The organism is Streptomyces bathyalis, from assembly GCF_015910445.1.
Lineage (GTDB): Bacteria > Actinomycetota > Actinomycetes > Streptomycetales > Streptomycetaceae > Streptomyces > Streptomyces bathyalis.
Genome location: NZ_CP048882.1, coordinates 113,705 through 227,090, shown reverse-complemented (window position 1 = coordinate 227,090; position 113,386 = coordinate 113,705). Strand labels below are relative to the sequence as shown.

At 68.9% G+C, this 113,386-nt stretch carries 111 protein-coding genes and 8 pseudogenes (2 of these 119 cut by a window edge); 47 read left to right on the top strand and 72 right to left on the bottom strand.

Features of this window, described 5'->3' with window-relative positions:
- Window position 1, bottom strand: a 1-nt sliver of a protein-coding gene (locus tag G4Z16_RS01100; RefSeq protein ID WP_197348716.1) for a right-handed parallel beta-helix repeat-containing protein. The gene continues 1,208 nt to the left of window position 1, outside the view; just 1 of its 1,209 coding nucleotides falls inside the window; its start codon straddles the left edge of the window (only 1 of its three bases is visible, at window position 1); its stop codon lies off the left edge, out of view.
- Between the two features lie 431 nt (window positions 2-432).
- On the opposite strand from G4Z16_RS01100, the gene G4Z16_RS01095 reads away from it, so the two are divergent.
- Both G4Z16_RS01095 and G4Z16_RS01090 read left to right on the top strand, forming a co-directional pair.
- The gene (locus G4Z16_RS01095; RefSeq protein ID WP_197348715.1) at window positions 433-678 is read left to right on the top strand and encodes a hypothetical protein; all 246 of its coding nucleotides are present in this window, start codon (window positions 433-435) and stop codon (window positions 676-678) included.
- A gap of 1,203 nt (window positions 679-1,881) precedes the next feature.
- The gene (locus G4Z16_RS01090; RefSeq protein ID WP_197348714.1) at window positions 1,882-2,178 is read left to right on the top strand and encodes a hypothetical protein; all 297 of its coding nucleotides are present in this window, start codon (window positions 1,882-1,884) and stop codon (window positions 2,176-2,178) included.
- 625 nt (window positions 2,179-2,803) lie between these two features.
- On the opposite strand, the gene G4Z16_RS01085 is transcribed toward G4Z16_RS01090, so the two are convergent.
- Together G4Z16_RS01085 and G4Z16_RS01080 are read right to left on the bottom strand one after the other, a co-directional pair.
- Window positions 2,804-3,097, bottom strand: coding sequence for an ROK family protein (locus tag G4Z16_RS01085; protein ID WP_197348713.1), 294 nt, complete (start codon window positions 3,095-3,097; stop codon window positions 2,804-2,806).
- A gap of 142 nt (window positions 3,098-3,239) precedes the next feature.
- Window positions 3,240-4,175, bottom strand: coding sequence for a LysR family transcriptional regulator (locus G4Z16_RS01080; RefSeq protein ID WP_197348712.1), 936 nt, complete (start codon window positions 4,173-4,175; stop codon window positions 3,240-3,242).
- Window positions 4,176-4,257: 82 nt separating this feature from the next.
- Here G4Z16_RS01080 and G4Z16_RS01075 point away from each other — a divergent pair, with 82 nt between their 5' ends.
- From G4Z16_RS01075 to G4Z16_RS01065, 3 genes are all read left to right on the top strand, one after another.
- Window positions 4,258-5,367 carry an aminotransferase class V-fold PLP-dependent enzyme gene (locus G4Z16_RS01075; protein ID WP_197348711.1) on the top strand — a complete coding sequence of 370 codons (1,110 nt, stop codon included), beginning with the start codon at window positions 4,258-4,260 and terminating at the stop codon, window positions 5,365-5,367.
- Window positions 5,364-5,963, top strand: a complete 600-nt coding sequence (locus G4Z16_RS01070) for a LysE family translocator (protein ID WP_197348710.1) — start codon at window positions 5,364-5,366, stop codon at window positions 5,961-5,963. The genes G4Z16_RS01075 and G4Z16_RS01070 overlap by 4 nt, the downstream gene beginning before the upstream one ends.
- 437 nt (window positions 5,964-6,400) lie before the next feature.
- Window positions 6,401-7,291: a DUF5655 domain-containing protein gene (locus G4Z16_RS01065; RefSeq protein WP_197348709.1), complete on the top strand. Its 891-nt coding sequence runs from the start codon at window positions 6,401-6,403 to the stop codon at window positions 7,289-7,291.
- A 192-nt stretch (window positions 7,292-7,483) separates the two neighbouring features.
- Here G4Z16_RS01065 and G4Z16_RS01060 read toward each other — a convergent pair whose 3' ends face one another.
- The 3 genes from G4Z16_RS01060 to G4Z16_RS01050 form a co-directional block, all read right to left on the bottom strand.
- A complete protein-coding gene (locus G4Z16_RS01060; RefSeq protein WP_197348708.1) occupies window positions 7,484-8,512 on the bottom strand; it encodes a hypothetical protein in 1,029 nt (342 codons plus the stop codon).
- A 353-nt stretch (window positions 8,513-8,865) separates the two neighbouring features.
- Window positions 8,866-9,891, bottom strand: coding sequence for a hypothetical protein (locus G4Z16_RS01055; RefSeq protein WP_197348707.1), 1,026 nt, complete (start codon window positions 9,889-9,891; stop codon window positions 8,866-8,868).
- Between the two features lie 368 nt (window positions 9,892-10,259).
- A complete protein-coding gene (locus G4Z16_RS01050) occupies window positions 10,260-12,164 on the bottom strand; it encodes a hypothetical protein (RefSeq protein WP_197348706.1) in 1,905 nt (634 codons plus the stop codon).
- Window positions 12,165-12,856: 692 nt separating this feature from the next.
- Here G4Z16_RS01050 and G4Z16_RS01045 point away from each other — a divergent pair.
- The gene (locus tag G4Z16_RS01045; protein WP_197348705.1) at window positions 12,857-13,564 is read left to right on the top strand and encodes a hypothetical protein; all 708 of its coding nucleotides are present in this window, start codon (window positions 12,857-12,859) and stop codon (window positions 13,562-13,564) included.
- 307 nt (window positions 13,565-13,871) lie between these two features.
- A complete protein-coding gene (locus G4Z16_RS01040) occupies window positions 13,872-14,681 on the top strand; it encodes a hypothetical protein (RefSeq protein ID WP_197348704.1) in 810 nt (269 codons plus the stop codon).
- 385 nt (window positions 14,682-15,066) lie between these two features.
- Here G4Z16_RS01040 and G4Z16_RS01035 read toward each other — a convergent pair whose 3' ends face one another.
- Window positions 15,067-15,789 carry a hypothetical protein gene (locus tag G4Z16_RS01035; protein WP_197348703.1) on the bottom strand — a complete coding sequence of 241 codons (723 nt, stop codon included), beginning with the start codon at window positions 15,787-15,789 and terminating at the stop codon, window positions 15,067-15,069.
- Window positions 15,790-16,456: 667 nt separating this feature from the next.
- Here G4Z16_RS01035 and G4Z16_RS01030 point away from each other — a divergent pair.
- The 4 genes from G4Z16_RS01030 (at window position 16,457) to G4Z16_RS01015 (ending at window position 21,743) form a co-directional block, all read left to right on the top strand.
- Window positions 16,457-17,572 carry a hypothetical protein gene (locus G4Z16_RS01030; protein WP_197348702.1) on the top strand — a complete coding sequence of 372 codons (1,116 nt, stop codon included), beginning with the start codon at window positions 16,457-16,459 and terminating at the stop codon, window positions 17,570-17,572.
- A gap of 286 nt (window positions 17,573-17,858) precedes the next feature.
- Window positions 17,859-19,235 (top strand): dsDNA nuclease domain-containing protein, encoded by a 1,377-nt coding sequence (locus G4Z16_RS01025; protein ID WP_197348701.1) that lies wholly within the window; start codon window positions 17,859-17,861, stop codon window positions 19,233-19,235.
- Window positions 19,232-19,804: a hypothetical protein gene (locus G4Z16_RS01020; RefSeq protein ID WP_197348700.1), complete on the top strand. Its 573-nt coding sequence runs from the start codon at window positions 19,232-19,234 to the stop codon at window positions 19,802-19,804. Before G4Z16_RS01025 ends, G4Z16_RS01020 begins: the two co-directional genes overlap by 4 nt.
- 28 nt (window positions 19,805-19,832) lie before the next feature.
- Complete coding sequence (locus G4Z16_RS01015; RefSeq protein ID WP_246530606.1) at window positions 19,833-21,743, top strand: hypothetical protein; 1,911 nt, start codon at window positions 19,833-19,835, stop codon at window positions 21,741-21,743.
- A 45-nt stretch (window positions 21,744-21,788) separates the two neighbouring features.
- Here the strand turns inward: G4Z16_RS01015 and G4Z16_RS01010 are convergent, their stop codons facing one another.
- From G4Z16_RS01010 to G4Z16_RS00890, 25 genes and pseudogenes are all read right to left on the bottom strand, one after another.
- Complete coding sequence (locus G4Z16_RS01010) at window positions 21,789-22,907, bottom strand: DnaB-like helicase N-terminal domain-containing protein (RefSeq protein ID WP_197348698.1); 1,119 nt, start codon at window positions 22,905-22,907, stop codon at window positions 21,789-21,791.
- A pseudogene (locus G4Z16_RS01005) lies at window positions 22,907-24,204 on the bottom strand (DNA cytosine methyltransferase). The gene G4Z16_RS01010 and the pseudogene G4Z16_RS01005 overlap by 1 nt, the downstream one beginning before the upstream one ends.
- The gene (locus tag G4Z16_RS33420) at window positions 24,201-24,830 is read right to left on the bottom strand and encodes a tryptophan synthase subunit alpha (protein ID WP_484600484.1); all 630 of its coding nucleotides are present in this window, start codon (window positions 24,828-24,830) and stop codon (window positions 24,201-24,203) included. The pseudogene G4Z16_RS01005 and the gene G4Z16_RS33420 overlap by 4 nt, the downstream one beginning before the upstream one ends.
- Window positions 24,758-25,114, bottom strand: a pseudogene (locus tag G4Z16_RS33180) (tryptophan synthase subunit alpha); the annotation flags it as partial. The gene G4Z16_RS33420 and the pseudogene G4Z16_RS33180, both read right to left, overlap by 73 nt.
- Window positions 25,111-25,692 (bottom strand): hypothetical protein, encoded by a 582-nt coding sequence (locus tag G4Z16_RS00990; protein WP_197348696.1) that lies wholly within the window; start codon window positions 25,690-25,692, stop codon window positions 25,111-25,113. The gene G4Z16_RS00990 and the pseudogene G4Z16_RS33180, both read right to left, overlap by 4 nt.
- 17 nt (window positions 25,693-25,709) lie before the next feature.
- Window positions 25,710-26,291: a winged helix DNA-binding protein gene (locus G4Z16_RS00985; protein WP_246530605.1), complete on the bottom strand. Its 582-nt coding sequence runs from the start codon at window positions 26,289-26,291 to the stop codon at window positions 25,710-25,712.
- 266 nt (window positions 26,292-26,557) lie between these two features.
- Entirely contained in the window at window positions 26,558-27,271 is a 714-nt protein-coding gene (locus tag G4Z16_RS00980; protein WP_197348695.1) for an SPDY domain-containing protein, read from the bottom strand.
- The gene (locus tag G4Z16_RS00975) at window positions 27,268-27,840 is read right to left on the bottom strand and encodes a hypothetical protein (RefSeq protein ID WP_197348694.1); all 573 of its coding nucleotides are present in this window, start codon (window positions 27,838-27,840) and stop codon (window positions 27,268-27,270) included. The genes G4Z16_RS00980 and G4Z16_RS00975 overlap by 4 nt, the downstream gene beginning before the upstream one ends.
- A 33-nt stretch (window positions 27,841-27,873) precedes the next feature.
- Window positions 27,874-28,452 (bottom strand): hypothetical protein, encoded by a 579-nt coding sequence (locus G4Z16_RS00970; RefSeq protein WP_197348693.1) that lies wholly within the window; start codon window positions 28,450-28,452, stop codon window positions 27,874-27,876.
- An 18-nt stretch (window positions 28,453-28,470) separates the two neighbouring features.
- Entirely contained in the window at window positions 28,471-29,004 is a 534-nt protein-coding gene (locus tag G4Z16_RS00965; protein WP_197348692.1) for a hypothetical protein, read from the bottom strand.
- A gap of 86 nt (window positions 29,005-29,090) precedes the next feature.
- The gene (locus G4Z16_RS00960; RefSeq protein ID WP_246530604.1) at window positions 29,091-30,890 is read right to left on the bottom strand and encodes a type IV secretory system conjugative DNA transfer family protein; all 1,800 of its coding nucleotides are present in this window, start codon (window positions 30,888-30,890) and stop codon (window positions 29,091-29,093) included.
- A gap of 69 nt (window positions 30,891-30,959) precedes the next feature.
- On the bottom strand, window positions 30,960-31,550 hold the full coding sequence (locus G4Z16_RS00955; protein ID WP_197348691.1) for a hypothetical protein: 591 nt from the start codon (window positions 31,548-31,550) through the stop codon (window positions 30,960-30,962).
- A 66-nt stretch (window positions 31,551-31,616) separates the two neighbouring features.
- Entirely contained in the window at window positions 31,617-32,045 is a 429-nt protein-coding gene (locus G4Z16_RS00950; protein WP_197348690.1) for a DUF317 domain-containing protein, read from the bottom strand.
- Window positions 32,046-32,062: 17 nt separating this feature from the next.
- Window positions 32,063-32,923: an SPDY domain-containing protein gene (locus G4Z16_RS00945; RefSeq protein ID WP_197348689.1), complete on the bottom strand. Its 861-nt coding sequence runs from the start codon at window positions 32,921-32,923 to the stop codon at window positions 32,063-32,065.
- Complete coding sequence (locus G4Z16_RS00940) at window positions 32,920-33,507, bottom strand: hypothetical protein (RefSeq protein WP_197348688.1); 588 nt, start codon at window positions 33,505-33,507, stop codon at window positions 32,920-32,922. The genes G4Z16_RS00945 and G4Z16_RS00940 overlap by 4 nt, the downstream gene beginning before the upstream one ends.
- Window positions 33,508-33,643: 136 nt before the next feature.
- Window positions 33,644-34,318, bottom strand: coding sequence for a hypothetical protein (locus G4Z16_RS00935; protein WP_197348687.1), 675 nt, complete (start codon window positions 34,316-34,318; stop codon window positions 33,644-33,646).
- Window positions 34,315-35,082 (bottom strand): hypothetical protein, encoded by a 768-nt coding sequence (locus tag G4Z16_RS00930; RefSeq protein ID WP_197348686.1) that lies wholly within the window; start codon window positions 35,080-35,082, stop codon window positions 34,315-34,317. Before G4Z16_RS00930 ends, G4Z16_RS00935 begins: the two co-directional genes overlap by 4 nt.
- 34 nt (window positions 35,083-35,116) lie before the next feature.
- On the bottom strand, window positions 35,117-35,818 hold the full coding sequence (locus tag G4Z16_RS00925) for a hypothetical protein (RefSeq protein ID WP_197348685.1): 702 nt from the start codon (window positions 35,816-35,818) through the stop codon (window positions 35,117-35,119).
- 5 nt (window positions 35,819-35,823) lie between these two features.
- Complete coding sequence (locus tag G4Z16_RS00920; RefSeq protein WP_197348684.1) at window positions 35,824-36,243, bottom strand: hypothetical protein; 420 nt, start codon at window positions 36,241-36,243, stop codon at window positions 35,824-35,826.
- 107 nt (window positions 36,244-36,350) lie between these two features.
- Entirely contained in the window at window positions 36,351-36,824 is a 474-nt protein-coding gene (locus G4Z16_RS00915; RefSeq protein ID WP_197354075.1) for a hypothetical protein, read from the bottom strand.
- A gap of 226 nt (window positions 36,825-37,050) precedes the next feature.
- Window positions 37,051-38,842, bottom strand: a pseudogene (locus tag G4Z16_RS00910) (vWA domain-containing protein).
- A pseudogene (locus tag G4Z16_RS00905) lies at window positions 38,839-39,980 on the bottom strand (AAA family ATPase). The pseudogenes G4Z16_RS00910 and G4Z16_RS00905 overlap by 4 nt, the downstream one beginning before the upstream one ends.
- A 169-nt stretch (window positions 39,981-40,149) precedes the next feature.
- Complete coding sequence (locus G4Z16_RS00900; protein ID WP_197354074.1) at window positions 40,150-40,371, bottom strand: hypothetical protein; 222 nt, start codon at window positions 40,369-40,371, stop codon at window positions 40,150-40,152.
- Window positions 40,372-40,677: 306 nt separating this feature from the next.
- Window positions 40,678-41,811 (bottom strand): MFS transporter, encoded by a 1,134-nt coding sequence (locus tag G4Z16_RS32865; protein ID WP_197348683.1) that lies wholly within the window; start codon window positions 41,809-41,811, stop codon window positions 40,678-40,680.
- Window positions 41,812-42,010: 199 nt separating this feature from the next.
- The gene (locus G4Z16_RS00890; RefSeq protein WP_207794539.1) at window positions 42,011-42,724 is read right to left on the bottom strand and encodes a hypothetical protein; all 714 of its coding nucleotides are present in this window, start codon (window positions 42,722-42,724) and stop codon (window positions 42,011-42,013) included.
- Window positions 42,725-42,845: 121 nt separating this feature from the next.
- Between G4Z16_RS00890 and G4Z16_RS00885 the strand changes: the two genes are divergently transcribed.
- Window positions 42,846-43,142, top strand: a complete 297-nt coding sequence (locus G4Z16_RS00885) for a hypothetical protein (RefSeq protein ID WP_197348681.1) — start codon at window positions 42,846-42,848, stop codon at window positions 43,140-43,142.
- 141 nt (window positions 43,143-43,283) lie between these two features.
- On the opposite strand, the gene G4Z16_RS00880 is transcribed toward G4Z16_RS00885, so the two are convergent.
- From G4Z16_RS00880 to G4Z16_RS00815, 14 genes are all read right to left on the bottom strand, one after another.
- Window positions 43,284-43,721, bottom strand: a complete 438-nt coding sequence (locus G4Z16_RS00880; RefSeq protein ID WP_197348680.1) for a FliH/SctL family protein — start codon at window positions 43,719-43,721, stop codon at window positions 43,284-43,286.
- A gap of 23 nt (window positions 43,722-43,744) precedes the next feature.
- Entirely contained in the window at window positions 43,745-44,905 is a 1,161-nt protein-coding gene (locus G4Z16_RS00875; RefSeq protein WP_197348679.1) for an HAD family hydrolase, read from the bottom strand.
- Window positions 44,902-45,354 (bottom strand): hypothetical protein, encoded by a 453-nt coding sequence (locus tag G4Z16_RS00870; RefSeq protein ID WP_197348678.1) that lies wholly within the window; start codon window positions 45,352-45,354, stop codon window positions 44,902-44,904. Before G4Z16_RS00870 ends, G4Z16_RS00875 begins: the two co-directional genes overlap by 4 nt.
- 40 nt (window positions 45,355-45,394) lie before the next feature.
- Window positions 45,395-45,820 carry a hypothetical protein gene (locus G4Z16_RS00865; protein ID WP_197348677.1) on the bottom strand — a complete coding sequence of 142 codons (426 nt, stop codon included), beginning with the start codon at window positions 45,818-45,820 and terminating at the stop codon, window positions 45,395-45,397.
- A gap of 344 nt (window positions 45,821-46,164) precedes the next feature.
- A complete protein-coding gene (locus G4Z16_RS00860; RefSeq protein WP_197348676.1) occupies window positions 46,165-46,890 on the bottom strand; it encodes a J domain-containing protein in 726 nt (241 codons plus the stop codon).
- Window positions 46,891-46,895: 5 nt separating this feature from the next.
- Window positions 46,896-47,372, bottom strand: a complete 477-nt coding sequence (locus tag G4Z16_RS00855; protein ID WP_197348675.1) for a hypothetical protein — start codon at window positions 47,370-47,372, stop codon at window positions 46,896-46,898.
- Window positions 47,373-47,435: 63 nt separating this feature from the next.
- The gene (locus tag G4Z16_RS00850; protein ID WP_197348674.1) at window positions 47,436-48,947 is read right to left on the bottom strand and encodes a VirB4 family type IV secretion system protein; all 1,512 of its coding nucleotides are present in this window, start codon (window positions 48,945-48,947) and stop codon (window positions 47,436-47,438) included.
- A gap of 51 nt (window positions 48,948-48,998) precedes the next feature.
- Window positions 48,999-49,544: a hypothetical protein gene (locus G4Z16_RS00845; protein WP_246530603.1), complete on the bottom strand. Its 546-nt coding sequence runs from the start codon at window positions 49,542-49,544 to the stop codon at window positions 48,999-49,001.
- 134 nt (window positions 49,545-49,678) lie between these two features.
- Window positions 49,679-50,161, bottom strand: coding sequence for a DUF6238 family protein (locus G4Z16_RS00840; RefSeq protein ID WP_197348673.1), 483 nt, complete (start codon window positions 50,159-50,161; stop codon window positions 49,679-49,681).
- A gap of 41 nt (window positions 50,162-50,202) precedes the next feature.
- Window positions 50,203-51,672, bottom strand: coding sequence for an SCO6880 family protein (locus G4Z16_RS00835; RefSeq protein ID WP_197348672.1), 1,470 nt, complete (start codon window positions 51,670-51,672; stop codon window positions 50,203-50,205).
- A gap of 94 nt (window positions 51,673-51,766) precedes the next feature.
- On the bottom strand, window positions 51,767-53,077 hold the full coding sequence (locus G4Z16_RS00830) for an SCO6881 family protein (RefSeq protein ID WP_197348671.1): 1,311 nt from the start codon (window positions 53,075-53,077) through the stop codon (window positions 51,767-51,769).
- A 34-nt stretch (window positions 53,078-53,111) separates the two neighbouring features.
- Window positions 53,112-53,807 (bottom strand): hypothetical protein, encoded by a 696-nt coding sequence (locus tag G4Z16_RS00825; protein WP_246530602.1) that lies wholly within the window; start codon window positions 53,805-53,807, stop codon window positions 53,112-53,114.
- A 2-nt stretch (window positions 53,808-53,809) separates the two neighbouring features.
- Entirely contained in the window at window positions 53,810-54,118 is a 309-nt protein-coding gene (locus G4Z16_RS00820) for a hypothetical protein (RefSeq protein WP_197348670.1), read from the bottom strand.
- A gap of 95 nt (window positions 54,119-54,213) precedes the next feature.
- On the bottom strand, window positions 54,214-55,335 hold the full coding sequence (locus G4Z16_RS00815) for a C40 family peptidase (protein WP_197348669.1): 1,122 nt from the start codon (window positions 55,333-55,335) through the stop codon (window positions 54,214-54,216).
- 520 nt (window positions 55,336-55,855) lie between these two features.
- Here G4Z16_RS00815 and G4Z16_RS00810 point away from each other — a divergent pair.
- The 16 genes from G4Z16_RS00810 to G4Z16_RS00735 all read left to right on the top strand — a co-directional run bounded on the left by G4Z16_RS00810 (window position 55,856) and on the right by G4Z16_RS00735 (window position 67,569).
- Window positions 55,856-56,611, top strand: a complete 756-nt coding sequence (locus tag G4Z16_RS00810) for a DNA-methyltransferase (RefSeq protein WP_197348668.1) — start codon at window positions 55,856-55,858, stop codon at window positions 56,609-56,611.
- Between the two features lie 200 nt (window positions 56,612-56,811).
- Window positions 56,812-57,423, top strand: a complete 612-nt coding sequence (locus G4Z16_RS00805) for a DUF4913 domain-containing protein (protein ID WP_197354071.1) — start codon at window positions 56,812-56,814, stop codon at window positions 57,421-57,423.
- Window positions 57,420-57,881 (top strand): hypothetical protein, encoded by a 462-nt coding sequence (locus tag G4Z16_RS00800; RefSeq protein ID WP_197348667.1) that lies wholly within the window; start codon window positions 57,420-57,422, stop codon window positions 57,879-57,881. The genes G4Z16_RS00805 and G4Z16_RS00800 overlap by 4 nt, the downstream gene beginning before the upstream one ends.
- Complete coding sequence (locus tag G4Z16_RS00795; RefSeq protein ID WP_197348666.1) at window positions 57,878-58,471, top strand: DUF3631 domain-containing protein; 594 nt, start codon at window positions 57,878-57,880, stop codon at window positions 58,469-58,471. Before G4Z16_RS00800 ends, G4Z16_RS00795 begins: the two co-directional genes overlap by 4 nt.
- Window positions 58,468-58,959: a GNAT family N-acetyltransferase gene (locus G4Z16_RS00790; RefSeq protein WP_197354070.1), complete on the top strand. Its 492-nt coding sequence runs from the start codon at window positions 58,468-58,470 to the stop codon at window positions 58,957-58,959. Before G4Z16_RS00795 ends, G4Z16_RS00790 begins: the two co-directional genes overlap by 4 nt.
- Window positions 58,960-58,984: 25 nt before the next feature.
- On the top strand, window positions 58,985-59,668 hold the full coding sequence (locus tag G4Z16_RS00785) for a hypothetical protein (protein ID WP_197348665.1): 684 nt from the start codon (window positions 58,985-58,987) through the stop codon (window positions 59,666-59,668).
- A 20-nt stretch (window positions 59,669-59,688) separates the two neighbouring features.
- Window positions 59,689-60,108: a hypothetical protein gene (locus G4Z16_RS00780; protein WP_197348664.1), complete on the top strand. Its 420-nt coding sequence runs from the start codon at window positions 59,689-59,691 to the stop codon at window positions 60,106-60,108.
- Window positions 60,109-60,133: 25 nt separating this feature from the next.
- Window positions 60,134-60,838: a hypothetical protein gene (locus G4Z16_RS00775; RefSeq protein ID WP_197348663.1), complete on the top strand. Its 705-nt coding sequence runs from the start codon at window positions 60,134-60,136 to the stop codon at window positions 60,836-60,838.
- Window positions 60,839-61,183: 345 nt separating this feature from the next.
- On the top strand, window positions 61,184-61,624 hold the full coding sequence (locus tag G4Z16_RS00770; protein ID WP_197348662.1) for a hypothetical protein: 441 nt from the start codon (window positions 61,184-61,186) through the stop codon (window positions 61,622-61,624).
- A gap of 170 nt (window positions 61,625-61,794) precedes the next feature.
- On the top strand, window positions 61,795-62,697 hold the full coding sequence (locus G4Z16_RS00765; RefSeq protein ID WP_197348661.1) for a winged helix-turn-helix transcriptional regulator: 903 nt from the start codon (window positions 61,795-61,797) through the stop codon (window positions 62,695-62,697).
- Window positions 62,694-63,449: a hypothetical protein gene (locus tag G4Z16_RS00760; RefSeq protein ID WP_197348660.1), complete on the top strand. Its 756-nt coding sequence runs from the start codon at window positions 62,694-62,696 to the stop codon at window positions 63,447-63,449. Before G4Z16_RS00765 ends, G4Z16_RS00760 begins: the two co-directional genes overlap by 4 nt.
- A 184-nt stretch (window positions 63,450-63,633) precedes the next feature.
- Window positions 63,634-64,521, top strand: a complete 888-nt coding sequence (locus G4Z16_RS00755) for an SPDY domain-containing protein (protein ID WP_197348659.1) — start codon at window positions 63,634-63,636, stop codon at window positions 64,519-64,521.
- 26 nt (window positions 64,522-64,547) lie between these two features.
- Complete coding sequence (locus G4Z16_RS00750) at window positions 64,548-65,252, top strand: SPDY domain-containing protein (protein WP_197348658.1); 705 nt, start codon at window positions 64,548-64,550, stop codon at window positions 65,250-65,252.
- 127 nt (window positions 65,253-65,379) lie between these two features.
- Window positions 65,380-65,880, top strand: coding sequence for a hypothetical protein (locus G4Z16_RS00745; RefSeq protein ID WP_197348657.1), 501 nt, complete (start codon window positions 65,380-65,382; stop codon window positions 65,878-65,880).
- A 578-nt stretch (window positions 65,881-66,458) separates the two neighbouring features.
- On the top strand, window positions 66,459-66,818 hold the full coding sequence (locus tag G4Z16_RS00740; RefSeq protein WP_197348656.1) for an SPDY domain-containing protein: 360 nt from the start codon (window positions 66,459-66,461) through the stop codon (window positions 66,816-66,818).
- 142 nt (window positions 66,819-66,960) lie between these two features.
- Window positions 66,961-67,569, top strand: coding sequence for a hypothetical protein (locus G4Z16_RS00735; RefSeq protein ID WP_197348655.1), 609 nt, complete (start codon window positions 66,961-66,963; stop codon window positions 67,567-67,569).
- Between the two features lie 45 nt (window positions 67,570-67,614).
- On the opposite strand, the gene G4Z16_RS00730 is transcribed toward G4Z16_RS00735, so the two are convergent.
- The 3 genes from G4Z16_RS00730 to G4Z16_RS00720 form a co-directional block, all read right to left on the bottom strand.
- Complete coding sequence (locus G4Z16_RS00730) at window positions 67,615-67,830, bottom strand: hypothetical protein (RefSeq protein ID WP_197348654.1); 216 nt, start codon at window positions 67,828-67,830, stop codon at window positions 67,615-67,617.
- 401 nt (window positions 67,831-68,231) lie between these two features.
- The gene (locus tag G4Z16_RS00725) at window positions 68,232-68,741 is read right to left on the bottom strand and encodes an RICIN domain-containing protein (protein WP_197348653.1); all 510 of its coding nucleotides are present in this window, start codon (window positions 68,739-68,741) and stop codon (window positions 68,232-68,234) included.
- A 602-nt stretch (window positions 68,742-69,343) separates the two neighbouring features.
- Window positions 69,344-69,811 carry a hypothetical protein gene (locus G4Z16_RS00720; protein ID WP_197348652.1) on the bottom strand — a complete coding sequence of 156 codons (468 nt, stop codon included), beginning with the start codon at window positions 69,809-69,811 and terminating at the stop codon, window positions 69,344-69,346.
- A 258-nt stretch (window positions 69,812-70,069) separates the two neighbouring features.
- Between G4Z16_RS00720 and G4Z16_RS00715 the strand changes: the two genes are divergently transcribed.
- On the top strand, window positions 70,070-70,687 hold the full coding sequence (locus tag G4Z16_RS00715; protein WP_197348651.1) for a hypothetical protein: 618 nt from the start codon (window positions 70,070-70,072) through the stop codon (window positions 70,685-70,687).
- Window positions 70,594-70,914 (top strand): pentapeptide repeat-containing protein, encoded by a 321-nt coding sequence (locus G4Z16_RS00710; RefSeq protein WP_425508038.1) that lies wholly within the window; start codon window positions 70,594-70,596, stop codon window positions 70,912-70,914. Before G4Z16_RS00715 ends, G4Z16_RS00710 begins: the two co-directional genes overlap by 94 nt.
- Window positions 70,915-70,990: 76 nt before the next feature.
- Here G4Z16_RS00710 and G4Z16_RS00705 read toward each other — a convergent pair whose 3' ends face one another.
- From G4Z16_RS00705 to G4Z16_RS00695, 3 genes are read right to left on the bottom strand one after another with little or no spacing between them, the layout of a single operon-like run.
- Complete coding sequence (locus G4Z16_RS00705) at window positions 70,991-74,134, bottom strand: error-prone DNA polymerase (RefSeq protein WP_197348649.1); 3,144 nt, start codon at window positions 74,132-74,134, stop codon at window positions 70,991-70,993.
- Window positions 74,127-75,668, bottom strand: a complete 1,542-nt coding sequence (locus G4Z16_RS00700; RefSeq protein WP_246530598.1) for a DNA polymerase Y family protein — start codon at window positions 75,666-75,668, stop codon at window positions 74,127-74,129. The genes G4Z16_RS00705 and G4Z16_RS00700 overlap by 8 nt, the downstream gene beginning before the upstream one ends.
- A gap of 5 nt (window positions 75,669-75,673) precedes the next feature.
- Complete coding sequence (locus G4Z16_RS00695; protein WP_197348648.1) at window positions 75,674-76,366, bottom strand: hypothetical protein; 693 nt, start codon at window positions 76,364-76,366, stop codon at window positions 75,674-75,676.
- A gap of 991 nt (window positions 76,367-77,357) precedes the next feature.
- Between G4Z16_RS00695 and G4Z16_RS00690 the strand changes: the two genes are divergently transcribed.
- Window positions 77,358-78,407, top strand: a complete 1,050-nt coding sequence (locus tag G4Z16_RS00690) for a helix-turn-helix domain-containing protein (protein ID WP_197348647.1) — start codon at window positions 77,358-77,360, stop codon at window positions 78,405-78,407.
- Between the two features lie 429 nt (window positions 78,408-78,836).
- Here the strand turns inward: G4Z16_RS00690 and G4Z16_RS00685 are convergent, their stop codons facing one another.
- Both G4Z16_RS00685 and G4Z16_RS32230 read right to left on the bottom strand, forming a co-directional pair.
- The gene (locus G4Z16_RS00685) at window positions 78,837-79,547 is read right to left on the bottom strand and encodes a hypothetical protein (protein ID WP_197348646.1); all 711 of its coding nucleotides are present in this window, start codon (window positions 79,545-79,547) and stop codon (window positions 78,837-78,839) included.
- A gap of 79 nt (window positions 79,548-79,626) precedes the next feature.
- Window positions 79,627-80,067 carry a hypothetical protein gene (locus G4Z16_RS32230; protein WP_246530597.1) on the bottom strand — a complete coding sequence of 147 codons (441 nt, stop codon included), beginning with the start codon at window positions 80,065-80,067 and terminating at the stop codon, window positions 79,627-79,629.
- 183 nt (window positions 80,068-80,250) lie between these two features.
- On the opposite strand from G4Z16_RS32230, the gene G4Z16_RS00675 reads away from it, so the two are divergent.
- On the top strand, window positions 80,251-80,451 hold the full coding sequence (locus G4Z16_RS00675; RefSeq protein WP_197348645.1) for a TetR/AcrR family transcriptional regulator C-terminal domain-containing protein: 201 nt from the start codon (window positions 80,251-80,253) through the stop codon (window positions 80,449-80,451).
- 19 nt (window positions 80,452-80,470) lie between these two features.
- Here the strand turns inward: G4Z16_RS00675 and G4Z16_RS00670 are convergent, their stop codons facing one another.
- Window positions 80,471-81,115 carry a LysE family translocator gene (locus G4Z16_RS00670; protein ID WP_197348644.1) on the bottom strand — a complete coding sequence of 215 codons (645 nt, stop codon included), beginning with the start codon at window positions 81,113-81,115 and terminating at the stop codon, window positions 80,471-80,473.
- 295 nt (window positions 81,116-81,410) lie between these two features.
- Window positions 81,411-81,824: a DUF1398 family protein gene (locus G4Z16_RS00665; protein WP_246530596.1), complete on the bottom strand. Its 414-nt coding sequence runs from the start codon at window positions 81,822-81,824 to the stop codon at window positions 81,411-81,413.
- A gap of 107 nt (window positions 81,825-81,931) precedes the next feature.
- On the opposite strand from G4Z16_RS00665, the gene G4Z16_RS00660 reads away from it, so the two are divergent.
- The 3 genes from G4Z16_RS00660 (at window position 81,932) to G4Z16_RS00650 (ending at window position 84,187) form a co-directional block, all read left to right on the top strand.
- Window positions 81,932-82,387 carry a MarR family winged helix-turn-helix transcriptional regulator gene (locus G4Z16_RS00660; RefSeq protein WP_197348642.1) on the top strand — a complete coding sequence of 152 codons (456 nt, stop codon included), beginning with the start codon at window positions 81,932-81,934 and terminating at the stop codon, window positions 82,385-82,387.
- Window positions 82,388-82,537: 150 nt separating this feature from the next.
- Window positions 82,538-83,443: an SDR family NAD(P)-dependent oxidoreductase gene (locus G4Z16_RS00655; protein WP_197348641.1), complete on the top strand. Its 906-nt coding sequence runs from the start codon at window positions 82,538-82,540 to the stop codon at window positions 83,441-83,443.
- 33 nt (window positions 83,444-83,476) lie between these two features.
- Entirely contained in the window at window positions 83,477-84,187 is a 711-nt protein-coding gene (locus G4Z16_RS00650; RefSeq protein WP_197348640.1) for an MBL fold metallo-hydrolase, read from the top strand.
- A 103-nt stretch (window positions 84,188-84,290) separates the two neighbouring features.
- Here G4Z16_RS00650 and G4Z16_RS33035 read toward each other — a convergent pair whose 3' ends face one another.
- Entirely contained in the window at window positions 84,291-84,656 is a 366-nt protein-coding gene (locus tag G4Z16_RS33035) for an FMN-binding negative transcriptional regulator (RefSeq protein WP_343070930.1), read from the bottom strand.
- A pseudogene (locus tag G4Z16_RS33030) lies at window positions 84,595-84,798 on the bottom strand (FMN-binding negative transcriptional regulator); the annotation flags it as partial. The gene G4Z16_RS33035 and the pseudogene G4Z16_RS33030, both read right to left, overlap by 62 nt.
- 437 nt (window positions 84,799-85,235) lie before the next feature.
- Between G4Z16_RS33030 and G4Z16_RS00640 the strand changes: the two are divergent.
- Window positions 85,236-86,603 carry a hypothetical protein gene (locus tag G4Z16_RS00640; RefSeq protein ID WP_197348639.1) on the top strand — a complete coding sequence of 456 codons (1,368 nt, stop codon included), beginning with the start codon at window positions 85,236-85,238 and terminating at the stop codon, window positions 86,601-86,603.
- 374 nt (window positions 86,604-86,977) lie between these two features.
- On the opposite strand, the gene G4Z16_RS00635 is transcribed toward G4Z16_RS00640, so the two are convergent.
- The 9 genes and pseudogenes from G4Z16_RS00635 to G4Z16_RS00595 all read right to left on the bottom strand — a co-directional run bounded on the left by G4Z16_RS00635 (window position 86,978) and on the right by G4Z16_RS00595 (window position 96,748).
- Window positions 86,978-88,702 carry a relaxase/mobilization nuclease domain-containing protein gene (locus G4Z16_RS00635; protein ID WP_197348638.1) on the bottom strand — a complete coding sequence of 575 codons (1,725 nt, stop codon included), beginning with the start codon at window positions 88,700-88,702 and terminating at the stop codon, window positions 86,978-86,980.
- Window positions 88,703-88,718: 16 nt separating this feature from the next.
- The gene (locus tag G4Z16_RS00630) at window positions 88,719-89,213 is read right to left on the bottom strand and encodes a plasmid mobilization protein (RefSeq protein WP_246530594.1); all 495 of its coding nucleotides are present in this window, start codon (window positions 89,211-89,213) and stop codon (window positions 88,719-88,721) included.
- A gap of 432 nt (window positions 89,214-89,645) precedes the next feature.
- The gene (locus G4Z16_RS00625; protein ID WP_197348636.1) at window positions 89,646-89,837 is read right to left on the bottom strand and encodes a hypothetical protein; all 192 of its coding nucleotides are present in this window, start codon (window positions 89,835-89,837) and stop codon (window positions 89,646-89,648) included.
- A 934-nt stretch (window positions 89,838-90,771) separates the two neighbouring features.
- Window positions 90,772-91,201: pseudogene (locus tag G4Z16_RS33175) on the bottom strand (DUF2637 domain-containing protein); the annotation flags it as partial.
- A complete protein-coding gene (locus tag G4Z16_RS00615) occupies window positions 91,198-91,845 on the bottom strand; it encodes a WhiB family transcriptional regulator (RefSeq protein WP_197348634.1) in 648 nt (215 codons plus the stop codon). The pseudogene G4Z16_RS33175 and the gene G4Z16_RS00615, both read right to left, overlap by 4 nt.
- Window positions 91,846-91,941: 96 nt before the next feature.
- Window positions 91,942-92,703: an ATP-binding protein gene (locus tag G4Z16_RS00610; protein WP_246530593.1), complete on the bottom strand. Its 762-nt coding sequence runs from the start codon at window positions 92,701-92,703 to the stop codon at window positions 91,942-91,944.
- Complete coding sequence (locus G4Z16_RS00605) at window positions 92,700-93,806, bottom strand: hypothetical protein (RefSeq protein ID WP_197348632.1); 1,107 nt, start codon at window positions 93,804-93,806, stop codon at window positions 92,700-92,702. Before G4Z16_RS00605 ends, G4Z16_RS00610 begins: the two co-directional genes overlap by 4 nt.
- Window positions 93,806-94,126: a transcriptional regulator gene (locus G4Z16_RS00600; RefSeq protein ID WP_246530592.1), complete on the bottom strand. Its 321-nt coding sequence runs from the start codon at window positions 94,124-94,126 to the stop codon at window positions 93,806-93,808. The genes G4Z16_RS00605 and G4Z16_RS00600 overlap by 1 nt, the downstream gene beginning before the upstream one ends.
- An 858-nt stretch (window positions 94,127-94,984) precedes the next feature.
- Window positions 94,985-96,748 carry a hypothetical protein gene (locus G4Z16_RS00595; protein WP_197348631.1) on the bottom strand — a complete coding sequence of 588 codons (1,764 nt, stop codon included), beginning with the start codon at window positions 96,746-96,748 and terminating at the stop codon, window positions 94,985-94,987.
- Between the two features lie 273 nt (window positions 96,749-97,021).
- Here G4Z16_RS00595 and G4Z16_RS33170 point away from each other — a divergent pair.
- Window positions 97,022-97,807 (top strand): annotated as a pseudogene (locus tag G4Z16_RS33170) (MmyB family transcriptional regulator); the annotation flags it as partial.
- 120 nt (window positions 97,808-97,927) lie between these two features.
- On the opposite strand, the gene G4Z16_RS00580 reads toward G4Z16_RS33170, so the two are convergent.
- Entirely contained in the window at window positions 97,928-98,314 is a 387-nt protein-coding gene (locus tag G4Z16_RS00580) for a hypothetical protein (protein ID WP_197348630.1), read from the bottom strand.
- A gap of 576 nt (window positions 98,315-98,890) precedes the next feature.
- Here G4Z16_RS00580 and G4Z16_RS00575 point away from each other — a divergent pair.
- Window positions 98,891-99,157, top strand: a pseudogene (locus G4Z16_RS00575) (ATP-binding protein); the annotation flags it as partial.
- A 400-nt stretch (window positions 99,158-99,557) separates the two neighbouring features.
- Here the strand turns inward: G4Z16_RS00575 and G4Z16_RS00565 are convergent.
- From G4Z16_RS00565 to G4Z16_RS00555, 3 genes are read right to left on the bottom strand one after another with little or no spacing between them, the layout of a single operon-like run.
- Window positions 99,558-99,830 carry a hypothetical protein gene (locus G4Z16_RS00565; protein ID WP_197348629.1) on the bottom strand — a complete coding sequence of 91 codons (273 nt, stop codon included), beginning with the start codon at window positions 99,828-99,830 and terminating at the stop codon, window positions 99,558-99,560.
- A gap of 19 nt (window positions 99,831-99,849) precedes the next feature.
- Window positions 99,850-100,371, bottom strand: coding sequence for a GNAT family N-acetyltransferase (locus G4Z16_RS00560; RefSeq protein ID WP_197348628.1), 522 nt, complete (start codon window positions 100,369-100,371; stop codon window positions 99,850-99,852).
- Window positions 100,362-101,612, bottom strand: coding sequence for an NsdA family TPR-like regulatory protein (locus G4Z16_RS00555; protein WP_246530590.1), 1,251 nt, complete (start codon window positions 101,610-101,612; stop codon window positions 100,362-100,364). Before G4Z16_RS00555 ends, G4Z16_RS00560 begins: the two co-directional genes overlap by 10 nt.
- 322 nt (window positions 101,613-101,934) lie before the next feature.
- Here G4Z16_RS00555 and G4Z16_RS00550 point away from each other — a divergent pair, with 322 nt between their 5' ends.
- From G4Z16_RS00550 to G4Z16_RS00515, 8 genes are all read left to right on the top strand, one after another.
- Window positions 101,935-102,339 (top strand): ATP-binding protein, encoded by a 405-nt coding sequence (locus G4Z16_RS00550; RefSeq protein ID WP_343070582.1) that lies wholly within the window; start codon window positions 101,935-101,937, stop codon window positions 102,337-102,339.
- Window positions 102,340-102,838: 499 nt separating this feature from the next.
- The gene (locus G4Z16_RS00545) at window positions 102,839-103,372 is read left to right on the top strand and encodes a hypothetical protein (RefSeq protein ID WP_197348626.1); all 534 of its coding nucleotides are present in this window, start codon (window positions 102,839-102,841) and stop codon (window positions 103,370-103,372) included.
- A gap of 201 nt (window positions 103,373-103,573) precedes the next feature.
- Entirely contained in the window at window positions 103,574-103,762 is a 189-nt protein-coding gene (locus G4Z16_RS00540) for an FxLD family lanthipeptide (protein ID WP_246530589.1), read from the top strand.
- A 250-nt stretch (window positions 103,763-104,012) separates the two neighbouring features.
- Window positions 104,013-106,928: a lantibiotic dehydratase gene (locus G4Z16_RS00535; RefSeq protein WP_246530588.1), complete on the top strand. Its 2,916-nt coding sequence runs from the start codon at window positions 104,013-104,015 to the stop codon at window positions 106,926-106,928.
- Complete coding sequence (locus G4Z16_RS00530) at window positions 106,925-108,154, top strand: lanthionine synthetase C family protein (RefSeq protein WP_197348624.1); 1,230 nt, start codon at window positions 106,925-106,927, stop codon at window positions 108,152-108,154. The genes G4Z16_RS00535 and G4Z16_RS00530 overlap by 4 nt, the downstream gene beginning before the upstream one ends.
- 22 nt (window positions 108,155-108,176) lie before the next feature.
- On the top strand, window positions 108,177-110,255 hold the full coding sequence (gene fxlM, locus G4Z16_RS00525; protein ID WP_197348623.1) for a methyltransferase, FxLD system: 2,079 nt from the start codon (window positions 108,177-108,179) through the stop codon (window positions 110,253-110,255).
- 96 nt (window positions 110,256-110,351) lie between these two features.
- Window positions 110,352-111,464 carry a hypothetical protein gene (locus G4Z16_RS00520; protein ID WP_197348622.1) on the top strand — a complete coding sequence of 371 codons (1,113 nt, stop codon included), beginning with the start codon at window positions 110,352-110,354 and terminating at the stop codon, window positions 111,462-111,464.
- Window positions 111,465-111,661: 197 nt separating this feature from the next.
- Entirely contained in the window at window positions 111,662-112,306 is a 645-nt protein-coding gene (locus G4Z16_RS00515) for an SRPBCC domain-containing protein (RefSeq protein ID WP_197348621.1), read from the top strand.
- Between the two features lie 174 nt (window positions 112,307-112,480).
- Here the strand turns inward: G4Z16_RS00515 and G4Z16_RS00510 are convergent, their stop codons facing one another.
- Entirely contained in the window at window positions 112,481-112,672 is a 192-nt protein-coding gene (locus G4Z16_RS00510; RefSeq protein ID WP_197348620.1) for a hypothetical protein, read from the bottom strand.
- A 594-nt stretch (window positions 112,673-113,266) separates the two neighbouring features.
- Here G4Z16_RS00510 and G4Z16_RS33165 point away from each other — a divergent pair.
- Window positions 113,267-113,386, top strand: the 5' portion of a protein-coding gene (locus G4Z16_RS33165) for a helix-turn-helix domain-containing protein (protein WP_425508142.1). It continues 63 nt past the right edge of the window; 120 of the gene's 183 nt are visible here — the first part of the coding sequence; the start codon lies at window positions 113,267-113,269; its stop codon lies off the right edge, out of view.

Below are 113,386 nucleotides of genomic sequence, written 5' to 3'. Positions count from 1 at the left end.
TGGCCTTCTCCTTGGCTCTCGGTACCGACCGCATTCCGGCCGGGCAACGGTGAGGCTGGCCAGGCAGTACATTGCCCGGCAGCCGGAATAGTGGAACTACCGTCGAGCTACCGACCTCCATTGGTTGCGCAAGCCGAACGAACAGTGGGCAAGCTGACGGTCATGGTGAAGCTAGGTCGATCACCGAGAGTGTGCAAGCCGTGGCAGTCCGTGCGGGTACCTGGGAAAGTGATGTGCCGACTACGGGGGCCTGTGGCCGCCAACGATCGGCATGGCTGCTGTACTTCGCCGCTGTACTACAACGCTCCCGGAGGGCAGCTTCCTATGAAATGGACGGTCACGGCCCTGATGCTCCTGGCTGGTGCACTGCCTATCGCTGCGCTGGCGTCCCTCCGCAACAGCTTTTCCGAACGGCACTCTGCGCTGCCTGCCATGAGAGAGCGCGAGGAAGAGATCAAATCGGATCCAGCACTCCCAAGTGAAGAGAAGGAGCGCCTAATACGGGAGGAGCTTCCGTCTGAGAACACCGGATACGACGTTCTCTTCGCCAAAGAGCGGATTGGGCTAGCAGTACTTGATCTGACGATCCCTCGGTTCACCAGGCCCGTCGTACTGACAAGCCTTGGGATCGTGTCCGGAACAGCAGCCGGCTTGCTCTCCCTGTGGGCATCGCCCTGATTGCCAGCCACGCGTGAGTCCAGGCAGTGGCTTCGAGCTGGAGTCTCAATCGGGAAGTCAAGCCCCGGGCCAGGCGCAGGAAGGCGTCGTGGACCGCGCTTGCGAGGCTGCACTGAAGGGCCTCAAGACCACATAGGCCCCCGACTCGGTCGGGTGGCCGAGTCGGGGGCCTACGTCGTGAACCACCGTCAGCTCACGGACTCAAGGTGCAGCCCTCTTGCCGGACGGATCACTCAGACCCGATTCCGCGAGAACGGGCGACTCGATCATAGGGGTTTGGGGGCGACTGGGACTCTGACACGCGCGGCGGCCGCCGGAGGTGTGCTTAACGCTCACCCGCCGCCCTGGCATGGGGCACAGAGCACCGCTCCAAGCAACGTCGCCGGTGAGCAGTCCCGCTGTCCCATCTCAGATCGAAGAGATGCGCTGGCACGTCCATTCGAACCAGCCGACAGCCTTCGCCCAGCTCAACTCGCGAATGCCTACAGGGGCGAGGGTTTCCCGGACGCCGGCATCGCCTCTTGCCGGACCCGGTGAAAGCGAGTCACATGCCACGCCCCCGCGATGCGATCTCGACAGTACTGCCATGCAGGGACGCCGCACTTGGAGCACGGACTTCGGCACATGCGTTCCACGCCTTGCGGAGAGCGGCCTGAACGACAGCCGGATCGTGGCCGTCTAGTAACTTCGCCTTAAGGGTGAAGTACTCCATGAGCCGATGATGGCAGAGACCGCGTCTAGCTCGTCGGCATCCACCCGCCTGGATCCGGAAGGCGCACGGTGAACGCTCACCGGCCGGAGGTGCGCTTTCTCGGTGTCGAACATTCAGGGCCGGATAGCCCCCGATTCGACCCAGGCGCCGAATCGAGAGCCCACCGCGAGCCACCCACGCAATAGCGCAGTTGAGCATAGACCGCTGCTGCCACCTGCTGGGTTCATCGACACGCTAGATCGGTGGAGCGCGGATCATGACGCACCGGTCGACGCCGAACGGGCATGGGCGCCCTGACTACATCTTTGTCAGATCGGCCAGTGCGTGAGCCCCTGTGCCACGCGAAGTTCGCTGGAGACGTTCTGACGGCCAGTCAGGTAATGGCGGCGTGTTGGGCTGAAGTGACGCTTCTTTCATGAATAGCTACTGCTGTTCCTTTCGCGGTCCTACGGATCGTGTTCAGTGCACCTTGAAGTGGAGAAGTCATGCGCATGATTCGCGAAGCTGCCGTAGTCGCGACCGTTCTCGGTGGGGTCGGCATGGTCGGTGCCGGTGTTGCGTCCGCCGGCGCGTGGGAGCCGCCGCAGCTCCCGAACATCACCTGCACCCAGTCGAACGGTGACACCGAAGGCGACACCAGCCTGGGGGCCCTCCCCGCGCTGACCGGCGGCGGCGGTAACGCCGACTCCCGCAACCTGCAGAATAACTGCGGCGTCGGCATCATCGGCAACGACCAGACCTCCGGCCCCGCAGAAGGCGGAGAAGCGGCTGCCGCCGCCGCTCTGTGATCTGCTAGTGGCGGCAACAACTGAAACGCCGTAGCAACTTATGGGCAACCGCGGGCCTTTGAGAGGGCCGACAGCCGAGTCGGCCCCACTCGCGCCAGGTCGGTGTAGCGGCCTTGGGCGGGATTCTCAATGAGTGACTCAGGCCATGGACCGTCTGTAGATCTGCCGGCTCAGCCTTCCTGGGTTCGAATCCTAGCGCCGCCACGCGAAGCAGAAACAGCCCCTGACCAGCAAGAATGGCCAGGTGACGTTTCGTATGTTTGGGCCGAGGAACTGACAACGGGGCGACTGACATTGGCGTTGTGGCTGCTTCCTGCGGGAAGCAGCCACAACGAATTCCGGACGGCACTTGCCCGTTCTTTCCCGGCGGGTCGTTCCGGTCGTAGCCGAGATGATCGATGACCTCGCCCTCTAGAGCCGACTCCAGCGCCGCTTGGTCAACGCCTCCAACAACCGCCCTCGCCAGCCAGTTGCAGTCCTTCCGCCCGGGCCCGGCGTCCATTTCCTCGATCAGCTGCTGGTCTGCGGCCTGCCGCGGCTCAGGCGCCTCGGCAGCACCGAGCCCCGGTCTCGCCCTCACTCGTCATCGGTGCATCTTCCTTGATCAGGGGTTACACCGTTCTTCTTAGAGACCCCCCGGGTGGGCGGTCGGCCCTCTGAAGAGGTCGGTGAGGAACTGGCACGCAGCACCGTGCGCCCAGGTGTCGTCATGGGTGTGGACGATGCGGAGATCGATCGCCTGGTCGACGGGCCGGACCAGGACGCGTTGGAGCGCTTCACGGAACGGGTCGAGTAGCGGTGGGCCGAGCCGGGTCCCCTCGCCACCCAGGATGACCCGTTGTGGGTTGATGATTTCGGCCACGTTGGCGACGGCGCCGCCTAGGGCGTGCCCGGCGGTGGTGAAGATCCGCTGGACCACGCGACCAGGGGCCGCACGATCTCCACGGCGGCTACGTCACCCGCCAGCATCGCCACCAACTGCCCCTGTCTGGCGGGATTCGCATCCGTGGCCGACCGGCTCTCGAATGCGTCTTGAAGATCCAGTCACTGCTGGAGAAGTGTCAGAGCCGGTGCTCGGTGACTGTGCGGATCGCGCTCGAGACCGCGGTGGTGGCACGGCTCTGGGGAACGTCGGCTGAACCGATGAGTGCGATTCGTCGCGGGCTGTGCGCGCGGATCCCGATCGCCGTGACCGCGGGGTCACGGGCGGCTTCGAGCGCGAGAGCGGGCAGCAGGGCGACGCCGAGTCCGGTGGAGACGAGGGTCTGGGTCACGACGTAGTCGTCGGTGCTGTGACGGACGTCCGGCAGGAAGCCGCATCCGGCGGCCGCGGTCCTCAGGTGCGCGAGGCAGCTCGGGCAGCCGGCGATCCAGCGCTGGTCGCGGGCGTCGGCGAGGTCTGCTTCTGGGTGCTCCGCGAGGGGGTGCCCGATGGGCACCACGAGTCGTATCGGATCGTCGAAGAGCGGAATCGCCCTCTCATCCGATGCGTTGACGGGCACGTTGTCGTAGTCGAAGGTGACCGCGAGGTCGATGTCCCCGGCTGCCAGCAGCCGCCGGGCTTCGGACGGAGCGGCCTCGGTGAGGCGGACGTCCAGGCCGGGTGTGCGTTCGTGCAGCAGGGCGAGGGCGGCCGGAACGACGGTGGCACAGGCGGAGGGGAAGGCCGCGAGACGTACGCGCCCGGCGCGCAGATCGTTCAATGCGTCCAGGTCCGCCCGGGCAGCGCGCAGCCGGACCACCAGCGCCTCGGCGTGCGTCGCGAGGGACTGCCCTGCCTCGGTGAGCGTGACGCCCCGGGAGTTGCGGACGACAAGCGGGCAGCCAGCTTCGCGTTCGAGTCGTCTGACGTGCTGGGCGACGGCCGGTTGTGTCCAGCCCAGCAAGTGCGCGGCGGCGGCCAGGGAGCCGGTGCGTGCCACTTCGGCGAATACCAGCATCCGGCGCGGGTCGAGGAGCTCGCCCATGCTGTTCTGCGGTATCCGGTCGTCGTCCATGGCTGACACCCAAGCACAGCTTGGGTCTGCTCGTCACGAGGTCGCACTTCCGCACAGGCGGCCGGGGGCACACGCTGAAGCCATGCAGAAGCACGCAACCGCCCGGGACGCGGAAGGCCCAGCAGGGTGGTCCCGGCTGGCCGTCGCACAGGCGGAATTCGATCCGGATGTCACCTACCTCAATACCGCTTCTCTGGGACTGCCCCCGCGGCGCTCCCTGGACGCTCTGCGGCGGGCGCTGACGGAGTGGCGCAAGGGGGCTGCGACCCCGCCGGCATACGATGCGCCGCTCGAATCGTCCCGAACGGCATACGCCGGTCTGGTTGGAGTGGACACGGACCGTGTGGCGGTGGGCAGCCAGGTCAGCGCATTCGCCGGGCTGGTCGCGGCGTCCCTGCCCGAAGGGAGCGAAGTCCTCACCGCGGCAGGGGAGTTCACCAGCCTCGTCTTCCCGTTCCATGCTCAGGCCCGCCGCGGTATCCAGCTACGGGAGGTCCCCCTGGAGCGGCTGGCCGAAGCAGTGACACCCCGCACCGCGCTGGTTGCCGTCTCAGCCGTGCAGTCCGCGGACGGGCGCCTGGCCGGCCTCGACGCACTGACCGCTGTGTGCGAGGGGACGGGCACCCGGATTCTGCTGGACACGACGCAGGCGACCGGCTGGCTTCCCGTGGATGCGGACCGGTTCGCCTACACCACGTGCAGTGGATACAAGTGGCTGCTGGCTCCGCGGGGCACCTGCTTCTTCACGGTGCGGTCCGAGTTCACCGACGAGCTCGTCCCGCATGCCGCCGGCTGGTACGCCGGCGAGGAGCGCTGGGACAGCCTCTACGGCGGTCCACTGCGATTGGCGGAAGACGCACGCCGCTTCGACCTGTCTCCGGCCTGGCACTCCTGGGTCGCACAAGCGCCGGCACTGCACCTGCTCGCTGGGGTCGGTACTGCTGTACTGCACGAGCACGCACTCAGCTTGGCGAACCGTTTCCGGGCAGCCGTGGGGCTGCCTCCCGGCGACTCCGCGATCGTCAGCGCGGCCGTCGAGCCGGACACACTCGGTGAGTTGGAGCGGGCAGCCGTCGTGGGCAGCGTCCGCGCCGGCCGACTGCGCCTGGCCTTCCACCTCAACAACACAGCCACAGACGCGGACCGGGCCGCGGAGGTAGTAGCCGGCCACCTGCTGGAGGCGGCGACGTGAACGCTGATGCGATTGCCCCGCCGCTGCTGTTCGCCCTGGTGGCGACCGTGACACCCGGAGGCGCCACGGCGCTGGCGACGGCATCCGGAGCGCGGTTCGGCTACCGCCGCTCCGTGCCACTCATCGCCGGAGTGGCCATAGGGCTGTCGACACTGGCGGCCCTGGCAGCAGCGGGACTCGGCGGCGTACTCCTCGCCGTACCCTCGCTGCGGCTGATCCTGACAATCGCCGGAACGGCGTATCTGGTGTACCTGGCCTGGAGGACAGTCCGGAGCGGGACGCCGTCCTCCGCGGACGACGCACCGGCGGCGTACGGCGTCCTCGACGGCATCGGACTGCTGTGGCTCAATCCCAAGGGCTGGACCATGACCCTCGGCGCGGCGGCATCCTTCGCTGCGGCAGCAAACGGACCGTTGCGGCTTTCGGTGCTGCTCGGTGTCGTCTTCGGTCTCGCAGCGGCTCTCTCGCTGACGCTGTGGTGCACAGCCGGCCTGCTGCTGGCCCGCCTACTGCGGACGGACCGGCACTGGCGGGTGCTCAACACCATCCTTGCGCTGCTGCTGCTCGTCTCGGTCATCCCGATGTGGTCCGGGTAAAGGACCACTCCGGGCGCTATCGGGGGGACGAGGACTGATCGGAGTGGGGCGCGCATGGGGCGCGATCGGTGAGAGGCAACGAGAGAGGGCGGGAGTCAGCTGGACTGACTCCCGCCCTCTTTCGTGTGTGTACATGCAGGTCAGCGGTGCGTTCACGCTGGTTGCTGTGAAGTAACCCGGCAGGATTCGAACCTGCGCACACGGCTCCGGAGGCAGTTGGAGTCCCAGCGGTTGTTGCAGGTCAGCGTCTTCTCTGACGGTCTGTCGAGCCAATGGCGTCACAAATGCGTCACGTGCTCCGGCAGCGGACCTGACGCTCCGTGGACTGAAGGGGCCTCGGGTCAGGCCCTCTTCGCAAAGGAGTTTGCCCGGCAAGCGGCGCCCCGGAAACAATGTCTGTCTGCGTGACGCTGGTCGCGGAGGCGGGATTGTGAGGGGTGACGGGGCTGAAGCTGTTCACGGTGAACGATGGCGTGGCGGAAGTCTCCTCCCGCCTTGCGGTGCGGGAGCGGGAGTTGCACCAGCTGGTGGGGGCCAACCTGGAGACCATGCTGGGGGTGCGGTTCCTGGCGAGTGAGTACAGCACCGGGCCTGTTCACGGCGGCCGGATCGACACCCTGGGGCTCGATGAGAGCGGGGCTCCGGTCGTCGTGGAGTACAAGCGTGGTGTCGATGCCGGCGTGATCAACCAGGGCCTGTACTACCTGTCCTGGCTGGTCGATCACAAGGCCGAGTTCGAAGCCCTGGTCGCCGGCCGTCTCGGATTGGCCGAGGCGGGCCAGGTGCTGTGGAGCGCGCCCAGGCTGATCTGCGTCGCGGCGGGCTTCAGCCGATACGACGTGCACGCCGTGCGTGAGCACAGGCACTCCATCGACCTGGTCAGCTACCGCTTCCTGGGCAGCGATCACTTCGCCCTCGAGACAGTGGCGTCCGTCGGCAGGCAGGCGGCCCCGCCTCGTGCCGCTGCCGCGCCCGGTGCCAGCGGCGAAGGGCAGGGCCGCCCTGCCGTTAGTTCCCTGGCGGAGCTGCGGGAGGCCGTAGGAGAGGTCCTGGCCGGCCTGGGCGACGACGTGAAGCGGATCGAGAACCAGACGTACCGGGCCTACCGCAGAACGCAGCACTTCGCATGCGTCTGCCCTCCGCAGGAGACCAAGCTGCTGGTCTACCTCAAAGCCAACCCGAAGAAGGTCGACCTCATCCCGGACTTCACCCGGGATGTGACCGGGCGCGGCCACCACGGCACGGGCAATCTCGAGGTAGCGCTGCGAACGGAGCGAGACCTGGAACGCGCCGGCGACCTGTTCCGCCTGAGCTACGACGTGTCATAGCCCGGCGCAGCGCTCGCCCTCGATCGAGTGAAGTCGCCCGTTTGTGTGTGGAGTTGTGGGCTGGGGTGATGGCGGCCTTTCGACGCAGGAGCAGAGGGTGGCGGTGGACTTCCATGATGCGGCGGATCCCCGGTTTGGCTAACGGGGGATCCGCTGCTATGTATGGTCGGCCCCCGAGAATTTCGTCCGTACTCAGGCAGTGGACGGGGCACCCGAGGGACCGCCCAGCAGCTGGGCAGGTACTCGGCGATACAGCTTCCGTCGAGCTTCGTAGTCCGCGCTGTCCGCCTTGTAGCGGGACAGCCTGTTGCCGAGGCGGCGAGTGAAGCGCACCTGCAGTTCGCCAGGCAAACCGTCCGCGCTGCGGGCGTAGAAGTGGCACCCGTAGCCGTATTCACGGGGCATACGGCACCCGCAGTGCCAATCCGTTTCGATGATCCGCAACCCGCACTCCGGGTCGGTGAGCAGAGTCGCGAACCCGTCATGGTGCAGAGGGAACTGCACCAGGGGTTCATGGATGTACTCGACGATCCATTCCCGGCCGGCCCCTTGCGCGGGGTTGGTCCACGCTGTTGTGCTCAAGGGCACTCCGATTGTCCGAAGCAGCGCTGCGCGACGCAGCAGGCCGCTAGCCAGCCACGAAGATTCGTCGTCCCTCGTGTTCCACCACAATTTCTCGCTGCTGTGCAATGTGCGGGGGCTCTGGTGCTGGGACAGAGTAAGACCGGCGGATTCGTCGTCGCGGGTTTGGAGGTCCAATGCTGTGAACCACTCTGCGACGTCGAAGCCCGCTAGAGTGACGGATCCTGCTGCGTCGATCTGGCGAATCACCACATGTCCGTTCTCAATGGTGAAGCGTGCGCCCGGAATGCCTGTCGGCTCACCCGTCCTGGTGTCGAATCGGGGGAGGGCACGAACAAGGTGCCGTGTCATGGACTCTCCGGGGACTTCCCGGTTGATGTCCTCGTTCTCGAACGTGATCACCAGGCTGTCAGGGCGAGGGTCGACCTTGCGGATTCCCCAGGGATGCCTTGTGGAAATACTTGGCCAGGCCAGGTGGTTCAGAATGCCGCTCTCCAGGGGAGCCAGGTCCGCGTTCGCTTCGGGAAGCAGAGGAGCTGTGGGCGCTAGTTTCCGCACTTGGTCGAGGGCGGTGGTCCACGCCATGCCGGTGGCCAGCTGGAGCTTCTGTGCGCGTCGCTCGATGCGAGTGGTCTTCACGAAAGTGTTTCCGCCGCAACTCCCCGTCCCGACCCAGGACGTGCGGCTTCTTTCGCGAGCCATGAACTGCAAGTGAGCTGCGACGCCAGCCGAGTTGGCTTATCTCGCGGCGCCCCGTCGGGTGGACGCCGCGCAGGTCGGGCCTCGCTGGCCACGTGACCCAGCATGCAGGATCAAGACCCGGCTGTCTCCATCGGGGGCCGCCAGGCCCGTGTTTCGCTCGGACGGCCCAAGAGACCGCTGGTTGAGGCACAGGGGTTTGCTGTGTGTTCCTCACCTTGGTCTCGCCAGAAGGCGCGATGTGTGGTCGGCCTCGTGATCAGGAAGGCCACCCACCTCGGGGTGGGGATGGGCTATGGCGCTGCGCGACCGCACAATGCCACGAGGGAACCTGGGGCCGCTCCATTGGTGAAGCCCTGGCTCGGGAGCCGCCGGATGATGGAGTCCCACAGTTCGGGCCCGAGGTTGGAGGGTGGCTGTTCGATGGAGGCTCGGAGGTCTAGCAGGTTCGTCTTGTCAGGGTCTTCCAGCACGAAGTGCTGGTCGCTTCCGTAGCGCTCGTCGGTGTCGCCTCGAAACCTCGCGACCTGGAGCGGCAGGCCGCAGATGGGGTCGAGGAGGGCGGAGACGATGTGGTGCGGCCCGGGGCCGTGGCCCCGGACATGTGAAGACCGAATCACCAGCCGTGCCCCAGCGACGGCGTCCCCGCGGTAGCCGTCGAGGAGGTAGGTGTTGGCCACCGTGTGAAGCAGAGCTGCTCGGCGCAGAAGACCGCTGCCCAGCCAGGATCCGCGCTGATGCAGCTGGACGTAGGAGTCGCTGTCGTCTTCATACCTGGCGTGATGCTCACACTCCGTCGGCGTCCAGGCTCGTGGAGATGAGCGCCAGCACAGCCGCATGGTGTCAGGGTCAACCCACCTATCGAGCGTGCCCGTCTCGGCGCTGCGCCAGAGTCTTGACGGCAGCCCGTGCAGGCGCAGCCGTGTGGGCTGGCCGAGCACCCGCAGTTCGATCGCTGTCTGATCTCGCCGGGTGATGCGGAGACCAGCCAGACCGTGCAGTTCTTGACCGGGAGCGTGTGCCGGGAGAAGGTTGAAGAGGACTTCGGTCGCGCGCTGCTCACTCTCCAGGTGGATGGCGATGCCTTCCGGTTCTGGGTGAACTGCCGTGATGCCAAGGGGGTATCGCGTGTAGAGGTGCCGGTTCTCCAGGAGGCAGAGAAATACGCGGGCCTCCAAGTGGCGCTGTGCCGGAGATGTGGCGGCGGGGATGGGTGCCGCGCCCTCGCGTAGCTGCCTGATTGCTTTCCGGGCCTGCTGGACGCTCTCACCGGTGTAGAGCCGGCGGAGCAGGGCGACATCTTGGGCGAGTGCATTCATGGCTCTCCTGCACGTCTCGGCCCAGGACGCACGTACTTGAGATCCATTGCGGGACGCGCGGGATTCGCTCAACTGACCGGTTCACCCGAGCGTGGAGAATTGCGGGCCGAGAGCTCTCCGGGGAGCGGTGGTCAAGCCGCGGCTGCATGTTAGACCGTGCGCCTCCGTTCAAGTCTGCCTTCACCTTGCGCGAGGTATGGATTCACTTGAATGGGTGTATCCCAGTTGTTGTTGGCGACGCCGGTGTCGGGGCGCATCAAGAGAGCAGGCACCGCAGCCATCGGTTTGGTGTGCCGGCTGGAGCTGCTCGGGCGCCGCTGATCCGGGGCAAGCCCGGTGTTCAGCGGCGTCCAGGGCCCAGGCATTGGTTACGCCCACTCGTCCGCAAGCGGGGGGATTGTGCATGGCTGAGCTTCTGTCAGGACACGACGGATGGCGCGGCACTCGGCAAGGTAGGAGTTCCGGTACTCGTCATCGACGTCGTCCAGGACGGTGCGCGATGAGGCCGCAAGCCCCGTGGTCTGTGCTCTGGGGAGGCGGGCGAGAACAGGCGTGCCGTACCGCTCGAGCTCTGCATCGGTTCGCTCGACGAAGTTCCGTGGAGCCTGGGTGTCGGCGCGCCGCGCGGGCTGCAGCACCAGTCCTGCTACAGGGATACGGTCGAAGGGAATGCCTGTGAGATGTGCGTGACGCCATGCCATCGCGGATTCGGCAGCGCTGACAGGGACCCTGCGAGGCGTGGCGACGCCGCCATGGGCCTCGGTGATCACGACGGTGTCCTCGTATCCCGCGTCGTCGACCAGAACGACGTAACTGTCGGCGAGTTCTTCAACGTATGGTCCTGTGCCGTAGCGATTGTTGCGATCGACGAAGATGATCCAGTCAAACTCCGCCCGAGCCGCAGCCAGTAGGTCGGGCCTCTCGTCGAGGTACTCGCGAGAGGTGTGGGCGAAGAGTTCTCCTGTTCCCGGGGCTAGGCGCAGTTTGTTCCATGCCTTCGGTGCGGGGTTGATTGGGCGTTTCGTGGACGGCCATTCGGGCTCTGGGTATCCGCGCAACGGCTTCCTGGTGCGGCGGTGGCCGAACGAGCAGGTGAGCACCAGGACTCTGCACCCTTGCAAGGCCCAGGCGGCACCGAGCTGTGTAGCGATGCGCTGCAGATCCGACTCGCTGATGCCGAACCGGGGAGCGAGCAACTGGGTGCAACGGCCCTGTGGTTCGCGCTTGCTGGGCGTCGCTTCTGCGGATCGCGGCAGTGGTTCAGGAACGACCATTGAAGTGTCCGAGCCGTTGTTCTTGCTGGCGCGGCTCGGGAATTGAGCTTCCCCGAGCGCGGTGAAATGGCGAGGCTTGCGCGGCATGGCGGTCGCCGGGGTCTGTGTCCTGCTGGTGTGGACGCTAAGGACGCTGGACCAGCCGCCAAGACGTTCTGATGGCGCTGTGAATTCTGCGACGCAGCTGTCCTCGCCGCACTGATGGCCGGGACTGGCGACGAGGCCAAGACCGACCACGGTTTCTTGCAGGACCGCGGTCAACCGCTCGTCGTGTACAGGGGTTTTCGGGTGAAGTTCCCGGGTGATCTGCCAGTCGAGACCGTGAGCCGCCACCTCTGGGGTGATGTGAAGCTGGGCATGGCCGCCGAGCCGATCCCACAGCCGGATACGGCGCAGGATCGCGCTGGCCAGGTGCGCCGCAGAGCGGTGGTGATCGATCTCGGTGGCGGGGCGCGGCTTTCGGCGTCGGCCTGGAGCCCGAAGCGGCTCTTCCGGCAGGGTGCTGGGGTCGATCGACCACAGGGGAGTGCATTGCCGTTCTTCAACGCTTGATTCGTGCTCGGCAAGGACTTGGCCGAGGTCGGTGCCGTCGATGGAGCTGACGGCGATGACGCCCTCTGTTGGCCGACGGGCGAAGGCGATCTCGATGCTGCCACCGACCGCGGTGGCCCACAGGTCGGCGATCCCGTGCCGCGACCTTCGACGATCGCGCCAAGGCAGGAGCTGGAGAACCGGGCGCACCAACTCGGGCTGCTCGAAGCGCACTTCCAGCCGGCGTGGCGCCGCAACGACTCGCTCGATCCCCAGGGGATAGCGGTTCGGCGCTGACGGTGTGCCGACTTGCTTCAGGAATAGAGACTCCAGCAGGGGCTGGGTACCTTCGGCGGTGGGGAGTAGGGCGGACCAGTCAGCGAGTTCTTTGACGCTGAGTCGCACCCTTCGCAGAGACTCCCCTGTCATCTGCTGTCGGCAGCTTGCAACGTGCTCGTCGATCGACATCACGCGCTCCTTTCGAGGTGCCCCGACCTGGCACACAGAAGGCGCGTGAAGACATGGATTAAAGGAGTCCTTCTCAGATTTCACTCGAAGTAGGTTGTCCGACGGTGCCCAGGGTCGGTTCAGGGGTACCCGGAGCTGGCCGCTTCGTGGGGGCCAGGCCCGCGTAGTGCATCGCACACCGGACGTCCCTGTCAATTCCACGGGCGGGTGATGCCTGGCGTGTCGAGACCTCATCAGCCACTCCAGGGCTCATCAGACCGCAACACTCACCGCGTGGCCGAGACGACATCGAACCCATCGGGCCCGCCCGCACCCCGTCCCGGGCCGGCGACAAGCGCCCATTGACCCGCACGCTGTGCCGCCGCCGCGCCGAGTCCGCTTCTCCCTGGCCCGCTGGGTTCTCGCTCCATGGACTACCTGGCGTGCCCGCCGTATCGTGGCCGAGAGCGGGGTGGGCATGGATGCTCGCACCGCTTGGACTATGGCGCGCATCGCCCGTCACCCCGACGAACTTATCTACGCCGTGGGCCACTTGGAAGGCAAGAGCACAAACGCCCCCAGCCGTACTGCCCTTTCGGGGAAGGCGTGAGTGTTGCAGGACTTCACGCCCGGCTTGCTATGACAGGGCCGCGGATCGCCTGATCCTGCGAAGCGGTCATCCGATGTCAGTGGCCATCGCTAGGGTCGATGAGATGACGTACACGCCGCGCCGACCGGTTTCCGAGCTCCCCTTCAGTGGCAGCGACATCATGTTGCGCTACAACCTCGAACACCCGGCGGTCCCCTTCGACTTCGAGGAGACTCTGGAGACGTGGTCTGTCGGTATCTCCCGGTACCACGGTGAGGACGAGTCCTGTCCGAACTGCTCGCAGGAGCAGGAATGCGACTTCTACGAGAGCGGCACGCCTATCGGCAGCATGAGCTTCGTCCGCATTCGCGACTACACCTCCGACCCTGCTTGGGAGGCCGCCGACTCCCACTCCAGAGACATCGAGAAGGTCGTCGCGATGTGCACCGACTCCGCCTACTCGATGACCCCGGGTCTGCACTGGTCGAAGGACTTCGAGGAGGTCATCGAGATGTCGGTCGGCGACCTTCTCATCATGGACCGGGTCCACATCAACCCCGAGTGGCGAGGCTTCGGCATCGGCGCACTTGCCGCAGCCGAGGCAATTCGCCGCCTGAGTAGCGGATGCTGCGCGGTCGCATGCGAACCAGCGCCGACCGACCGCGAGTTCGGAGACGACGAGACCGCGTTCACCAAGGCTCAAACCAAGATCGCCAAGGTGTGGGAGTCAGTGGGATTCGAGCCGTTCAAGAACGGCATCTACCTCCTCGACTGCGCGATGCAGCACCTGCAGGACTGCCGACGTACATGGCAGAACCACTTCGCCCGGTAGCGGTCACCACCGTCACGCATCGGCAGCCCCCACATGTGCGGTCTGCGTATCGACGGCACGGGGGACAGCGTGTCTGATTTACGCGTCTTGGTTGCATGTGTACCTTGCCTGCCAAGGGCTGGGACGGTCCGAAGACGAGCGGTTCACCCGGGTGAACACGCAACGCGTCTGAAAGGTGCGATGCCTGGTCCCGTGCAGATCCTTTTCCGGTTCTCTCCTTGATCAGCGGCTGGCCTCGTGGCAGTTGCCCGGGCATCGCACGCCGCTGAAGGGAGATCCTGTGCCTCACGGTCACGACACAGCACGTTTGCAGTCGGTCAGCTCGCTGCTCGCCCTGCGGCGCGCCGAGATTCCGCGCACCTCCAATGGCTTGCCCGCTCTCGATGAAGCGGCGCCGCACCAGCAGTGCTTCCAAGCCACGCTGCTCACCTGCCTGTTGAGTAACGATGATCATCGCCATGAGTGGGAACACCCGACAAGGCCGGCGATGGCGAGCGTCAGCTGCTACCTGAACCGCATCGTCCCCCATAGGGACCGAGTGGAGCTGGTCACGAACACCGCCTGCAGAGTGGCATCTCGCATGCTGCCGCTGCTGCACTGGGACTCCCAGATCTCCGGAATTCCCGGGTTGAGGCTGCTCGAAATCAGCCGGCGGCGGCTGCGGCTCTGTCATGTTCCGACCGGTGCCCGCCTCGACCTCGTCGATTCGAGCAACAGCGCCAGTCGGCGGGATATGAGTGAGGACCTGCGGTACGAGACGCAGTGGCACACCAAAGACGATGGTGAGCCGCTGTGGCGGCAGGACACGCTCTCGAGCCTGGAAGGCGCCCATGAGCAGCGATGGGCCACCACCCCGTGGACGGGGCTGCGCAGTTCCGTACTGGTCAGAATGATGGCGCTGGTGTGGGACTTCCAACCAGTGTGGAGTCCGGCACCGCCCGGAGGGCGGTACGAGCGGTTGACCTTCATGGGGCCGGAATCGCCGCACTCCGCCGGCGAGCTTCTCACCTCGTCGGCTGCGCGGATTCCCGACACCGCGTACCAAGCGCGCGGAGAGCACGAAGGAGTCCTCACCCAGGGAGACGTGGGCCTCGTGCTCACCCGCGCGAGTTGGTGACGCCGGGGGTTGGGCACGTTGCCCAACCCCCGGCGTTGTCCCGGGCTTCGCCGCAGCCAGAGCCGGGTATGGGGATGGCCCTGGCTGCCGCAGCCCTGGCAGCTATGTGCGCTCCGGCACTCCTGGTTCGGGGAGTCGGCTCGGGGCGGGCCACAGGCGATGGCCGAATGCGAGGGCATGGGCGCTCATCTGGTCGCGATCGTCGGCGTCGACCGGGTTGCAGAACGGTGGCGACACCCGACCGAGGCATGCTGTTGACCGCATGGAGGCGGAGAACCCTCCCACGAGGGGTGTTCCGTAGTGGGCAAGCTCCTCTCCAACATGGTCGGTGAACTCGTCCGCGGCCGAGGCAGGCTCTCTCGGGTAGCGCAGCGCCTTCGTGCCTTCATTCATCCGCTTCGTCGGGAGCGAGTTCCTGACGAACAAGCCGATCACCTTCGATGTGCATGGCGGTGTCGGATATGCGGGCAGGTCGCTCGGAGAGGCGAGTCCATCGATCACCGTTGACTACGAAGTGGACCGCCTCCCCATCGGTACTTCGATCTACCTCATTTGCGGTCCGAGAGTGGCTGGGTGGCAAGTCATGTCCGCCGTTGTCCGGACCGAGGTAGGCGCTTCCCCCGAAACTGCGAAGGACTGTAAGGCCGTGGATCGCCTCGCCGATGAGTGCTCTGTCTTCTCGGTGCTGCAAGTCTTCGGCCTTGCGTCTGTCGAGGTAGGCGCTTCTGAACTGCTCAAGTTGTCTATGCAGTTGCGTTACACGTTGTGGTGAAAGTCCAGCCCGGAAACGCTTCTGCGCGGTCTGCCGGGCAACCCCAAGCCGGGCACCGATCTCCTTCCATCTCATTCGACGTGGCTGACATCGCGACTCGACGACGATGTCGTTGAAGACGATCTTCGATGCCTCCTCAACCAGAGATGCTGCCTTGATGGTAGAGATGCCCAACTGCCGACGCGCCTGGTCAATCGCATGACGGACGCAAGCTTGCACGTAATCGGACTCAGCGTCGGATTCCTCGTAGGGGGCGGTGTCACCCCAAACCGGATCACTGTACGAGATCCAGCGCCAAGAGTCTGAAGGCATCGGGGGCATGGGTTCGGCGGTCACGCTGTCCACCCTAGGTGGACAGAAGTCGTCGCGAATTAACCGTCACATGCGAATCCGGATCACGATGTGCCTGCGACGTCGCGCAACATCCGACCGAGAGAGGGACTGTCGTGAACACCCTTATCCCAAGCAGCACGCTGATGATCGTCGGAATGACGGCTGCCGTGTACGGCGTCACAGTGGCGTTGGTGGCTCTCGCCTCTGTGCTGGCGCCTGCCCAAGAGCGGCGTCGGGACGCGCGTGAGACCTTGAAGCTTCTGCTACGCCGCAGTGGCCGCAAGCCGTAGATGCCCGTATTACAGCAGCTGAGTTGGCACGAGGCCCCGGACGATGTCGGCGGCCCACGCCCTCGGGGGCCAGCACCGCTCCGGGGAGGCGGATTACCCCTTGAGGGACGCTCGCAAGGCGGAGATCATCGATCTGGGGTACCTGGAATTTCAGGCTGACTCGACCGGGACGAAGCGGCCCCCGGACCCTGGTAGCTCGTTTCGGCGCCGCTCGCCCGCCGGCGACCGGACTGGGCGATGGTGACCGACTGAAACGCTGGCAGACTCCCGGCGCAGAGCCGACTTGACCGGGCACCGCCTCGTCGGGATTCTCGATACACCTGCCATGGCGCCTACAAGGAACACTCCGAACGGTCCCATCACGTGGTCAGGAGACCTCGTTGTACACGCACGACCTTGGCTCCGCTGACCTGGACGAGTCGCAGAAGCGATTCCTGTTCACGATCGCCCAGCCGTACCTCCAGACAGGCGAGTGGCCGACGTGGGACTACGTGTGCGCGGTCCATGAGCGCCGCGGTCAGGACGCCGTCGCTCTTCTGGACAGCCTTCCCTTGTCTGGCGGTACGGAGGTGGGATCGGTCTTCTACGGATTCACCACCCGTACCGGAAGGCTCCAGGCCGACGAGAAGATCGCTCTGACGATCGCGGCGGCCGTGCCGTTGGGGGAGCTCCGCTCGACCCTGGCCGAGCCCTTCCTGCGAGTGCTCCACCACATGATCGAACTCCAGGGCTCGATATCCCTGGAGCCAGGCAAGGTGACGCAGGCGCGCCTGGTCAGCCAGGAACTGACCAGCGCCATCCCGGGATTGAGGCGCGACTACGTCGCCAGCCTCCCCGACCTGCTGGACCGCGAGCCTGCTACTCGAGCCGTCGGGGCCGCTGGCGCCTCCCGCGACGAGAAGGGATGGTCGCGCGGCATCACGCGCACCGTGCTCGCCTTCCGGACGGCGATGGACCTGCACTCCTACGTGTCGACCACGTGCCAGCTTGTTCTCAAGTGGGAGCAGGACAACCTCGTCCGCCCCGGGGCCGGACCGACAAGGTCTGCCTCCGTCGCGGGCGTCCCGGTTCCGACGAGTGAACCCGAGCCTGGCGCATACATCAGCCAAGGACTTCAGGATGAGCTCGAAGAAGTCGGGGCAGGATCCCCGTGGAAGGTGGACAAGCTGCTGGACCTGCTCGCTGAGCTGAACAGCAACTATGCCGCCCGCCATCCCTACGCCTGCCTCGCCCTGATCCGCGCCATCATGGACCACGTGCCCGCTGTCTTTGGGGAGAAGGGCTTCGCGGGTGTCATCAGCTCCGTGAAGATGGGCACCACGGACACCAACTACTTGAGAGCCTTGGCCAGATATCGCTTCCCCGGTGACGATGTGATGCACCGGCAGGCAAGCAACGTCGCAACCCGCATCGACATGACGGATGTCCCGCCGCCGCTGTACGTCAAGGCGCTGCTGAATCAGGTGATCCTCGCCCTGCGGAAGAGCACTCCCTGACTTCGCTCCTGAGCGAGGGCCCGCCCGTGCACCGCCGACGCGACAGAGGGTTCGTCGCCAGGGGGAGCCACTTGGTGGCCGCCCATGGCTATCCCAGCACCCCAGTCTGCGTGCCCGTCTCGGGGGTTCGGCGCAACAGTCGAGTGCTCCGCGGACAGTACCGATGAATCGCTTTGGCACGCACCGTTATATGTCGTAGCTCGGTGTGGTAACTCTATAGATCGTCCTTCCGCTGTACTGGAGCGCTGAGCGGTTGCGATGACGCGCGACGAGGCTGGGGGCGTCGATGGTTGACACGGCAGAAGCGGACTCGGGTGCCATCGAGCCGGATGGCGGTGCCGGCTCCGAGGATGCGCCCGCACCTGCTCACGCCATCTTTCGTCTGGCGCCGGCAGAGGACAGTGGTACTGATACGTCAGGTCGCTACCGGTACCAGGCCGATGTGGCCGCCCGGGACTGTCTGGCAATGCTTACCGAAGACGCCATCGACTTCGTGGTCTGTGAATGGCACGAGGACTTCGTTGTCGCATACACCGACGGGTCGGTTGAGCTGGTATCGGTCAAGCACCGTGAGGAGGACCAGGGCACCTGGACCCTGGCTGAGTTGTGCAAGAGCGGTGGTCTGGCGCATCTCTTCGACCGGTGGTGTGCGTGTGAGTGTGCGTCCAACGTCCGCTTAAGATTGGCGACGAATGCCGCCCTGAACCCGGCCAGAGGCAATGCCGGGACGCTGTCGCAGATGTGCGGTCCTGAACCAGGGGTCACAGATGGTGTGTCGGCCATGGTGGAGAAGATTGCCCGCCAGATGCTAAAAGTGCGGTGGAAGCAGCCCTACGCCCACATACCCTTGACAGAAGAATGCAAGCTGGCGGACATCGAACTGCCTCCTGGATTCATGGACAGAATCCGCCGCTTTCTCTCTGCTCTGGAGATCTCCTGCTCTCCGCCGCAGCGCGAGTACATAGCCGACGTCAACATTCAAAGTCTGCTGGCACCCGCCGTTGAACGGCTTCAGCTGTCACCCGTCGACCTTGAGGCTTCGTACCGGGGCATCGTGAACCGGATCGAGAGTGCCAATCGGAACGAGAGCGAGCGGGGACAACTCGCGGCATACATCGCCGACCCGAAGCGCGTTCGCTACAGCACGCAGATGCAGCAGCGCGTGAGCCGTCGCTCCATCACTCGCGCCATCCTCCGGGCGCAGCTCGTCTTCACCACTGCCCAGCTGCCCGCCTTTCCCCACGGCCGAGCTCCCATGTTGGCACCCGGCGGAGTCAAACTCCGCCGCAAGCTGCGACGCGGAGGGGTGCCAGCTGACGAGGCGGCGTTTGCAGAACAGTTGCGCTCTGCGTGGTACACGACGTGGTCCGAGCGCCGTTCCGGGCTGGCAGGCGACGATACCGACTTGCTGAATCTGTCGACGGAGGTGCTGGCTGTGGTGTTCGACTGCCGGCGCCACGCTCGCGGCAACAGCTCCAGCGGCAACGCCTCAGGTGTTGTCGTGAACGATCTGCTGGCTCAACGGCTCACGGTGGAGATGTTGACCACGCCTGCTCCGTTCGCGCTCGGCAAGTTGCACCTGCAGGGCCTGGCGTACCAGCTGTGCGACGAGTGCCTCTTCTACTTTTCCGAGCCGTTCGATGCGGACGGGGAAGCCTCATGACACAGGGTCACGATCTCGCAAGTGCCGTCTCGCGGATGCAGGTCCAAAGGCGCCAGGCTGAGAGACGAGAAGCTCACTACCACGAGGCCCGCGTCCTCCTCCTCATCGCCCAGTTCACCGGCGCCAAGAGCAGCTTGAAGGGGTTGACCAAGCTTGCGAAACTCGACTTCCTTCTTCGCTACCCGGCAATGTTGGAGCGTCTGCTGCCTGAGGGCGTGGCCTCCTGGCCGGCTGATACTGCCCCAACTCCGCCGGAGCGGTTAGCCGTCGAGAGCCGCATGATCCGCTACAAGTACGGCCCGTGGGATCAGCGCTACTACCGCATCCTTGGTGCTCTAGTCGCTCGCGGGTTGATCTCCTACGGCGACGGTGCCAGAGCAGAGTTCCGTACAACTCCCCGTGGTACGGCCGCAGCGGCCTCGTTGGGGGCTACGCCCGAGTGGACGGTGACGGCGGCCCGAATCAAGCTACTGAAGCGGCACTTCAATAAGTCGGGATCGGCTTTGAAGGAACTCATTTACGACAGCCTCCCGGATGCTGTCGACCGGCCGTGGCGGACGGAGATCTGATATGGCCGTCGACCTACGATTCGTCTCCTTGACCGTCACCACGGCTGCCACGGAGAAGACCTATCGCTTCGACCGCCCGGTCACCGTGGTCACAGGCCCCATCGGCACGGGAAAGTCGAGCCTGCTGATGCTCCTTAAGCACGCGGTGGGAGGCAGCGCCATGCTCACCCCGGCCGTCCGCACCGAAGTGCTTTCCGTTCAGGCAGAAGTCATCGCTGGAGAGCAGCACATCGTGCTGCGCAGGAAGATCACTGGCGACGGAGTGGGCGCGGTCGATCTACTCGATCCGCGCTCACTTGCCCTGGAGCGGTCCTTACCCGTGCGAGTCACCGAGGGTGAAACGACCGTGTCCGACTATCTGCTGGACGCGATCGGATTTCCTCGCGAACAGGTTGCTGCTCGCCGCGATGGGGCGGCTCGTCCGCAGAATCTCACGTTCAACGACTTGTACATGTATATGTACCTCCAAGCGCGTGAGATCGACCGTCAGGTAGTCGGCCATCTTGACAGCTGGTTCGAGGTGAAACGCAGGGAGCTCTTCCGTCTGATGTTCGCGCTCACTGACAGCGCGCTGATGGAACTCAAACGCACCGCCAGCGACCTCACAGACGATCTGAAAGCAAGGATCGCTGAGCATAAGAACGTGGAGCAGTTCCTCGCCGCATCCGACCCGCGCAGTGACGACGAGCTGCGCGCCGAACTCGGACAACTGGGGGACACCCTCGAGCGGGCCCAATCCGCTCTGGAGCGACTGCGCTCAGAAGTGGAGGAGCAAACCGCCGCCGACACGGCGCTCCGCGATGAACTGAACCGGGCCATCTTCACCGCCCAAAGGGCAGACGAAGAGGTGTTGGCAGCAAGGGAGCTGTTGGGGTCGCGGGACGCGGTCGTCGCCCAGGTGCAACTGGACATGGCTCGCCTGGAACGGTCAGCCACGGCCATCGATCAGCTGTCTCCGTTCGACTTTGTAGTCTGCCCGCGCTGTATGCAGTCCCTCAGCACACGGCCCGTCGACGATGGCCATTGCGTCGTATGCCTGCAGGCTGACCCTTCTGCCGAGGATGCCGACCCTGCTGCTGTCGAAGAGACTCGGGTAACGCTAGAACAGCAGCTCACGGATGCACGCCGCGTTCGACAGTCCGACGAGGCGCACCTGAATTCCGCACAGGAACGGGCCCATCACGCAAACTTCGTGGTCACGAACCTGCGACGGCAACTCGATGCCCAGACCCGGGATGCGGTCGCTCCGCGCTTCGATGCCATCGAAGACACCAGCACCCGCGTTGCTTCCTTGAAGGCCAACATCGACGCAGCGACACAGCTACGCGAGTCCTGGGCACGCGTACGCACCATCGATCAGAGCATCACCCGCATCAAGTCCAGACGACGAAGCGTCAATAAAGAAATCAAAGACAGGTCGCAGCTGCTCGCAGCCCGCCAGACGCTGGTTGCAAACCTCAGCACGGAATTTGGGAGCCTAATCCGCAGCTGGGACCTCCCATGGGCGACGACTGCCGTCATTGGCTCCGAAAACTACCTTCCCATCGTCAACGACCTGCCGTTCGAGGAGCTTCAAGCCTCCGGTGGAGGCATTGCCACGTCGGTTAACGTTGCCTACAGTCTCAGCCTGCTCGCATTCGGGCTGGACCACTCTGATGTTCTCGCTCCGTCGCTGCTCATTGTCGACTCGCCACGTAAGGCGTTCGGCAACAATGAAGCAGACCGGCAGCGCGCGGGCCAGATCTACACGCGATTTCGCACCATGGCGGACGCTTACGGCGATCGGCTTCAACTGATCATTGCGGACAACGATCCTCCTCCTACTGCCGGCGATGTGTTCGGCAAGATCGAGTTCGACTACGACAACCCGATGGTCCCAGGCGTCAGCCATCCAGGTCCTGAACACCGGGGCCGTACCGAGGACGAAGCCGAGGCCTGACGCCGCGCTGATATGAGACTTCGGCGTGCCGCTCCCGGCGTTTCGTCAGCGCCGGTTTCCCCGTGAGGCGTGGAGCGCGGTCAGTTCATGCTGTCGCGGTTTCACCGTAGGTGAGTGGGCGGGTTCGGCAGTGGTATTCGGGCCGGGTGGTGCTCGATGCCAGCAGCGGGTGTGTTGGGCTGTGAGATCGGCCAGAGCGCGGCGGGCGCCGGTGATGAGCTGGTGGGGACTGTTGGCGGTGTCTTCGGCGAAAGCGCGGATGCGTGTCGCGGCTCGGCGTGCGCCGTAGAGGAGCGCGCGCCGGAGGATCTGTTCTGCCCAGTGCTCGGGTGACCCGGCAGGCTGGGAGAGCAGAGTGAGCACGTCGTCCGGGCCTACGCCGGACGTGAGGAGTCTGCGGTGCTGGGCTTCCCACAGCACAGCAATCGGGTCGATGTCCTCGCCGCGGCGGGTGAGTGCTGACAGGCACTGGTAGAGGTGCCCGTGCAGCGGCAGCGCGAAGTCCTCTAGCCGCAGGGGCAGTTCCTTCACACCGTCTGCTCGGTCGGTAGCGGTCGCGAGGAAGAGGCGCTCTTCCTCCAGCGCGTCCTCGGTCCTATCTCGTGGTGGATCCGGCGGGAGAGGCGTGCGGGGCAGGGAGCCGGGGTGCGAGGCGGTCTGCCGGGTCAGCTCGTCTACGAACCGTGCAAGAGCGTCAGCCTGTCGGAGGGCCGCGGATTCAGGGTCCGCCAGGGTGGTGTTGGTTGCCGCCTGTTCCAGGCGAATGGCATGTTCCCGCAGGGTGCGTCGTGCGTGGTCTGAGCGGATCATCCGTGCGTACGACGTGGCGTGCTGTGGCCGTGGGCAGGCTCCGATGCACGTATGCAGGTACGCGGCGCTCACGCCGGGGGCTTCCTCGACGGCGCGTGTGAGGACGGCGTTGATCCACACCGGTTCGGTGCGGTGCACTTCACGTTCCGGAGGCGTGAGGGTGCGCATCGCCGCGTACACCGCTCGGTGGGCCGGGCTGCGGAAGTGTTCGGGCAGCAGTCCTTCGGTCTGCGCCAGCTGCTCGGGCTCGAGGAGGAGCGCGCCGAGGAGAGCCTGCTCGGCGTAGTGGACGGGTGGCTCCGGCGGCGGTTCGAGGTTGAGGTCCTCGTCGTCTGTCTCGGGGGTGTGGGGCATCAGGCGGCCAGGTCGAAGTCGTCGGGTCCGAGGGTCTTGTCGAGGTGTGGTGCGAGGAGGTGGGCCGCCACGCGGGGTGGGACGGCGTTGCCGATCTGGGAGAACTGCTGGCCCTTGTTCCCGGCCCAGGGGTAGTCGGCGGGGAAGCTCTGCAGAACGCCCGCTTCCTGCGCGGTGATCCGCACCGACTCCGCAGCCGCATCACCGCAGGTGCTGTCGCCGCTGGCGGGGGGTGCCGCGATCCGGGTCGCACTCATTCGCCCGGTGGCCGAAGAAGAGCGTGCTGGCGGGCTCATCCGCTCCGCGGGTGGTGGCGTTGGTCTGGTTGTTGCTGCGCAGCAGCCACTTCCGCCCGCCCCTGCCGTCAGGCGACTGTGTGGCGGCGGGGTGGGGCCGGGATTGTCCACTGGCCGCCGGCCTTGGTGGTCAGTGCCGGTGCGGGCCGGTTGTGGGGGCTGGTGGTCTGGCGGGTCCCATCGGGTCGCTGGTCGCGGCCGGTGTGCAGGAGCCAGGTGCCGCGTTCGCGGGCGTCGGCGAGGGACTTGCGGGAGCCGGAGGGGAAAGGTTCCGGCCCGCCGCCGGGTCCGCCGCCGGCGCAGACGGTGGGGGCGGGCCGGTCGGTAGCGCCCCAGCCGAGGGCCTGGGCCATGGACACCCACTGCCGGCGGCCCGGCCCGAAGAGCGTCTCCGGCTCGGCGAATGGGGCGTGTGTGGGCTCCGGCGGCACGGCGGTACGGACGCGGGAGGCGAGCAGGATGGCCCGGCGCCTTGTCTGCGGGACGCCGTAGTCGGCGGCGTTCAGGATGCCGGCCCAGGTGGAGAAGCCCCAGGTGCGCAGGGTCTGCGCGTACTGGCGTCATAGCGGCAGCACGTCGGGGACTTCTTCCATGACGGTCCACTCGGGCTCGCCCACGGTGTTGAGGGCGTGCAGGTAGCGCATGGGCTCGGCGGCAAGCAGCGAGCGTTCGTCCCGGCAGGAGGCCAGCAGCTTCTCGCGGGTGTCCCGTCCGGCGGCCAGGTCGGCGACGGCCTGGTGGACCAGGGGCTGGTCGAGCAGGCCGAGGCGTTTGCCGGCCATCGACCATGCCTGGCACGGCGGGCTCGCGATGAGGCCGATGGTCCGGCCGGTGAAGGGCCGGACGGGATACATCGCTACGTCGGTGCGGATGGTCAACTGACCCGCTGCGGCGCGGGTCTTGCAGGCCCACTCATCCCATTCCAGGCCCACGTCCTGTGTCCAGAGGATCGTCAGGGCGTGGGTCCATCCGCCGGGGCCGGAGAAGAGGTCCAGGATCACGTGGCGAGTCCGAAGTCGTCCTGCACCGGCTCTACTCCGGTGTCGCGGCACTCCCTTGGGCAGTGGCCGCCGGCTATGTGCTGCGCGTGTTCCTGTGCATCCCGGACAGCGGTGCCGGAGGCCCTGGTGCGGATGGCGTCGGCGAACTCGGCGACCAGGGCTGCCGCTTCGGTGGGACCACAGGTCAGCGCGCGGACGATGGGGGAGCCGATGACCACGGCGTCGACCAGGGGCGCGACGGCTGCTGCGAGGGCGGGTGTGGAGATGCCGACGCCGCAGGCCACGGGCAGTGGGCTGGTGGCGCGCAGTCGCTGGGTGAAGTCGGCGAGTGCGGTGAGGTCGAGGGGGCCCTGGTATCCGGTGGGCTGGTGGCTGGCGGGTGCGTAGAGCCAGCCGGACGCCCCGGCACACAGGCCCGGGAGTTGCTGCTCGGTGGTGGTGCGGGGGATGAAGCGCGGTGTGGCGAGACCGGCGCCGGCAGCGGCTCGTTCCGGGAGCGCGACGCGTCGGGCGGCAGATCGGGGACCATCACCGCGGCGGCGCCGGCGTCGGCGAGCGCCGTGGCCAGGCGTTCGGGTCCGTGGTGCTGGATGGAGGCCCAGTAGCTCATCACGACGACCGGGCACCGGCTCGCGGCGTGTTCGACGGTGCGCAGGACGTCGGTGATTCCGGTACCGCGGCGCAGCGCCTGCTGGTAGGCGGAGCGGACGACTTCGCCGTCGAGCACGGCGTCCGGGTGCGGGATGCCGACCTCGAAGACATCCGTTCCATGGGCGGCGAACGCGTCGAGGTAGTGGCGCTCGGCGGCCTGCTCGGTGAGTCCGGCGGGGACGAAGACGGCCAGTGCGGTGCGGGGCTGGGCGAGAAGGCGGTCGAGCGCGTGGACGGCGGCGAGGACGGGTCTGGTCACTGGCGTGCTCGACCACCTGCCGGTGGAGTTGGCTTCGCGGGCGCGACGGCGCTTGGCCCGGGGGCGGGATGCGTGTGCTGTTGGTGCGAGACCGGCGCGGTGGGCTGGCTGCGGAAGGCGGTCCGGATGTCGTCGAGGCCGTCGGCGAGTTCGCGCGTGCTGTCCGTGGCTGCGCGGAGCCATTCCCAGGTGGGGGCGGGCAGTTGACGCCAGTGGGCGTTGTTGCGGGCCCATTCGAGGATCTCGGCGGCGTTGCGCAGCTGTTCGGCGAGCTGGACCAGGACGGCGTGCTGTTGGTCGCCATGGCGGGCGGTGGTCAGGGTCTGGAGGAGTTCGTCGAGGGCGGTGGGCACCGGGCCGGGGTCGTCGGGCAGTCCGTAGAGGTGGGAGTGAAGGGACTGGGCGATGACGCTCGCGGGGCCGCCGGAGGACCTGTGGTCGTAGCGTGGGGCGGCCAGGCGGCGCAGGGTGAAGTGGACGACGACGTCGCGGGGTGTGGCGTCGGGGTGGACCTGGGCGGCCAGGGCGCGAGCGATGTCGTGCGGTGTAGGGGTGTCGGAGGGCGTGAGGTCTCCCAAGGGGTCGGCGTGTGGGTTCAGCGGGCGCGGCCGGCCGGGGCTGTCGGCAGGGGCGTTGCGGGGCGTGTGGTGGTCAGGCCCGCGGGGCGCGGCCGTGCGAATGAGGCGGCGAGGTCGCGTCGCCCGGCGGCGGTGAGGTGCACGTGCTCGTCGCGAAACCGGTCCGGGCAGTCCTCGCGCATGACCAGGCCGCGGTTCTCCAGTGCGCGGATGGTGCTGATGCTGACGCGGATGCCCTCGCGGCGCAGATGGGGCTTGTCGTCGGTGATCGCAACATCGCCCCGGGCCACCGAGCGCAGGATGGTGCTCTGAGCATGGGAGAGGGCAGAAGGCAGGTAGCCGGGTACGAAGCTCCGGCGGCGGCGGTCGGCCACGAAGAGCTCGGCGGTTGCCAGAGCGTCTGAGGAGCCCAACGCGGTGAGGCTGGCGACGGGGGTGAGGCGCCGGCCGGCTTCCTGGCGCGCCTCCTGCTCGGTCAGGACCGCCAGGACGTCCTCGCCCAGTTCAACGGGGAGCCCGGCGCAGGTGTGGTCGAGGATGTCGACGGCATCGATGAGTTGGCCGGCTGCGTCGGTGGCGAGGTGGGCGAGCTGGCGCACGCGTGCCTACACCCCGTGGATGTCGGGGCTGTGGTACATCGGCTGGGCGTTGAGCGTGTCCACGATGGTGAGCGCGGATCGGGCCAGGTGCTGGGCGGATTCCGTCTGTGTGGTCAGCAGCGCGATGGGGGCCGGCCCGCCCAGCGCGTGCCGCGCGTGGGCGTCGTTGAATCGGGTGAAGTCGGCTGCCAGCGACAGGAGTTGCTCGGCGGGCTCAAGGCACAGGGTCTTCTCGGGCAGGGATGGCTCCGGGCGAAGGGGGTGGCTCAGCGGCGCCGGCGGGGGCGGTCGAGCTGAGTCAGGGCGTGGTGGACGTGCGGATTCATCGCGGTTCCACGGACCGGTGTGACCAGGGCGCTGTGCTCATGCCGAGTGCTGAGGGGGAGGTCGGCGAAGGCCCGCTCCACGGCGATGGGCGTGGCCAGGTGGGCGAAGAAGCTGCGGACGAGGCCCTCGGGGGTGCCGTGGGTGAAGGTGGCCAGCGGTGCGTTCTCGAAGTAGAGGTGCTCGACCTGCCAGGCGATCTCCTGGTCGGGCGTGTATTCCAGTCGGCAGTACAGGTCGGGCGAGGTGAGGGTGCCGCCTTCGACCGACCAGTCGTTCAGTGCGGCGAGCTGGTCCAGGGGCATGTCCGTGATCGGGATGTGTTCGGCGTGACGGGTATCGCCGAGGAGCTGAGGCAGTGCCTGGGTGACGGCGGCGACCGCCTCCAGGGGCGACTGCCTGCTGAAGGTCGCTTCCCAGGAGGGCTCGTGGTGGGCGACGGTGCACAAGTGGCCGAGAGGGTGCAGCGGGGTGAAGTCGACGACGAGGCTGCGGTCGGGACTGTCGATCGTGACGTGTCCGGTGGGGGCGTCGTGCTCGTGGTTCCAGCTGAAGAGGTCGATGAGGGGACCGATCACGTCGGCGATCCGGTCGCCGGCGCCGGCCATATACCGCGGCGAGACCATGACCCGCTCGTCGGGCGCGTACTGCCTCATCGCCGAACGCCCTGCGCCGCCGTGACCTGGTGCTGGATCTGGCTGAGCTTGACCGGCTTGGCCGGTGCTGCGCCCTGCGCCGGTGCGGCGGAGTGGAGCCAGCTGGCGGTGTAGCGGCAGGCGGTCGCGCAGTTGTCCAACCGCCCGGCCGCGTCGTCCAGGTGAGCGGTAATGGCGGTGCGGGCCTGCCGGTGCCGCTCCTGGTGCTCGCTGTCGCGTTCCGGTTGCTCGGCGTGGAAGGGGGCGGCGTCGTAGGTGTTGTCGGAGACGGCCATGGCCAGGCAGGCCGAAGCGTGGGCGGAGTTTTCGACGACTGTGGCGAGGCAGTCGGCGGCGGCGCGGGCTCCGGGCCGACTGGCGGCTGGGCTGTCGTTGAGCACGGTCAGGCGCGCGAGTGCTTCGGTGACCAGGTCCTGGGAGTGGGTCAGCAGGGGGGTGAGGTGCCGCAGTCCGTCTGTGCCGCTGCCCGGTTCGGCTGTTTCCGTGGTCAGTTGGGCGCGTAGGGAGGTGAAGCGGTCGGCGAGGGCGCTGAGTTGGCCGGCTTGGGCGAGGGGGGTGGTCTGGTCCATGAGGAGTTCTCTGCTTGGTGGTCGGGGTCAGCGCTAGCGGTGGCGTTGCACCTGTACCTGGGCGGGGGACGAAATGGTCCGAGGCGGTCTGGAGTGCGCTCGTGGGGTGTTCTCGGGTGCGGGGATGCCGAGGTTGATGTGGATGCGGGCGCCGGTGGTGTAGAGGTGGGCCTCGGCCCGGACGACGGCGGCGATGGCTTCGGCTTCGGTCGTCTCGGGTGGCAGGACGTGGCCCGCGGGGGTGGGGCGGAAGCCGTGCAGGGCCAGGACGTGCCGGATCGCAGCCCAGTGCGTGGTGGCGGTGACATGTGGGCCGGTCAGGTCGAAGTGGACATCGGCCACAGCTTCTTCGTCTGCTGTGGAGGTCAGGTCCGCGATGTTCGTGGTCGTGGCGAGCAGCTGCATGAAGGCCAGCGCCGTGGCCTGATCGGCGTCCTGGTGTGAGGTGCCGGGCGGCAGCCGATACCAGATGTGGCCGTGCTGTTCGTGAGCGGTGAATCCGCTCTGGGTGAGGATGCGGTGGGCGGCGGGGAGGTCGGCGTTGACGACGACGAACGGGGATCCGTCCTCAGCCGATCCGAAGAAGACGTCGTGATGGTCGATGTAGGCCACAGGGGTTTCCGGGGGTGGTCAGCGGGTGCGCCGCGGCGGCTTGCCGCCGGGCGCGGGCGGGGCGCTGCCTGGTGTATGGCCCGGGTGCGGACGGGCGGCCTTGGCCGCGCCGTCTGAGGTGGTCAGGACCTCACCTGTGAGGTCGAGGGCCGTGCGGGCTTGGCGCAGATGGCTGTCCACGGTGCGGCGCAGCCCCTCGGCTTTCACCACGGCGGCGGTGTCGGCTTCATCCGGGGGTGTGCGCAGGTCACCCAGCGGAGCTAGGGCCTGGACGTAGTGCTGCAGGGCCTGCGTGACCGGGCGGCATGCCGTGGCCAGCAGGCCGGCCATCCGCTGGGCGTCTGCGGGGCGGTGCTCGGCCTGCTCCGCGTAGTAGTAGGCGTCGCCGGCGAGGCGGCGGGCCAGGTGGGACAGGAGGTCGATGTGCCGGGTGGCGGTGAACAGCCCGGTGCTGCCGCCGGGCTGGATGGGGTGGGCGTCGATGTCGGCGATGACGGCGTTCAGCGCTTGGGCCGGGGAGAGGTCGGCGAGATCGTCGGGTTCAGTCAGCATGATCGTCAACGGGCCTTTCGTGCGTGGGGAGTCGTGCCGGCCGCCCAGGGCGCCCGGTTCGGGCCTGCCGGCCTGGGTGGTGGGGGTCAGGCGGCGGGCCCGTAGTCGTCGCGGTTGGGTGCGGTCTTGTTGATGGCGCGTGCGGTGATGGCTTTGGAGGCGCGGGCGGAGGCCGCGGACCGTTCCTCGGCGCCGGGTTCGGCGTACCAGGGGCGCAGGGTGAGCATCGCGGCACGCATGCCGGTGGCGAAGCACAGGGCGGTGCCCTTGGCCAGGGCGCGGATCGCATCGGGGGGCAGGATCCGCTCCTGCCGCATCGAGACCGAGGTGGACTTCCCCGACTCCGAGCGGGAGACGGAGGTGGTCTCGACGTCGTGGTCGCCGATGAGACGGGAGAGCTTGTCCGCGAAGTCCGGGTCGTCGATACCGGAACCGATGACCTTCACGGTGCTGGCGGACCACATGGCGTCCATGCCGGCCTCGCCCCACACTTTCTGGCCCTGCCGGTAGGACTGCAGGATCGTGAGCGGGATGATGCCGCGCGATCCCAGGTGGGAGTACAGGTCGGGCAGATCGGAGATCTTGCAGACGTTCGCGGCTTCGTCCAGGACCGCGAGCAGTGGCGGGTCGAGGCGCCCGCCGCCGCGTTCGGCCTCGGCGGTCGCGGTGCGCATCACCGCATCGGCACAGGCAGCGATCAACGCGGATGCGCCTCCGCCGCCGTCCTTGGAGAGCAGGTAGAGGGTGTCGCGGCCGGTGACGAACTCCTCCGGCCGGAACTCCTCGACATCGTCGTGCGGGGTGACCCACGCGCCGATCTCCGCATTCAACAGAGCGGCGGCGTACTGACGGGCGGTTTCGAAGATGCCGTCCCGTGTTTCGGGCGGCCCTTCGACGGTGCCCTTGAGCTGAGCGGCGACGGCAGCGAAGCCGGTGTCGCGGAGGATGTCCAGCGGGGTGCGGTCGCCGGGGAAAGCGAGCCAGGCCATAACGTCGGTGATGGGGCGCTGGTCGTTGGCGGCGGCGAGGAAGAGCTGGGCGAGAATGTTCGATCCGGCCTTGGACCAGAAGTCGCCGTGCTGGTTGGCGTCGACGGAGGCGGCGAGGAAGTGCCCGGCGAGCCGGTTCGCGCCTTCCAGGGTGGTGGCCGCGGTCAGCGGGTTCCACCACATGGTGCGTTCGGCGTAGGCTATCTGCTGGGGGTCCATGGTCCACGTGCGGCCGATACGGGCGCGGGCTTCCAGGGTGGCGGTGTAGGCGTCGCCGGCGGCCTTGTTGCTGGTGAGCACCACGGGTCCGGGTGCGTGGAGGATGGCGGGGATGGCCAAGGCTGTGGTCTTGCCGGAGCGGGGGGCCATGATGGCCACGGCGACGTCCTCGTAGCCCATGCGGACCTCGCGCCGTGTTCCGGCGAGGTTGCCGAGCAGGATGCCGGTCTCGTGCGCGGCAGGGGACTTGGTGTTCTTCAGGCTCGGTCGCAGTGAGCGGGCTTTGGCGGTGGTCTGTTTGGACAGCAGCGGCGCGATGTCGCCCCGTTTGGCCATGCCCGCCACCGACTTCTTCCTCCTGCCGGGACCGCCATCGCGGCGGTTCCACCAGAGGGCGCCCAGGGCTGCGAGCGCCAGGAGGAGGGTGATCGGCACGATGAGTCGGCCGACCATCAGGGCGGTGTTGCCGGTGTGGGGCCAGAGGCGGTCGGGGTGGAGCAGTGCGTCGGTCGGCTGGTATGGCGCCCAAGGCCCGGTGCCGGTGAGGTAGGTGGTGATGTTCCCGCCGAGCCAGGCCAGATGGGCCAGCGGCACGGCGATGGCCATGACGCCGAGCAGGATGCGGAAGGCGACGTCATAGCCGTCGCTGGAGGACGGTGCGGAGGGCGATCGGGGCACGGGCAACTTCCAGAAGGCGTACGAATGAGACGGGGCCTCGCGCAGGGCACGGTGGGGGACGCGGAACGGTCAGCGGCTCCGGCGACGCGAAGTGCCTGGTACTGGCGGTGAGTTCAGGGCAGGAGCAGGCGCGAGGCGTTCACGCGGCAAGACGCCCAGCTCGGCAGTGACATCGATGTTGATCAGCGTCAGGCCGTCATCGGCCCACGTGACGAGTGGGCTCCAGGCTTCCGCGTTGCGGTCCGTGAGCGGTTCGTCGTACGCCCTGGTTCCGGGGCGCGCGCTTTCCGGCAGTGCTTCGCGGATCCTGGTCCACTCCGACTGGAGAGCGCGCATCTCCTCCAAAGCCTGGCGCAGCTGGGCGAGATGAGGCCCCCAGTGCGGTGACCTTTGGTCTTGGGGTATCCGGGCGAGCTGGGCCTGGGCGCCGTCCAGGAGGTGGTGGCCGTCGTAGAGGAGGGGGCGGAAGGCGCGCCAGGTATCCGCGTCGCGCTGGCGCTGGCGCAGCCCGTAGGCCACGTCGTCGATCGGCCAGCCGTCGAGGGTGCTGTTCTGGTCGGAGTAGAGGTCCCAGTCGGCCAGGACCTGTTCGGCTTCTCGCAGGTAGACGGCGAGTTGGCGCAGGCGCAGCTGGTGCAGGGAGGGGGGATTGGTCGTCACGAAGGGAGCTTTCGATGGGGGAGAGGCGTACTGGCGGGCGCGCGCGGCGTGGGCCGGCGCGGACGGTCAGCGGCGTCGGGCAATGGCGGGTGCTGCCGTCGGTGCAGGTGTGCGCTGGGTCTGCACAGCAGCTCCGCGGCGAGCCTTTCGGGCTGCTGCCCGGGCGGCGATAAGGCGCTGCTCGTGGGCTTCGGCAAGTGCTTCGCCCTGGGGGCCGCTGCGTTCCTGTGTCACCAGGTGCGGGTGCGGAACGCTCGCCATCGGGCGCTGGACCGGAGCAGTGGCGGCCAGCGCGGTGGTGAATCCGGCGAGCAGATGGCGTGGAGTGCGGTCATCGAGGAAGGCGTGGACGACGTGGGGATAGTCGGGGTCGGACAGGTTCTTCCACCCGGCGGCGCGCAGCGCCTGGGTGATGTGCCGGGGGTCGCCGCCCCCGGCCAAGTGCCGGGGGCTGGTAGCGAACTGGATACTGCGGCGCGGGTCGAGGGCCTCCATAGCGGGATGCTCCTGCTTCACCGACGCCGCACGCCGCCGGTCAACGCGAGCGGCCTCGGAATCCCGGCGGGCTTCGGTGCCCGTGCCGGCCTGGGCGCCCGTGTTGGTCTGCGGGGTCGGTGGATGCCCCAGGTGGTCCTGGCCCGTCTGGTGGCGCGGGCGGCGGTGACGCGTAGGCGCTGCCAGGCGCCGAGCTGGGAGGGCAGCACCATGTACGGCGTCGCGGTCGCCTGCCGGGCGGCGGTGAAGGGCATGCTCCCCGGTGGGCGCAGTAGCGGCATCGGGTCGGCCAGGGCTGCGGCGAAGCCTTCGATGGCCCGCATGGGGGCGTTGTCGGTGAGGACCGCGTCCCAAACCTGTGTCTCTTGTCCGCTGCTGGTGGTGGCGTTGGCGCTCGCCATCCAGGCTGCGGAGCCGTTCTCCTGGCGGAATTGGAGGCTGGTGCCGCCGTCGGGGCTTGTCGCGGTGGGGTGTTCACCGGCGGTGTTGGTCCAGCCCTGACCGGTCAGCGGTCGCCACACGTTGGGCGCCTGCGGAGTGGGCGACCGGGTGAGGGCGTCGGTGAATCCGGCGAGGATCTCGACCGGGATCGCGGCGCCGAACGATGCGTGCCAGGTGTTGGCCGGGTCATTTCCGCTGTTCCCGGAGACCATCCATCTCGGCGGGTTGAGGTCTCTGGCGTAGGAGACGCGGGAGTTGCCGTCTGGGCTGTCGAAGGTGATCCGCCCGCCGGAGCGGCGGGTGCGGTTCTTCCAGCCCGCGGCGTGCAGGTAGGCGGTGATGTGCGTGAGGTCGCCGCCTCCGGCAAGATGCCGCGGTTGGATGAGGTAGTGCTGCTGCGGAACCTCCCAGCCGGGCAGGGCAGGGCGCGGGCTCACGACGGTCTCCCGCGAACAGGGCGCGACGTTGCCGTCGTTGGCTGAGAGGCGGGGGCCGGTGGTGCCGGGGTGTCGTCGGTGCGGGAAGCACGTAGGCGGATCTCGTCTGTGCGCTCGTCGAGGTCGAGGCGGATGTCGTGCAGGTGGTTGGCGGCGCGGCCGAGGGCGAGGCACAGCTCGGGTGTGAAGGTTCCTTCGGCGGCGCGGGTGTAGTGGCCGGCGGTGTCCAGCAGCATGCTCAGCCGGTCCACGACGCCTTCGTCATTGTCGACGATGGCTTCGACGATGAGGGCGGCCTGCTGCCGGTCGGCCTGTGAGAGGTGTTCGGTCAGCTCGCCGAGGTCGTGGGCGATGTCCCGAGCAAGGAGCACGGGGTCGGTCGGGTCGTCGGTCATGGTCCTCCGCGAGTAGGAGAGTTGGCGGATTTCCGCGCGTGGGTCCTCATCAGCGACGGGCGTCTCGTCGAGGGACGAGGATCGGCCAGGCGGAAGAAGGATCTGCCGTGTCATCTCGCTCGCGACGATGGTGTGCAGGTAGCGGCGGATGACGAAGGTCGCCAGCCGGGGCCGGAGCGTGGGGGACATCGGCGGTGGGACGGTGCGGGAGTGGTCAGGGATTGTGCTGCTCCAGCGGGTGTTGGTTCAGCGGCTGCATCGAGCCGGTACGGACGGGACCGGAGCAGCAGGGGCCGGTGCACGGCCGTCGGGACGCTGGCGGGGGTCAGCGCTTGTGCTGTGGACGGTTGCGATCGGCCTGCGGGGGCGCACTTGCCGGGCGGTGCGGTGCCGCATCGGTGGAGGGGCGTGTGGCGGCCTTGTTGCGGATCTGCTCGATCTGCCAGGCCTGCCGGGAGATGCTGCTGGCGGCGTTCATCAGCCCCTCCGGCAGCACCGGTTCCTGCCCAGCGGCTTCCAGGCGTCGTGTCCAGGGCGCCCAGGCGGAGACCAGCGTCATCAGCGTCCGCGGCAGCATCCCGTCGTTGGGCGCGACGAGTTCGGTCAGCACCTCGGCCACCCCGCGGTCGTCAGCGGCGGCAGCAGCACGTCCGGCGAGCTGGGCCAGGTAGCGGTGGGCCGCAGCGCGGTCGGAGTCGACGGTGCTGAGCACGTCGAGTGCCGGGTCGAGGTGGACGCTGAAACCGGCCAGCAGCAGATGCTGCGCGGCGGCGGTGGCGCCCCGGCGCTGCTCGTCGACGGGCAGGGTGTGAGGCTGGCGGTGGTAGGTGCCCAGCGGCCCGGGGGCGGGGAGGAAGTGGCCGGTGGTCTGGAGGATCCCGGCGGCTTTGTCGTTGCCGCCGAGGGCGATGACGAGCTGGGTGCGGTGGTCCCGGCTGATGGTGATGTAGTCCTGGACGAAGAACTGCGGTTCCGGCTGCGGGTCTTGGCCGGTGCTCATCGCGTACGTCCCCGTATCGGCGCGGGCTGGTGTGCCGGCGGGGCGGGAGTCGTGGTGGTCAGGTCGGTGTCGCGGGGCGGGTGGCGCATGAGGACGCCGATGCCGAGGACAGCGAGTTGTGCTCCGGCGGCCTGCACGCGGTGGGCTTGTTCGGCGGTGTCACCGGCGGGCAGGACGAAGGCGAGTTCCGCGGGGTCCCACGTGAAGCCGTTGCGGTGCAGCGCGGTGGCTGCCTCTTGGCCGGGCGCCTGGGCGGCGATGACGCCGTCGCCATACCAGGTCATCACCACACGCTCGGCTTCCCGAGCCGGAGCGGGCCGTGACGGCGCCGCGGGGTGTGCAGTGTTCTGCCGGACCTGGCTGAGGGCTTGTTCGTAGCGGGGCAGCAGATCGGATGCGATGTCCCGGGCGGCTTGGACCGGGTGGTCGGTGACGATGATGCCGTCCGGTTCACCGACGCCGCGGAGAGCGTCTGGTTCGATGTCGGGCGGAGCGAGGGCGCCGACGAGATGCTCACCGTCGTATCCCGGGTGGTCGATGACGTAGAGGCGGGTGCCGTTCTGGTGGGTGAGGACGGCGTCGTGCCCGAGGACGACAGCGGTCACGGCGGCGGAGACGACGCCCATGTCCCACAGGTCCTTGGCGATGGGGAACTGCTCGGGGTATGCGGTGTGGTGGTGGTATTCGCTGGTCCAGGTGCCGGGTAGCTGCTCGGCCAGCGCGGCGGCGAAGGATTCCAGTTCGCGGGTATCGGTTCGGGGCATTCCTCTCTCCACAGGACGCGAGTTGGGGACGTTTCTAACGTTGGCGGCCCGGCGTGGCTCCAGGTCCGGATGGCGGCTGGGCCGGTCCGGGTGTCGGGTTCGGGCAGCGGCAGCTGACCGAGGCTTCCTGCTCGTCGGCGGCGACCTGCTGTGGGCAGGGGCTGCGGTGCGGGTGCGGGAGGTGCCGGTCAGCCAGCTCGTCGCGGATGCGGCCGAGTTCGCCTGCCAGGACGCCCAGCCGCGCGAAGGCCAGGTACCGCAGCCGGTTCGCGTAGTACGGGTCGCTCCCCTCGCCGAGGTCGTGGAGGAAGTCGGCGGTGGCGGTGAGGACTTCGCCCACGGCCGCGAGTACGCCGTCGCCGGGGGCCGTCAGCTCGGTGAGGGCGTCGGTGACCTGCTCGGTGTGGTCGGCTTCGCGGATGCGGCGGGCGAGACCGGTGACGTGGTCGCCGAGGGTGGGTTCGTGCAGGATGCGGCGCCCGGTGACGAAGGCCGCGTCGTGATCGACGTCGTAGCCGACCGCGGTCAGGCGGGCGACAGCTTGTTTGGTGAGGCGGATCGCCTCGTCGTCCTCCAGGCCGGTGGGCAGCCGGTGGTAGTGCTCGTGCAGGCGCACGACGGGGACGAACCCGCTGCGCTGGAGAATGCTGTGAGCCTCGATGTCCCCGCCACGGGCGAGGACTTCACCGGAATGCGGGTCGTGGCGGATGTCCAGGTGTCGGTCAGAGATGGCCATCGTGATCAACGACCGCTGCGCTGGTCGCGGTGGTGGACGAGGTGGTCCAGGGCGTTGAGGGTGTACCAGCGGCCGTCGACGACGCGGTCGGCCGGCATCTGTGGGAGCAGCACCTGCGCGAGGGCTTTGAGGTGGCTGGTGCAGTCGGGGCAGTAGCGCTCGACGTGGATGAGGTGGCGGGGGTGGGCGGTGATGAAGGTGTGGGCTCCGCCGTGGGGGTTGCGCAGCCGCCAGCCGTCCTCGTCGGTGGGGGTGTGCCAGGAGGGGGCGACGACGGTCATCTCCTCGCCGCACAGGTCCCCGCCGAAGGCTCCTTTGATGATGACGATGCGGTCGCCGGGCGCGAAGTGGGCGTGGGTGATGTCGCGTTCGGGGGTGACGGGGTCGGCCGGTATGAAGGGCGGCCGGTAGGCGGCTTCGGACACGAGCAGGTCCTTCACGAGAGGTGGGTGAGGGCGGCGGGGCTTTCCATGGTCCGGAGAAAGCCCGGTTTGGCTAACCGGCCTTCCGGCGCTATGCAGACGGGTGGTGGCTACCGGAAGGGGTTCTCGGTGCCGAGGTCGTTCTCGGTTGCTGCCTCGAGCAGTTCGGGCAGGTCGGTTCCGTCGGCGTCGCGCTGGTCGATCCACCATCCGGCTCGGGTGATCGTGCGGGCCTTCTCCTCCACGGGCGCCCAGTCGGTCTCGCTCCAGGGGCCTTCGATGACCAGCGCGGTGTAGGCGGCGGCCATGAGCTGGTGGCGGGAGCGTTCGCCCCAGTCGAGGGTCTTGGGCGGGCCGTCCAGGGGCGGCATGTCGTAGCGGGTGGCCCAGGCGCGGGCTTCGGCCTGTTCCTCGGCCCGTCGTGCCTTCAGCCATTCCTGGGTGCTGGGTCCTTCGGTTTCGCGGGTGGTCTTCCAGCAGTCGGTGCATTCCCGCGCGGCGAGCCAGCGGGCGAAGGCGGCGCGCTTGTCGGCGGGGCGGGCGGACAGGTCGTGTTCGACGGTGTGGCCGCAGGTGTGGTCGATGTCCCAGTGCGTAGGAACCCCGGGGGAATTTCGTTTGATGGGCGTTATGTTCGAGGTCGGGCTGCTGGTCTGGGGCTTCAAATCGAGTGCCTTTCGTTGGCGGTTGGGGTGGTGGCCTGCGTCGTTGCGGAGGGTCGTGCATCAGATGCACGATTCATGCGGCGGACGGAGGTGGTCTGGAGCGCTTGGCGGTGGTCTCGGGGATGCTTCCGCCTGCTGCGTCGTCTCAGCGTGTCCTGCGGATGGCGTCTGTGGCCGCCGTGGCGATGGCGACGGGAGCGCTGGGGCACGTGCAGCAAGGTGGTCCCCGGCAAGTGGCGGGACTCCGCGGTGAGGGTGAGCTGGAGTACGGCGCAGCCGGCGGTCGTGAGCTGTTTGACGCGGGTGATGGCTTGAGCGGTTTCGTCGCTGCCGTACCGGGCGTCGGTGACGATCACGAGGAGGCGGCCGGCGCCGGGGCGGCTGAGTTCGAGGCCGTGGTCGAGTGCGTCGATGGCGTCGCCGAGGTTGTGGTGGCCGCCGTTGGCATCGAACGTCGTCACGCGCTGTGGTGCTCGGTGGGTGGGTCGGGTCAATGCGGTCAGGTGCATGTCATAGGCGGTCGTGGCGGTACGGGAGTCGGGGTCGGTCAGGGCTGCTGCGCGTGCCACGATCCAGGCAGCGGACGCGGCGGGCGCGCAGGCGGCACGCATGGAGCCGGAGACGTCGACGGCGATACCCACACGCAGCGGTGGGGTGGGGGAGTTCCGGCGGCGGGTGTGGGTGAACGGTTCCGCGGTGGGGACCGACCCGGCCGCGCGCTGAGCGTCGCGGGCGAGGGCCGCGCGCATGTTGAGGCGGCCGGGCGGGGTGGGGCTGGTGGTCCGCTCCTCGGTCCGCTCGCGGTAGGCGGCGGCACGCAGGGCGCGGCTCAGGCGCGCGGCGGCACTCTGCTCGGCGGCGGTGGGCCTGCGGGTGCCGGTGACCGGGTTGCCGTAGGGCGCCGGTGTGCCGTCGGGGGTGACGGTGGTGCCACGGGTGTTGAAGACCGACTTGGCGGTGGCGGCTGCTTTGCGTCGCTGGCCGGCCCGCTGGGCGCGGTCTTGAGCCTGCGCCTTGGACTGCGCGGCGATGGCGTTGGTCGCTGCGGCCTGTGCCGCGAGGTCGGCGGCGTCGGTGGCTGCCGTGCTGTCCATGACGGCCCCCACGGCGCCGGACAGCAGATCGGTGAGGTTCTCCGGCACGGGCAGGGCGGGGGCCGCGGTGTCCAGAGCGTCGCACCATTCTTTCGCGTGCGCGAGCATGGTCGTGGCGTCGTGGTCGGCGCACTGGTGGGCTGCGGTCCAGATGCGGGTGAGTGTGGCCAGCAGGTTTGCGCCCAGCACCTTTTCGCACAGATCGTCGACGGCCCGGGTCTCGCCGGCGTCCAGGATGCCGACGTCACGGCGGCCGAGGACCAGGGCCGCCACGGCGGCGGCATGCTCGATGCCCTGGAGGGTGGGGTGGGCGACGTCGGGCATGACCAGGGTTCGGGCACTGGTGCGCAGGTACGTGCGGTCCGTGGGCCGGGTGATCAGGTGTGCGCCTTCGACGCGGCTCTCCTCCAGCAGGAGCGCGGCCTCGACGAGACGGGGGTTCGCTCCGGCAGGCTTCGTCCAGACGGAGTGGGCCGCGTGCGCGGCCTCGTGGACGAACACTCCCCAGGCGGCGGGATACCGCTCCTCGTCGCCCACGATCCGCGGATGGATCTGGTGGGGCTGGAGCGGGGCGAACAGGCCGGCGTCGAACTCGACCTCGCCCAGAGTGGGGAAGAACGCGGCCGGTGCGCCGCTGCGCGTGCCGGGGCGGCAGGTGACGAGGAGGTCCTGGCGGCCGGAGAGGGCGACCAGCCGATCGCCGAGTTCGGCTCCCACGCGCAGCCACGCGTCCGGGGAGGAACGGGGTTGCGCGGGCGGGGCGCCGTCGTCGTCCCATCGCGCGAGGTCGGCGTCGTCGTCCGGCGTGGTGGCGGGGGACTGGACGTGGTGGTGGGCGCTCATCGCGAGCGGCCCCGGTGCGCGGAGCCGGTGCTGCCCGGGGGCTGCCGGACGGCTGAGGCGGGGAGCTGCTTGCCGAGGGTGAGGGGAGCGACCTCCTTGACGCCGGCAGCCTTGATGACGGCAGCGGCGACGGCGTCGCGATCCTCCACAGGAGCGATGCCGACCAGGTTCGCGAGCGCGGCTTTGGTGCCGAGGACGGCCTCGGTCCTCTGGTAGCTGAGCAGTTCGCGCAGTTGGGGGGCCCAGCCCAGCTCGCCGAGTTCGACTTGGCGGGCGAGGTGTCGGGCGACCCGGACCACCCGGGCATCGATCCTCAGCGCCAGGGCGAGGTCATAGTCCGTGCCGATCTGGATTTGCACGCTGAACCGGCTCGCGAGCGCCTCCGTCAAAACCGCCCCGTGGACGCCGGGATTGTGGCCCGCCACCACGTAGAAGCCCGGCTCGGCCTTGATGGTCTCGCCCTTGTGGGCCTTGACCTGGATCTGCCTGCGCCCGTCCATCGCGGGATACAGCGCCGCCAGGACCTTCGGTGAGATCAAGGTGGCATCGTCGATCAGCAGGGCGCGGCCCTCGGTCATCGCGGTGACCAGCGGACCGTACTGGAAGACGTAGGCTCCCGCGTCGTCCTGTGTGTACTCGCCGATCAAGTCGCCGACCGTGGTGTCGCCGTCACCGGCGACGGTGAGCAGGTCCGGAACGCCGCCTCGACCAGACTCGTCTTGCCGGTGCCCGGAGGGCCGTAGAGCAGCACCGGCACGTCGGCGTCGCGCAAGCGATTCAACGCCTCGACGTCGGGCAGATCGGCCAGCTCCCGGGGGTGGTAGACCTGGCCCCCCGCGCGGCGGATCGTGCCGGTCTGCCTGGGCGTGGCTGCTGCGGGAATGGTCGTGCGGGCCGTGGCCGCCTGGGCGCGGGGAGAGTGGGTGCCCGGTGGGCTGATCACAGCGGTCTGCGCGGCTGCGGCGGTTTTCGCGTTCGCGCGGAACTCCGGTTGTCCTGTTCCGCCTTGGTCGGCCTCGCCGCGTCGCACCAGGGTGAGGGCGGCGTTGCGGACGGCGCCGTGGGAGTGGCCCAGCTGCCTGGCCATGTCCCCGATGGTGAGCGTGTCCGCCGGCCGGTCGGCCAGCAGTCGGGCCACCTTGGCCCGTAGTTCGCCGCCCTTGGTGCGCGCTGGACTGGTAGGCGTTCCGGGTGTGGTCAAAACGAGGCCCATTCGGCGATGCGCTGGAGAGGCTGGCCGCTCTCGGAGCGGATCACGGACTGTGCCGACATCGGCGACCGGGCCAACCGGGGCGTACCGTCGGCGCTCACCGGCCGACCGAGGGCTCGGTCCAGGTGCACGGGATGGCCGGCGACGAGCAGCTCGCTGGCTGCCGAGCAGGCCCGTGCGTCCGCTCCGTACCGGGCTCCGTCGCTCTGCAGGCGCAGCCTGGCGTCTCTTCGAAGCCGGCCTGGAGCAGGATCCGCCGGGCGGCGGCGTTGTAGCCGGTGGTGGTGATCTCGCCGGTGAGGGTGTGCCGGATCGTCATGAACGGCTCTGCTGGTGCTTCGGGCAAGGCGGACCTCCTATCGGTGGTGGCGGGAAAGCGGTGGGGTGTTGGGCGAAGGCGAGGCGGGCCCGGAGCTTCCAGCACATCAACGGTGCGTGGCTGGACCACGAACGATGGGCAATGACTGCCGACATGCTCCAGGGCGGGCCTCACCGCCCCGCAGCTACCTGACTCGCCTTTCCCCACGTTCTGATAGCCGGGTGCACCAACAACAGCCATGTAGAGGCCTCCTTGCAGAGGGAGTCGGGATCGGAATCAGGGACGCGTGTCTGGACACCCCGGGGCTCAGGCCGTCAGCAGGCGGCGGCCGGTGCGAAGAAGCGCGAAGGCGGCTGCGGCGCCGGCGGCGGGGAGTGCCGCGATGGCCAAGGGCCCGCTGTTGGTGGTGAGTCCGGCCAGGGCGGTGCCGGCGGCCTGGCCGATGCCGATGGCGGCGATGAGCCATGCGGACGCTTCGGTGGTCGTGCCCGGCGGGGCGAGGGTGTGCACGGCGTGGAAGGAGGAGGTCAGCAGCGGCGCCAGGAACACCCCTGGAACGGCGACCAGAAGCACTGCCGCAGTCGGTCCGGGATCGGCCAGCAGCGGCCACCAGCCGATCGCGAAACCGGCGGCGCCCGCGGCCAGATGAGCGGGGGTGGAGCCGGGCCAGGTGCGGCAGGCGTAGAGGAGGCCGCCGAGGAGGGTGCCGGCCGGAAGGGCTGCGGGCAGCGTCCCGGCCAGCCATGAGGCGTCATGGCGCTCGGCAGCGCCGACTGCCAGGACGTTCAGCGCGCCGATCGCGGTCCCGGCACCGGCCAGCGCGGTGAACAGTGTGCGCAGACCGGGACTTCGCAACGGCCCGGCCGGATCGGTGCGCCGGGGTGCGGGCCGCCAGCTGCGGGAGGGCGTCGCGGTTAGGACGAGGAGTGCGCCGATCGCGCCGAGTGCCGCTGTCGCGGTGAGCGTCAACTGCGGTCCGGCGGCGGCGTGGAGGGTCGCGGTCAGGGGCGGGCCGAGGATGTAGACGAGGCCTTGGGTGGAGGTGTCCAGGGTCAGCGCGGTGTGCCGTGGTACCGGGTCGGGCAGCACGCTGGGCCACAACGTACGCAGGCCGGCCTCCAGCGGCGGCGTGCACAGGCCCGCGATCAGGACCAGGGCGGTCATCTGCAGCGGCTGTCTGGCCGGGTCGGTGAGCGGCAGCGCCAACAGGGCGGTTGTCGAGATGGTGGTGACGGTGGTGATCACGCGGGTCTGGCCGCGCCGGTCCACCATGCGCCCGAGCAGTGGCTGGGAGAGGGCGTAGGCCAGGCCGTAGACCGCGCACAGCACTCCGCCCAGAGCGAGTGGAGCCTGGCGGTCCTGCACCAGCAGGAGGATGGCGAGGGGAACCATGCCGCAGGGCATGCGGCCGACCAGCGTTCCGATCAGCAGCCGGGCCACGTGCGGGGAGCCAAGGACTGCCCGGTAGCTGCTCGGAGAAGCTTCGGTCGGCGGGCCGTGCATGTGGTGACGGAGGGGCAAGGACGGTGGCTTTCGGTTGAAGTGAGCGGTCAGCGCATCCCCTCGCCAGGCAGGACGTGCAGGTGCCGTGGCGGTGAACTCGGCGCTCCGCGCGGAGCGTTGAGAGACGGAGCTGCGCCTATCGACGGGGTGTCGTTGCGGGTGCCGGTGTGGTGGCGGGTATGCCGGCGGCGGGCCGCTGTGTATTCAGGGTGGGTCCGGGTGCCGGGGGCAGGTGGCGGGGGTGGGGTGTGCGGTGCGGTGGCAGTACGCCCCCGGCTGCGTCCAGCACGTTGCCGGCGGTGCGCAGGTCTTGGGTGAGCAGGTTGATCTGGGTGGCGATCATGCGCAGTCGTGCGGCGGTCTGCTGGCCCTGTCTGGTCTCCAGGGCGTCGGAGAACTCGGCGCAGGTGGCGACGAATTCGCTCAGCCGGGGCAGCGGGCCGCGCGTGCTCCCGGAGGCCTCGGTGGCGGTGAGGAGGGCTTCGGCGACTTCCCCGCTGTGGCGGGCTTCGATGACGTCCTGGGTGAAGGCCTGGAGTGTGGTCTCCGGGGCGTGGACGTGCTCGTCGTAGCGGGAGACCTCTGGGCGCAGCACACCGGGCGGGACCGGTGGGGGAGCGGTCCGGCCGGCTTCGTCTTCGTTGCTGTCGCTGAAGTGCCCGATCACGTACATGCCGGGGCCATCGAGGTCGCCGGACATCGCGAGGACCGTGGCGGCTTCATCGTCGAGGTAGGCCAGGGTGATCAGATCTCCGGTGGCGTCGTACCAGCTCTCGAACGGCTCCAGTCCGCCTCGGGCACGGGCTTCTCGGGCCACCTGTGTCCACTGCTGCCGCTCGGACTCTGACAAGGCGGGCGGTTCGGTGACCTCCCCGCGGTGCTGTTCGAGAAGGTCGGTGAGCAACCGGGGGCTTGGCCCAGGTCGTCACATACGGCCACAGCGCGGCATCCCGCGCGCCGAGCGAATCCTCATGGCTGTGGGCCGACTGGTCGTCGAGGAGTTGGCGGATGCGGGCGGTGGCGTGGTCGACATCGTCCAGCAGGAGCTTCCAGGCAGGCAGGTGCCTGGCGGGCGGCAGGCCCGCCAGTGCGGTACGGGCGTGGGAGAGGAGCGTTTCGGCGTGGGGCAGGAGCCGCTCGCAAAACTCCTGGGCGGCCTCGCGGTCGCGTTCGGCGACGGCCTGACGGGCGGCGACAGCGTTGGTGATGGTGCCGCGCGTATCGCGCAGGCCGGCGAGCGCGTTCACGCACCGCAGATGGATGACTGAGTACCGCACCGCCCAGCCGCGCAATTGCGCGACAAGGTCGGCCGGTTCGGGAGTGGTGTCAGAGATCGAGAACTCCGAAGTAGGGCGTAGGGCGGGCCGCCGGGCCTTCGGCTGTGGCGGCAGGGCGGGGCCGCTCGTTCATCAGCTGCGCCGACGGGACGGGGACGTGCCGGGCCTGGCGGGTGCCCGCAGCGGGGGGCGCGCGAAGGAAGCGGCTTCCGACGCCGGCCTGGTGAAGGTCAGTGCAGGACTCTGCTGTGGTGAGCGGACGGAGGAGGCCTCGGCACGCCGGTTGCGTCGCTCGGTCAACATGACGGGCTGTCGGGCCGCGGGGTCGAGCGCGAGGTCGGTGTGCACGGTGAAGCCATGCGCGCGCAGGTCCTTCACGGCCTGCTGGGCGCGGCGTCTGCCGTCCTGTTCCGGAACTCGGAGCCGGTACAGGCCCGGTGTTCCTGGGAGCTGTTGGAACTGTTCGCGGGTCAGGTACCACTCGGCCAGGTGCGGGGAGATGTTCGTGGTGGCCTTGGCGACGAAGTCGTACTCGGCGTGGAAGCCGAAGTGGAAGTGGGGTGGGTCCACGGGTGGGGGTCTCCGTGTCCTGGTCAGCGGCGGTGGTTGCGGCCTGGTTCCAGCGGTCCGGCGCCCGGCGGCAGTGGCATGCCCGAGGTGGCGGTGGGCGTGCGCGGGGGGTTGGAGAGGAGGCCGAGGTTGGTGAGGCGGACGTCGATCGCCTGGAGGAGGGGGGCGATGTCGGGCCCGTGCCGTTGGTGCGGGCCGCCGGGGCGGGAGTCGTAGACGACGTCCTGGATCTGGTCGGGGTGTTCGAGGGTGACGAGCCATCCCTCGGGCCGGCCGGGGGTGAGGTTGGGCGGGTCCTCTTGCGGGCCGATGATCAGCACGCCGTTGCCGGGGAGCCGCGCGTGGATGAGGTAGTCGTTGTTCCCGAACTCCACGTCGCAGACCAGTCCCCGCCGGCGTAGCGGGATGGTCACATGCGCGTGGCGGTGCCATAGCGTGCGCCACCAGGTGGTGTCGACGTGGCGGTGGTCCGGTAGAGGAGCAAGCTCCCCGGCACCGTCGTGGTGGAGCGCTCGGGCATCGGGGTCAATGACGGCCAGGCCCACCTGGACCGCCGCCTCGAGACTTTCGGCGACCGGTACTCCTGCTTGGTGCAGCTGGTCGGTGGTTTGCAGTCCGCCGGTGACCAGCACAGGATGCGCGCCGCAGGTTCGGGCAGCGTGGGCGTCATCGAGGGTGTCTCCGATCACCAGCACCCGCTCCGGATCGACGGTGGGGACGAGCGCGAAGAGATGCTCGGCCAGCGCGCCGGTCTTGCCGGTGATCGTGCTGGTGCGCCTGCCGTCGATACTGACGAAGTGGCTGCCCAGGTTCAGGGCGGCGACTTCGTCGTGCACGGTGGCATGCGAGGCCAAAGAGAGCAGGGACTGGGTGTGCCCCTGCGCCCGGACCGCTTCCAGCAGCTGCTTCGCGCCGTGCCGGAGTGTGGGAGTGCGCTGCGCCATGTGACGGCTCCAGGCGATCTCTGCGGCGGCCCATTCGGTGTCGGTGAGGGGCCGGCCGAGCAGGTCGGCGTAGAAGTCGCGGATCGGCAGGCGGTGTTGGGCCCGGTAGGTCTCGGTAGTGAGCGGCGGGGCGCCCAGTACGGTCATGGCGGCGTTGAGGGCGCCGGTCAGGTCGGTGACGTCGTCCTTGAGGGTGCCGTTCCAGTCCCACACGATGTGTATGCCGGTGGGCGTGGTCATCGGTGCCTGCCTGGCGTCGACTTCGGCGCGGGCGGTGTCACGGCTGCCGGGGCCGGGCTGGTGCGGGAGTCCGGTTGGGCGAGGGCGAGGTCCTCATACAGGGTCTGCAGTGTCTCGGCCGCGGCCTGGAAGCGGTGTGCCTGCTGGGTGTGGCCGTGTTCCTCGCACCAGATCTGCGCGGTCTCGAGGAACTGGTGCAGGCGGCCCAGCGCGTCGTCTTCGCCGTCCAGGACCTCCCGGAGTGTCTTCTGGAATTCGCTCGGGTCGCTGCTTGCGGCGAGGCGCTGACTCCAGGCCGCCAGGACGCGGCCCGGCGGGTCCAGGCGGTCGGTGCGGGCCCAGCGGCGCAGGTCGTCTTCCGTGGGTGTGCCGGTGTTGTAGGCGTTGATTTGTTCGGTGGTGCGGCCGACGTTGTCGTACAGCTCGAAATCTGCAGGGCGGTCGATCACAACTCCAGGTGCACGTTGTCGGGATGGGGTCCTGCTCAGCTCAGCGACGCCCGCGGCCTGACGGCGGTCTGGTGCCGGGGCGCGGCGGGGGAGGGTGGTCTGCCGCTGTCGTGGTCGGAGTGGCGCGGGGTGCGGCGGGCTGGTGCGCGAGGTTGCTCAGAAGGCCGGTCTGGCCGGTGACGGCCTCGCGTACGGAGGCCAGTTGGCCGGCGGCAGCGGCGAGTTCGGCGGCGCTGCGCCGGCCGGTCGGGGTTCCTTCTGCCTGGCACCAGTGGGCGGTCTGCAGGAGGTGCTGTTCGAGCCGGGCGTAGAGGCTGTCCTCGTCGGCGGCGAGCGCGTGCAGGTGCCAGGCCACTTCGCCGGGATGCCAGATCTCTTCCAGCTGGCCGGTGAGGAGGGTGACGATCTCCGCGGCGGTCTTCAGCGCTGCCTCTACCGGATCAGGCTCCGGTCCTTCTCTGCGCACGTCGGTCGGCTTTCAGGCGGTACGGAAACGGGGGCGTGGGACTCCGGCAGTGAATCCGTGTCCATGCAGCGGGCACGCGATCGAGTGACAGCGGACGCCGGGAGCGGTTCCGGGGCCGGGCGGGGCTCGATCGTTGGTGTGAACTGGAACAGACCGGGCGCGTTGAACTCGTGTCACCTGAGAAGTCGGTGTCACCGAGGGAGAGTGACGGCCCTCCCCTGCGGCGTGCAGGGCACGCCGCACCGGGATCGGGGAACCAACTCACGGTCCTCGTCGGCGTTTTCGGCGCGAGCGGCGGCGGTGTGTTCGTCCCCTTCCTTTCTGTCGGCCGGTGACTACGACGCTCATCGGCGGCGTGCCTGGTGCTGGCCTGTTGTCGGCTGTGGCGGCGCCGCCGCGCTGCGGCAGCGGTGTGCGGGCGGGTCGAGAACGTCGTAGGCCTCCTGCGCGAATTGGAAGACCTCCTCATTCCCGCCCTCACGGTCGGGGTGCCAGCGCAGCGCCGCAGCACGCTGGAGCTGCTTGATCGACCGTTCCTGCGGGGCGGCGTCGGCGAGTTCGCAGAGGATGTGATGGGCGGCCTCACGGGAGAGCGGGCGGCGCATGGCCCATCGGTAGAGGGCGCTGTAGCGCTCGGTCTGCCGCTGGTGGCGGCGGGCCTGCTCGGCCTGGTTGCGGTCGTGCCGTTGGTGCTGGGGCTGAGTGTCGTACAGGTCGCCGGCATCGAACGGCCCCCGGCGGGGCCTGCCTTGCTGTTCGGCTGCTTGGTTGCGGCTGTCGAGATCGATGTGGGAGACCTCGTACCAGGAATCCCACGGAGTCCAGATGTAGACGGGGAAGTGATCGTGCCCTGTGCTGCAGGCCGGTTCGCTCTCGTCGGCAGCGACGTCGAAGTATGGGCGGGTAGCGCCGGGGGAGCACGGGTCGACCATGGGCTGCCCGCAATGCATGCACCAGGGCAGAAGCGTTCCGTCATCACCGGCGTAGGGCACGCCGAAGAGCCATTCCCGGCCGACGGCGCCATCACCGCGGGTGTCGGCGTAGGCGAGGGAGGTCGCGTACGGGCGCATCGGCTCTATGGGCGGTTGCGGCGTGCGGATGGGTGGGCCGACGGTGGGGGCGTGGGAGCCCCTCGTGCCGGGGTGGCGCCGCGCTGCAGTGCGTGCTCAGGTGAGGCGCCCGTGTGTGTGGTCAGTTGCCGGTAGGCGTGGATCATTTCCTTCAGGTGCTCCATCGCGTCAGCGCGCCGCGACGCCAGGATGTCGATCTGCGTGGCGCTGTTCTGCAGGACGCCGAGCGAGTTGATGTGGGCCTTTCCGGTGGCGACGCGCGTGAGATTGTCGGCTGCCTGCTGGGCCTGGGAAGCGAGCTGCTCGTGCAGGTAGTCCAGGTGGCGTGCTCCGGTCACCACGAGCTGCGCGACGGTGTCTTCGGCGCGGTCGGATGCGTGCAGGCGGGCGAGCTGCCGGGGAGGTGTACCGATGAGCTCGATCACCATCTGGGATCCGATGGGAACGGCGGGGGACGGCCTGCTGGCGGGGAGGTCGTTCATCGAGTCCGGGGTTCCGTTCTGTGAGGTGGCTGCGGTGGCCGTATCGGTGAACTCGGCGCTTTTTCAGTGCATGCGGGCGTCGGTGTCGAACAGGGTGACTTCGTGGGGGTGGAGGAGGTGCTGGACGATGAAGGAGCGTCCGGCGACTTTCCACAGGCCGCGTCCGCGGCCGAGGTGGGAGACGGCCTGCATCTCGACGCTGGTGAGGCCGAGGAGGCCTGCGGCGGCGGTGAGTTGGTCGGTTTCCTGGCGGTAGATGATGCGGGTGGAGCAGTCGGCGAGGAGTCCTTCGGCCAGGGCCCGGCCGCGGGATCCGGCGTCGCCGGCGGTGAGCAGGTCGCTCAGGCGGTGGATGACCATGAGGTTGGCGATGCCCAGGCCTCGGGAGAGTTTCCATTGGGCCTGCATGCGCTCCAGGAGTCCGGCGTGGCGCATCAGGCGCCAGGCTTCGTCGTAGACGACCCAGCGCCGCCCTCCGTCGGGGTCGGCGAGGGCGGATTCCATCCAGGCCGAGGCGCAGGTCATGGCCAGCACGAGGGCGGTGTCGTCGCTGCCGCCGCCGAGCCGGGACAGGTCGATGGACAGCATCGGTGCCCGAGGGTCGAAGGTATGGGTGGAGGGGGCGTCGAACATGCCGGCCAGGTCGCCGTGGACCATGCGGCGCAGGGCGTGCGCCAGGTCGCGGGCGGCGTCCCCGAGCCGCCCGGACATCACGCCGGCGGCGCTGTCGAGGGCGTCGGGGTCATTCAGCGTGGCGGCGACGTCGCCGAGCAGCGGCGTACGGCTGGTCGCCGATGCTCGGGTGACGACGGTGTCGAGGGCGACGTCCAGGGCGGTGTGTTCCATCGGTTTCAGCTCCCGTCCCAGGACGGTGCGGGCCAGTGAACCGAGGAGCAGCAGACGCCGTTTGCGGATCTCGCCCGCCCAGTCGGCTGCCGAGACCGAGGCCGGGCGAGGGGCGGCATCCAGCGGGTTGAGTTTCCCGGGCAGTCCGGGGCCGAGCGCGATGGTCGTGCCGCCGAGCGCAGTGGCGACGGGTGTCCATTCGCCTTTGGGGTCGCAGGGGACGTAGACGCGGTAGCCGAAGGCGACCGAGCGCAGCGCGAAGGACTTCGCCAGCGCACTCTTGCCCTGGCCGATGACTCCGGCGAGCAGGACGTTGGGGTTGGTGAAGCCCTCGATGCGTCCGTACAGCGCGAACGGGTCGAAAGTGAAGCTGGCTTCGGCGTGCACGTCCCGGCCGATGTAGATGCCCTCCGCGCCGAGTCCGCCTTCGGCGAGAAAGGGATACGCCCCGGCGGCGACCGCGGTGGTCATGCGATGCGCGGGCAGCTTCAGCTTGCTGCCGCGGGCGGAGGCGGGGCCGGGGCGCCCGGTGGCGGGGTAGAGCGGAGGGGGCATCTCCCGCCCCGCCGTGGTGGCGGGGCGGGAGGTTGCTGCCGCGTGGGCCTTCGCGGTGGCTTCGGCGACCTGACGCCGCGTCGCCCTGCGCTTGGCACGGTCGGTGCCGTGCGGCGTGAACAGCGGCGAGGCGCTGGCACGGCGGGCGTTGCGGTCGGCGCGGCGGTGGATCATCGAAGGTCAGGCTCCACGGGCAGCAGGATCAACGGCGGTTGCGTGTGGGGGTCACACGCGGGGGGAGGCGGCGTAGAAGTAGGTGCGGTAGCCGCGTCCGTCGTTGTTCCAGTTCAGCCGCAGCTTGCCGTCGGCACGCGCCTTGCCCTTGATGACCGCGGTGACGCGGCCAGTGTCGTAGCGGCCGTTGTGGTTGCCATTGCTGTCGGAGTGGTTCAGCCGCGACTTGATACCGCGGAACGTCTTGCCCTTGATGACCGGGTCGTTGCCGGCCTTGGACTTCTTGGCCTGCAGGCGGACGTTGGCGCCGTCGAAGACCCGGGTTCCCTTGGCGTAGACGGGACCGTCCCAGGCCACCTTCGCGACGGTGCGCACGTGGGAGCCGGAGCGCTTGGCGCACAGCTTCACCGTGATGTCCCAGTTGTCGGCCCACGGGCCGCTGTAGCCGGGGTCGTCGATGCTCTTGCTGCTGGTCTTGCAGTGGTAGCCGGCGGCCTCAGCGGCCGAGGCCGGGGAGGCACCGGCCAGAGATGCGCCGGCCAGAGATGCGGCCAGCAGGGCCGTGGTCACGGCAGTGGTGGGCTTGCGTATGGGCATGCGTATTCCTTCTGTTGAGCGGGAGGGGAGAGCCGGCCCGGGAGAGGGCCGGTGGGGAGTGCCGGCGCGGTCGGATCGATGGACCGGGCCAGCCGGGTAGGGCTCGCGCCTTGGGGCGCGAAGTGACGTCGCCTTCAGCCGGTGGCGTGGCCGTGCGGCGAGGCGTTGAGGTCGGTGGGGGTGGTCTTGCGCCGCACCGTGTGGCCGGCTGCGAGGTGGCGCTGGCAGATCGTCAGCACCGGAGGCCCATCGACCAGGCGCTTGGGATCGCAGTCCTCGGGGGTGGCCGTCGGGGTGCCGTCGGTCAGGGGCAGGGTGTGGAAGGCGCCGTGGATTTCGGCGGTGGCCTGCCACAGGCGGGCGTGCGCGGCGGCGAGATGACGTCCGGCTGCCGGGTGCGGGGGCCTGGTGGCGGCGGTGAGCTGGTCGAGGAGCTGGTGCAGGGCGGTGAGGTGGGTGTGCAGGATGTCCAGGTGGACGCGGTCGGCGGGCTGGTCGGCGGCCGGTCTCTTGCGCTCGGGGGTGAGGGCGCGGGTGTGGTGGCGGATGCCGGTGGTGGCGGCGCGCAGGTAGGGGTGCGATCCGCCCTCAGCGGCGCTCACGGAGGGAGAGGTCACGAAGGTCCTTCCTGCACGCCGCAGCGGGCAGGGAGTCGGGGTTACAGGGCGGTGCGGGCCAGGGGGAGTGCGGCGAGGGTGAAGGCGTCGGGCTGCTGGAAGTTCAGGCGCCGCAGGTCGACTTGAGCGGTCGTGGCGGCGGTCTCGATCTGTGCGCAGGCCGCATCGAGGGCGGAGTCGGTTTCGGCGGAGACGGTGAGCAGGCCGGTCAGGGCGACGTCGGCGTGCCCGGCGATGAGCTGCTTCTCGCGCTGTTTGACGTCGGCGTATTCGACGCTGTCTTCCTCGGAGTCGACCTGGCCTTTGCGGCGTCGTTCGGCGGCGTCGGCGAGGATGGTGGCTTTGCGGCGCTGGACGTCGCGCAGCGCGGATTCCAGGCCCTGGGGTGCGTAGATGAGGGAGAGGGAGCGGCGGACACCGGTGGTGAAGAGCAGCCCGTGCAGGAAGGAGGGGTGGGCTTCGGTGCGGGGCCAGTTCTCCACCCAGTACGTGGCGTGCTTGGCGGTGTCGGTGGCCAGCCGGTCGTATTCCTCGACCTGGACGACGGGCCCGGCCGCCGCCGGGTCGGCTTCGGCGCGTCCGCTGGGCGACCACTGCTGCAAGTTGGCCAGCGCAGCGGGGTCGTAGGCGGTGCGGATGACCGCGGCGATCTCGGGGGCGGTGAGCCAGCCGGTCACCATCAGCCCGGCGTTGCGGGCGGCGTGGGCGACGGAGGTGGTGGCCTGGTCCATGACGGTGAACGCGCCGCGCAGGCCGCCGCCGGCCTGGGAGATCAGCCGCCGCGCGGCTTTGAGATCCAGGGCGATGGCGATGTAGGCCTCGTGCGGTGCGGCGGCCGGGCCCGCGGTGCCGACCAGCTCCGCGTACACCTCGCCGGCGACGGGCGCTTGGGGGTGGCCTTGCTGTTTCCAGTGGCGGGCCAGTGCGTCGCCGGAGTCGGGGACGGTGCGCTCCAGCACCTGTACGCAGGAGATGTGGCCGGTGCGGGCGATCCCGGCCAGCGCCCGTCCCCAGCCGGACACGTTCGCGTTCTGCGTCGGGGCATCCAGCAACGCGAATGCACGGCTGCTGACTCTCGCGATGGCGGTGAGAGTCTGCGCGCGGGGGTCGTGCACGGCCGCGGCCTTGGAACCGGCGGGGGTGACGACTCGCAGGGAGGCAGTGGTGCCGGGCAGGTGCAGCAGCCCGTCCTGGCGGGGGCGGGAGACCGGGCGGGCCAGCCACAGCCGCTGCCCACTCCGTCGGCGCTGTGCGTAGCGGGCGATGACGGGAGCCCAGTCGATGAGCGAGCGTCCGTGCCGCCGCACTGCCACCAGGGTGGCGACCGTGGCCCACAGCGGGAGGAGCGCGAACGCACCGGCGAGCCCTGTGGTGACGACCGTCATCAGCAGCAGCGCCAACGCGGTGGATACGAGGGTGAGTTGGGGCCAGGTCAGGCCGAGGAGGACGCCGCGGCGGGAGCGGTGCGGGAACGTCACCGTCAGCGGCAGGAGGGCGGAAGCGTCTGACATCAAGAGAGAGGGCCGTTCGACGAGCACGGGGCAGCGGGCAGGTCCCCGTGGGACGCACCGGTACGCGGTGCGTCCCACGGATAGCGAGGAAGGGTCAACTGCCGGAGGGCGGCGGAGGCGGCGGCGAAGCAGGTCCAGTTGCCGAGCCTGAACCGGGATTCGCACCGGAAGCCGGCGATGCCCCCTGCGGGGGCGTTGCGTTGGCCCAGGTCGAGCCACCGGATCCGGGGCCGGAAGCTCCGCCGATCTGGCCGGTGGTGTCCTCGGTGGCGGAGGTCGGCGCAGGCTGGACGCCCTGCTCAGCGGCGTTCTTGAGGCCTTCCCCGGCGGGGGAGATGCTGCCGCCTTCCTGACCGCTGCTGCTGCCGGGGCCCTGGCCGGGGACGGTGGGCGGGCCTTGCGGCGCGGCACCTGCTCCGGCTCCGGCGGCTGCTCCGCCGGTTCCGGCTGTGGCGGCCATGGAGGCGGCTTTGCGTGCGGCGCGCTCCGCGTGCTGCCGGGCGATCTGGGCGCCGGCGCCGCCTGCGCGGTGGATGTCCTCGCCGGAGGTGCCCTCGGCGGCCCAGTGCACGAACTTGAAGGTGGCATACGGGCAGAGCAGGACGAGGACCATGATGACGATGCCGGAGAGGACATCGGCCAAGGCGCCGATGCCGGTCATCGGCTGGGTCTTGCCCAGGGCGGAGACGCCGAGGAGGAAGACGATCGTCATCAGCAGCTTGGAGACGATCAGGGTGGCCGTTGCTTCGATCCAGCCCTTGCGCCACTTGCGGGCGACTTCCCAGCCGCCGCCGGCTCCGGCGAAGACCGCGAGGGTGACCAGGACGAGGATGCCGACCTTGCGGACCATCATCACGCACCAGAACAGGAACGTGCCGATCGCTGCGCCGAGGCCGGTGAGGGTGGTGACCATCCAGCCCAGATTCGTGGTGCCGGCGATCTGGCTGACCTTCACGATGCGCCGTACGGCCTCGGCGACGCTGCTGTGGGCCGCTCTGAACAGGCCTTCGGACAGGGCGTCGACGACTTCGACGGCGATGGTGGTCAGGGCGATGGCGGAGAAGGCGAACAGCACACCGGCGGCGGTGCCGGTGAAGGCCTGGGTCAACGCGTGCCCGTCACGGCGAACCGCGGCGCGCACGAGCTGGGCGCAGAAGGTGGCGACCAGCATCACCAGCCCGATGGGCAGGATCAGTTCGTAGTTCTCGCGGAACCATCCGGCGTTCAAGTCCACCTTGGTGGTGGTGTCGATGGCCTTGGCGACCAAGTCGACCGCCGCGGCGGCGAGTTCACCCGCGCTCTTGGCCATCCAGTCCCCGATCGCCCCTCCCGGGTCGGTGACGAAGCTGGTCGCGTCCGCGGTATCGCACAGGGCTCCGGCGACGGGTATGGAACAGAAATCCACTGAAGAAGACCTCCCTTCGGGTGTCAGCGGCGGGTCAGGGCGCGACCTGGGGGGCGATGGCGACCAGAGCGCAGGAGTGGTTGGGGCGGCACTGGACGGCGAGGGTGACGCTGCGGCCCTCGGCGCCGGAGCCGCCTCCGGCGCTCTTCCAGGCGATCTTCTGTTTGCCGGTGACGGTGACGGCGTAGATGTAGGCCTCGGTCAGCGCAGAGGGGTCCTGCGCGACGGCCTTCTTGAACGCGGCCGGATAGTGCGCCTCGCCGACCTCTGCTTTCGCGTGCTGGGCGTTGTCCCGCATCCGCGACCACAGCACTGGATCCGGCACCTGCGAGGCGATCGAGTCCCAGTCCGCATACCGCGACTCGCGCGTCATCCACTCGCGCATGCCGGCCAGTTGCTGCTCGCGTGTGGTCTCGCGGGTGTCGTAGGTCCACAGCATCCGCGCCGCCGCCTTCCCGTAGGTCAGCGGTGCGCCGGTCTGCGGCGGGTCGGCCACAGCGCCGTCGGACGCGGATGCCGAGGGTGCGGGTGCGGGACCGGTGGAGGCGGGCGGAGTACGCGGCTCGTCGCTCTGGTCGCTGCGGCCGGTCATCCAGGCGGCGAAACCAGCAAGGGCGAGGAGGACCGCGAGAGCGACCGCGACCGCGGTGATGCGCCGGCCCACAGGCCATCTCTCAGTGCGGCCGAAGCCGGCGGTGCGACCAGGGAGACGGTCGAAGAATCGTTTCATCGTCACTTCACCTGCGACCCGAGGGCGGAGAAGAAGGCGACGATGCCGTTGGCTGCGCCCAGGCCCAGGGCCGCGCCGGTGGAGATGACGGCTCCCTTCTTGCCGTTGGCCTCAGCCTGGTGACCGCCGGAGTGGTGGCCCCAGGCCCATACGCCCAGGGAGACGGCGAGCGCGCCGACGACGGCGATGATGCCGAAGAGGTTGATCGAGGAGACGACCTTCTGCAGGACGGCGAGACCGGGCAGCCCGCCTCCCTTGGGGGAGATGCCAGGGTCGTAGGCGAGATGGATCAGACGGTCGGACAAAGGCATGGCGTGTCGGAGCTCCTTGCTGACGCAGGCCAGCGACGGCACTGCGGAAAGAGGGGGAGAAGGAGGAGGCGGCGCTGGAGCGCAGGCCGTGGGCGTCAGGAGGTGACGCGGAGGGCGGCGAGGATGTCCCAGTCCTTGATCGGCTCGATGCGCACCGGCTTACCGGTGCGAGGCGCGTTGAGGACCAGGTCTCGGCCGAGTGCGATGCCGACGTGTTCGGGGCGTGCGGCGCTGCCGCGTGCGAAGAGCAGATCGCCGGCCTTGAGTGCCTTCGGCGATACCGGCTTCCCCTCGTTCACCTGGGTGTAGGTGGTGCGGGTCAGCTCGATGCCGGCCTTGGCGTAGGCCTGCTGCATGAGCGAACTGCAGTCGCAGCGCTTCATCGGGTCCGGCCCGTGGGCGTCGGTGCAGCTGCCACCCCACTGATACGGAGTGCCCAACTGCCGCATTGACCACGTGATCGCGGTGCGCACCTTCGCCGGAGCGTCCTGGGGAATCGTGTAGCCCTTCGGGACCGTGCCCTCCGGGATCGGCCCGTATCCCGAGCCGTCCTCGCCCGGAGCACACCCCGGCCCGGAAGCCCGGCCGCCGGGAGCGGAACCGGCGCCGTTCGCACCGCCGCTGTTCGGGAGGGTCTTGACCACGCCTGTGTGCAGGGCGCGGGTCAGCTTCTCCCACTGCGCATACGCATCGGGGAAGGCGGACTTCTGCACGGCCTGGGCGGCCTGAGCGAGGGTCATCTGCTGCCAGCCGTCGACCGAGAGCAGGGCCTTGTAGAACTTCGTGGACGCGTAGACCGGGTCGCGCAACTGCTGCGGGCTTCCCCAGCCCTGGCTGGGCCGCTGCTGGAACAGCCCGAGGCTGTCACGGTCCCCCGAGGGCAGGTTCCGCAGGCGGGATTCCTGCATCGCGGTGGCCAGCGCGACGCGTTGGCCGCGCTCGGGCACCTTTAGCGAGAAACCGGTGGCGACGATGGTCTTGGCGTTGGGGATCTGCTCGCCGGGCAGGTCCAGGCCCTCGACCCGAATGCTCTTCCCGGACTTGTTGCCGTCGAGGATCGCGGCGACCTTACGGGCGACGGCACCGGTGTCGATGTTCGTATCCGTGGCGCAGTCGGCGGAGGAGGCAGCGGCGGCGCTGTGTGCCGTGGAGACGGTGCCGACGAGGAGGAGAGGGGACAGGCACAGAGCGCCGATGACGGCGGCTGCGCCCTTCAACCGGTCATCGCTCCGGGCGGGTTGGCCTCAAGCGGCGGAGGGTCAGGCGGTTGCGGGCAGGGGAGTGTCACAGCGGTGTTCCTTCGAAGCAGTGGTTGCCGGCCGTATGGGTGTGGAGCGGGAAAGGGCGACGGCCGGTGCGGTAGGTGATCGCAAGGCTTCGGCGCATCGGCGCGAGTTGCTGCTCGCGCACTGCGCCGTGACGGGGCAGCGGTGCTGCGCGCCGAGGAATCGGGGGGTGGGGGGATGGCCCGGGCGGAGTTCGCCGGGTGGTTGCAAAACAGTAAGCCCGGATCCCCGGTTGACCAAAAAATCGACGATCAAGGCTCTATTCCGGGCCTGTTGAACGGTGACCGTGGCCAACCGGCGATCGGCCCGTACAATTTGTATCCTCCCCTCGCTGCCTCCCTCCCCGAATTCCTGAAATCCCGTCACCTCGTGGCCGTCTCGAGGGAGCCGCGCGAATCGCGAGCGGGAGTCTCCTTCCCACCTTGCCCTTGAACCGAATTGGGGTGCCTCTTTGCCTTTTTCCCTGCACCATGGCGACGCGCTGACGGTGCTCGCTGGACTACCGGATGACTGCGTGGACAGCGTCATCACCGACCCGCCCTACAACTCCGGTGGGCGTACCGCGAAGGAGCGCACCAGCCGCACGGCGCGGCAGAAGTACACCTCCGCCGACGCCGCGCATGACCTGCCGGACTTCACCGGCGAGAACATGGACCAGCGCTCCTATGGCTTCTGGCTCACGCAGATCATGACTGAAGCCCACCGGCTGACGAAGACCGGCGGGACGGCGCTGATCTTCAGCGACTGGCGGCAGCTGCCGGTCTCCTCCGATGCGATCCAGGCCGCCGGCTGGCTGTGGCGCGGCATTCTGACCTGGCACAAGCCGCAGGCCCGGCCGCAGAAGGGGCGCTTCACGCAGAACTGCGAGTTCATCCTGTGGGCGTCCAACGGGCCCGTCGACGCTGCTCGCAATCCCGTCTGCCTGCCCGGCCTCTACAGCGCCTCGCAGCCTTCCGGGAAGAGCCGCCGGCACATCACGCAGAAGCCGGTCTCGGTGATGCGGGAGCTGGTGAAGATCTGCCCGTCGCAGGGTACCGTCCTGGACTTCTGCGCCGGCTCCGGCTCGACCGGAGTCGCTGCGCTGCTGGAAGGCCGCGACTTCATCGGCGCCGAGAAGACCAAGCGCTACAGCACCATTGCGGCAGACCGGTTGAAGGAGACGCAGCAGCAGTTGCTCACCCAGGAGGACTGCACCCTGGCCGCCTGACTCGAATTCAGGCGGGGACGGATAGCGGGCGTCGCCGGGGGGTGTCCGCTTCCGCAGCGCCTGGTTATAGCCGCTGATCCCCGGTTAGGCAAACCGGGGATTGGCCGGATCCTTGTAGCCGCATTTCCCCGACGTGTCGAATGCGGCTGCAAGGAGAGATCTCTGTGCCTGAATTCACCGACCCTCGCGACGAAGGCGAGATGGATCCCGTGCGCGTGCCCGAATCGGGGCTGGAAGACCTGGAGGCCACCGTCCGCGGGCTGATGGAACAGTCCGCCCAACAGGCCCATGTGCTCGACCACGTGGCCACGCCACCCTCCGCCTCCCCCCGCTCGTCACCGGCCGCCTTCCCGATGCCGGGGATGCCGGAGCTTCCGGCGGCGCCGCCGGAGCCGCGGCCGATCCTGGAGCTGGAGGGCGAGGCGTTCGAGAACGAACTCGACGCCCTCACCGACTGGGTCGATGACTTCCTGATGGACACCTACGGGACGGAGGTCTCCACCGCCGCCCCGTGGTGCATGCGCTGGCAGGAGCACGACGACGTCGTCGCCTGGCTCCACGCCCTGTGGATGGCCTACCAGCAGCACAAGGAACCCGACGCAGGCCTGTCGGGGATGGCGGTGTGGCACCGCGACTTCCTCACCCACACCATCGCCGCCGTGCGCGGCCCGGGCGGCCCGCTCAGTGCCTGCATGACCGACCCGGACCGCCCCTCCCACCGCATGCTGCCCGGCCCGAAGCGCTCCACCCGCTCCACCCGCTCCACGCACTCCGACGCGCACGAGCCGGAGCAGGGGGAGGCGGCGGCGTGAGCGGCCGGCCGCAGTACGGACTGTCCTTCGACCCCCGCGCCCTGTCCGACCTGCTGCAAGCCCCGGGCGATGTCCGGGACTTGGCGCTCTCTCACCTGCAGGACGTAGTGGCCGGAGAGGTCCACGGCAGCAAGCTCACCGGCGACCTTTCCGGCTACCGCAAGCTCCTCGTCGACCGCCGCGCCCAATACCGCCTGGTCTACGCCCAGCGCCCGGCCCCGCCGACCTCCACCCACCCCACCGAGATCCACGTACTGGCGGTCCGGCCGCGCGCCGGCCACGACGTCTACGACACCGTCGCCGCCCGGCTCGGGATGAACCACCGCCCCGTCAGCGCCGCCACCCACGCCGCCCGAGCCCGCTCCCCGCAACTGGACGCCCAGCGGCCGATTCCCAAGCCCGCACCGCCCGTCCGTCTGCCCGCACCCGCGATGCTTCCGAAAGGCCCAGTCCGATGACGACGCGATTCCCCACCATCCTCGACGCCCTCAGCGACTGTCTTCTGGACCAGGAACCGGAGCAGGAGAACCCCCGGCACCGGGACATCCTGGAGACCTACCGCGACATCCAGGCCCTCGACCGGCGGCTGCGCACCGCGGCGAACACCCCGCCATCGGGTATGAGCGCGACCGAGCAGCTCAAGCAGCTCACCGACCTTCTCGTCGAGCGCCTCGCGCTGGGCCACGTCCTCACCGAGCTGCTCTCCAGCCAGTGCTGCTGCACGGCCGAGGAAGAGGAGGAGGGCTTCCTCTACTGCCCCAGCGATGTGGCACCGGCCGGCGGCATTCTTGAGCAGTGCCTGGAGGTCTTCGCCGACCTTGGTGACCCCGAGGCGATGGCCTCAGGCGACCTGGTGGACATGCTGCGGCGGCTGCCCGGGCTGGCGGGCGGGCGCTGGCTCTTCGCCGAGCTGACCCAGGCCCGGCTCGCGCAACTGCTCGCTCCCTACGACGTGCAGACCCGCGACATCACGCTGCCCGATGGCCGCCGCCGCAAGTCCTACCGCCGCAGCGCACTGGTGTCCGCCCTGCGCACCTACGCCCACTGAGCCTGCGTACTGGTCCGCGGATCCGTTCGGCGGGCGCCGGCGACTGGCCTGCGATCGACGCCTTCCACCGTCGCTGCTCGCCGCGGAGCCTGCACAGCCGCTGGGGCCGTCGGACCGTTCGGCGAGGCGTCATCGAACACCTGATGTCCCGCTGTTGCTGCTGGATCAGCCTCGATGCCGCCACCGGCGAGGTGACAGGGCTGGCGTCGCTCGGTGCGGTCTTCGGTGAGCCGGGCGTCGTGGACCTCGGACTGCAGGTGGCCGATGACTTCCACCGGCGGGGCGTCGGCACCGCCCTGACCCGGCACGCCGCGCGACATGGCCTCGACCGTGGCGCGCACACCCTGACCGCCTACACCGACCTGGCCAACACCCCCGGCCCTCGGTCTGCTGCGCGCCCTGGGCCCCACCCGGGAGACGCGCAGGCCGGACAGGTCGAAGTACGCCTGCCGCTACGGCACATCACCACCCCCAGCACGCCGGCCTGACCATGCGACCAGGAGTACCAACTTCATGTCGTCCACGCCCCCGCACCAGGCGCTCACTCCGCTCGATCAGCGCATCGAAGCCGCAACCGGCCACAGCATCGAGATCCTGTGGCAGCACCACGAGCGAGGCCTGCTCGATGAACCCACCAGCCGAGTGGTCGATGCTCACCGCGACCTGGCCAAGGCCGTCACCGGCGTCACCTTCCACCGCGTCCTGCTGGCCCGCCTGGCCTCAGGCGAGTTCGACGTCGACGCCGCACTCTTCACCCGTATCGACCGCACCGTCGACCAACTTCGAGGCGCCGCCGCCACCCGGGACGCCCGACAGGCCGACGTCATCAACGCTCTGCAGCCCGTGGAGCAGGCCGCCCGTACGCAACGGCAAGGAGCTGCACCGGAGCTGGCGCCCGCGGACGTCGCCGCGCTACTGGCCGTCTCCCAAGGGGCCAAGCTCCACGAGCACTTGCTCACCCAGCGGCTGTCGGTAGTGACCGCCTCCGGTACCCGCGTGCCCTACAGCGAGTTCCAGCGCCTGGAGAAGGCCGGTCTCCTCCAGCGCGACGAGAGCCACCCACTGCACGCGGGCCAGCCCGTGACCGTCACCGACGCCGGCCGCCATGCGCTCACCGACTCCCGCCGACCCGGCACAGCCGCTTCGGCGCCCGCACCTGGTGCCGGCAGTTGGCCGGCTGCCTGGCGACACCGATGACAAGGAGGGCTACTTCCCGCATGCCCGCACTGCCGACGCCCGATACCCGCCGCTTCCGCCGACGCGTGAAGGACCTGGCCCAGCGCATCGAGGACACCTTCGATACCCCGGCCGATGAAGCCTCCCTGTGCTGGGAGGACTGCCCGGTGCCCCGCATCGTCGCCGAGACCTTCCTCCAACTCCTCGCCTGGACCGAAGAGACGGAAGTCCTCCGCGCCCGGCTCACCTCCCGCCCGCACCCGCCCGAGCGGGAGGAGGAACTGATCCGGCAGCTGGAGCGGCAGATCGAACGCCGCAACTTCCGCTACAACACCACCCGCATCTACCTCAACGCCTTCACACCCGCTGTCGCCTGCACGCCCGAACCCGAGCCCTGCACCTCGGCCCCGTCACAGGCGCCGGCGCCTGGGCCGGTGTCGGTGACCACGCGCCGACGCTGACGACACTCTCGACGGCAAGGAACCGATGCCCGACAACTCACCCCTGGATCACTTCCGGATCGACAGCCTCGAGCCGGCCGACGAGGACCAGGCTGACCTCTTCTACTGGCAGATCACCCTCTCCGTGCCCGAACTGACCGTGCTGGCCCAGCACCACCAGGGCAACGAGAGCTTTCTGGCCCTGCACGACGGGACCATGACCTGGGACATCCCTGGCTCTCCACAGCTGATTGCCGTTCACCTCACCCGGGAGGAGCGCGCAGGAACCTTCCGGTACGCCTCCGCGCGGATGCCGCTGCTGCCGCTCGCCGAGCAGTGGCTGGTAGCCCGCGGATGCCCAGCCGAGAAGATCCGCACGCCTCCTGACTCGCGGGGAGCCCAAGCGGCTGACACCAGCACCCGCGCCTTGGAGGCCAAGTTGGCCGCCTCGCCCGGCCGCTACGAGATCCTCGACCACTACACCGACGACACCATCGACCACGAGACCACCGTCCTCCTCCACGACCACCACCCCAGCGCAGCCCGGCAGCCCTACCGGCTGCTGCTGGAACAGGTCGACCTGGACGCCTTCACCTACACGCTGCGCGAGGGCGCCTTTGCCACCGAAGACGCCGCTCAGCAAGGGCTGCAGGACCGCCCCGGGCCGCTACCCGGCCCTGCCTCGGCCACCGCGTCAACTCTGCCGCGCCCGCCCGCCGCTCCGCACCGACCTGCCGGCCCCACGCCCTGAGTTCGCAGACGTGGACGGCTCGGAGACGAGCGCCTTTCAACTCGCGTGCGGTGCCTGGATATAGCAGCAGATCCCCGGTTAGCCCAACCGGAGAATCTCCGGAACCTGGTAACCGCGAGCGAACAGCACGCACACCACCTGCCGTTCGCCACCCCGGTTTCCAACTGCATCAGCGTGGACGGCCATTCCGGGCGTGGCCGTGGCAACCACAGCCGTCGTGCGGCGCGCGCCACCAGCGTCAACCCCCGGCTGCGTCCACCGAATACCGGCCCTTAGGCGCCTGCCCTCGGGCCACGACGGGGCCAACAATCGCGAACCTGATTGGAGTGCACTGTGTCTGACGGTGTGGAAGATGTGCTGGAGGTCATCGGCCGGCAGATCGAAGAACGCTTCCAGCTGCCCCTCCATGAACTCGGTGCCGCCATTGCGGCGGCACCGGACGACAACGCCGACGCCAGAGACGTCCTGTACTGGTACGGCCTCCTCGCAGTCTCCCAAAGCGCTCTGGAGCGAAGCGAGAACGAACTCCTCGCAGCATTGGGCACCTCACCCGAAGAGCCCCTCAGCGACGCACAGATGGACCTCGCGCACCAGGTGAACGCCGCTGTCGGCGCCCGGGATGGGCGCGCCATGGTCGTGCGGCACCTCCTGGACCCGAATGCGCCAGGCAAGCAGTCAAAGGCCATCTGGCGTGGGGCCTCCCGGGCAGCCGGCCGTCCCGCCCCGCGCCCCGGCAATGGCCCTGCGCCGCACCCGCCCGGTCAGGCCCGGGGCATGTCCCGGTGAACCTCCAGCCAAGCCCCGCCGACCGCCGGCGCCCTCGCAGGCACCGTCGCCGCCCCACCCGCTTGGTCTTTCCCTAGCCCGAGGGCCCCACTCAGCCCCCCGTCTGCCCTGCCGTACCGGACTGCGTCTGCAGGCGCTGTGTCCGCCCGCACCGTCAGGAGAGTTATCCGTTGGTCACCACCGCTCTGCCTCGCGCCACCGCCGCCGACCTCGCTCGCGTCGGCGAATGCCTCGACATGCTCGCCCCCCGCTGGAACGCCTGGCTGCTGATGAGCCTGGACAGGAAGCCGCTGCGCTACGTCGAGCTCAGATCCCAGGTGCCCTGGCTCCGCGACGGCCAGCTCAGCCCCCGCCTGCACCAGCTCACCGACGACGGCCTCCTCACGCGTGGGCAGGTGAACCAGAGTCACGTCTCCTACGGCCTCACCGACCGCGGCGCCACCGCCCTATCGGTGCTGGAGGAGCTCGCCGCGTGGGGGAGCGCCCATCTGGAGAAGGCGCTGGTCCTCAACCCGGACACCGGCCTTCGGGAACCCGAGCGCATCCCGAAAGCGCAGGACGCCGAGGACACCCTCGGCCTGATCAGCCCCCGGCACACCGCGCCCGTGCTGTGGACGCTGCGGATACGCGGCGCTGCAACCGCCCGTGAGCTGGCTGCCACGGTCATGCCGAAAGCCAGCCCGACCGGCATCTACCCGCCGCTGCACCAGCTGACCGACGACCGGCTCATCGAACGCACAGCCCCTGATGCGCCGCGCTTCCAGCTCACCGAAGCCGGAGCGTCGCTCGCCCCGGTCTTCGCGGCCATGTCCGCCTGGGCGTCCGGACGGGACGCAACCACTGCGCGTACGCACCCCGTGTGGGTCCAGAAGCACGCACCGGACACCGGGCAGCGCACAGCGTGGGCAACCCACCAGCCACGGTCAACAGGCCCGGCCGGCACCGCGGTTGCCGTCCCGTCGCAGCCGCAGCGGGAGGCCGGTGTCCCCGCATGGAAGCCGAACGACCTGTTCTCCCACCGCCCACCCGCTCAGCCTGCGGCCCCTGCCACGGCGGGAGGACCCCGGCGATGACCCACACCGACAGCGCGACAGCCGGTCACGTGGCCCGCGCCGCCGACCTGGTGGGACGGCAGTGGACCACCCGCGTCATCAGCGAGATCGACGACAATGGCCCCATCCCCCGCCAGACGGTCAGCAGCGCCTTCCCCGACCTGCCACATCACGCACTGCACTACGCACTCACCGCCCTGCGCCGGCGAGGCCTGCTCACCGTGGGAGCAGAAGAACCCGACGCACAGCATGAACCCGAAGATCACGAAGAAGAGGAAGAGGAGCCCGAGGAGGAAGGGGAGGTGGCAGGGGCGTCCAACTACGTGCTGACCGAGGCCGGAGCCGACCTCGGCGACGTACACGACGCCCTCTTCCGCTGGGCCCGCCAGCACCACTACCCCGCCCGTACCTGCGACTTCGTCACCCGCGTCGAAGCCACCCTGACCCTGTTGAAGAACCCACACCTCACGGTAGCTCTGACCATGCTGACCACCCCCGGCATCGGCAGCGACCTCGACGGTGAACAACTGCCTTCAGACGATCAACTGCAGGCGCTGATCGAGGACGGCCTCGCCGAGTACTCCGGCGACGGAGGCTTCGTGCTCACGCCGGCGGGGGAGGCGCTGCGCGGTCCACTCGGCGTCCTGGCCTCCTGGGCGCAGACGCATGCCGCCATCGTCCCCACCAGCCGGAGCCCCCGCCGCCCGGGAGCTGTGAGCCCGAAGGCATCGCCTGCTTACCGTTCTTGCTCCGGCGGCCCGGCTGCCGCGTGAGCGAGGCCGCTGACCGCTACCGCCTGCCCCGTGATGCACGCTGCCCGGCAGCGGGCTGGCGGCTGGGCACGCCTTCGCCTCCTCAGCGCACCTCCGGCACTCGCCCGCGCATCCTCGCGGCGCTGATGCCCCCCGCCCACTCAGCCCGCTCCCATCCCCACGTACGTCGCTTCTGGAACCGCCCGTGCCCGACTCTGAACCCGTCCTCCGTCCCGAACCCGAGGACGGGGATGTGTATGTATCCCCGCGCCATCTCGCCGGCTCCACCGCTATCGGTGACCCCGGCCTTCAGCCCCTGCTCGATCTCGGGTGGGAGCTACGCCACGACGACCTCGGCAACGCCTACGTCTCCTCCCCGGACCACAAGGTTCGCCTGGGCTACCTGCCCGAAGGAGACGACGACGGCCTGTGGCGGATCACCGCCTACACCGACAGCTTCGCCTCACCCCAGTGGGGCGTGTGCTTCAACGACCAGGCACCCACCGAGTTCGTCACCGCCTTTACCACCGCCCTGGCCGCCTCCTACACCGAGGGCTACGACGCTCACCTGCGCGGTCAACCCGGCACCGCGCAAAGCCCCTTCGACCCACTGCTGCAGCAGGACTGGGAAGTGCGGCCCTTCCGCCGCGTCGACAGCCTCGACTTGACCTCACCCGACGGTATGGCCCGCATCACCTACGACCGGGACGACACCGGAGCCTTGGACCACGAAGCTGAGCTGACCACCCTAAATACCCGCTGGCTCCTGCGCGGCGGCCCCGAGCTGAACTGGTGGTACGCCACGGCCTCGACGCACACTCCCCAACACCTGGTCACCGCGATCACGACCGCAGTCGCTGATCCGGAGCCGGTGCTGCGCTGGGAAGGCGAACTGCCCCGCCACGTACGCGCCTGCGCCCGGGTCACACCGGTCGCGCCTCCTCGGGCACCGGTTCCGACGCCGCTAGACGTCCACCGCCGGCACACCGACACCCGGCCCGATGCCCGCCGCCCGGTAAGTGTTCCGCGCTGGTCCACCACCACGCATCAGGCCGCCGCACCTTCCCGCAGTCGGCCCGGGCCGCGCCGTTGACCCGGCCAAGGGCGAACGAGGCATTCGTGTCCCTCGATCCGGAGACGGTTCTGCAGGTGCTTCCGCGCCATCTCGCCGGACCTGGCAGCGACCGGCTCCTGGACGTGTGGCCCTTCCCCTTCGAGCAGGGCTGGTCCCTGCACCGGCCCGAGGAGGGCTACCAGCTGGCCGCCAGCCCCTGCCAGCTCGTACGGGCGGGCTTCGTTGCCGTTCCCGGAAGCCGCTACGGCGGCACCTGGACGACTGCCGTCCATGAGGATCCCCTCCGCCCGGCGCGGTGGCAGGCCGTCTTCGACGCGAGTACGCCGGCAGAGGTCCAGCGCGCCTTCTATACCGAGCTGCTGTCGGTCTACTTCGAGGCTCCGGAGGGCGACCGCCGCCGGTACACCAGCGCTGCCGAGCCCCACGAGGTGTACCCGCCGCTGCTGAACGCGGGCTGGCGCCAGAAGATCAACCGCAACGGGCGGCAGGCGATCCGCAGCCCCGACGGACTGGCCTACCTGCACAACTGGTACCACTCCCCGCCCGAGTGGACCGTATGCGCCGGACACCCCAACCGGCCGCTGTGGACCGCGACCTTCAGCGCCGAAACCCCTTCCCGCCTCGTCGCGGCCTTCAACGCCGCCCTCGTCGACCCGGATCCCCTCACCCGAACCGTGCGCCAACTCCCCGCCGCCACACGCGAACACCTCCACCGACACCGTCCTCCGGCCCCAACCCGCTCCCGTTGACGCGCCCCCTGATCCGGCGGTCCTCCGTCGCGCCTCTCGACGGGACCCGTCGCGGACGCGGCTGCTCTACGGCAGGACTCCACCACTCGCCCGCCGGCGGCGTTTCCTCACCGCACCAGGAGGCCATGTGCCGCTGCACGCCCGCCAGTTCTTCCTCCAGCACCTCGCCCTGCCCTACGAAGGCGGCGCCGTCATCGGCAACAGCTACTACGCCACCCCCAACCCCGGCTCGCCGCTGCGCCTGCGCATCGACTTCCAGCCCACCATCACCGAGCACGAATACGACGGACTGCGCCTGAGAGTGATCCACACCGACCGAGGCGCCCTGGACACGACGGTCCTCTCCTTCGCCGACCACGACACCTTCACCGCCCGCGACACCCGCCGCGAGGCACAGGGATCCGGGCGGGACAGCAACAACCGCTTCCGCGACTGGCACAACAGCGGAAGGCCGCCCTGGCACGGCGCACACACCGAGGGACTCACCTACGCCATCGAGCAGTACGTCCAACTGTGGTTCCCGCCCCCGGCAAGTCCGGCCCGCTCAGCACGCGACGCCCCGGCACCTGCCATGAGCCAGCAGCCACCCGCACCGCCGGGCAAGAAGTCTTCGCGCCGTACCCGCTGACGCGAGCCCGGCAGCCCGCTCGCCGACCACATCGCCGTGACGAACCGGTCCGTCGCGCGACTTTCACCGGAGACCACAACGTGAAGAGGCGGCATCCGCAAGGATGCCGCCTCTTCACGTGGGCGGAGTCCCTCCCGAGGTACATGGGTTCGGCACGGACACCTCGCGCCTGCGGCTACTTCCCACCGGTGCGCAACCTCTTGGCCGCGGCAGACTGAGCACGAGCCGCGAACCCGGATCGCGCCGTCCGACTGGCTGGGTTCTTCACCCCAGCCGACTGCACCCGCGAGGCGGCAGCCGCACTCATCAAGCCTCGCTCCGCACCGCCGTGCCTGCCGCTGCATCGGGTCACCACGCTTGCCCATGACCATCACCTCCCCTCTCCAGCGTCCTCCCCGCGCGAGGGGCCGTCCGGCCTGTTCTGCGGGGCGGATGCCGACGCCCAGGTGCGGAAAGCCACGTCGGAGGAGTTCGCCCATGGCAGAAGCGAAGGCCTCCGCCGGAACTGGAGACCTAGTGCAGGGCCATGTCAAAGTACATGCCTTCCCGGAAACCGCAGGTCATAGAAGGGATCGCGTATGGCAGTGGACGCCGACCAGCCTGGTCTTTCCACCACTGTCGAGTCGTTGCGGCTGCGCACCTGGCGCCTGGGTCCTGGCTGGCCGTCGCTGGTGACGGACCTGTTCGGCGACGAGGACTTCCACGTCATCGTCGATGACCGGGAGGACGTCCACATCGCTTCGCAAGACGGCCGCTTCTACCTCGGCTGGTTCCCCGACGGCCGCCCCGGCACGGACGGCGAAGGATGGAAGCTCGCCGTGACCGGAACCGCCGAAGTCTCCGGCTACAGCATCACCTTCGACACCGAGACCCCGGCAGAGATCGTCGCTGCCACCGTGGCCTCCGTCCTGGCTGGCTCCCGCCCGGCCCGTTGCTGAGCCGTCCGCGAGCGCACGGCAGGTGCGTTCTTCGGCTTCTGCACTGACCACATGGCCGCTGCGCCAGCATGCGCCGCCTCGTCCCGCTCTGCGGCGCCCTGCGCGCGCCGCAGAGATCTCTCCCACCGAGAAGGAGACCCGCGTGACCACCAGCGACGACATGACGGTCGGCGACCTCGTCGACGTGCTGTCCGGATTCGACCGGGACGCCATTCCACGCTTGGCGATCAACCCGCTCTTCCCCATGGCCCACCCGATCCGCGCCGTGATCCCGGGCACGGACGAGCAGGGACGGCCTTTGGTCTTCCTTGCCGACGGCGATCCCGAGGGATATCTGCCGCCATCGGTGGCCCGGCAGCTGACTTGGCACCCGCCCTCGAGGCTCCTCGGCCTTACGCGCAGCGACGGGAAGCGGTCGGCGGACGCGGCGCAGTCGTCAGCGGCCTCGGCCGCGGGTTCCCTTGCGCTCCAGCAGGAGGAAGCCCACGTACGGAGGGTCGCGGCACGGCAGTCGCACATGCGGCTGGAGCACATTGAAGACCGCTGGCTACGGCTTCGGAACGTCGGACGCGAGGTCGCGTCGTGCGTGATCGTGGTCGAGGAGTTCGAGGGGTTGCGTGATGGGTTCGACCTGGAGCCTGGGCGGTCCCTCGACTTCGAGCTTCCCGAAACGGCGCGGCCCGAAATCTGCGTCACGTGGGAGGAAGCCGACGGCGAGTTCGTGTATTTGCCGGTGCCGCCCATGGAGTGAGCGGCGCCGACAGGAACGATTCCCCGAGCCGGAAGAGCTAGTGGCTCAGAGGGTGGTCAGGTCCCCCAAGGGCAGAGAGAAGCTGCCCTGGCTGGCATGCGGGGCCACTGCGTCATGTTCCAAGCCCGGGATAGGAATCTTCGTTCCGAAGACGGTAACGGTGGACTCCGCCGCAGAAGCTGTTCCTGTGCCCAGGATTGCTCCTGCCAGTGTCAGTGCGGCCAGTGCGGCCAGTGCGCCAAGGCGTTTCGTGTACTTCATCGATCCTCCTCATGGTGTCTTGCTGTTCAACGAGCGAGGACCGTCAACGGAACGACATGGCAGGCCTGCCCCTTCACCCCCCCGGGTGCTCCCATTCGTCGGTCCCCCCGGTTCCCCCGGGTAAGGGTCCGTGAGTCGATACGCTGGCGCGGTCAGCGGATGTCGCTTCGGCGCCGCCACGCTGGGCCGGTTGGCGGCGCGGATATCGTCGGCGCGGTACGGGTTCTCGGGAGGCGATACGCAGCCGCCGGCTGCTCCGCCCCAGGCCAGCAGAGAGGGCCCGTCAGCTTGCTGACGGACCCTCATGCAAGGTCGAGGTTAGCGATCTTCCATCGCTGCCTGACGGGTCACCACGGACCCGGGCACGACGCGACTACGTCGAAGCCCTTTCCTCAGCGGCCTCAGTTGAGCGCGTTGATGGCCCATCGTTGCTTTTGGGTGCCCTCGTCCTCCTCCAGGAGCACCACACTGTGAGCGCTCTTGCTGTAGGGCGTGAGCACGTTACCCGTGGAGACCGAGGTGATCTTGTAGGTGCCACCGGCAGAAGTCAGCCGCCACTGGAATTCCGGGGTGGAGCCGCACTCCCATTGCTCCACACGGGTCTGGCTGCCGAACCTGACCGGCCTGAGACACTTTTGTGTCTTCTCATTGCGAATTTGGGTGCCACCGTTGACGGACCTGAATGTCCACTGGTTACCGTCACCCGTGGGCTTCTTGTAGCCGGTCCAGATGTGAATGCCGTCGCGGTCATTCTTGCCGTAATAGTACGGCGTCAGGTGGCCGCCGGTCTGGTAGTTGATGATGGCCCACCGGGAGGCGTTCACCGCGGTGGCGGAGCCTGCCGTCAATCCGCCAAGCAGGGCTGTGAGCAGGCCGAGGACGAGAAGGAGCCGATTGGCTGAGCGTTTCACGAAGTCATGCCTCGTTTCTGTGCTGCATGGGGTTATGGAATGCACGGCGCCTTCGGAAACATCCGGCGCGGTGCACCAAGAGACTATGGAATTTCCAGCTCCTCAGCAGCAGTTCCCAACGTCCTTCATTCGATCAGGTATCAACGACCATTTCAAACTGTCACGTTGCGGTGAATGCCCGGCGCGGTGGCGCAGCAAGGCAGCGAATTCCCGGCATTCACTCCCCAGAGCCCTGGGGTCCGCGTCACTCACTGGAATGGAGCGCCTGGCCGCCCCACCGGACCGGCCGCGCTCCCGGTGCCGCCCAGGGATTGAGCGGCACCGGCAGGCGCGAGGTCAGGCGGCTGCGGGATCGGGTGCCGACCGTGTCCATCCGCAGCTGCTTCGCGTGCAGCGCACCGCGGGCGGGCGGCCGTCGCCTCCTTCGACTTCGAGGGTGCCCCGGCAGTGCGGGCACGGTTCTTGGATGACGCGTGTGCGTCGGGTCATGTCCAGCGCGGACTCGACGCGTTCGGCCGCCGAGCGGGCCACGGACGTGATGCGGTCGACCTGGACGGCGTTCAACTCGCGGAACGGGCCCGGGGCTTCATCGAGGCGGTGCGTCAGCCACACTGCGGCGAGCGGCGCCGTACGGGTGGGATGCGTGACGTAGGACCAGCGTGCGGTGTCGGCCTGGTCCTGCGCTGCGGCCAGTGAGAGGCGTCGGCCGATTTCGTCGCCGGGCCGACCGACTTCACGCGGGCGGCGGGGCGTTGCACTGCGCTGGCGATCTGGTCGGCGCAGTCGAAGAGAGCGAGTTCGACGGTGCGCATGGTGTCGTGCACGGCGACGCGGATGGGGACGGGGCGTTCGTCGAGTGCGTCGTACGGGCGGTCGGCGCGGTCCTCCAAGCCGGCCTGCCAGGCGAGGGCGATCTCGTCGGCGTCGAGCTGGTCGAGGGCGTTGAGGTATGCAGCGAGGCCTGACGGGGGCCAGGACACGGTGTTGGGGGTGCCGAGTGCGTCGGTGAGGTCGTCCCAGTGGTGGGTGACGACGGCGAGGTTCTGCTGTGCGGTGCGGGCGGGGATCATCGCAGGCTCCTGTGCTGCTCGGTGTACGGTGATCTCGCCGCATGGGGCGCCCTGGTCTGGCAGGACTGGTAGGGCGCCCCGTCGTCGTTCAGGGCTGTTTCGGCTGGTGCGGGGTCACTGCGCGACGGCATCGTGGCCGTCATGAGAATCGCGTTACTGCGGCGTGTTCGCCGCTCTGCCCCGACACCGTCACAGCTCAAGAAGCGGCGTACACGGGCGATGCGCTGGCGCCACGCCCAACGCATAGACAGTCGGGTGTTGTTGGGACTCGCGGCCTTGGTCCTCCTCGTCGGGCTGCCGCTTGGGGTGTGGAAGCTCCCGTACCTGCTCGACGGTCAGTACCTCGACACCGACTCGATCGGTGAAGGAGTGGGCTCGGCGACGTTGGTGACGGGCTTGCGAACGGCGATGGTCACCTGCGTAGCGGCGATCGGCGCAGGTGTCGCGCTGTTCTACACCGCCAGCACCTATCGTCTGAACCACCGCGGTCAGGTCACTGACCGTTTCACCAAGGCCCTGGAGCGGCTTGACTCGGAGCACATTTACGTCCGCATCGGCGGCATCCTCGCCCTGGAACAGATCATCCGCGACGCGCCCGACCATGCCACCGACGCCGCTCGCGTACTGGGGCACTTTGTCCGGCACATGAGACCACCGGCGTCGCTGGACCGCCCGAACGCCGATATTCAGGCCGCATTGACCGCGTTGACCAGACCCGAAAGCCGCGCACACGTCTGGGACCACGCTTTGGACTCAGAAACCTCTGTCTGGTCGGGGCAGACTTGCAAGGCGCGGACCTCACCAACGCCTTGCTGGAGAAGTCGATCCTCATCGATGCTGATTTGTGCGGTGCGAACCTCACTCACGCCCAGTTGATCGATGCGAATTTCACCGACGCCTTGCTGTCCGAGGCGAACCTCACCGGCGCCCGGCTGTTGGGTGCAGACCTCACCGACGCGGAGCTGATCTGTGCGGACTTCACCGGTGCCTGTGTAACGGTCGATCAGCTCCTCTCTGCGTTGGACCTGCTTGATGTCCGGCTGTCGCCGGACGTGGCCCGCGACGCCAGAATCGTCGCGCGACTGCGACGCGGCGCTGGCTGAGTGCGGGGACCAGCAGCGGGCCCACGGCGGGCGCGATCACTGCCCTCCCGGGCCTCCGGTGCCGCGGTGCAGTGCTCTACCGGCGGCCGGTGGGCGTGGTGATGGTGAGGGGTTCGAGGCGGCGGGCGACGACGTTGATGGCTCCGCGGGCGCGTTCGATGCGACCGTGGATGAGGAGTGCGGCGTGATCGACGGCCATTTTCATGTGGGCGTCCCAGACCGGTGGCGGAACGATGACGTTGACCATTCCGGTCTCGTCTTCGATGTTGAGGAAGCAGGTGCCTTTGGCGGTGGGCGGGCGCTGCCGGTGGGTGACGAGACCGCCGAAGACGACTGTGGTGTCGTCGGGCTCGTTGCGTACAGCGGCGGCGGGGAGCACTCCCCGGGCATCCAGATGGGGCCGGAGGTGCTGGACGGGGTGGCTGTCGGGGCTGGCGCCGGTCGCCCACAGGTCGGCGAAGGTCTCCTCGATCACGGTCATGGCTGGCAGCGCGGGCGGGTCGGGGGGCGCGGTGGTGCCGGGCAGGAGCGCCTCGTCGGCGGTGGCGAGTGCGCCGGCGGCCCACAGGGCTTCCCGTCGGCTGACGCCGAAGCCGTCGAAGGCGCCCGCGGTGGCGAGGTTCTCCAGCAGCCGGGTCGGCAGGCGGGTGCGGCGGGCGAAGTCCTCCAGCCCGGCATACGGGCGGCCATCGGCAATCGCGTGTGCTGCCTCCGCCGAGAGGCCGCGGATCCCGGTCAGGCCCAGGCGGATGGCCCGGCCGCCGGTGGAGGCCTCGTCCGGTTCGAGGCCGGCATGCGGGCCGGAGTGGGTGACGTCGATGCCGCGGACGGTGATGCCGCGGCGGCGGGCGTCGCCGATGAGGGTCAACGGGCTGTAGAAGCCCATGGGTTGGTTGGCCAGGATGCCGGCGATGTAGGCGGCCGGGTAGTGCAGCTTGATCCAGGCGGAGGCGTAGACGATGTGCGCCAGGGACTGGGAGTGGCTCTCGGGGAAGCCGTAGCCGGAGAAGGCCTGGATCATCGTGTAGAGCTCCTCCGCCGCAGCGGGCGGGATGCCGCGGGCGGTCATACCCTCCATCAGCCGCTGCCGTAGTTTCGCGACGCGTTCGGGGGCGTGCTTGGCGGCCAGGGCCTTGCGCAGCTGGTCGGCCTCGCCGGGGCCGAAGCCGGCGCAGTCCATGGCCAGCCGCATCATCTGCTCCTGATACAGCGGCACTCCGAGGGTGCGCTCCAAGGCGGGCTGGGCGAGCGGGTGGGGGTAGGTGACCTTCTCGTGCCCGGCGCGGCGGCGCAGGTAGGGGTGCACGGAGCCGCCTTGGATCGGGCCCGGCCGGATCAGTGAGACCGCCACGACCAGGTCCGCGAACGACTCGGGCCGCAAGCGGGGCAGGGTGGACATCTGGGCGCGGGATTCGACCTGGAAGAGGCCCACGGTGTCCGCGGCGGAGATCATGGCGTACACGCCCGGGTCGTTGGGAGGGATCGACGTGAGGTCATAGACGGGGCCGTGGTGGTGTGCGATCAGATCGCAGGCGGTGTGCAGGGCGGAGAGCATGCCCAGACCGAGCAGGTCGATCTTGACCAGTCCGGCTTCCTCGACGTCGTCCTTGTCGCCCTGGAGGACGCTGCGCCCTTCGGCGGTGGCCCACTCGACGGGCATGATCTCCCCGATGGGCTGGCGGGTGAGGACCATGCCGCCGACGTGAACGCCCATGTGCCGGGGCAGGCCGTCCAGTTGGGCCGCGAGCTCTACCACGTCGGTCGGGATGCCGGCGTCGTCTCCTGGGGGTTCGTGGTGCTGGATGTGCCGGGTCATCTCGTCGATGTGGCCGGTCGCATAGCCCAGCGCGCGGGCGGCGTCGCGTACGGCGAGCCGGGGCCGGTAGGTGATGACGTTGGCGACCTGTGCCGCGTGGGTGCGGCCCCAGCGGCGGTAGACGTACTGGATGACCTCCTCACGGCGGGCGTTCTCGAAGTCGATGTCGATGTCCGGCGCTTCGGCCCGCTCCACCGACAGGAACCGTTCGAAGAGCAGCTTGTGCTTGATCGGGTCGACGGCGGTGATGCCGAGGGCGTAGCAGATGACGGAGTTGGCGGCCGAGCCGCGGCCCTGGCACCAGATTCCGGCGCCGGTGGCGTACTGCACTATGTCGTGGACGATGAGGAAGTAGCCGGCCATCTCCAGCTGTTCGACGACGTCGAGCTCGCGGTCCAGCTGCCGCCACGCCACCTGCGCCGCGGAGGTCTCGCGTGGGCCGTAGGTGTGTTCCGCGGCCCGGGTCGCCAGGTGGCGCAGGAAGCTGGTCTCGGTATGCCCGGCGGGGACGGGGAAGCCGGGCAGCTGCGGTCTCAGGTCGGCGAGGTCGACCACGCAACTGCGGCCCAGCCGAAGGGTGTTCTCCAATACCTCGGGGTAGCGGGCCAGTCGGCGGGCCATCTCGCCGGGTGAGCGCAGATGCGCCGTCGGCGCGGGCGGCACGTGTCCTGCCGCATGGTCGAGGTCTTCGCGGCGGCGCAGCGCGGCCAGGGCCTGAGCCAGGCGGGCCTGGGCGGGGGTGGCGTAGTGCACGGCGTTGGAGGCGACGACGGGCAGGCCGAGCCGGCCGGCGGCGGCATGCAGCGTGTTGTTGCGCGTTGAGTCGGTGGGCAGGGCGTGGTCGATCAGCTCGACGTGCAGCACGTCCGGGCCGACGAGGTCGGCCAAATGCTCGAGATACCGGAGGGCCGCGTGCTCGTCGTCGAGCTCGGCAGCGTTCCGTGCGGGGGCTTGCTCGGGGGACGGGCAGCCGGTCAGGACTGCCCAGTGCCCACCGCGGGCAGCGTCCGCCAGGTGCTGGAGGTCGTAGACCGGGGCGCCTTTGGATCCGGCCAGCTGGGCTGCGGAAAGGGTCGCGGCGAGCTGTCGGAAGCCTGTCAGGTCGCGAGCGAGGACCACCACCGGCTTGTACGGGAAGGGCAGTTCAAGCTCGGCGCCGTAGACCGTACCCAGCCCGTGCTCGCGGGCCGCGGCGGCCAGACGGCGCGCGGCATACAGGCCCTCCCGGTCGGTGACCGCCAGCACCTCGATACCCAACTTCGTTGCCTGCGCGGCCAGTTCCTCCACGCTGCTCGCACCCTGCAGGAAAGAGAAGGAAGAGTGGACGTGCAGCTCCGCCCACCCGGGCCGGTCTCGCCTCCGGGTGGGGAGGCGCAGTAGCCGGCCTCTGCCGGGGTCAGCCATAGCAGGCCTCCGCCCACCACTGCCCTCCTTCGAGCGCCACCAGCCAGGCCACGCTGTTCGCCGTGACGATCTGCATGCGCACCAGGCGGCGTGCCTTGGACGCGTTCCACCACTGCTCCAGGGCCGGCCACGGCTCCGTCCAGCCCGCCACATCCACAGCAGGCTGTCCATGCAGAGTGAGCCGCGCCGGGGGAGCGGACAGCTCCAACCGGGCAGAGACGCCGACCAGTTCGCCGCGTACGTCCTCAAGCCGGGCAGTTTCCGGCTGGACGGGCACCCATGTTGGGTGGGGTGCGGGCAGGCGGCCAGGCCACGGCCCGCCCGGCAGACCGTTCTCGGGCGGCAGATCGCCGAAGGCGACACGCACCGTACGCTCGGCCGGGCCCCGGCCGCCGCCGAGTTGCACGCGGGTGACCGCGCCGTGCCCGAGCATCGCCTGCAACCGCCCGGCTGCGACCTCCATCTCGGCACTCGCCGTCCTCTCGCCGAACAGCAGCCCTTGGCGTCCGGTCGCTGCGCTCAGAGCCTCGGGCCGCACCGCCAGCCGCACGATCCCCTCGACACCATCGCGACCGTCGGTCTGGGGGGTGAGGGCGCCGGACTCCTGCCAGGCAGTCAGTTGCCAGCGGACCCGCTCCGCGACCGCCAGCTCCGACAGCCGCCCTTCGTGCCGCCACAGCCGCGTCAGCCTTCTGCCGTCGGCCAGGGTGAGCGCGACTTCGACCCGCGCGCACACCGCACCGGCGGCGGTCAGGCGTTCGTGCAGCTCCAGCGCGAGCTGCTTCGCGGCGAATGCCACCGGCTCCACCCGCACTTCGGCAGGCTCGAAGACACACGCGGCAGTGAGGTCCTCGCCCGGCTCCCGGGTACTGAGCCCTCTCGCCTCCAGACCGCGGGCCGTTCGGTGCGCCGCCTCGCCGTCGACGCCGAAACGCTCAAGCACCCGGTCGCCCGGCATGGCAGCGAAGTCACCCACGGTGGAGAGTCCCAGCCGCACCAACAACTCCGCGAGGCGCGCGCGGCCCAAGATGCCGACCGGATACGGAGCCAGGAACTCCCGCGTCCGCCCCTCGGCCACCAGCACCCTGCGGCGCGCCGCCAGGGCCGCGGCGAAGACGGTATCCGCCACACCAGCCTGCGCGGTGTGGCCCGCGCAGGCGATGCTCGCCACGACCCGGTCGGCCAGGGCCTGTTCACCACCGAAATACCGGGACGGACCACGCGCCGGCAGCACCACCAGACCGGGCCGGATCAACTCCCACCGCGGCGCAACCTCCGCCTCCAGACGCTGGAGGACAGGCTCAAAGTACCGCATCTCGCCCTCCACATCACGGGCGATCACTTCCAGCCCCGGGGCACGGCTCGTCGCCTGCCGCAGCCGCATTCCACGGCGCACACCCACCGCCCGGGCGGCGACCGAACAGGCCACCACCTTCCCGCCTGCGACCACGGCGCTCGGCAGCGCGCCATCCGGATTGCTGCCGTCGGACACGACGGGCCAGTCCGGCAGCCAGGCGCACGCCACCCGTTCCACCGCCCTCACCGCACCACACGCAGCGCCGCGTTTGGCCCCCGCCCGGTGGCCATGTCCGCTGGTGAACCGGCCGAGGGCTCGGTCTCGGGGAGGGCCACGGCGCGTCCCTCCGGGCCCGGCAGCCACAACCGAGCCGTCCGCGGGGCACCTCCTGCCGCGCCGCGACCAAAGGCTGCCACCTCCACTCGTCGGGCACGCAGCAGCCCATGCCCGACCCCCACGCCCTCCCACCGAGCCCAGGTCACCGCCAGACGCACATCGGCGCCCTCCCATGCACCTGCGGTCAGCAGCACCGCACCGGTCCGCCGCAGCACCACACGAAGACGCTGCACGGTGCGACCTGTCGCAGGACCGCACACGCCCACCAGCAACACGGGAACCGCCTCGGCGAGCGCGGCCACCACCTCCGGCCATCGCCGACCGGGATGGTCAACGAACATGCCCATCCCGGCATCCAGACCCATCGACTCCGCCGCCAGTACCCCCAGATGCGGCATGCCGATCACCGCCCACGACCCGGCCTCACCAACAGCCTCGGCGGCCAGAGCCAGCAGCAACGGCACATCGCCACCCGTGCTCACGCTGCTGCCCGGACGCAGGCAGCCACCAGGCAGCAGCGGACTGAGCCCAGCAGCTACCGGGAACCCGGAACGCTCCTGCTGGGGCAAGGGCTTGTCGACGGCTCGTGCTGCGCTCACACAACAGAGAATCGAACATAAAGTCGATTGTGTGCAAGTGCGGCGCACTGCCGTGCGCCGGCTCGGTAGCGCCGGATCCTCGGGTGGTTGCCTCGACTCGTCGCTCACGACCTTGAAGTTCGGGACAAACCTCGGGCGACGAGTGCGGTTGTGGACGTGTGGCCTCGGGCGGCCTGGCGACGGCCCGAGAATGCCTGGGTGGGCCTGCTTCCTGTACCGCTGGGTGCCGTCGCTGTGACTCCGGCGTCAGAAATCGATGTTGACCATCCGGCCACGCACGGGTGAGATATGCCCGCCGCATAGGCCGCCAGGAGCTCTTCTCGCGCACCTTGAGGACAGGTGGCGGCAGTTGGGCACAGGAACCTCCTGTTAAAGGCCGGGCGTACGACCCCTCGACGAGCGCCCCCAACAGGTGGGTCGCGGTGGGATTTTGCGATAACCCGCCGCTACTTGCTGTTGAAGTTGGCGATGCGCTCCGTGAACGGGCTAGCGTCCAGTCGTGAAGAGACCCCGGCTCAGGTTGGCGCCCGCCGGGGTCCTCGTGGAGCACGACAGATCAAGGAGATTCTTGTGGTTCCCGACCTGCATCTGTCCGGTCGATGGTTGCGCCATCGACCGCGACGGCCCGAACGTAGCACGCCCGTGGCGTTCAGCTTCAGCCCGAGACGCGTGAGTTTCCTGGATGTCACGTTCGGCGCTGATGTCGCTGTCTCCCTCACAGTGTTGGGCTCGGTGCTGTTCGGCGACGTTGCTGTGTCGACCACGGGAGCGGCCGTCTGTGTGGCAGCCGTGGCGACCGCGGCGCGATCATACGTCCGCTACCAGCGCCTTCGTATTCGCTGAAGCCGCACGCGACACCGAGCACGGAGAGCACCGGTGCCCGGCCGCTCTGAAGGCGCTCGGGGCAGCTGTTGACTCCCGTTCCGGTCGCGGCGGGAAAGCCCGCTCCCGGAACGGGAGTCTCCCCAACGTCTTGACCAGGGACACGGCGATGACCCCTTCCGCACCACGCATCGGCACATGCGTGTACTGCAGCCGCGAGATACGCCAGACGGGCCCAGGCCGGACGCGGATCTATTGCAACACCGCCTGCAGCAGCGCCGCGAAACGCCGATCTTCGAACTCCGAGCGCACCAACGAGACACGGAAGGTCGCCGAGGACATTCGCTGGCACGCCGAACAGTTGCTGGCCGCAGCACAGGATGACGCCCCCCTTCAGGAACACCGTCTGCACTGCGACGCCATACGCACGGCGTTGGAGGCTCACGAAGCTGCCGCAGTTGCAGCCGCGCGCAACCGCGGACAAACGTGGGCAGAAATCGGCGCCGTCGTGGGACTGACCACCGACGCGGCACGGCACCGTTGGAATGCCACCCGACACCAAGGAGCAATGGCACGGCACCAACAGCGCACCGGACAGTGGGCCGCGCAGCATGGCACCGCAACGGCCCCGTCCGAGGAGACTCCGCCACAGCCCGTCTACCCTGGCCTCCCTCCGGGCATCTACGTGCGCGAGACAGAAGATGGCGACGCGGGGTTGCATGGACCATCGCTCAACCAACTGTCCCTAGCTCTGTCTCACTTACAGCGAGCCTCCGGCCGCAGTCTGCGGGACCTCGCCGACGCGATTGACTGCTCGGCCTCGTACCTCTGCCGCGTCCTGTCGGGAGAACGCAAACCCTCATGGCGCGTAGTGGAACGATTGGCTTCCGCATGTGGCGGGCACCCCGAGGATCTGCAGGTGTTGTGGAGAGAAGCCTCAGGGCTTGAACCCCTGCCCCAGTGGCGCGAGGACTCCGCCGTCCGTGCCTTCCACGCCAGCATCCGCGGTCTGCACCTCGCTGCTTCCCGCGCTCCCGCCGAGGACATCTGCGCAGGAGCAAAGGAGCTCGATCCGAACGAGGTCGCTTCCCTCATCCACGGAGAGGACATCCTGGATTGGCCCACCGTCTCCCGTGTCATCCGCCAACTCAGGGGGCAGCCAGGCAGGATTCTTCCCGTCTGGAAAGCGGCGATGACCAAGAACGAACAGGACGCGTGACCAGGAGAATGAAAGACGTCAGGTACGTGACCATCGGCTGCCCAAGCAGCATCGTCACCTACGCGGACCCAGGAGCGCTACCGGGCACCGGAGTCTTGTTCCCGCCACGCATCATCCAGCCACGTGAAGATCGGGTGCCGCGAGGATCTCGTGCAGTCTGCCCCAATGTGGCCCAGCGTTGTAGCTCGCTTCGGCACACCAGGTGGATCTCCTGCTGCCCTCATCGCCGCAGTTCTGGCTGCCGGCCGGGGCCGTGTCCGCGAGTTCCTGAGTATCTTCCCCGGCTCGTGATCTCGTGATGCTGCTCCCGTTTCGCCCGGAGTGCCAAAGGGCTGACGAGCTGATGGCGGCGCAACCAGCATGGCGTGGTGGCTGCTTCCCGCAGGAAGCAGCCACCACGCCATGCTGGTTGCGCCACGGTGAGGCGGCTCAGCCCCGGGCGACCACCTTGCGGAGCGCCTTGTTCAGGTGAGTGTCGACCAGGCCGGGAGAGCCGGAGACCACCACGAGGGTGCTCCCGGTCCTGACGGCCGTCTGTTTGATGATGGTGCTGTGCCCGGCGCCGGTGAAGGTGAGGAGCTGGCCCCACCGTTCCTCGCCGTTCCGCGCCATGGGTGTCGTCTGCGTCGTGACCTCGATGGGCGTGCTGCCATCCGTCACCTGGTAGGACGGGCAGGAGCCCATCGCCTCGAAGATCCGCCGAGTGCCCTGCGAGAGTTTGGCTTCGGTGTCGCTGTAGAGCTCCTCGGTCACCTCCGCGTCCGTACCGCCCGCATAGGTGAAGGTGACCTTGGCTCGGTGCGGGAAGGCCAGCGTGCCGCCGGCTGCGGCGTCACCGCCCAGCTTCTGAAGCGCTGGGCATCCCACCACGGTCATGTCGTCGTGGCCGACGGGACGTTCGGGCTTGAGCGTGTATCCCTCGCCCAGGTCCCCGGCGTCCAGCAGCCGCTTCTCGAGCTGGCCGGAGGAGAGCGGCGCAGCCGGCGCCGCGTCGTGCCGGGATCGGGCCGAGGAGTCTGGCGTGGGGGATGTCGCCTTGTCCTCTCCGGTGTTGGGACTGCTTGGGGAGCAGCTGGTGATGGTGAGGAGGGAGAGGATGGCGAGGCCGAGCACGGCGTTGGTGGTGGCGCGTTTGGGCATGGTGGAACCCCCAGGGTCGTCGCGGTAAGTGCTGACAGACCGGCCGGAGTTCCGGCCGTGGGGGTTGAAGGGATGGGGGTCAGAGGCCGACGGCCTTGATGCCGTCTTCGAGACTGGCGTGGAGGTCCCTGACGGGCCCGCTGTTGCGGTTGAACCAGACCGCATCCAGCCTCGGTTCATACGTATCATGCCCGCCCGGGCAGCGCAGCCAGACGTCCTCGCCCGTGATGTAGACGACCCACGGCCGGTACGAACCGCACTGCGGGCACTCGCGGACCTCGCCCTCGATGACGAGCGGCTGGTCGTAGCGAATCATCATCCCGGCAAGATCCTCACGCGTGTGTGCCCACAGCTCCCTGGGAAGGAATTCCTCCTCCACGGAGGGAGATTGTGCGGCTGTCGACGCGCTCCGGGAGAGCGGGATCTCGCGGGAGATGCGGTCATGCTCCGCGAGCGCTCTGTGCATCTGCTCTTCGTAGATCCGGTCCCGCTCCCGGCGTTCGCGCATGCGTCGGAACATTCGATCCCCTCTCATCCGTCCTGCAAGGTCACCCAGATCATCTCGCGACACCGCGACAGTTTCTAGACAAAGATTCCTGAACTTCACCGGCCCGGTGGCGTCCGTCCTGCGGCGCTGTGACCTGCGCGGACACATGCGTGGTCGACCGCTACGTGCTCGGTGCCGTAGCGGGAACTCGCCGAGGTGAACATCCAGCGCCGCTCCGGCCTGACCGAGGAGCAATGGCGCACCACTGTTGGGCCCTACCTCCACGACATCCTGCGCACCGGCGCCTATCCGCAGCTCAGCCGCGTCATCCACGAGGCCACTGACCTCGACAACGACGTCCGCTTCGAACGCGGCCTCACGCACGTCCTCAACGGCCTCAAAGGATTAGTCAGCTAGACGACTTACAGGACAGGTGCTAGTCGGTACGGCCCGTGGCTGCAACCGTTACGCCCAGGCCGATCATTGCGAAGCCGCCCGTCCCGCCGACCATCGACAGGCGGCGGTCCGAGCGGGCGAACCAGGAACGGGCCGCCGAGGCTCCCAAGCCCCACAGGGTGTCCGTCATCATGCCGATGGCGACCGGGACCAGGCCCAACACCATCATCTGGACGGGTACGTGGCCCGCCTCGTGATCCACGAACTGCGGCAGCACGGCCGCGAAGAAGACGATGCCCTTCGGGTTGGTAACGCCCACAAAGATGCCGTCCAGGACCGTGCGCCGATCGCTGCGCTGCTCACCGGCTGGGAGCTCCATGTCCGCCGCGCGCACCTCCTTGCGGTGCCGGAATGCCTGTACGCCGAGGAATACGAGATACGCCGCTCCGGCCAGTTTCACACCCATGAACACCGTCGCCGAGCCTTCAACCAGCACCCCGAGGCCCCAGGCCACCGCCACGACAAGGAGGTACGAACCGACCATGTTGCCCAGGACTGTCGCGAGCGCCGTGCGACGTCCGTGCGCGAGGGCTCTGCCAATCACGAACAGGACGCTCGGCCCGGGAACCACGATCACCAGTAGCGACATGGCCGCGAAGGTAAGAAGGCTCTCCATAGGCACCATGTAGCCCTCACCTCCGGGATTGCTTGTTCAGGGGCCATGCAAACAGGCCCCGGGCCTTCCGCTCTAGACGCATTCACATTCCGATCTCATCAGGCGCTGACAATTGATGACCGGGCATGCGGCCGACGTCGCCCCCGCCCCACCGCGTCGAAAGCGCGAAGGGGCATGCTGCGGGGACAGTTCGGAGGGGTGAACGTCCCCTGCTGGCCCGGGACGTTGGCCTGGTGAGTCGACGATCGTGTGTGCTGCTCGCCCCGGCCAGTGCGGGGAGGAAGCCCAGGGAGCGGCTTGGCCGTCAGACTTCGACTGCGGGGTAGGTCTCGGTGTAGCTGTCCCCATCGGCCCCGTAGTAGGTGCAGGTCCGCGTGTCCAGGTCGACGTCATACCAGACCACGCCGGCCTCCCAGCAGCCCTGGACGAACTCGGGGAAGGTGGTCTCGCCCGCCTGGTCCGCGCGCAGCGCTGCAATGAGCGTCCGGCGGTCGAACCTCGAGACGCTGACCATGCCCGCGACCAGAGGCTCGCCCTGGACGGCGACTGGACCGGCTCCGGTGAGGTAGAGCATCGCATTCGACGGGACAGCCATCCGGCAACGGGTGACCCCGTACTGCCGGAGCGTCTCGGCCAGGTACGGGAAGCCGGCGACCTTGGGTCGTACAGCGGCCGCACGCTCCATAGCGGCCTCCAGGTTCTTGATCGCGTGATCCATGGACGTCTCCAGTACGGCGTGTGCGCCGGGCGCGGTTCGCCCGATCCGATTGACAATAGATATACGGAATGACAATATGTTGTCAAAGAGCGAGGAGGCGTGCATGCATGGCTGATGAGATGGCCCTGCTGGTGGCTGACATCTACGAGGCGGCAGGTCTGCTGCGCCGGTCAGGGGAGGCCATCGCCGGGGCGGAAGGGCAGACGCAGGCTCGATGGCAGCTGCTGAGTGTCGTCTCCGACAGCCCGCGCAGCGTGGCGCAGGCGGCCCGACGGCTCGGCATCACCCGCCAGGGGGTGCAACGTGTCGCCAACGACCTGGTGCGCGAAGACCTGGCGGTATTCCGGTCCAACCCGGATCACCGAAGCTCTCCGCTCCTCTCGCTCACCCCTGCCGGGCAGGAAACCCTGCAGAGGATCACGACCCGAGCTGCCCAGTTCCACGAGATGCTCACTGCCGGCGTCCCTCCGAACGAGATCACCGCTGCGCGCGTACTGCTGCACCGGCTCATGGAGCAGATGCGGCAGCACGAAGACGGAAGTGAATCTCGTCCGACCGACTGATCCCTCGAGGCCCGCTCCATGGCCGACGAGAAAGACCGGCCCGACCGGCCGGACTTCATCCCATCGCCGCCTCACAGCCCGACTACCTCGACAAGAGCGGCAGACCATTCCGGTCATCTGCCATCCCCGACATCAAGAGGCAGGTGGAGTATGAAGAAGTCAATCCTGATCACGGGCGCCACATCCGGCATCGGGCGCGCAGCCACAACCGAGTTCGCCTCGCAGGGCTACCAAGTATTCGCCACCTATCGAGCCGACGACCACCGAGGCGAGCTCGCGGCCACCGACAACGTCCACCCCATCCGGATGGACGTGACCGATGCTGCCGATCTTGAGCGGGCGTACGCGGCCGTTGCGGAGGCGGTGGGAGGAGACGGGCTCTACGCCGTGCTCAACAACGCCGGCATCACCTACTCGGCCCCGTTCGAGTACCTCGACGAGAAGCGCGCACGAGAGGTCATGGAAGTCAACGTCATAGCCCCCTACCGCATCACCCAGACATTCATCCCCCTGCTCATCGCCCACAACAAGAGCAACCACGTGAAAGCACGGGTAGTGAACATCGCATCATGGGCCGGCCTCATGGCGTCGCCCTTCATCGCCTTCTACAACGCATCAAAATTCGCAGTGATCGGGCTCACCGAATCCATGTTCTACGACCTGCGCCTCCTCGACATCCACACGGTCCTCGCCATACCGGGAATCACCAAGACACCCCTTCTGGCGAAAACCACCGGGGACGGCTCGGCGGCCTTGGACACGATGCCGGCCGAGGGCCGAGCGCGATACCAAGACCTCTTCGATCACTACGCGACGATGAGCGCCCGCTCCGAGGCAATGCCCATGCTCGCCACTCCCGAGAAGGTCGCCCACAAGCTCCACCGAATCGTGGACAAGCCGAAACCGCGGTTCAAGAACAACCTCGGTATCGACGCGAGCCTCATCGATCACGTGATCACCCGGCTCCCACGGGCAGCCAGGGTCGCGATGAACAGACGCATGTACCAGCTGGACAGCGCACGCCCCGCAAGCCATGCCCCCAAGGACAGGCCATAGCCGCAGGCTCCCTACGCAGGAAAGAAGCAGGCCATGCAACTCGCACCCCACCTCCACCGCCTCGGCAACGACATTGTCGCGACATACCTCATCGACACCCCGGAGGGAATCACCCTCATCGATGCGGGATTTCCCGGCCACTGGCGTGATCTGCACAAAGAAGTCACCGCGCTCGGCAAGCGGCTCTCCGACATCAAGGGCCTGATCCTCACCCACGGGGACTGCGACCACATCGGCTTCGCAGAAAGACTGCGTGACCAGCACGGCGTGCCGGTCTACGTGCACGCTGCCGACGCCGACCAGGCCCGAACCGGCGCAAGACCCAAGGCGACCACCGGCCCCATGCGCCTGGGACCGACCATGGGCTTCTTCGCCTACGCCCTCCGCAAGGACGGCCTCCGCGCGAGACACGTCCAACAAGTCGACCAGATCGCGGACGGAGACGTCCTGCCCCTCCCAGGAAAGCCCAAAGTCATCGGACTTCCGGGCCACTCTCCCGGCAGCATCGCCATTCACGTCCCCATCGCCGACGCCGTCATGATCGGCGACGCCTTCGTCACCCGCCACTTGCTCACCGGACGCAGGGGCCCTCAGCCGGCGCCCTTCTCCCAAGACCCCCAAGCGGCGCTCTCGTCACTGGAGCGCCTCACAGAGCTGCAAGCCTCGTGGGTACTCCCCGCTCACGGCGCCCCCTGGCACGGGTCTCCGGCCGACGCGGTCGCCGCCGCACAGCTGACACGGTGAGCACCTCAAGCGCCGAACCGTGCTTGGAATTACCCGGAGCCCGACGGCATCCTCCAGACGATGAAGGTGATGCGCCGTGCCGAGCCATGATCTGTAGAGGCCGTTACAGTTTCACGCCTCCACCCCAGCAGCCGGCGCCCTGCGCCCGAATGCCGGGCAGCATCCGCCCGTACGGCGGCTGGTCGGGGTCGATGGGGGCGTGGTCGCCGTCGGGCTGGAAGTGGGCCATCTGGCGGCGCAGCAGCTCGGCCTCGGCCCCGGGCTCGTCGACGATCGTGGCCCAGCAGGTGAACTGGACGGCCGCGTAATAGCTGGTAGGGACGGCCGTCGGTGGGCGGGATGCCGGGCTTGGCGCGCCAGAGGCCGGGGATGAACGCGTAGTCGCTGGTGACGGTGGAGGTGACCTTCGGATCGGCCTCGATCGCCTTCCAGGCAGGGTTGGGCCGGGCGAGGTGGACCAGCAGGGCACCGGCGTCGACGGTGAAGTGGGTGGGCACGGCCATGGGCGCTTGGCTGGGCAGGCCGTTGACGCTGAGGACGCCGAAGTCGTGGCCGTCGGCGATCCACGTCTGCCATTCGGCGTCGTCCAGGGCGGCATCCCAGGGTTGCATGAACATGCCGGGCTCCTTTTCGGGATTGTGGGTGAGGTGAGGGTGAGGAAGCTGACGGCGACGGCCAGCGCCAACCACGGCACCAAGTACGAGATCGCCTGGGACGACTGCGAGGAGCGACGGTACAGGCAGACCAGCGCATGAGCGTCTCGCTACTTTGCACCGTGGGTCAGGGATAGGAGACCGGAGTCGACTGTGCCGAGGGCGCGGCGGTGTGGTTACTTTGTCTGATTTTCATGACGGGGAATCATCTCCCCGGAGCGAGGAGGCTGCCGGCTCATCCAGCGCCAGCTGGTTGATCTCGCGACAGCCGCACCTTGGATGGCCCAGCATCTTCGCCCGCAGCACCAGCCACCAGCAGCGACTCGGTGTCACAGCATCATCCGGAGTGATCACGCAGACATTCCCCACCCTCCACGGAAGACGGGACTCTCCGCATGACAACGACATGGAAGCGGGGCGGACTGAGTGCCGCCGTCGGCCTCGCCCTCGGCCTGGCCCTCCTGCCCGCGCAACAAGCACACGCAGCGACCCTCGTCCCCTGCAACAACATCCCCGCCCTCAAGGACGCCATCGACCAGGCGAACACGACCGGGGTGCAGATCGTCCTCGCCACCGGCTGCACCTACACCCTCACCGAGATCGACAACGGCGAGAACGGACTCCCCGTCATCACCGGCAACGTGCGTATCGCCTCCAACGGCGCCACCATCGAACGCTCCGCCAGCGCCGCTGACAACTTCCGCATCTTCGAAGTCGACAGCGGCGGCAGCCTCAACCTGACCCGTATCAGCATCACCGGCGGACAACTCGGAACAACCAGTGATGGCGGCGCCATCTCCAGCACCGGCAGGGTCGCTCTCACCGGCGGCACCATCAGCAACAACGAGGCAGGAGGCGGTGGCGGCATCGCCAACTTCGGCGACGGCCAGCTTTCCCTGACCCAAACCAACGTCGAGGGCAACGAGGCCACTAACAACTTCGGAGGCGGCATCGAACACCTCGGCAGCACGATGACCATGACAAGGGGAGCACTCCGCAACAACACCGCCGCCGACGACGGCGGCGGCATCGAAAACGGCGGGGACGCCACCTTCACCGGCACCACCATCGCCGGCAACACCAGCGCCCGTTTCGGAGGCGGCATCGACGCCTTCGGAAGCAACACGCTGAAGGTCGCCTCCAGCACCATCAGCAACAACACCGCCGTACGCGGGGGCGGCATGTTCAGCGGCCTGGGCGCGAACACCACCCTCACCGGCGGAACCATCAGCGGCAACACCGCGGAGAACGGCGGCGGCATCGACAGCCCAAGCGGCCAGCTCTCCCTGTCCCAAACCATCATCCAAAACAACGAAGCCACCAACGCTGGAGGCGGCATCCGCGCCGCCGGCACGATGACCATGAGGCAAGGAGCACTCCGCAACAACACGGCCAACTCCGACGGCGGCGGCATCGAAAATGGCGGCGGCAACGTGACCTTCACCGGCACCCCCATCAGCGGCAACACCAGCGGTGGTAACGGCGGCGGCATCGACAACGTCGGAGGCGCCAGCCTGAATGTCAACTCCAGCACCATCAGCAACAACCAGGCCGTAACCGGTGGCGGCCTCCGCAACGCAGATAACAGCACCGCGGCGCTCGTCAGCACGCGCGTCACCGCCAACCACGCCACCGGAGGCCCCGGAAGCGGCGGTGGCATCCTCGAGGAAAGCGGTGAGGTACTCCTCACCGGCAGCAGTGTCACCAGCAACACCCCCGACAACTGCGCACCCCCCGGCAGCATCCCCGGCTGCACAGGCTGACCACCAAGATCCACCCCGCGGCCGGGCAGCGACACAAGCCGCTGCCCGGCCGCGACCACGACTGCCAGCAGCGTGAACCCTGCTCACTCGCGCCCGAGCGCATGACGCGAGCACGAGCGGGGCTCCCGGCGATGAGGACTGAGACAGGGCTGGGAGCGAGTGGTTGTCAGGCGCCGAGGTGAGCATCATTCCCCCGCGGGCGCACCGAAGGCCGAGCCATCGCCACCACCTCGCTCCGCAGGCTGCTTCCATGGCCACTCAGGATCGTATGGGCGCCAGGTGACCTCGGGTGGATCACTGTTCGGCGCCATGAGCCACTCGCGGATGCTCAGGGGCCTGCCCGTGAGGGCTGCAGGACTCAACTGTCCCTGCCGTCACCGGGCTCGGCTCCGTCCCTCCTGCTGCCGTGTCACGGGAGCCGAGCTGTGTGACTGCGCTGGCCCCGCACCGCCCGGCCCGGGTATGGGGGCTGCGTCGGCGGACAGATCGGCCGCCCGGCGCAGCCGCCAGACCAGGACATCGCTGACCGAGTCTGCGGAGTCCAACTCGCGCCGCGCCGCTGCCTTCTTCAGCAGGCTGGCGCGCTCGTGCCCGGCGGTTTCGGCGTCGGCGAGAGTGGCCGCGAGGGCGTGCCAGCCGGGCTCGACCAGGATCTGTTCGGCGAGCTCGGGTACCGCTTCCCGCACCACGGCGGCGTGTCTTTGCTGTTGGACCTGGGGGAGTTGGCGGCCCCGGCGGCGGAGTGCGCCCATGGGGTGCCCGGCGGCGCTGATGTAGGCGGCGCGCAAGTGATCGGCTGCTTGCCGGGCAGCGGCGGCTTGCTGCGCGTGGTGGTGTCTGGCGTGCCAGTTCGCTGCGGCGATAGTGAGGAAGAACAGCATGTCGATGACCATGGCAGTGGTGGCACCGTCTTCCCCGCGGCCGAGCGCCGGTCCGCTCTGGACGAGGTCGCGTGCTGCCTGCCGCAGGGCACGGTCGTGGCCGCGCAGGGCGCGGATGTGGGAGCGGGAGGCACGCTCGAACGCCCAGGCCGCCTCCCGCAGTTCGCCCCTGGTGTGGGCGTCGGAGGTCTTGGCAAGGGCGTCGAGGACTTCACCTCCGGCGGCGATCTGCGCCGCGATGGCGCCGTCGTCGCCCTGGTCGATGACCAGCACCGCCGACCACGCTGCCTGCGTAGCGGCACGCCGGGCCGCTGCCGCGCGGCTCACCCGGGGGCCAGCGGCCTGGCCCTCATGTTCCTCCGTGGCGGAGATGTTCTGCGGGTTGGTGGTGAAGCGTTCCCGGATGCGGGGCAGGGACAGGTCCGGAGCGAGCTTGGAACCGGAGTAGAAGACGGGCTGCTTGTCCTTGTTGTGGTCCCCTGGCAGGGCGACGGTGTAGCCGAGGATGTCACCTGAGGGTGCGGTCCTTCGGCGTAGGAGGAGACCGGCGGCGGCGAGCCGGTCGAAGAACTCCGCCTCACTCGCGGCGCCGGCCACCGCACCACGGACCCTCTCCCGCAACTGCTCTCGCGGTGTCCGCTCGTGTTGTTGCCGTTTCGCCTTGTGTCTCTCGGCGCTGGTGGGGCGCTTCGCGGCCGTCTTGTCGCCGGGGTTGAGGCGTCGCAGACCGTATTCGGTTTCCAGGCGGCGGGCTTGGGATTGGGAGCGGGCTGCGTCGTGGTCCAGGTCGGGCCTGTAGCCGTCCTCGCGTACGAGGGTGGCGAGGATGTGGATGTGGTCGTCCGCGTGGCGCACCGCTGCCCAGCGGCATCCGGCCTCGTCACCGTCGGGGTCGATGCCGGTGGCGGCGACCATGCGGCGGGCTATCTCGCCCCATTCGGCGTCGGTCAGGATCCGGTCCTCGGAGGCGTTGCGGATCGAGCAGTGCCACACGTGCTTGGCCGGGCGGCGCGCGGCGTCGATGTTCTCCAGCGGCTGGTCCAGCAGCCGAGCCAGCTGCTTGAGAGTGGCGTGCGGGTCGCGGCCGGGATCGGGAGCGAGCCCGTCGAAGGAGGCCACGAGGTGCGGGTCGATGTGCTCCTCGTAGGTGCCGAGCCCGTAGAGGTAGTACAGCAGGCCGATGGTGCGCTTCCCGCGCTTGTGGATCCGGGGAATCAAGCCGGCTGCCTGGGGCTCATGCGCGGTCGAGGAGCTTGTCGGCGGCGTCCTGGACCCGATGGGCGGCGCGCCGGACCGAATCGAGGACGGCATCGAGTTGCTCCGGCTGTCCGCCGGAGTTCAGGGCCTTGGTGATCTGGTTGAGGTTGCTGCCGGCCCAGCCCAGGTTGCGCCGTGCCGCGAACAGCTCGGCCACCAGCTCCCGTTGGCCTGCGATGACCGCCGCCGTGTTCTCAGCGTCCCGTGCGGCGGCGAGACCGGCGCGGGCAAGGAAGGCGGGCAGGCTCGTACGGGTCTGCTTCGCGGCAGCGGCGAGCAGTCTCTTCTCGTCGTCGTTGAGACGGACACTGATCGTGTGAACGCGCTTGTCAGGCAGGCTTTTCGGTGAGCGCTTACGCGAGGGCAGCTTCGGTGAACGTGTGCGTGGCGAGGCTTCTCCCCCTGGCTGCGGTCCGCCCCCGGTCCCTGCCTGGTGGTCCAGTGCCCCCCGGCGCTGGTCCGCTCCCGCCACCCCCGGGGCGGGCTCCGGCCAAGACACCTTCCCCGACGGGGAAGAGTGTCTTGGCCGATAACTTGCTCGCGCCGAGACCGAGTTGATCTCCGGCTCCTGCTCGTCGCGGTCCGAGGTGTTGCTCGGTTTCGTCATCGCGTGCGGGCCTCCTGTCGGGTGCGGTACTGGATGCGAGCGGCGAGTCCGAACACGGAGCTCGGCCCGTCCAACACGCGTGTGATGCCGTGGGGACTGTGCTGGATGAGCCACCGTCCGTTGGGGGCGCGTAGGGCGGCATGGAGAAGTCCGTAGCGGACCAGGACGTCCGCCCAGGCGCCGGCTTCGGCCTCGGTCGCACGACGAGTCCGTGCATGGTGTGAGGTCATCGGTGAACTCCGTTGCGAGGAAGGGATGGTGAGCCCTGGTAGGGCTTGGCCTGGTGCTTTGCTGTCGTCAGCCGCATTCGCGGCAGTGCGCCAGGTGCCGGTTGAGCGCTTGGGCCATGCGCTGGCGGGCCCCGAGGGCGGTGGTGCGGCTGACCTTGGCCGAGGTCTCGCCCTGGTGCCGCTCGGCGTGGCGGAGCAGGAAGGCGATGTCCCGCTCGAAGTCCGCTTTGATGCGGGCGAAGCGCTGGCAGGTCCTCACTGCGTCCTCCTCCGCTTCGGCTGCGGCAGGTGAGCCAGGGCCGGGTCCCGGTACAGACGCTGCTGGAGCGCGGTGAAGCGCTCGTTGCTCAGCGGGATGCCCTTGCTGCGCAGGTGAGGCCGCAGCGCCTTGCGCGTCATGCGTCCCTCCGACAGAGCGGCCTGCCGTGCGACCGGAAGCAAGTCCTCCAGGGAGACCGGTTCACCGCCCGACTGCTCGGCTCGGTCCGCGTCTTTGTCCGCCTCTTCCTCGTCTTGATCTCGGTCCGGGGACGGTCCGGTCCGGTGGTCTGGTCCGGCATCGGTGGTCCGGTCCGGTCCGGTGGTCTGGTCCGCGAACGGTCCCGTGGTGGTCCGGTCCGGGGAGGTGTTGGTCCGCGGTCCGTCTGGTGCGGTGGGCAGTTGGTCCGGGGACGGTCCGCCTCGGTGGTCCGCCGGACCGTTGGTGAGGTCGGGCTCCGGCCGGTCCGCAGACGGTCCGTCCGTGGTCCGGTCCGGAGAGGGGCCGCTCTTGTCCGTTCCGGCGGTCCGGTCCGGCATCTGCGCCTGGTCTGCTGTGTGGCCTGCGGTGATGCCGGTCCGCGTACGGTCCGCAGCCCGGTGCCGCAGTTGACCGGAACTTCCGGCCGGTTGGTCTGCGTTCGCGGGCCACTGCGGCGATGCGGTCCGGTGGTCTGGTCCGGCATCGGTGGTCCGGTCCGGTCCGGTGGTGGTCCGGTCCGGGGATGGTCCGCCTCGGTGGTCCGCCGGACCGTTGGTGAGGTCGGGCTCGGTCCGGTGGTCCGGTCCGGCCGTGGGTGCTTCGTGTGGTCCGGTGCGGGGACGGTCCGCCATGGTCTCGGTCCGCGCTGGTTCGGTGTGCCGAGTGTGGTCGGTGAGTTGGGTGGTCCGTCGGCGTGCGGCGCGGCTGGTGCGGGTGCGGTCCGCGGTGTGGTGGCGGGTGATGAGGATGTAGAGGTGGACCGCTCCGGCCAGGGCGAGCGGCGCGAGGGTGGACAGGACCGCTACGACCGTGTCGCCCAGGCGCAGGCCGCCGGGGTTGGTCTGCTGGTTGAGGCGGACCGCGTGCAGGGCGTTGGCCCAGATGCTGGCTGCGGTGGCGGTGCCGAAGAGCGTCCAGACATATAGCCGGGCGCGCAGGGGTGCGGTGGAGAGCACGAGGAGGGCGCGGACGCCGTAGGCGATGAAGCCGTCGATGACCAGCGGGAAGAGGTAGGTCAGCAGGCCGCGGATGTGGATGGCGACGGCCATCTGCTGCAGCGCGTCGTAGCTCAGGGCGCAGCCGGCTGCGCCGAGGAGCACGATGGCCAGACGGTCCCAGGGCCCGATGGGTGCGACGGCGAGCGCCGTGTTGGTGTTGTTCATGCGGCCTCGTCGAGGGCGTCGAGGAGCTCTTGGGTGTGTTCCTGGTGGTGCAGCGGCGGCTGCGTTTCTTCGTCTTCGTCTGTCTTCGTCTTCTTGGCCGGACCGCTGGTGGCGCCGCTGCCTTTCTTGGTGTCGGGGTGCTCGGTGAAGTAGCGGTCGCGGTTGGCGACCTCGTGCCGGGCGGCCAGGAGCAGGTCGCGGGCCCAGGAGTAGTCCACGCGCAGCAGGGCCGCGAGGCGTTCGGGCCTCCAGCCGCAGGTGTAGGCGTGGCGGGCGACGGCGGAGCGTTCTGCGGAGCTGAGGTGGATATCGCGGCCGTGGAACACGGCGCGGACGCGGGCGTAGTCGAGCCGGTGGGCGATCTTCTCGTGCCACGGTCTGCGTTCGTCTTCTGTCAGGCCCGCCCAGATGCCCTCCTTGCTCTCGGTGTCCAGGGCCGCGTTGAAGCAGGCACGCCGCACGGGGCAGCGGCTGCATATGTGCTTGGCCTCTTTGATGGCGCAGATGTCGCGGGGCCGGGGGAAGAAGAGCTCGTCGGCTTCGGCGGGGTCCATGCCGGAGCACAGGGCGCGGTCGTGCCAGCTGTGGTCGGCGATGCCGCGCAGCCCGGTGGGCCGGGCTTCGTTGGTGGTGATGTAGCGCAAGGCGTTGGTCTCCGTTCCTCTGGCCGGGCATGGCGGTGCCGGCGTGAGGGAGCTGGGTGCGCGGCGTCGTGCCGCCGCGAGAAGGGCGGGTGGCGGTCAGCCGGTGGCGGCGAAGCGGCGGTCGGGGCCGTCGAATTCGAAGGGCTGGCACATGCCGGAGAGGCGGGAGAGGACTCGGTCCCCGACGCGGTCGCGCAGGACGGGCTGCTTCGGGTCCGTGCCTGGGGTGCGGACCGGTGGGAGGTTGCTGGTGATCAGCGTCGGAAGGCGGTTCTGGCAGCGCCAGTTGAGGAGCCGGAGGGTGATCTCCTCGGTCCACTCGCTGCATTTGGCGGCGCCGAGGTCGTCCAGCAGCAGCAGCGGCACCCGCGTGATGTGCCGCAGCACCAGCTCCGAATCCGCGGCCTGTCCGGGGCGTAGTTCGCCGTAGAGGTCGGCGGCGGTGGTGGTGTGCCAGCGCACTCCGCATCCGGCGGCGGTCAGGGCACGGATCGCCCCGTAGGCCTGGTGGGTCTTGCCCGTGCCGGTGCTGCCCCAGAGCAGCAGCGAGGGGCCGTGGGTGATCTCCCTGCGTCCCCGGCCGCCCCAATTGGGCTGGAGGGAAAGAGCGTTCGGGGCGACTGCGTTGCGGGTGATCTCCTTGACCCAGGCGGCGACTCCGGGGTGGTCGGCGACCGCGTCGCGGTAGGCGTACGGGATGCGCCGCTGCGCCGCTTCCAGCGCAGGGTGCGGCTCGCCAGCCTCCGGCACCGATGGGGGCTGGGCGAGGTCGATGCCCCGTTCAGCCAACGCGGTCTGAAGGCGGGCGCGGATCCGGTCGGAGACCGCCCGCTGAGGGTTCTCAAGCGTCACGGTCACCGGCCGCCTCCGAACGTCGTCGGGGCAGGCGTCGGGTTGAAGTACGGCGTGTATCCAGACCCGTTGCTGGCGCTGGCCCATGGGCCCCCGCCGGAGGCGCCGAACGCGGCTGGGGGATCGGCGTTGAGGACCTCGTTGACCACGCTGGGCAGGACACTCGGATGCAGGCCCTTGGTCCGCAGCCGCTCCAGCGCCGTGCGGATCGGCTCCGGTGCGAAGCCCTCCTCCAGGAGGATGCGGACCTTCCGCCCCAGATGCCCGATCGTGTCCTTCGGCGGACGGTGGGAGCAGGCAGCGACGTACTCGCTGACCAGATCCTTCGCCGAGACCGATCCGGGGACGGTCGGCGGCGCGGGCGCCTCGCGCCCCGTGAGGAATGATCCAGGATCCAAGATCCTAGGTTCAGGCGCCGAGCCCTCGTGGAACCCTCGTCGAGGACTCATCGAGCCCTCCCCGAATTCCCTCTGACCTGCGGGTTGTTCCTCCGGGGGAGGGGAGGTGGGGTCGGGAGGGGCCGGGGGCTCCCAGGGGTCCGTCTCCGCCTCCGCGACGTTGCATCCCTCGACCTGCAAATCGGTCGAATTCGTCGGATCGAGCCCTCGACGAGGGTTCGCCGAATCCGGTTCGCCGGCCGGAGCCGGAGCCGCATCCTGTGCCGCATCCGGTGTCGGTGCGGGTGTCGGTGCGGAGGTGGGGGTGGGGAAGGAGGCGTGCTGCGGGCAGTGCTTGCCCTGGCAGCCGCCGCATTCCTGCTGCGTCTGGTGGTGCGGGCAGCGCGGCAGACGCGAGGCGCTGGGCCGGTCGATCTTCTGGTGCCGCTCCCAGGTGACGATGTGGAAATAGCCGCGGCCGTCGCAGCCGGTGTAGCGGCAGATCAGCCCCGCCTCCGCGAGCTGCTCCAGGTCGCGGGCCACGTGGGCGGGTGTGTGCTGGGGGCGCAGCGCCCACAGCCGTCCGGCCAGGATTGCCGGGTGGTCCCGTACGCGGCCCTTGTCGTCGGCGAGGGTGAGGGAGCCGACGAAGGTGCGCTCGGCGGTGACGTCGACCGAGGCGAGATCCTCGCTCTCGAACATCTCCGGCTTCACGGTGCGGATGCGCGCCATCAGGCCCCACCTCCGTCCAACAGGGCGGTGCGCAGGTCGAAGGTGTGCGGCTGCTGCCACCCGGCGCCGGGGTGGGTGCGGATGACCCAGCGGGCGGCGCTCAGCGCCTGGGTGCGGGTCACCCGTATCTTCTGGCCGTGCCGGTCGGTGGCGGTGAGCTCCAGGTGCGGCCAGGGCGTTCGCGGTTCCTGTAGGCGCACGCGGACCCGGGCGACGTGGGGCAGCATCTGGGCGAGTTGCCGGGCCAGGGCCTCGGCACGAGGGGCAGGGGCTGCCGCGCAGGCCGCGACTTCGGGCCTTTTGCGCAGGGCAGGCGTCATGCGACACTCTCCTGTGAAGTAGCGCCGCTCCGGTTGGTCCCAGGGAAAGGGGCCGGGGCGGTGTTGGTGGGTGATCTCCACGCCCTTGCCGGGGCGCGGGTGTCATTGCCGTTGCGGCGTCTGAGAGTTGCTGCTCTCAGGCGCCGTCGGCGTTCAGCTGGCTACCCGCCGCGCTGGCGATTGGCCGCGGTGGTGACCGCCCCACATCCCTCACCTCTACCTCGTCGTGAACTGCCGTTTGCTCTCTGCCCAGTGGGCGAGCAGCAACATACGCACACCACCGCCGAACGATCCAGAGATAGCTCTCGTAGGGCTGACTCCTCGTCGCAGCGGTCCCAACTCCTGGGACGGGCACCCTTGCTGCATCCCGTCCGGCGCCACGCAGGGGCCGCCTCGGGCCAGTTCGGCTACGGCTCTCAGCGCCTTGCGTAGGCCCCGGTCTTCCGGGCCCAGGTGTGGCGGTGCCGGCTCGCTGCCGTGCTCGTGGGTAAGCGGCGATGCAGCAGGGCCGCCGTGTGTGCGCCTTGGAACCGTGGGGAGTTGGGCATGTCAATGAGGCTAGGCACGGAATCGGGCCAGCGGCCAGTTCGCATGTGCACTATCTCGGTTCCCACGTGCACTCAGAGCCGGTCTGCGGTTCCCATGTGCACTGCCGCGGTTCCTACGTGCACAACGACCGGCCGCCGAACGCGCCGCATGTGCCGCACGCGTCGTCGCATGGTCAGGCAGTCGCTCAACGGGACTCGGTAGCACGCTGCAGCAGCGCCTTGCTTACTGTCGCGGGTCAACGGCCATGAGGGGGCCCGTGGTTCACAGCGGCACTGAGTAGATGATCGGGCCGTTTCGCAAGGTGCGTTCTCAGGCTGCTGGATCGTGCCGGCTGGCCGGGGCGGATGGCAGGCTGGGGTCGGTGAGCAGGTCCTGGCTGACGTGGCCGGCGATGACGAGGGCGAGGATCACCTCGTGGAGCCAGCCCCATGGCGGGCCGGACATCTGCCGGCCGATGGTCGTGCCGATGATCGTCAGCCGTTTCTGCAGCGCCCGGCGCGTGATGCCCAGGGTGTCGGCGGCCTCATCGACACTGTCGCTGGTGGCGCGGACGATGAGGGTCTTCAGCAGGTAGGTGTTCTGCCGCGTCTCCAAGGGCGCGATGACCTGGTGCGCGGCGCTTCGGGCCTCCGGGGTGGCCAGGACATCCGAAAGGGTGGGGTTCTTGGGGCCGCCTGCGATCGCGGCGGATTGCGGCGCGTGTGAGGCCACGTCGAGGAGGAAGTGCAGCAGCGCCCGGTCCCGCCGCGAGGAGCCCAGCCCGAGCAGGCCGGAGAGGCGCGTGAGTTGGGCGGAGACGGTGTTGCGGTGCAGTGGATCGCTCTCCTGCTCCTGGGTGTTCAGCAGCCCCGCGGTCTGCTTGGTGCCGATTGTCAGCGCGCGGTAGGAGATCTCAAGAAGCGACTCTCGGTCCTCTTGTGCCAGGGACCCCAGCTTGGACTTGAGGACGCCGGCGGCCCAGAGGGATGCCCAGGCCGGGAGCTGCTGCGAGATGCAGGGAGCACCGGCATCGGTGGCGAAGGGGCGCTGTGGTGTCGTCTGCGACAGGGCGTTCACCGCGGAGTTGTAGACATGCGCGGTGCGCTCCCAGGGCTGAGGCTGGCTCAGTCCCAGCATTCTGCCGGGGCGCGCGGTCACCAGGGGAAGGAGCAGCTGCGCGGTGCCCGTGTCCGCTTCGGCGCTGTCGAGCCCGCGCAGGATCAGCAGATCGTCCGGTTCCGCGGGGCAGGGTGCTACCAGAGCGCTGCGGCTGAGGAGGCGGGAGCACTCCTCGCGCAGGTTCACGCGGTCCTCGCCGGCGGGGCAGCGCAGTACTCCGAACTGCATCCAGGGATGGTCGAGCAGGTCGAGCCCCAGGCCCTTCAGGGAGAGCCTTGCCTGTGCGAGTGTGCCTCGCAGGAGAGCCAGCAGGGCCGCTTCACGCATCGCGCTCGCCGTCTCGGCCAGGCGCTGCTGCTGGGCGCGAAGGGCAAGCGGCTGCCGCAGCAGGCTGACGTGCAGCGCCGCGGTGGCGACGAAGGCGTGCTGGGCAGGCGTCCAGGGGACGGTGCTCTCGGCGGCCAGTACCGGCCGCGGGTATCCGCCGCCCAGCGCGTGCAGCAGCAGATGTCCCTCTGTGTCGTCTGTCGCCGAGTCAGCCTGACCGCTGGCGACGAGCTTCAGCAGGTGAGGGGGAATCTCTTGGTCGCTTGGGTTCTCCTCGTCCGCATCTACATCGATGATCCGGACGGTTGCGCCTGTCTCCTGCCGGACCATTCGCAGGACCTCTTGCGGTCCTTCGCCTTGCCGGTCGAGGCGGGAGGCGAGTTTGAGGAGGGCTTCGGTGCGTGCATGGGCTGAGCGCTCGGCCCGTAGCTGTGCCCGCAGGAGTTGGCTTTGCAGCTCCAGGCCCGTGCACGGCCGACGGGGCACGAAGAGCGGCAGCCGATCCCCTGAGGCCAGCAGTGCCAGCTGGCTTGCCTCGTTCATGGCAACGATGCCCGTGGCCTGCTCACGCACGAGGTGCGCCAGCAGGCGAACCGTCCTGTGCTGCTGCGTGGCAGGGGGCAGGGACGGATCTGCTTCCAGAAGCACCAACGCCCCCCGAGCCGAGGGGTGTTGCTGCCCTCGGGCATCGAGATTCACCAGCACGAAATCGCTGACAGCCAACGAGAAATCGCCTGGGTCGGGCGCCAAGGGCCTCAATACGGCTGCAGGTCCCGAAATGAGGTCCCTTACGGTCAGCATGTATTGCTCCCCCGAGTGGTCGACTGGCGCGATCATCTATCGTGCAGCCGCGCCGGGGGTTTTTCTATAGTCGGGTTTTTGGTTCAATAGCGCCTTCCATCAAAACCCAGGACGGCATTCGTGGCTGATGCTGTCCACGTCTGGGAGAGGTGCAGGCCGGTGACCAGCCTGTCCGATGCTCGCCGTCGCCGTCTGCGGCGCTTGCTCACCGCGGCGAGGGAACGCATCGACCCTGCCGAACTCGGGCTGAACCGACCCCGTGACCCCCGCGGTAAGAAAGCAGTGGGATTGACGCAGAGTCAAGTAGCCCGTGCGCTTGGGTGCAGCATCCAGACGTACAACAAGCTGGAATGCGGTAGAGGAACGAGACCGACTCCTGAATTCCTTCAACGCGTCGCGGAAATCCTGCAATTGAATGAGTATCAGTGGCGCGAGACGTGGGTGTGCGCAGTCGGTCACGGCCCACCATGGCCGCTGCGTCCCGCCGAGTTGTCCGTCCCGGACATCTGGCGGCAGGCCGTACACCAGCTGGAGACGATGGCCTTCCTCACCAACGCTGCATGGGAAGTCCTTGAGTTCAACGACGCCTTCGCGCGCATGTTCCCCGCCAAGGAGCCCCCGGCGAATGTGATGCGATGGATGCTGTTGGATCAAGAAGCCCGGGAGGAGGTCTTGCTGGACTGGGAGGAACGCTGGTGCCCACGGCTTGTCTCGCAGCTGATCGGCGCCCGAGCTGCCCACCCGACCCATCGGGCGCTGGAGCAACTCGATGCCGATGTCAGTGCGGACGACCTCGCCGGCCCCATCTACCGAGGAGACGCCGAAGCGTTCATCCACCCCGACGACGAACTGCCGCTCCACCACGCCACCCTAGGGCGCGGCCGGGCGCGTCTGACTTCCGCTGAGCCACTCGAATCTCCCGGAACCCGCATCACAGTGATCGGCTTCCGCGCGGCTTCTCGATCGCGGATGCCTCCTCATCCCGAACGGGCAGCGAGGGCGCCGGGCGCTGTCCGGGAGGCGGGGTTACAGCAGCCAGTCCGGGGTGATGTCCCCGTCGTTCAGCGGCGGGCCGAACTCGAAGCCGTGCCGCCCCGCGTGATCCTTCGGCAGGTCACAGACCTCTTCCTCAACCGTGCCTGCGAGAAAGCGTTCCGGACAGGAGGGCAGGGTCAGCAGTTCCCGCAGAGGGCCGTGCTCGGCGTCTTCGGGCCATCGAAGCCACAGCGTCGACGGCGGCACGCCGCCGCCTCCTTTGAGTGCCTGCGCCAGGGTGAGGTGCAGCCCCCCGTGCTCGGCTTCGAGCGTGCACCACAACGTCGGCTCTATGCGGAGGCCACCCTCCTCCAACAGACGGCGCTCCTCGTCGAGGATCAACGTACGTGCGGGACACGAGACTTGGTATACAGACACAAGGCCGAGGGTAGGGCGCCCAGCAGCGAGGCGAGCGGCGCGCCCGCCAGCACCGACCGGACGAGCGTGCGTAGTACAGGCAGCGTAGAGCGCGGAACTTTCACAGCCAGTAACCAGGTGGGTGCCGGCGGCTGAGCGTGCCCAGTCGGGCGCATGCCGGGTCTCGAAGAAGGGGCCCGGCTCGTGTCGTCCATCCTGCGAACGGCGAACGCGGCGACCTTCTCCAGCTCGGGGCTGTGGGGCGCGGCATGGCCGAGACGCCGGGTCCGGCAGTTGGCCGGTGTGGACGCGAAGTGGCTTTGGCAGGGGAACTTTCGGAGCGTCGTCATCCTCCGAGGGCACGTTCGATGGCTTCGGCGTGATCGCCCAGGATCTGCGCGAGGGCGTGGGCGTCGGCGCCAGCCGGGATCTGGCGGGTGTCGCATGAGACCGGCACCCGTCTGACCCAGGACGTAGGCGCTGAAGCCCGCCTGGTCGAGCGTGGTTGCAGCGGCATGCCTGTAGACGGAGGTGAAGGCGCGGCTGGCGTCGTCGTCACCCGCCATCCCGCTCTGCTTGCTGTTGAGCTCGTTCGACTACGGACGCGTCGACCTTCTGTGCATCGACGAACTCGGCTACATGGAACTCGACAAGCACGGCGCCGAACTCCTCTTTCAAGTCCTGACCGAACGCGAGGAGAAGAACAGCGTCGCCATCGCCTCCAATGAGTCCTTCGGCGGCTGGACCAAGATCTTCACCGACCCAAGGCTCTGCGCGGCCATCGTCGACCGCCTCACCTTCAACGGCACCATCATCGAAACCGGCACCGACTCCTACCGTCTCGCCAACTCCCGCAAACGAGCCGAAGAACCAACCAAAGTCCGGCTCCGCCGCCGCCTGGGCAGGGTTCGCGCTCAGCATCCTGTGGGTCTCGGGCATGGACGATCGCCCCCGGCAGGGGGAGGTGTCGCGGTGGACGTAGGGGCGCTCGCAGCGGCGGCCGTGGCCCTCGTAGTGGGTCTGCTGTCCTTCTCCCAGGGCCGTGCCGGAAACCGGCGCTCGGACTTCACCGTCATCGCCGAGAGACTGGACCGTCAGTTGGACTTCGAGCGGCGGCAGCGTCGGCTCCTCACGTCCTACGTATTGGACCTGCTGCGCTGGGGCTGCCGGATCGCCCCCGCCGACGACCCGGTCCCGAACCGCCTACCGAGCTGGACTTGAGCCCGAGCCCGGCCGTACTACCCCCTTGTGCGGCCGGGCTCGTTCAGATCGACATGTCGGCATAGGCCGTATTCTGGCTTTCGTCCATGCAAGTCGCTACCTGCTGGCTTTGGTGGCAAGACGCCTCACCGTCCTCGGAACCCTGGTGGGGCGCCTTCACCGTGTTCGCCAGGCCGACGTCGGACCACAGGGCAAGAAGCCGGGCGTACTCCTCGCCGCGGCGGTGATGCTGGGGCTGGCTCATCAGGCTGCGGATGCTGCTGTTGATGGCGTCCCGGGCATGCGTCGCTGGCGGCTCGAAAGGGGGAGGAGTCACGCCCAAAGGGTACGGCCGCCTACCGACACCGGTTGAGCGGAAGGTCGGCCAGCATCACCGCGTACTGGGGCGAGTCGTCGTGTGACTTGGCCTCGTCTACCTTTCGGTACCCCCAGCTCTCGTAGAGCCGCACGACCTTCTCGTGTGCGATCTCCACCTGAAGCGACACCACCCTCGCATCTACGGGGGCTAGCAATGCGTCGTGGATCTTCTTGGCTCTGCCAGTCCCGCGCCACTTGGGTAGCACCATGAGTTCAGAGAGTGCGAACACGGGGCCTCGTAGACCAAGGGGCCGGGTGCTGCCCTGCCACCAGCCACCGGGCGCAAGAACTGAGCCGTAGGCAAAGCCGACCGGGCCGCCGTTCTCCCACCCGGACACGCACCTCCAGTTCTTCCGCGAGGACCACAGGTCCAGGAAGTACGTGAAACGCTCGCGAGAGTGGAAGGGGTCGGGGTCGTCCGAGTACACCTCGTCGTGGATGTCCAGCAGCATCGAACGCACGTCTTGAGCGTCGGCGTGGTCGTACCGCCTTAGATCCATCGGCGAGACTCCTCGGTCCACTCGGTTACTTCAGGCGCCTTCGACCCGGAGGCGATGAGCAGTTCACGACCCCTGGCCAAGGTCTTGGCAGTCCTTCGGGACCCAGAGCCAGGATGAAGCAGGGCTGACGCCTTCCTCGCGGTGGCGCAACCCACTTCAAGTTCGCCCTGCCTAACCTGCGCGAGGGATAGGTGTGCGGTGAACAGCGCTCTGTCGCGGGCCATGTCCTCGGGGATGGCCGCCAGTGTCCGGTGCAGACAGAACTCTGCCCGGCCGTGCTCCCCGACCGCCGTCCAGACGTACGAGGAAAGTGCGTCGAACTCGGCGGCGCCGTAGAAGCTGATCCATTCTGAGCGCGCAGACTGGCTGCGGCTGAAGTTCTTCTCTGCGAGTGCGAGAGCGCGTAGGGCATCTGTGTGCTGATCCAGTCGGGCCAGCGCGTTGGCGTTGCGCATGTGCCCGAGAGAGGCAAAGAGAGGGTCACGTCGTGCTGCGGTTGACCTCTTCATCACATCGGCGCTAGCAGCAGCTTCAGCGTGGTTCTCTCGCATGCTTGAGGCGAGCATCAGGTGATCCCAAACGCGGTACGTCGTCTGGCTATCACGCGACAGGCCGGCGAGGGTCATGGCCTTGTCTAGGTGTGCACGAGCCCGCTTCGGCGAGCTTGCGTCGAGAGCGGCAAACGCCGCAGCCGACATCGCTTCGGCAGCAAGACGATGAAGCATGTCCCGTACACGACTCGTGGCTACTCCGGTGGCGAGGGCGGACTGGACCCGCGTACCAAGCTCGATGGCCAGGTTCTCCACGCGCCTTGTGCCTCCCACAACCCGGTCTTCCTGGAGGATCTTCACGTAGTCCTCGTGAAACCTGTCAACGTCACTGACACCCAGCCGTCTCTGCCTTGCCTGCGGAGTAGCGAAGCCCAAGCCCGCTCCGCCTACTGCATTCACGAATGCGCGACGCTGCACGGGCCCGTCCTCCGATGGTGCACGACTGTCCTTGCGTCGGGGGATGAACCCTAAGTCCTCGGACGAGGCGTCCAGCACCTCTTCGATGCAAAGCCGGATGCGGTCTTGCGGCCACCTGGTCTCGTATCGCAGCCAGCGGCGCACGTCTGCGTCAGTGACCGAGCCATAAGAGCCCGTCAGTCGTTCGACCGCAAGGTTGATTTCCCTGGCCAAAGCGGCCTGGGAGAAGCCGAGTTGCTCGATTCGCGCTTCCAGCTTGGCGTTGGCGTACACAGGACGAAGGTAGCCCTCCGCGATCAGGCAACGACAGCCTGAAGGTAAAAATCACCGGGGTCGTGCGCTGTAGTTCCACCTGATTCCACCTGTCGCCGCTGTCGTGCGCCTCGTTCACTGGGTGTCACCTGAGAGTCACCCCCGAACCGAAGGTGAGGACGATGACGGAGTGTCAGGGAGTAGGCGAGCCCTCGTACGCAGTGATGTTCATAGCGTTGAGGCTGGCATTCGCTGACCTGGGCATCGACCGTCACGCAACGGCCCGCCACCCAAAGCAGACGAGTCGCTGTTCGCGGCGTCACGGAGGAGCCGGGTGAGCATCGTGACTGAGTCATCTGCGACCGGGGTTCCGTCGTACAGCGAGACGCTGCCCCGCGTCCCGGAGTCCGTGGCCAAGGCGCGGCGCTTGGTGTCCTCATCGCTCCGCGTATGGCATCTCGAAGGCGCGGAAGACACGGCCAGGCTCGTGGTCAGCGAGCTGGTCACGAACACCGTGGCGCACACTCGACTGGACTGCGTGCGGGTCACGATCTCCCGCGTCGACGAGCACCTAGTGCGCGTAGCGGTTACCGACCGTTCCCAAAACATGCCTGAAGGACGCGAGGCCGGCCTGGACGACGAATCCGGGCGCGGACTGGCGCTCGTCGACGCGCTGTCGACGGATTGGGGAGTCGACCCGCTGCGCTGGGGGAAGCGCGTCTGGGCCGACGTGAAGTGCGGTGCCTGATGACACAGCGCCTCGCCCAACTGCTGTACGCGCTGGCCGTTATGGCGCTCATGGGCGCCTTGACCTACGGCATCGGCCGGGACTCGTGATGCCCCGCGTGAACCTGCCGCTGCGGGCCCGCTTGCAGCGCCCTCGCGGGCAGCGGCGGCTTCCGGGCTCCGGTCGTCCCTCGCCGCTCCGAGGGGGACGGCCGGAGCCACCCACCCAGGAGGGAACCCCGTGCACCGCGTCTGGCAGGACGGCGAGTGCTGGATCTGCGACGCCGACGACCGGCCCGTGCTGTGGATCGGACCCGTACAAACCGACTCCGGCAGCGCTCCGATGTTCGCCTGCAAGCCATGCATACGCCGACTCGAAGCCCGCGTTCGCCGGCACCAGGCCGACATCGACAACGCGCCTGCCCGATAAGCCCCGTGTCCTGGCCGTGCAGAGCACGGGCGCACCGCCGGGACACGGCTCCAACCCTCGGCCCCACACACGTTCGGAGGAGTTATTACGCATGCCCGCCGAAATGCTGCGCGTCGGACCCAGCGAGATCCGTCGCGGGGACCGCACGCTACGCGGCGGTACACAGGTCGAGGTCATCGACATGCTCGTAGCCGGACTCACGGGGAAGATGCTCCGTTTCGACAACGGTTCGACGTACCTGCTGCGCAGCGGCGACGAACTGCAAGTGTGGCGCGGCGCCGAAGACGCAGCCCCCGCCAGGCGGGTCATACCGGCGGGCAGAACCGCTGCCGATGTCGCTGCTGCCCAGGCGTGGAACTCCACCCGGCAGCTTGGCGAGCGGGCCGAGCGGCACTCGCAGGCGGCAATCGAGATGTGGGCCAGGCGCCGGAGGCGCTTCGCGGCTGCCCGCGCACAGCGCAGCGAGCAGAGTGGGCCACGCGGCCCGTACCCGGGCGAGGAACAGATGCTCCACTGCGGAAACCGCATGCGGCCTCAGCCTGTGCAGGGCGGCGGCGTGCTCTACACCTGCAACCGCTGCGGCCACCTCAGCACCGGCTCCGGCGACCCGCCGCACCCCCAATGAGCCCCGCGTCCCGGCCGTGTGAATCACGGGCTCACGGCCGGGACGCGGCCACCACGGCCACCGCCGCCCATAGAACTCCCGGCGCACGAGCCCACTCGCACCGCACCACGCGATCACGGCTCGCGCCGGGGCGCCAGGAGCCTCGAGCCAACCGGGGGGCCCTGGCGCACCCGCAGTATCCGACCACGACAGGGAGTTCACGTGAGTCCCAGCATCAGCACCACATCCGACGAAACCCAGGTCAACCCGCCAAAGGTTCAGGCGGGCGTGCCCGACGGCTTCCAACTGGACGTCGCACTGGTGGAGGTCGCCGACACGGCCGGCCTGGTCAGCATCACCAACGACGGCTGCGGAAGCACCTGCGGCGCCTGCACCACGAACGTCGCCTAAAGGGGGTTGAACCCCTGGGCTGGTGCCGCCGGTTTCCACCGGCGGCACCAGCCGCCCCGTCCCGCTCCCTCGTCACCTGCGGAGGTACGCGTTGGCTGCCCCAGCGTTCCGATCCGGCCCAACCGCCCTCGTCCGCGCAGTCACAGGGCCGACCCTACCGGTCCCCACCTGGCCTGAGCTTGACGACCGGTCGACTGCTGCGACATCCGCGCAAGCGCAGTGGCTGCGAGCCGTCTGGGCGATCGACGACGTGGCCGAGGGACTGCGTCACGCAAGTCCCGTACTTGCCGCTTCCGTTGAGTCGCTGTGCTCCGCCGCAGTACCCGAAGCGCGGCAGCTCCACAAAACGGTGCTGTCCGTGGCCCGCTACCTGCTGCGGGCGCAGCATCGACCCAGCCCCTTCGGGCTGTTCGCCGGAGTGACGGCCGCGACGTTCGCGCCTCGGGCCCGCGCCGAGTGGGGCGGCAGGCACGCCGTGACCGCACGCGCCGGCGCCGAGTGGCTGAGCGCCGTCATCGCCCGGCTGGAGAAGTGCCCCGATCTCCTCGAACGGCTCCCCGTCGTGGTGAACACCGCCGTCACCACCCGCGGGGACCGGCTCATCGTGCCGTACGAGCCAGATGCCGACGACGGCCAAGCACGCGCCGTTGAGGTGTCGTTGGCGTCAACGGCCCCCGTGCGGTCAGTCCTCGCCGCAGCCCGGGCGCCCCTCCCGACCGGTGCGCTCGCCGACAAGCTCTGTGCGGAATTCCCCACCGCGGGCCGCGAGACGGTGCAGAACCTCATCGGACAACTGCTCGCCCGCCGCGTCCTCATCACGAGCCTGCACGCGCCGAGCACCGAAACTGACGCCCTCACCTACCTGCTCGCGCGACTCGACGACGTCGACGCCGACGGCCTGGCCCCGGTCGCGGAGACGATGCGGGAGCTGCGCGCCATCCGGGCCGGCCTGGACGTGTACGGCGTACGGGACGGGCGGGATCGCGTCGCCACGCGGATGCGCGCACTGACACCGGAACTGCGCCGTCACCCGCTGGCCCTGGACGTGCGCCTGGACGTGCAGCTCGCCTTGCCGGAAGCGGTCGCCCGCGAAGTCGAGCGTGCCGCCTGGGTGCTGACGCGGGTGTGCGCCCGCCCGTACGGCACCGAGGCATGGCGGACCTACCATCAGCGGTTCTACGAGCGGTACGGCATCGGCACGATGGTGCCGCTTCGCGACGTCCTCGCCGACAGCGGCACCGGCTTCCCCGACGGCTATCCCGGCGCACCGTCCGGCGCAGGCCGGGCACGCCTCTCCGCCCGTGACGACGCGCTGCTGCGGATCGCACAGGCAGCGGCGCTCGAGGGCGGCACCGAAGTGGCCCTGACCGACGAGCTGTTGGCCGAGCTGGACATCGGCCCCGAGCAGCCACGCATCCCGCCGCACCTCGAAGTCGGCGTACGCGTAGACGCCTCCAGCCTCGACGACCTCCAGCGCGGCCGGTTCCGGCTGGAAGTCGGCAGCGTCTCCCGTGGCGCAGGCGTCTCCACGGGCCGATTCCTCAGCGTGCTGGCCCCCGACGACCGGAAGGCCCTGATCGCAGAGCTGGCCGACGTACCCGCCGCCGACGAGGACACCGTTCCCGCTCAGCTCTCCTTCCCGCCGCTGCTGCCCGCGAGTACCCACGTCACCCGCGCCCCGCGCATCCACCCCACGGTGATCAGCGTTCAGGAGCACCGCACCCCCGACGGCGCCGACGTACTCACCCCCGACAATCTGGCGGTGGCCTGCGACGGCCGGCGCATGTACCTGGCCGACCCCGGGCGCGGGCGGCGCATCGAGGCCGTGGGCCTGCATGCGCTGAACCTGCGCACGCACACCCCGCCGCTAGTGCGGTTCCTCACCGAGCTGTCCCGCGCCCAGTGCGCCCAAGTCACCACGTTCGACTGGGGCGCGGCGTCCGCGCTGCCGTTCCTGCCACGGCTGCGGTACGGCCGGACGGTGCTCGCACCTGCGCGGTGGCTCCTGGACGCGGCGGAGCTACCCCCGCACAACTGGGACGCCGCGCTCACCGACTGGCGGGAACGACGGCACGCACCGCGGCGGGTCCTCCTCGTCGAAGACGATCGCCGCCTCTTCCTCGACCTCGACGACGCGGGCCACCGGACACTGCTGCGCGCCCATCTCGACCGTGCGGGCACGGCTCATCTCCAGGAGGCGCCCGAGCAGGACGCGTACGGGTGGTGCGACGGCCGCGCCCACGAGGTCGTCGTGCCGCTGAAAGCGACCCGGCCCGCGACATGGCCACGGCTCCCCGCCCCCACGCTGGCCCGGACGTTCTCTCCGGAGCAGCAGCAGACGCCCGCCGCCGCGCCTGTGCTACTGGCCGCCCTGTACGGCGACGCACGCCGTCAAGATGAGCTGCTGGCACGGTATCTGCGGGAGCTGCTGGGCCGGTTGGGCGATCCGCCCTGGTGGTTCATCCGCTTCCGCGACCCCGACCCGCACGTTCGCCTCCGCATCGGCCTCCCGTCCCCCGACGCGTTCGCGGCAACCGCCCGCACCGTCAGCGCGTGGGCCGACGAGCTGCGTGCCGCCGGGCTGCTGTCGGACCTGCGCTACCCCACCTCGTACCGGGAGATGGGCCGGTGGGGCTCCGGCCCGGCGTGGGAAGCGGCCGAGGACGTGTTCCGCGCCGACTCGCGCGCCATCCTCGCCCAGCTCCGCCAGCCGCAGCGCCCACCTCAGCGTGCGCTGGTCGCCGCGCACACGGTCGCCATCGCCGCCGGATTCCTCGGCGGCGTGGAGGCTGGGATGCGCTGGCTGATCGACCACATTCCGGCGACCGCACCCAACCAGGTGCCCCGGCCGCAGTTCACCGAAGCCGTACGGCTCGCCGACCCCACCGACGACTGGGCGGCGCTGCGCAGCAAGCCGGGCGGAACAGCCATTGCCGCAGCGTGGGTCGACCGCGTTGCTGCGCTCGCCACATACCGGCCGCATCTGCTGGGACCGCACACCGACGGCATCGCCCTCGACGACGTCCTCACCTCCCTGCTGCACACCCACTTCGTGCGGCACGTGGCGGTGAACTTCCCCGAAGAGGAGATCTGCCTCTACCTCGCGCGGGCTGCGGCCCTGGCCTGGACGGCCCGTGCCGAGAAGCAGATGGGAACACAGCCATGACCACATCCGAAGCGCTGTCGGCCGCGATCGCTGACTCCCTGGCCGACCCTGACGCCCGCCCACTGGTACTCGAGGACCGGCAGCACCTCGCCTACGGCATGCCGGGTATCGCACTGCTCCACATCGAACGCGCCGCGGCTGGACTCGCACCGTGGAGCCGCGCCCATGACTGGCTCTTTTCCGCCGCCCGGCAGCCCGTCACTAGCGGCCCGGACAGCCACCCCTTCTACGGGGCTCCCGCCCTCGCGCACGCCGTCGCCTGCGCCGCCGACCATCAACCGGGCTCGTATGAACGTGCCTTGACCAAGCTGGACGAGCAGATGGTCCGTGACGTCCGTCGGCGTCTCTCGGCCGCGCACCGCCGCCTCGACGCGGGGCAGCTCCCGCAGTTCGCGGAGTTCGACGTGATCCGAGGTCTGACGGGCTACGGCTCTTACCTTCTGCGCCGCCAGCCCGCTGGCGGCGCCCTGCGTGATGTGCTGGATTACTGCGTCCGTCTGACCAGGCCCATCACCGATCGCGGCGAGAGGCTTCCGGGCTGGTGGGCCCCGACTGCACCCATGGGCCGACTCGACGACCAATTCCCCGAGGGGCACGCCAACCACGGCATGTCGCACGGTGTCGGGGGAGTCCTCGCACTGCTGGCCCTGGCCGCCCGGCACGGCACAGTCGTCGACGGGCAGCACGACGCGATGCGCACCATCCTGGCGTGGCTGAGCCGCTGGCACGGGCAAGCCTGGCCGTACTGGGTCACGCGGGCCGAGCTGCGCGCCGACAGCCTCGCGCCCTCCGCGCCGCGACGACCGTCCTGGTGCTACGGCACTGCCGGCGTTGCCCGTGCTCAGCAACTCGCCGCCCTCGCCTTGAACGAGGCGCCTCGTCAGGTCGAGGCGGAGACGGCCCTCGTGGCGGCCCTCACCGATCCCGCCCAGCTCCGAGCGACGACCGACAACGGCCTGTGCCACGGCTTCGCCGGACTCGCCCACGTGGCCTCACGCGCCGCCGACGACGCCCACCCCTCCACCGCCGCCCAGCTCCGGGACGCCATCCCGGCGCTCTTGAGCACCGTCTGTCCGCCCGACACCGACCCCGTCGACGCTGCCGTGGCGAACGAGGCCGGGCCGGGGTTCCTCGATGGCGCCGCAGGCATCGCGCTGGCAGTGCTGGCCCCCGCCACCGGTACCCCGCCCCACACCGCGTGGGACTCCTGCCTCCTCATCGCCTGAACCACCGATCGAAAGGACGTCCATGCCCCCGGACCGCTGGCATCAGCACAACGTCGTGTTTCCCAACCGCGAGATCGCGCAGAGCGCCATCCCCGAACGCATCGCGCCCGCGCTCCTCGCGGCGGAGGAGGCGGGTGAGATCACGGGCTGGTGGTTCATGAACAAGCAGCCCTGGCCACTGCGCTACAGGGCGCCCGAGGCATCCCCCACCGTGCAGCGCCTCTTGAGCGACCTCGTCGCCGACGGCACAGTGCGCTCCTGGCTGTCCGGCATCTACGAGCCCGAGACGTTCGCCCTGGGCGGCCAGTGGGCCATAGACGCGGCACACAGCCTGTTCCACCTGGACAGCCGCCACCTGCTTACGTACCGCCCCGGCCCCGGCCATCTCGGCCGCCGGGAGACTGCGGTTCTTCTCGCCAGCGCCATGATGCGAGCCGCCGGCCTGGACTGGTACGAGCAGGGCGACGTCTGGGCGAAGTACGCCGACCTCCGCCGGGCTCCCGAGCCCATCGCCCCAGAGCAACGCGCAGCCCTGGCCCCGGCGATGCGCACCTTGATGACCGCTAACACCGCCGACCTGACCCGGCCCGGCGGCCCGCTCGATGGACACGCCGAGTGGGTGTCCGCCTTCGAACGGACCGGAACAGGTCTCGCCGGACTCGCCACACAGGACGGGCTCACCCGCGGCCTGCGCGCCGTGCTCGCCCACCACGTCCTTTTCCACGCCAACCGTGCCGGTCTCTCACCGGAGGACCAGCACGCCCTGTCCCACGTCGCACGAGAGGTAGTCATGGAATCGCACGACAACACGTCAGCAGCCGGAACACACGCCACGGCCGATAGCGTCAGCGCGGTGAACACAGACACCACCACAACCCCCGAGGCCGACGCCGAGCAACTCCGCAACGCCCTCGTCGACCAGATCAAGGCCAACGGCCGCGCCCGCACCCCCGAGGTGGAGACCGCCCTGCGCACCGTGCCCCGGCACCTGTTCGTCCCCAACGCGGCACTGGAAGCGGCCTACGCCAACACTGTCGTCGACGTAAAGCACGACAACGACGGCACGTCGATCTCCTGCGCCTCCCAACCGGTCATCGTCGCCCTCATGCTGGACCGGCTCGAAGCCCAGCCAGGAGAACGCATCCTGGAACTCGGCGCCGGCACCGGCTACAACGCAGCACTCCTCGGCCACCTCGTCGGCGAGCACGGCCACATCACCACCATCGACGTCGACGACGATCTGGTGGAAGGCGCCCGGCAGCACCTCGCCGCCGCCGACATCACCAACGTCACGGCGCTGACGCGTGACGGCGCTGTCGGCCACGCCGAAGGAGCTCCCTACGACCGGATCATTGCCACCGTCGGCGCCCACGGCATCCCCCACGCGTGGCTCGACCAACTCGCCCCCGGCGGCCGACTCGTCGCACCCCAGCGACTCAAAGGCAGCGTCTCCCGCTCCATCGCCTACGAGAAGCATGACGGCCGCTGGACCTCCGTCGGCTCCGAGATGAACACCTTCATGCCGCTCAGGAAGGGCATCGCCGACGACGACCGCCGCGACGTCCCCCTCAGCGCGGACGGAGCCGTGCGGCTGCACGCACCCTCCGCCCAGCACATCGACGCCGACGCCCTGGCCGGAGCGCTGGAGCAGCCGCGCGTGGAGGAGTGGACCGGAATGACGGTCCGCGCCATGGAGTCCCCGGAGTGGATGGAGCTGTACGTCTCCTGCTCCATGCCGTCCGGCCTGATCCGCATGCTCTTCCCGAAGACGGCCAAGGGGACGCTGCTCACGGACGACCCCTACCCCTCCTCGACCGCAGCCGTCGAGAAGGGCGCCCTCACCTACCTCGCCCGCCGCGTCTCCAAGCAGACCACCGCCGACGGAGGCAAGCTGTGGGAATTCGGCGTCATCGGCCACGGCCCCGGCAGCGACGAGCTGGTGGCGCAGGTCGCTGACGCCGTGCGTACCTGGGACCGCGAGTACCGGGGGCGCGAAGCCACGTTCGAGCTGCAAGACCTGACGGCCCCGCGAGTGGAACCGAGGCCCGGCCTGTTCAGCCTCGACACACCGCTGAACCGAGTCGTCGTCGACTTCAACTGACGGGCTGAGCTCGCCCCACGATCGGTGCCCGTCAGCCACGTGCTGACGGGCACCTGCCGTTCCGTACCCCGCCTCTCTACCCCTCGGGGGGAACCCATGGACCCGCACGGGCCAATCGCCCAGCGTTTCCCGCTCGTCGCCCGCTTCCGCCCCGCCTGCCTTCCTCTGCCCGAGCGCATCGCCTCCATCACCGACCTGGCCGACACCGCCGTCAGCGAGTCGGACCAGGGCGTCGCCTCCTCCGTCTACAACCAAGCTGCCCTCGTCGCGTCCGACCTCGGCCGGCCCGACCTCGCCCGCGAGATGTGCCAACAGCATGCCGCCGCGCACCTCCACGCCTGCCCCTTGCCGGGCATGAGCGCGATCCGCGCCCTGGAACCGGCCGTCAACCTCGCGCGACTCCAGGTGCGCGCGGGCTGCGGCGACGAAGGCCGACGCCGCCTCCTCGCCCTGCACTCAGCAGTTGGTGCGGGGACAGCCGCCCGCTTCGAGGACATCGCCATCCCTGCCAGCCTCACGGCGACCGCTGACGACCGTCAGGAAGTCCACGCCTGGCTGTGGCGGGTACTCCTTGCCGACGGCACCCGTACCCTCACCACCGAAGGCCGCTGGGAGGAAGCCCTCGCGCACATCGAGCAGCACCGCGGCATCGGGACCCGGATGCTGGACGGCCGCCAGGTCGCCGTCCTCGCCGCCCTCACCACTGGCGACACAGCCCGTGCCCGAAACCTGCTCGACCAAACGACACCCGGCGACCCGTGGGAACAGCGAGTCTCCGCCTGCCTAACGGTGCTGTGCCGCCTCGCTGTCGGCGAGTCGACCGGGCAGCACGTCGCGGACTTGGCCGATGTCTACCTCGACGCTCCGGCCGGCCACGGCACGACCGTCTTCGACATGCGGCTCGGCCTCACGATCCTTGCTGCCGCCCGATCCGCCGGTCACGCTGTCGCCCACGATCTCGTCGACAGCCTGCACCGCCGCACGACCGAAGCCCGCGACGGCTACGCGGCCCGTGAGGCCCTTGCCGACACACAGTTCACCGACCTCGCCAGCGACCAGCAGGTGCACGAGTGCCACGAGCTGCTGCACATGTGCGCGCTGGGTTCAGGCCACTTGCCGGACGATCTGCTCAGTGACCTGCTCTCGGCGATACGCACGGGCGACCGCGTGATCCGAGAAGGCCACCCGGCGCTCCACGGGGGAAGGTGACATACGGTCGGGTGAGGCGGCGCTGAATCTAAGTCAGTTCGCCGGGCAAAGACAGCTGCGAGCCAACATGAACTGTGCCGATCCGCACATGCGCCTTGGGGCCGGCGTCCTTGAACGCGGGCCCGGCCGGACAGCGGTAACGTCGGTGGCTGCGCGAGGGCCGTGCGGCGGCCGTCGCAGTGAGGAGCAGAGCATCGATGGGCGACTGGGCCGGCAGGACCGAGGAGGTCCAACGGGAAGTCGGCACCCGGCACATGGGCAAGGAGGAGGCCCGTAGGGTCTTGCTTCGGCGCACATACGACGCGGCCGTCGAGGACGTCTGGGACGCGTGCACGGACCGGGAGCGCGTCAGTCGGTGGTTCGTACCCGTCAGCGGCGAACTGAAGCCCGGCGGGCACTTCCGGCTCGAGGGCCACGCTCACGGCGAGATCCTGCGCTGCGAGGCGCCCGAACTGCTCAAGCTGAGCTGGCTGTTCGGCGACGACCCCGATTTCGGCGAGGTCGAGCTGCGGCTAATGGCCGAGGGCGAGGAGCGAACCGTACTGGAGCTGGAGCACGTCGCCGCCGTACCCGAAGAGGTGTGGGACCACTTCGGGCCCGGAGCGGCAGGTCTCGTCTGGGACCTGACGGCGCTCGGCCTCCACTTCCATCTTCTGGGCGGCCCGGTCGGCGACTTGGCCGCCTGGCGGGAGTCCGACGAGGCACGTGAGTTCATGACCCGCAGCAGCGAGGCATGGGGCGCAGCGTACGAGGCCTCCGGCGCGCCCGCCGACGTGGCAGCGCCCGCCGTCACCAACACGACGGCCTTCTACGCCCCGCGCCGCGAGGACGGCGACCGCTGAGCTGCCGGACGGACGACCCCGCGGGAGCCCTTCACAACTCCCGGTTCGCACAAGCGAGATGGGCCCCGTGCGGCCCGGCGGTGTCGCGACTCGCGGCCCCCCGGATGCGGATGCCTTAGCCCCGGCGTCCAGCCGGCCACCGACCGGTGCGCGGCCTTTGAGGAACCTGCTCGGTCACCGACCCACGGCAGGTGCGCCGAGTACAAGGAGTGTCGCGCCGGAAGAGACGTCGTCGCTGACCACGCGCCCGAAGACATCCAGGAAATCGATCGTCAGGCCCAGCCCGACGGCGCTGACGGCGTCCAGATTCCGGATGATCCAGCTGACGCCCAGCTCCACCCGTTCCACGAGCTGTGCGCCATCCATCCCTGTGATGATCAGCATCGCACTGGCCGGCCTGCCCTGCATCGAGAACTTGGTTCCGTGACAACGGTGTTCGGCACGACCCGCAAGGTCGCAGAGTCGTCGACGTTACTTCTTCTTCCTGGCCACCGTCGTGCTGCCGACTTGCCCACGATTCGCTGACAGCAGACGGCGTAGTTCTCGAGGAATTGGAACCACTGGGCTGAAGCATGTCAACGTACAGCGTCCGAGGAAACCACCACGTCAGCGAAGGGGATCCCACACATCGGCGCGGCTCGCCAGTCAGAGGAGGGCTGGGGAGTCGATCTTCTGAGGATTGGGTGCGACGGCGTCCAGCTCCAGGGTTTGGTTGCTGGTTCCCAGCCTTCCAGGGGCAACGAGGTCCGGTGACAAGCGGGTTGGAACGGGCCTTTATAGCCGACGATCCCCGGTTAGCGAAACCGGGGATTCTCGGCACGCTGGTTGCTATCTGCGTTGCTGCACTTGGCGGTGGAGTCGCGTAGGTCGGCTGGCAGCAGCCGCTGCCAGCGCGCCGTGCCTGTTCAGGAGATCCAATTGGTGACTGCTAGCAATAGGACCCAATATCCGTCAGCTGTGATGTCGCAGGAGATGCTGACGGCTAGGCAGACCGCCGAAATGCTGAATGTGTCCCTTACTTGGATTTACCGTGATGCCCCAAAGCTTGGGCTCATTGGATACAAGTTCGGGCGTGGTAAA

Bases quoted from the DNA above. Each gene is read 5' to 3' on its own strand.
- G4Z16_RS01095 (WP_197348715.1), top strand. From the start codon at position 433: ATGAGAGAGCGCGAGGAAGAGATCAAATCGGATCCAGCACTCCCAAGT.
- G4Z16_RS01090 (WP_197348714.1), top strand. From the start codon at position 1,882: ATGATTCGCGAAGCTGCCGTAGTCGCGACCGTTCTCGGTGGGGTCGGC.
- G4Z16_RS01080 (WP_197348712.1), bottom strand. From the start codon at position 4,175: ATGGACGACGACCGGATACCGCAGAACAGCATGGGCGAGCTCCTCGAC.
- G4Z16_RS01075 (WP_197348711.1), top strand. From the start codon at position 4,258: ATGCAGAAGCACGCAACCGCCCGGGACGCGGAAGGCCCAGCAGGGTGG.
- G4Z16_RS01055 (WP_197348707.1), bottom strand. From the start codon at position 9,891: ATGAATGCACTCGCCCAAGATGTCGCCCTGCTCCGCCGGCTCTACACC.
- G4Z16_RS01050 (WP_197348706.1), bottom strand. From the start codon at position 12,164: ATGTCGATCGACGAGCACGTTGCAAGCTGCCGACAGCAGATGACAGGG.
- G4Z16_RS01045 (WP_197348705.1), top strand. From the start codon at position 12,857: ATGACGTACACGCCGCGCCGACCGGTTTCCGAGCTCCCCTTCAGTGGC.
- G4Z16_RS01025 (WP_197348701.1), top strand. From the start codon at position 17,859: ATGGTTGACACGGCAGAAGCGGACTCGGGTGCCATCGAGCCGGATGGC.
- G4Z16_RS01020 (WP_197348700.1), top strand. From the start codon at position 19,232: ATGACACAGGGTCACGATCTCGCAAGTGCCGTCTCGCGGATGCAGGTC.
- G4Z16_RS01010 (WP_197348698.1), bottom strand. From the start codon at position 22,907: ATGCCCCACACCCCCGAGACAGACGACGAGGACCTCAACCTCGAACCG.
- G4Z16_RS00980 (WP_197348695.1), bottom strand. From the start codon at position 27,271: ATGAGGCAGTACGCGCCCGACGAGCGGGTCATGGTCTCGCCGCGGTAT.
- G4Z16_RS00975 (WP_197348694.1), bottom strand. From the start codon at position 27,840: ATGGACCAGACCACCCCCCTCGCCCAAGCCGGCCAACTCAGCGCCCTC.
- G4Z16_RS00965 (WP_197348692.1), bottom strand. From the start codon at position 29,004: ATGCTGACTGAACCCGACGATCTCGCCGACCTCTCCCCGGCCCAAGCG.
- G4Z16_RS00950 (WP_197348690.1), bottom strand. From the start codon at position 32,045: ATGGAGGCCCTCGACCCGCGCCGCAGTATCCAGTTCGCTACCAGCCCC.
- G4Z16_RS00940 (WP_197348688.1), bottom strand. From the start codon at position 33,507: ATGTCCCCCACGCTCCGGCCCCGGCTGGCGACCTTCGTCATCCGCCGC.
- G4Z16_RS00935 (WP_197348687.1), bottom strand. From the start codon at position 34,318: ATGAGCACCGGCCAAGACCCGCAGCCGGAACCGCAGTTCTTCGTCCAG.
- G4Z16_RS00930 (WP_197348686.1), bottom strand. From the start codon at position 35,082: ATGCCCCGAACCGATACCCGCGAACTGGAATCCTTCGCCGCCGCGCTG.
- G4Z16_RS00925 (WP_197348685.1), bottom strand. From the start codon at position 35,818: ATGGCCATCTCTGACCGACACCTGGACATCCGCCACGACCCGCATTCC.
- G4Z16_RS00900 (WP_197354074.1), bottom strand. From the start codon at position 40,371: ATGACGATCCGGCACACCCTCACCGGCGAGATCACCACCACCGGCTAC.
- G4Z16_RS00885 (WP_197348681.1), top strand. From the start codon at position 42,846: ATGGCTGTGGGCCGACTGGTCGTCGAGGAGTTGGCGGATGCGGGCGGT.
- G4Z16_RS00875 (WP_197348679.1), bottom strand. From the start codon at position 44,905: ATGACCACGCCCACCGGCATACACATCGTGTGGGACTGGAACGGCACC.
- G4Z16_RS00860 (WP_197348676.1), bottom strand. From the start codon at position 46,890: ATGCGCCCGTACGCGACCTCCCTCGCCTACGCCGACACCCGCGGTGAT.
- G4Z16_RS00855 (WP_197348675.1), bottom strand. From the start codon at position 47,372: ATGAACGACCTCCCCGCCAGCAGGCCGTCCCCCGCCGTTCCCATCGGA.
- G4Z16_RS00850 (WP_197348674.1), bottom strand. From the start codon at position 48,947: ATGATCCACCGCCGCGCCGACCGCAACGCCCGCCGTGCCAGCGCCTCG.
- G4Z16_RS00845 (WP_246530603.1), bottom strand. From the start codon at position 49,544: ATGCCCATACGCAAGCCCACCACTGCCGTGACCACGGCCCTGCTGGCC.
- G4Z16_RS00835 (WP_197348672.1), bottom strand. From the start codon at position 51,672: ATGTCAGACGCTTCCGCCCTCCTGCCGCTGACGGTGACGTTCCCGCAC.
- G4Z16_RS00825 (WP_246530602.1), bottom strand. From the start codon at position 53,807: ATGAAACGATTCTTCGACCGTCTCCCTGGTCGCACCGCCGGCTTCGGC.
- G4Z16_RS00820 (WP_197348670.1), bottom strand. From the start codon at position 54,118: ATGCCTTTGTCCGACCGTCTGATCCATCTCGCCTACGACCCTGGCATC.
- G4Z16_RS00805 (WP_197354071.1), top strand. From the start codon at position 56,812: ATGGATCCCGTGCGCGTGCCCGAATCGGGGCTGGAAGACCTGGAGGCC.
- G4Z16_RS00795 (WP_197348666.1), top strand. From the start codon at position 57,878: ATGACGACGCGATTCCCCACCATCCTCGACGCCCTCAGCGACTGTCTT.
- G4Z16_RS00785 (WP_197348665.1), top strand. From the start codon at position 58,985: ATGTCGTCCACGCCCCCGCACCAGGCGCTCACTCCGCTCGATCAGCGC.
- G4Z16_RS00780 (WP_197348664.1), top strand. From the start codon at position 59,689: ATGCCCGCACTGCCGACGCCCGATACCCGCCGCTTCCGCCGACGCGTG.
- G4Z16_RS00775 (WP_197348663.1), top strand. From the start codon at position 60,134: ATGCCCGACAACTCACCCCTGGATCACTTCCGGATCGACAGCCTCGAG.
- G4Z16_RS00760 (WP_197348660.1), top strand. From the start codon at position 62,694: ATGACCCACACCGACAGCGCGACAGCCGGTCACGTGGCCCGCGCCGCC.
- G4Z16_RS00740 (WP_197348656.1), top strand. From the start codon at position 66,459: ATGGCAGTGGACGCCGACCAGCCTGGTCTTTCCACCACTGTCGAGTCG.
- G4Z16_RS00730 (WP_197348654.1), bottom strand. From the start codon at position 67,830: ATGAAGTACACGAAACGCCTTGGCGCACTGGCCGCACTGGCCGCACTG.
- G4Z16_RS00720 (WP_197348652.1), bottom strand. From the start codon at position 69,811: ATGATCCCCGCCCGCACCGCACAGCAGAACCTCGCCGTCGTCACCCAC.
- G4Z16_RS00705 (WP_197348649.1), bottom strand. From the start codon at position 74,134: ATGGCTGACCCCGGCAGAGGCCGGCTACTGCGCCTCCCCACCCGGAGG.
- G4Z16_RS00690 (WP_197348647.1), top strand. From the start codon at position 77,358: ATGACCCCTTCCGCACCACGCATCGGCACATGCGTGTACTGCAGCCGC.
- G4Z16_RS00685 (WP_197348646.1), bottom strand. From the start codon at position 79,547: ATGCCCAAACGCGCCACCACCAACGCCGTGCTCGGCCTCGCCATCCTC.
- G4Z16_RS32230 (WP_246530597.1), bottom strand. From the start codon at position 80,067: ATGTTCCGACGCATGCGCGAACGCCGGGAGCGGGACCGGATCTACGAA.
- G4Z16_RS00670 (WP_197348644.1), bottom strand. From the start codon at position 81,115: ATGGTGCCTATGGAGAGCCTTCTTACCTTCGCGGCCATGTCGCTACTG.
- G4Z16_RS00665 (WP_246530596.1), bottom strand. From the start codon at position 81,824: ATGGATCACGCGATCAAGAACCTGGAGGCCGCTATGGAGCGTGCGGCC.
- G4Z16_RS00660 (WP_197348642.1), top strand. From the start codon at position 81,932: ATGGCTGATGAGATGGCCCTGCTGGTGGCTGACATCTACGAGGCGGCA.
- G4Z16_RS00655 (WP_197348641.1), top strand. From the start codon at position 82,538: ATGAAGAAGTCAATCCTGATCACGGGCGCCACATCCGGCATCGGGCGC.
- G4Z16_RS00650 (WP_197348640.1), top strand. From the start codon at position 83,477: ATGCAACTCGCACCCCACCTCCACCGCCTCGGCAACGACATTGTCGCG.
- G4Z16_RS00640 (WP_197348639.1), top strand. From the start codon at position 85,236: ATGACAACGACATGGAAGCGGGGCGGACTGAGTGCCGCCGTCGGCCTC.
- G4Z16_RS00605 (WP_197348632.1), bottom strand. From the start codon at position 93,806: ATGGCGCGCATCCGCACCGTGAAGCCGGAGATGTTCGAGAGCGAGGAT.
- G4Z16_RS00600 (WP_246530592.1), bottom strand. From the start codon at position 94,126: ATGACGCCTGCCCTGCGCAAAAGGCCCGAAGTCGCGGCCTGCGCGGCA.
- G4Z16_RS00560 (WP_197348628.1), bottom strand. From the start codon at position 100,371: ATGGATCTAAGGCGGTACGACCACGCCGACGCTCAAGACGTGCGTTCG.
- G4Z16_RS00545 (WP_197348626.1), top strand. From the start codon at position 102,839: ATGCCCGCCGAAATGCTGCGCGTCGGACCCAGCGAGATCCGTCGCGGG.
- G4Z16_RS00530 (WP_197348624.1), top strand. From the start codon at position 106,925: ATGACCACATCCGAAGCGCTGTCGGCCGCGATCGCTGACTCCCTGGCC.
- fxlM (WP_197348623.1), top strand. From the start codon at position 108,177: ATGCCCCCGGACCGCTGGCATCAGCACAACGTCGTGTTTCCCAACCGC.
- G4Z16_RS00520 (WP_197348622.1), top strand. From the start codon at position 110,352: ATGGACCCGCACGGGCCAATCGCCCAGCGTTTCCCGCTCGTCGCCCGC.
- G4Z16_RS00515 (WP_197348621.1), top strand. From the start codon at position 111,662: ATGGGCGACTGGGCCGGCAGGACCGAGGAGGTCCAACGGGAAGTCGGC.
- G4Z16_RS00510 (WP_197348620.1), bottom strand. From the start codon at position 112,672: ATGGATGGCGCACAGCTCGTGGAACGGGTGGAGCTGGGCGTCAGCTGG.